This is a genomic window from Pseudomonas sp. GM79 (genome assembly GCF_000282495.1).
Classification (GTDB): Bacteria; Pseudomonadota; Gammaproteobacteria; order Pseudomonadales; family Pseudomonadaceae; genus Aquipseudomonas.
This window is the reverse complement of sequence record NZ_AKJE01000095.1, coordinates 1-83,808: the sequence shown is the minus strand read 5'-3', so window position 1 is coordinate 83,808 and position 83,808 is coordinate 1. Positions and strand designations below refer to the sequence as shown.

Annotated in this window: 81 protein-coding genes and 1 pseudogene; 42 read left to right on the top strand and 40 right to left on the bottom strand. The window is 59.8% G+C overall.

What is annotated here, in order from left to right; all coding sequences use genetic code 11:
- Positions 1 to 199 precede the first annotated feature (199 nt).
- Positions 200 to 1,213: an AraC family transcriptional regulator gene (locus PMI36_RS04995; protein ID WP_008074988.1), complete on the bottom strand. Its 1,014-nt coding sequence runs from the start codon at positions 1,211 to 1,213 to the stop codon at positions 200 to 202.
- Between the two features lie 339 nt (positions 1,214 to 1,552).
- Here PMI36_RS04995 and PMI36_RS05000 point away from each other — a divergent pair, with 339 nt between their 5' ends.
- Together PMI36_RS05000 and PMI36_RS05005 are read left to right on the top strand one after the other, a co-directional pair.
- Complete coding sequence (locus PMI36_RS05000; protein ID WP_008074987.1) at positions 1,553 to 2,887, top strand: dicarboxylate/amino acid:cation symporter; 1,335 nt, start codon at positions 1,553 to 1,555, stop codon at positions 2,885 to 2,887.
- A 148-nt stretch (positions 2,888 to 3,035) separates the two neighbouring features.
- Positions 3,036 to 4,217 carry a CaiB/BaiF CoA transferase family protein gene (locus PMI36_RS05005; protein ID WP_008074986.1) on the top strand — a complete coding sequence of 394 codons (1,182 nt, stop codon included), beginning with the start codon at positions 3,036 to 3,038 and terminating at the stop codon, positions 4,215 to 4,217.
- A gap of 121 nt (positions 4,218 to 4,338) precedes the next feature.
- On the opposite strand, the gene PMI36_RS05010 is transcribed toward PMI36_RS05005, so the two are convergent.
- Both PMI36_RS05010 and PMI36_RS05015 read right to left on the bottom strand, forming a co-directional pair.
- The gene (locus tag PMI36_RS05010; protein ID WP_008074985.1) at positions 4,339 to 4,833 is read right to left on the bottom strand and encodes a SprT family zinc-dependent metalloprotease; all 495 of its coding nucleotides are present in this window, start codon (positions 4,831 to 4,833) and stop codon (positions 4,339 to 4,341) included.
- Positions 4,834 to 4,991: 158 nt separating this feature from the next.
- On the bottom strand, positions 4,992 to 5,594 hold the full coding sequence (locus PMI36_RS05015; RefSeq protein ID WP_007899096.1) for a Yip1 family protein: 603 nt from the start codon (positions 5,592 to 5,594) through the stop codon (positions 4,992 to 4,994).
- Positions 5,595 to 6,028: 434 nt separating this feature from the next.
- On the opposite strand from PMI36_RS05015, the gene ttcA reads away from it, so the two are divergent.
- Both ttcA and PMI36_RS05025 read left to right on the top strand, forming a co-directional pair.
- Positions 6,029 to 6,853 carry a tRNA 2-thiocytidine(32) synthetase TtcA gene (gene ttcA / locus PMI36_RS05020; RefSeq protein ID WP_008074984.1) on the top strand — a complete coding sequence of 275 codons (825 nt, stop codon included), beginning with the start codon at positions 6,029 to 6,031 and terminating at the stop codon, positions 6,851 to 6,853.
- A gap of 128 nt (positions 6,854 to 6,981) precedes the next feature.
- Positions 6,982 to 7,656 (top strand): DNA-3-methyladenine glycosylase I, encoded by a 675-nt coding sequence (locus PMI36_RS05025; RefSeq protein WP_008074982.1) that lies wholly within the window; start codon positions 6,982 to 6,984, stop codon positions 7,654 to 7,656.
- 116 nt (positions 7,657 to 7,772) lie between these two features.
- Here the strand turns inward: PMI36_RS05025 and PMI36_RS05030 are convergent, their stop codons facing one another.
- Genes PMI36_RS05030 through arsC form a run of 3 tightly spaced genes read right to left on the bottom strand, consistent with a single transcriptional unit; the run spans position 7,773 to position 9,146 of the window.
- Positions 7,773 to 8,198, bottom strand: a complete 426-nt coding sequence (locus PMI36_RS05030; protein ID WP_008074979.1) for a DUF2069 domain-containing protein — start codon at positions 8,196 to 8,198, stop codon at positions 7,773 to 7,775.
- 1 nt (position 8,199) lies between these two features.
- Entirely contained in the window at positions 8,200 to 8,796 is a 597-nt protein-coding gene (gene wrbA, locus PMI36_RS05035; protein WP_008011647.1) for an NAD(P)H:quinone oxidoreductase, read from the bottom strand.
- The gene (gene arsC, locus PMI36_RS05040) at positions 8,793 to 9,146 is read right to left on the bottom strand and encodes an arsenate reductase (glutaredoxin) (RefSeq protein ID WP_008074977.1); all 354 of its coding nucleotides are present in this window, start codon (positions 9,144 to 9,146) and stop codon (positions 8,793 to 8,795) included. The genes wrbA and arsC overlap by 4 nt, the downstream gene beginning before the upstream one ends.
- Before the next feature lie 114 nt (positions 9,147 to 9,260).
- On the opposite strand from arsC, the gene PMI36_RS05045 reads away from it, so the two are divergent.
- Complete coding sequence (locus tag PMI36_RS05045; RefSeq protein ID WP_008074976.1) at positions 9,261 to 9,728, top strand: TlpA family protein disulfide reductase; 468 nt, start codon at positions 9,261 to 9,263, stop codon at positions 9,726 to 9,728.
- A 111-nt stretch (positions 9,729 to 9,839) separates the two neighbouring features.
- Here the strand turns inward: PMI36_RS05045 and PMI36_RS05050 are convergent, their stop codons facing one another.
- Together PMI36_RS05050 and PMI36_RS05055 are read right to left on the bottom strand one after the other, a co-directional pair.
- Positions 9,840 to 10,244: an META domain-containing protein gene (locus PMI36_RS05050; RefSeq protein ID WP_008074973.1), complete on the bottom strand. Its 405-nt coding sequence runs from the start codon at positions 10,242 to 10,244 to the stop codon at positions 9,840 to 9,842.
- Positions 10,244 to 10,678 carry a hypothetical protein gene (locus tag PMI36_RS05055; RefSeq protein ID WP_008074971.1) on the bottom strand — a complete coding sequence of 145 codons (435 nt, stop codon included), beginning with the start codon at positions 10,676 to 10,678 and terminating at the stop codon, positions 10,244 to 10,246. Before PMI36_RS05055 ends, PMI36_RS05050 begins: the two co-directional genes overlap by 1 nt.
- A 134-nt stretch (positions 10,679 to 10,812) precedes the next feature.
- On the opposite strand from PMI36_RS05055, the gene PMI36_RS05060 reads away from it, so the two are divergent.
- Entirely contained in the window at positions 10,813 to 11,208 is a 396-nt protein-coding gene (locus PMI36_RS05060; RefSeq protein WP_008074970.1) for a hypothetical protein, read from the top strand.
- A 4-nt stretch (positions 11,209 to 11,212) separates the two neighbouring features.
- Here PMI36_RS05060 and PMI36_RS05065 read toward each other — a convergent pair whose 3' ends face one another.
- Positions 11,213 to 12,202 carry a 2-hydroxyacid dehydrogenase gene (locus tag PMI36_RS05065; protein WP_008074969.1) on the bottom strand — a complete coding sequence of 330 codons (990 nt, stop codon included), beginning with the start codon at positions 12,200 to 12,202 and terminating at the stop codon, positions 11,213 to 11,215.
- A gap of 133 nt (positions 12,203 to 12,335) precedes the next feature.
- Positions 12,336 to 15,086: a response regulator gene (locus PMI36_RS05070; protein WP_008074968.1), complete on the bottom strand. Its 2,751-nt coding sequence runs from the start codon at positions 15,084 to 15,086 to the stop codon at positions 12,336 to 12,338.
- Positions 15,087 to 15,301: 215 nt separating this feature from the next.
- Between PMI36_RS05070 and PMI36_RS05075 the strand changes: the two genes are divergently transcribed.
- From PMI36_RS05075 to PMI36_RS05110, 8 genes are all read left to right on the top strand, one after another.
- Positions 15,302 to 16,024, top strand: coding sequence for a response regulator transcription factor (locus tag PMI36_RS05075; RefSeq protein WP_008074967.1), 723 nt, complete (start codon positions 15,302 to 15,304; stop codon positions 16,022 to 16,024).
- Positions 16,011 to 17,441 (top strand): sensor histidine kinase, encoded by a 1,431-nt coding sequence (locus tag PMI36_RS05080; protein ID WP_008074966.1) that lies wholly within the window; start codon positions 16,011 to 16,013, stop codon positions 17,439 to 17,441. The genes PMI36_RS05075 and PMI36_RS05080 overlap by 14 nt, the downstream gene beginning before the upstream one ends.
- 183 nt (positions 17,442 to 17,624) lie before the next feature.
- On the top strand, positions 17,625 to 18,647 hold the full coding sequence (locus PMI36_RS05085) for a PDDEXK nuclease domain-containing protein (protein WP_008074965.1): 1,023 nt from the start codon (positions 17,625 to 17,627) through the stop codon (positions 18,645 to 18,647).
- Between the two features lie 107 nt (positions 18,648 to 18,754).
- The gene (cysM, locus tag PMI36_RS05090) at positions 18,755 to 19,657 is read left to right on the top strand and encodes a cysteine synthase CysM (RefSeq protein ID WP_007899067.1); all 903 of its coding nucleotides are present in this window, start codon (positions 18,755 to 18,757) and stop codon (positions 19,655 to 19,657) included.
- Positions 19,657 to 21,009 (top strand): 23S rRNA (uracil(1939)-C(5))-methyltransferase RlmD, encoded by a 1,353-nt coding sequence (rlmD, locus tag PMI36_RS05095; RefSeq protein WP_008074964.1) that lies wholly within the window; start codon positions 19,657 to 19,659, stop codon positions 21,007 to 21,009. Before cysM ends, rlmD begins: the two co-directional genes overlap by 1 nt.
- A gap of 128 nt (positions 21,010 to 21,137) precedes the next feature.
- The gene (relA, locus tag PMI36_RS05100; protein ID WP_008074961.1) at positions 21,138 to 23,381 is read left to right on the top strand and encodes a GTP diphosphokinase; all 2,244 of its coding nucleotides are present in this window, start codon (positions 21,138 to 21,140) and stop codon (positions 23,379 to 23,381) included.
- A gap of 147 nt (positions 23,382 to 23,528) precedes the next feature.
- Entirely contained in the window at positions 23,529 to 24,362 is an 834-nt protein-coding gene (gene mazG, locus PMI36_RS05105; protein ID WP_008074960.1) for a nucleoside triphosphate pyrophosphohydrolase, read from the top strand.
- Positions 24,363 to 24,390: 28 nt separating this feature from the next.
- Positions 24,391 to 24,933: a DUF2058 domain-containing protein gene (locus tag PMI36_RS05110; RefSeq protein WP_008074959.1), complete on the top strand. Its 543-nt coding sequence runs from the start codon at positions 24,391 to 24,393 to the stop codon at positions 24,931 to 24,933.
- Between the two features lie 156 nt (positions 24,934 to 25,089).
- Here PMI36_RS05110 and PMI36_RS05115 read toward each other — a convergent pair whose 3' ends face one another.
- The 6 genes from PMI36_RS05115 to PMI36_RS05140 all read right to left on the bottom strand — a co-directional run bounded on the left by PMI36_RS05115 (position 25,090) and on the right by PMI36_RS05140 (position 32,733).
- Complete coding sequence (locus PMI36_RS05115) at positions 25,090 to 25,278, bottom strand: hypothetical protein (protein WP_008011665.1); 189 nt, start codon at positions 25,276 to 25,278, stop codon at positions 25,090 to 25,092.
- Between the two features lie 507 nt (positions 25,279 to 25,785).
- Positions 25,786 to 27,003 (bottom strand): beta-ketoacyl-ACP synthase I, encoded by a 1,218-nt coding sequence (gene fabB / locus PMI36_RS05120; protein WP_008074958.1) that lies wholly within the window; start codon positions 27,001 to 27,003, stop codon positions 25,786 to 25,788.
- Between the two features lie 11 nt (positions 27,004 to 27,014).
- Complete coding sequence (fabA, locus tag PMI36_RS05125) at positions 27,015 to 27,530, bottom strand: 3-hydroxyacyl-[acyl-carrier-protein] dehydratase FabA (RefSeq protein WP_003179264.1); 516 nt, start codon at positions 27,528 to 27,530, stop codon at positions 27,015 to 27,017.
- 247 nt (positions 27,531 to 27,777) lie between these two features.
- Entirely contained in the window at positions 27,778 to 29,679 is a 1,902-nt protein-coding gene (locus PMI36_RS05130; RefSeq protein ID WP_008074957.1) for an ATP-binding protein, read from the bottom strand.
- Positions 29,676 to 30,608 (bottom strand): hypothetical protein, encoded by a 933-nt coding sequence (locus PMI36_RS05135; protein ID WP_008074956.1) that lies wholly within the window; start codon positions 30,606 to 30,608, stop codon positions 29,676 to 29,678. Before PMI36_RS05135 ends, PMI36_RS05130 begins: the two co-directional genes overlap by 4 nt.
- 1 nt (position 30,609) lies before the next feature.
- Positions 30,610 to 32,733 (bottom strand): TonB-dependent receptor plug domain-containing protein, encoded by a 2,124-nt coding sequence (locus PMI36_RS05140; protein WP_008074949.1) that lies wholly within the window; start codon positions 32,731 to 32,733, stop codon positions 30,610 to 30,612.
- 196 nt (positions 32,734 to 32,929) lie between these two features.
- On the opposite strand from PMI36_RS05140, the gene PMI36_RS05145 reads away from it, so the two are divergent.
- The 5 genes from PMI36_RS05145 to PMI36_RS05165 all read left to right on the top strand — a co-directional run bounded on the left by PMI36_RS05145 (position 32,930) and on the right by PMI36_RS05165 (position 37,135).
- Entirely contained in the window at positions 32,930 to 33,955 is a 1,026-nt protein-coding gene (locus tag PMI36_RS05145) for an NAD(P)H-dependent glycerol-3-phosphate dehydrogenase (RefSeq protein WP_032830618.1), read from the top strand.
- A 30-nt stretch (positions 33,956 to 33,985) separates the two neighbouring features.
- Positions 33,986 to 34,333: a DUF4389 domain-containing protein gene (locus tag PMI36_RS05150; RefSeq protein WP_008011673.1), complete on the top strand. Its 348-nt coding sequence runs from the start codon at positions 33,986 to 33,988 to the stop codon at positions 34,331 to 34,333.
- Positions 34,330 to 34,782, top strand: coding sequence for a phosphohistidine phosphatase SixA (gene sixA, locus PMI36_RS05155; RefSeq protein WP_008074944.1), 453 nt, complete (start codon positions 34,330 to 34,332; stop codon positions 34,780 to 34,782). The genes PMI36_RS05150 and sixA overlap by 4 nt, the downstream gene beginning before the upstream one ends.
- A gap of 209 nt (positions 34,783 to 34,991) precedes the next feature.
- Positions 34,992 to 36,659 carry an AMP-binding protein gene (locus PMI36_RS05160; RefSeq protein WP_008074943.1) on the top strand — a complete coding sequence of 556 codons (1,668 nt, stop codon included), beginning with the start codon at positions 34,992 to 34,994 and terminating at the stop codon, positions 36,657 to 36,659.
- Positions 36,660 to 36,691: 32 nt separating this feature from the next.
- Positions 36,692 to 37,135, top strand: coding sequence for a hotdog fold thioesterase (locus PMI36_RS05165; RefSeq protein ID WP_008074942.1), 444 nt, complete (start codon positions 36,692 to 36,694; stop codon positions 37,133 to 37,135).
- Between the two features lie 20 nt (positions 37,136 to 37,155).
- On the opposite strand, the gene PMI36_RS05170 is transcribed toward PMI36_RS05165, so the two are convergent.
- Positions 37,156 to 40,176, bottom strand: coding sequence for an RHS repeat-associated core domain-containing protein (locus PMI36_RS05170; protein WP_008074940.1), 3,021 nt, complete (start codon positions 40,174 to 40,176; stop codon positions 37,156 to 37,158).
- A gap of 226 nt (positions 40,177 to 40,402) precedes the next feature.
- On the opposite strand from PMI36_RS05170, the gene PMI36_RS05175 reads away from it, so the two are divergent.
- The 5 genes from PMI36_RS05175 to PMI36_RS05195 all read left to right on the top strand — a co-directional run bounded on the left by PMI36_RS05175 (position 40,403) and on the right by PMI36_RS05195 (position 44,709).
- Positions 40,403 to 41,209, top strand: a complete 807-nt coding sequence (locus PMI36_RS05175) for an alpha/beta fold hydrolase (RefSeq protein WP_008074938.1) — start codon at positions 40,403 to 40,405, stop codon at positions 41,207 to 41,209.
- A complete protein-coding gene (locus PMI36_RS05180) occupies positions 41,206 to 42,060 on the top strand; it encodes an alpha/beta hydrolase (RefSeq protein ID WP_008010968.1) in 855 nt (284 codons plus the stop codon). Before PMI36_RS05175 ends, PMI36_RS05180 begins: the two co-directional genes overlap by 4 nt.
- Before the next feature lie 50 nt (positions 42,061 to 42,110).
- Complete coding sequence (locus PMI36_RS05185; protein WP_008074937.1) at positions 42,111 to 42,770, top strand: glutathione S-transferase family protein; 660 nt, start codon at positions 42,111 to 42,113, stop codon at positions 42,768 to 42,770.
- An 8-nt stretch (positions 42,771 to 42,778) separates the two neighbouring features.
- Entirely contained in the window at positions 42,779 to 43,585 is an 807-nt protein-coding gene (locus PMI36_RS05190; protein WP_008074935.1) for a DUF4892 domain-containing protein, read from the top strand.
- Positions 43,586 to 43,653: 68 nt separating this feature from the next.
- Positions 43,654 to 44,709 carry an AI-2E family transporter gene (locus PMI36_RS05195; RefSeq protein ID WP_008074934.1) on the top strand — a complete coding sequence of 352 codons (1,056 nt, stop codon included), beginning with the start codon at positions 43,654 to 43,656 and terminating at the stop codon, positions 44,707 to 44,709.
- Between the two features lie 26 nt (positions 44,710 to 44,735).
- Here PMI36_RS05195 and lapD read toward each other — a convergent pair whose 3' ends face one another.
- From lapD to PMI36_RS05215, 4 genes are all read right to left on the bottom strand, one after another.
- Positions 44,736 to 46,676 carry a cyclic di-GMP receptor LapD gene (gene lapD / locus PMI36_RS05200; protein ID WP_008074932.1) on the bottom strand — a complete coding sequence of 647 codons (1,941 nt, stop codon included), beginning with the start codon at positions 46,674 to 46,676 and terminating at the stop codon, positions 44,736 to 44,738.
- Between the two features lie 22 nt (positions 46,677 to 46,698).
- Positions 46,699 to 47,406, bottom strand: coding sequence for a cysteine protease LapG (lapG, locus tag PMI36_RS05205; RefSeq protein ID WP_008074931.1), 708 nt, complete (start codon positions 47,404 to 47,406; stop codon positions 46,699 to 46,701).
- Positions 47,407 to 47,673: 267 nt separating this feature from the next.
- Complete coding sequence (locus tag PMI36_RS05210; protein ID WP_008074929.1) at positions 47,674 to 48,069, bottom strand: YbaN family protein; 396 nt, start codon at positions 48,067 to 48,069, stop codon at positions 47,674 to 47,676.
- Between the two features lie 10 nt (positions 48,070 to 48,079).
- Positions 48,080 to 48,667 carry a UPF0149 family protein gene (locus PMI36_RS05215; protein WP_007895005.1) on the bottom strand — a complete coding sequence of 196 codons (588 nt, stop codon included), beginning with the start codon at positions 48,665 to 48,667 and terminating at the stop codon, positions 48,080 to 48,082.
- A gap of 419 nt (positions 48,668 to 49,086) precedes the next feature.
- Between PMI36_RS05215 and recQ the strand changes: the two genes are divergently transcribed.
- The 4 genes from recQ to PMI36_RS05235 all read left to right on the top strand — a co-directional run bounded on the left by recQ (position 49,087) and on the right by PMI36_RS05235 (position 54,165).
- Positions 49,087 to 51,213 (top strand): DNA helicase RecQ, encoded by a 2,127-nt coding sequence (gene recQ / locus PMI36_RS05220; protein WP_008074927.1) that lies wholly within the window; start codon positions 49,087 to 49,089, stop codon positions 51,211 to 51,213.
- 121 nt (positions 51,214 to 51,334) lie between these two features.
- Positions 51,335 to 51,769, top strand: a complete 435-nt coding sequence (locus PMI36_RS05225; RefSeq protein ID WP_008074924.1) for a MarR family transcriptional regulator — start codon at positions 51,335 to 51,337, stop codon at positions 51,767 to 51,769.
- Between the two features lie 128 nt (positions 51,770 to 51,897).
- Positions 51,898 to 53,727, top strand: a complete 1,830-nt coding sequence (locus PMI36_RS05230) for a FimV/HubP family polar landmark protein (protein ID WP_008074922.1) — start codon at positions 51,898 to 51,900, stop codon at positions 53,725 to 53,727.
- A gap of 150 nt (positions 53,728 to 53,877) precedes the next feature.
- Positions 53,878 to 54,165, top strand: a complete 288-nt coding sequence (locus PMI36_RS05235) for a SelT/SelW/SelH family protein (RefSeq protein WP_007895010.1) — start codon at positions 53,878 to 53,880, stop codon at positions 54,163 to 54,165.
- On the opposite strand, the gene PMI36_RS05240 is transcribed toward PMI36_RS05235, so the two are convergent.
- Positions 54,159 to 55,052, bottom strand: coding sequence for a DMT family transporter (locus PMI36_RS05240; RefSeq protein WP_008074919.1), 894 nt, complete (start codon positions 55,050 to 55,052; stop codon positions 54,159 to 54,161). The genes PMI36_RS05235 and PMI36_RS05240 overlap by 7 nt on opposite strands.
- A gap of 295 nt (positions 55,053 to 55,347) precedes the next feature.
- Positions 55,348 to 56,106, bottom strand: a complete 759-nt coding sequence (locus PMI36_RS05245; protein ID WP_008074917.1) for a helix-turn-helix transcriptional regulator — start codon at positions 56,104 to 56,106, stop codon at positions 55,348 to 55,350.
- A 136-nt stretch (positions 56,107 to 56,242) separates the two neighbouring features.
- Between PMI36_RS05245 and PMI36_RS05250 the strand changes: the two genes are divergently transcribed.
- Positions 56,243 to 57,058, top strand: a complete 816-nt coding sequence (locus tag PMI36_RS05250; RefSeq protein ID WP_008074916.1) for a UDP-2,3-diacylglucosamine diphosphatase — start codon at positions 56,243 to 56,245, stop codon at positions 57,056 to 57,058.
- 153 nt (positions 57,059 to 57,211) lie between these two features.
- On the opposite strand, the gene PMI36_RS05255 is transcribed toward PMI36_RS05250, so the two are convergent.
- Complete coding sequence (locus tag PMI36_RS05255; protein ID WP_008074914.1) at positions 57,212 to 57,802, bottom strand: HD domain-containing protein; 591 nt, start codon at positions 57,800 to 57,802, stop codon at positions 57,212 to 57,214.
- A gap of 99 nt (positions 57,803 to 57,901) precedes the next feature.
- Positions 57,902 to 58,213: a DUF962 domain-containing protein gene (locus PMI36_RS05260; RefSeq protein ID WP_008074911.1), complete on the bottom strand. Its 312-nt coding sequence runs from the start codon at positions 58,211 to 58,213 to the stop codon at positions 57,902 to 57,904.
- 158 nt (positions 58,214 to 58,371) lie between these two features.
- Here PMI36_RS05260 and PMI36_RS05265 point away from each other — a divergent pair, with 158 nt between their 5' ends.
- Positions 58,372 to 59,433: an AraC family transcriptional regulator gene (locus tag PMI36_RS05265; protein ID WP_198537211.1), complete on the top strand. Its 1,062-nt coding sequence runs from the start codon at positions 58,372 to 58,374 to the stop codon at positions 59,431 to 59,433.
- Here PMI36_RS05265 and PMI36_RS05270 read toward each other — a convergent pair.
- The gene (locus PMI36_RS05270; RefSeq protein ID WP_008074909.1) at positions 59,390 to 60,844 is read right to left on the bottom strand and encodes a TrkH family potassium uptake protein; all 1,455 of its coding nucleotides are present in this window, start codon (positions 60,842 to 60,844) and stop codon (positions 59,390 to 59,392) included. The genes PMI36_RS05265 and PMI36_RS05270 overlap by 44 nt on opposite strands.
- Before the next feature lie 122 nt (positions 60,845 to 60,966).
- Between PMI36_RS05270 and PMI36_RS05275 the strand changes: the two genes are divergently transcribed.
- Positions 60,967 to 61,533: an NAD(P)H nitroreductase gene (locus PMI36_RS05275; protein ID WP_008074908.1), complete on the top strand. Its 567-nt coding sequence runs from the start codon at positions 60,967 to 60,969 to the stop codon at positions 61,531 to 61,533.
- A 108-nt stretch (positions 61,534 to 61,641) separates the two neighbouring features.
- Here PMI36_RS05275 and PMI36_RS05280 read toward each other — a convergent pair whose 3' ends face one another.
- The 6 genes from PMI36_RS05280 to PMI36_RS05305 all read right to left on the bottom strand — a co-directional run bounded on the left by PMI36_RS05280 (position 61,642) and on the right by PMI36_RS05305 (position 65,968).
- Complete coding sequence (locus tag PMI36_RS05280) at positions 61,642 to 62,982, bottom strand: sensor histidine kinase (RefSeq protein ID WP_008074907.1); 1,341 nt, start codon at positions 62,980 to 62,982, stop codon at positions 61,642 to 61,644.
- Positions 62,983 to 63,157: 175 nt separating this feature from the next.
- Complete coding sequence (locus PMI36_RS05285; RefSeq protein ID WP_008010983.1) at positions 63,158 to 63,607, bottom strand: Spy/CpxP family protein refolding chaperone; 450 nt, start codon at positions 63,605 to 63,607, stop codon at positions 63,158 to 63,160.
- 254 nt (positions 63,608 to 63,861) lie between these two features.
- Positions 63,862 to 64,539, bottom strand: coding sequence for a response regulator transcription factor (locus PMI36_RS05290; protein ID WP_008010984.1), 678 nt, complete (start codon positions 64,537 to 64,539; stop codon positions 63,862 to 63,864).
- A 7-nt stretch (positions 64,540 to 64,546) separates the two neighbouring features.
- Complete coding sequence (locus PMI36_RS05295; protein WP_008074906.1) at positions 64,547 to 64,960, bottom strand: hypothetical protein; 414 nt, start codon at positions 64,958 to 64,960, stop codon at positions 64,547 to 64,549.
- Positions 64,961 to 65,070: 110 nt separating this feature from the next.
- Positions 65,071 to 65,370: a YciI family protein gene (locus tag PMI36_RS05300; RefSeq protein WP_008074905.1), complete on the bottom strand. Its 300-nt coding sequence runs from the start codon at positions 65,368 to 65,370 to the stop codon at positions 65,071 to 65,073.
- Between the two features lies 1 nt (position 65,371).
- On the bottom strand, positions 65,372 to 65,968 hold the full coding sequence (locus PMI36_RS05305) for a septation protein A (protein ID WP_007895026.1): 597 nt from the start codon (positions 65,966 to 65,968) through the stop codon (positions 65,372 to 65,374).
- 87 nt (positions 65,969 to 66,055) lie between these two features.
- Here PMI36_RS05305 and PMI36_RS05310 point away from each other — a divergent pair, with 87 nt between their 5' ends.
- The 5 genes from PMI36_RS05310 to rluB all read left to right on the top strand — a co-directional run bounded on the left by PMI36_RS05310 (position 66,056) and on the right by rluB (position 70,933).
- On the top strand, positions 66,056 to 66,919 hold the full coding sequence (locus tag PMI36_RS05310; RefSeq protein WP_008074900.1) for a PHP domain-containing protein: 864 nt from the start codon (positions 66,056 to 66,058) through the stop codon (positions 66,917 to 66,919).
- Positions 66,920 to 66,932: 13 nt separating this feature from the next.
- The gene (locus PMI36_RS05315) at positions 66,933 to 67,562 is read left to right on the top strand and encodes an L-threonylcarbamoyladenylate synthase (protein WP_032830619.1); all 630 of its coding nucleotides are present in this window, start codon (positions 66,933 to 66,935) and stop codon (positions 67,560 to 67,562) included.
- A gap of 60 nt (positions 67,563 to 67,622) precedes the next feature.
- Entirely contained in the window at positions 67,623 to 68,381 is a 759-nt protein-coding gene (locus tag PMI36_RS05320; RefSeq protein ID WP_177319506.1) for a segregation and condensation protein A, read from the top strand.
- Positions 68,382 to 68,392: 11 nt separating this feature from the next.
- Positions 68,393 to 69,367, top strand: coding sequence for an SMC-Scp complex subunit ScpB (scpB, locus tag PMI36_RS05325; RefSeq protein ID WP_008074897.1), 975 nt, complete (start codon positions 68,393 to 68,395; stop codon positions 69,365 to 69,367).
- A gap of 300 nt (positions 69,368 to 69,667) precedes the next feature.
- Entirely contained in the window at positions 69,668 to 70,933 is a 1,266-nt protein-coding gene (gene rluB / locus PMI36_RS05330) for a 23S rRNA pseudouridine(2605) synthase RluB (protein ID WP_008074896.1), read from the top strand.
- Positions 70,934 to 71,133: 200 nt separating this feature from the next.
- Here rluB and PMI36_RS05335 read toward each other — a convergent pair whose 3' ends face one another.
- Complete coding sequence (locus PMI36_RS05335) at positions 71,134 to 72,099, bottom strand: hypothetical protein (RefSeq protein WP_008074895.1); 966 nt, start codon at positions 72,097 to 72,099, stop codon at positions 71,134 to 71,136.
- A 67-nt stretch (positions 72,100 to 72,166) separates the two neighbouring features.
- On the bottom strand, positions 72,167 to 72,304 hold the full coding sequence (locus tag PMI36_RS31770) for a hypothetical protein (protein WP_007938535.1): 138 nt from the start codon (positions 72,302 to 72,304) through the stop codon (positions 72,167 to 72,169).
- 933 nt (positions 72,305 to 73,237) lie between these two features.
- Here PMI36_RS31770 and PMI36_RS05345 point away from each other — a divergent pair.
- On the top strand, positions 73,238 to 74,659 hold the full coding sequence (locus PMI36_RS05345) for an amino acid permease (protein WP_008074894.1): 1,422 nt from the start codon (positions 73,238 to 73,240) through the stop codon (positions 74,657 to 74,659).
- A gap of 280 nt (positions 74,660 to 74,939) precedes the next feature.
- Positions 74,940 to 75,353, top strand: coding sequence for an alternative ribosome rescue aminoacyl-tRNA hydrolase ArfB (gene arfB / locus PMI36_RS05350; RefSeq protein ID WP_008074893.1), 414 nt, complete (start codon positions 74,940 to 74,942; stop codon positions 75,351 to 75,353).
- On the opposite strand, the gene PMI36_RS05355 is transcribed toward arfB, so the two are convergent.
- The 6 genes from PMI36_RS05355 to phhA form a co-directional block, all read right to left on the bottom strand.
- Positions 75,350 to 76,549: an MFS transporter gene (locus tag PMI36_RS05355; protein ID WP_008074892.1), complete on the bottom strand. Its 1,200-nt coding sequence runs from the start codon at positions 76,547 to 76,549 to the stop codon at positions 75,350 to 75,352. The genes arfB and PMI36_RS05355 overlap by 4 nt on opposite strands.
- Before the next feature lie 103 nt (positions 76,550 to 76,652).
- Positions 76,653 to 76,835, bottom strand: coding sequence for a hypothetical protein (locus PMI36_RS05360; RefSeq protein ID WP_008074891.1), 183 nt, complete (start codon positions 76,833 to 76,835; stop codon positions 76,653 to 76,655).
- A 75-nt stretch (positions 76,836 to 76,910) separates the two neighbouring features.
- Entirely contained in the window at positions 76,911 to 77,042 is a 132-nt protein-coding gene (locus tag PMI36_RS32265; protein ID WP_007902501.1) for a hypothetical protein, read from the bottom strand.
- A 278-nt stretch (positions 77,043 to 77,320) separates the two neighbouring features.
- A complete protein-coding gene (locus PMI36_RS05365; protein ID WP_008074889.1) occupies positions 77,321 to 78,514 on the bottom strand; it encodes an amino acid aminotransferase in 1,194 nt (397 codons plus the stop codon).
- On the bottom strand, positions 78,514 to 78,870 hold the full coding sequence (locus PMI36_RS05370; protein WP_008074888.1) for a 4a-hydroxytetrahydrobiopterin dehydratase: 357 nt from the start codon (positions 78,868 to 78,870) through the stop codon (positions 78,514 to 78,516). The genes PMI36_RS05365 and PMI36_RS05370 overlap by 1 nt, the downstream gene beginning before the upstream one ends.
- A gap of 105 nt (positions 78,871 to 78,975) precedes the next feature.
- Positions 78,976 to 79,761, bottom strand: coding sequence for a phenylalanine 4-monooxygenase (gene phhA / locus PMI36_RS05375; protein ID WP_008074887.1), 786 nt, complete (start codon positions 79,759 to 79,761; stop codon positions 78,976 to 78,978).
- A 399-nt stretch (positions 79,762 to 80,160) separates the two neighbouring features.
- Here phhA and PMI36_RS05380 point away from each other — a divergent pair, with 399 nt between their 5' ends.
- The 4 genes and pseudogenes from PMI36_RS05380 to flgH all read left to right on the top strand — a co-directional run.
- A complete protein-coding gene (locus PMI36_RS05380; protein ID WP_008074886.1) occupies positions 80,161 to 81,720 on the top strand; it encodes a sigma-54-dependent phenylalanine hydroxylase transcriptional regulator PhhR in 1,560 nt (519 codons plus the stop codon).
- Positions 81,721 to 82,040: 320 nt separating this feature from the next.
- Complete coding sequence (locus tag PMI36_RS05385) at positions 82,041 to 82,781, top strand: flagellar basal body rod protein FlgF (RefSeq protein WP_008074885.1); 741 nt, start codon at positions 82,041 to 82,043, stop codon at positions 82,779 to 82,781.
- Positions 82,782 to 82,826: 45 nt separating this feature from the next.
- Positions 82,827 to 83,612, top strand: coding sequence for a flagellar basal-body rod protein FlgG (gene flgG / locus PMI36_RS05390; RefSeq protein ID WP_008011001.1), 786 nt, complete (start codon positions 82,827 to 82,829; stop codon positions 83,610 to 83,612).
- A gap of 52 nt (positions 83,613 to 83,664) precedes the next feature.
- Positions 83,665 to 83,808, top strand: a pseudogene (flgH, locus tag PMI36_RS05395) (flagellar basal body L-ring protein FlgH); the annotation flags it as partial.

Below are 83,808 nucleotides of genomic sequence, written 5' to 3'. Positions count from 1 at the left end.
GCTGCGATCTTTTGATCTTGAAGCTCGATGGCAATGGGGCTTGTTGTGGCTGCACAGGTTTTCGGTGTTTTTTCGGGCCTCTTCGCGAGCAAGCCCGCTCCCACATTAAACCGAGTCGCTGCTGAGAACGCGGTCAACTGTGGGAGCGGGCTTGCTCGCGAAGGGGCCAGTGAGTACACCAAAAAAACAGCGCTAGAACTCAATTCTCCTGAGCTCGATAAGCCCCAGGCGTCAACCCGGTCCACTTCTTGAACGCCCGGTGAAACGCCGAAGGCTCGGAAAACCCCAACTGCTCGGCAATCTGTTGCAACGACAGATCCGCACGCCCCAGGTGATAAATCGCAATGTCCCGGCGCAGTTGATCCTTCAATTCCTGAAAACTCGTGCCTTCTTCGCGCAAATGCCGACGCAAGGTTTGCGGGCTGATGTGCAGGTGCGCGGCCACCGCTTCCAGGTCCGGCCAGCGCGCATTGTCGCGGCTGAGCAAGCGCCGCAGCTGGCTGCTCAGGCTGTCGCCTTCGTCGGGGCGCGATAGCAGGTCGGCGGGGGAGCGCTCGAGAAAGTGCTTGAGGGTTCGTTCGTCCTGCAACAGCGGCATGTTCAGGTAGCGACTGTGAAACAGCAGGCTGCTTTGCGCCGTCGTGCTCTTTACGGTGGAAAAGCTCAGCGGGCAGGAAAACAGCAAGTCGTATTCGGCCCCGTGTTCGGGCCTCGGGTAGCTGAACGTGGCCTGCTCCAGACGAATGCGCTGGCCGATCAGCCAACTGCCGAACCGATGCCAGATCACCAACAGGCTTTCGCTGAGGAAGTGGTCCGGATCCCACAGCGGCGAATCGTCCAGGCACAGACGAACCATCTCGCCTTCGCGGCTCAGCGTCAGACGCGGCGCGCCGGGGAACAGGCTGTAAAACAATAAACCGCGATTGAGCGCTTTCTCCAGCGTGCGGCAGTGGATCACCGCATGGCACATCATCGCGAAGCTGCCGGGTTTGCTCGGCGCTTGCCCGAAGCCCAGGTATTCATCGTCCAGGGCCAGCCACAGCCCCTGGATCAATCGGGCGAACTGCTCAGGCGCGATTCGGGCGCGCGGCTCCTCAAGCAACTCGGGGCTGATCCCCAATTGCTGCAACAGACTCGAATAGTCGTAGCCACGCCGACGCGCGCCACCAAGGGCGGCACGGGCGAAATGGCTGGCGATGGTGCGTTCGCGCATAGGGGGCAGGTCCGTCCACTGAGCAATGGATGGTAGCGGTGCCTGTCGAGAATGAACAAGGCGGATATCCGCCAAATTGCAGGACGAGGTTTGGCTGGTGGGCGGAAATCCGCCACATCGTTGTGACTGGTCAGTGACCCAAAAAAACCTGTAACCCTTGATGTCACAAGGCTTGCGGGGTTTTTTTCGAAGGTGGCACGGCGCTTGCGATACAAGCCGCAGAGGTCTGCCGGCGTGCAGCTCGACAAAACAAATCCCTCCAGTGCAGGAGGGTTCGCAATTGAGGTGTCAGGGGCAACAGATGGATGTTGTTACTGAGGCACTCTTGAGGAACTTACAATGACGACTCGTCAGCCACTGTATAAATCCCTGTACTTCCAGGTGATCGTTGCCATCGCTATCGGCATCCTGCTCGGTCACTTCTACCCGCAGACTGGTGTAGCCCTCAAGCCGCTGGGTGACGGGTTCATCAAACTGATCAAAATGGTCATCGCGCCGATCATCTTCTGTACCGTTGTCAGCGGCATCGCCGGCATGCAGAACATGAAATCGGTCGGCAAGACCGGCGGCTATGCGCTGCTGTATTTCGAAATCGTTTCCACCATCGCCTTGCTGATCGGCCTGGTCGTGGTCAACGTTGTGCAACCGGGCGTCGGCATGCACATTGATGTATCGACTCTGGATACCAGCAAAATCGCTGGCTTCATCTCGGCCGGTAAAGACCAGAGCATCATCGGCTTTATCCTCAACGTGATCCCGAACACCATCGTCGGTGCCTTCGCCAACGGCGACATCCTGCAAGTGCTGATGTTCTCGGTGATCTTCGGTTTCGCCCTGCATCGCCTGGGTGCCTACGGTAAGCCGGTGCTGGACTTCATCGATCGCTTTGCTCACGTGATGTTCAACATCATCAACATGATCATGAAGCTCGCTCCAGTCGGCGCGTTCGGTGCGATGGCCTTCACCATCGGTGCCTACGGTGTCGGTTCGCTGGTACAACTCGGTCAGTTGATGATCTGCTTCTACATCACCTGCATCCTGTTCGTGGTCGTTGTACTGGGCGCGATCTGCCGCGCGCACGGCTTCAGCGTGCTGAAACTGGTTCGCTACATCCGTGAAGAGCTGCTGATCGTGCTGGGCACTTCCTCTTCGGAATCCGCCCTGCCACGCATGCTGATCAAGATGGAACGCCTGGGTGCGCAGAAATCCGTTGTGGGTCTCGTGATCCCGACTGGCTACTCGTTCAACCTCGACGGTACGTCGATCTACCTGACCATGGCGGCTGTGTTCATCGCTCAGGCGACTGACACCCCGATGGACCTCACTCACCAGATCACCTTGCTGCTGGTGCTGCTGTTGTCCTCCAAAGGTGCGGCGGGTGTGACCGGTAGCGGCTTCATCGTGCTGGCAGCGACCCTGTCGGCCGTGGGTACTCTGCCGGTGGCCGGCCTGGCGCTGATCCTCGGTATCGACCGCTTCATGTCCGAAGCCCGTGCGCTGACCAACCTTGTTGGTAACGCCGTGGCCACCATCGTGGTCGCCAAGTGGGTGAAAGAGCTGGACGAAGACAAGCTGCAAGTCGAGCTGGCTTCCGGCGGTCGCGGTATCTCCGACGAGCGTGAAGTAGACGACCTGGGTGTGGCTGAAGGCCCAACCCCAGCCAGCGTCAAGTAAGTACTCTGGCTGCATGAAAAACCCGCTTCGGCGGGTTTTTTCATGCCTGCAATTTGAGCGCAACGGTCACCGCCGCCGCTGACGCATCAGGTGATTGCTGCAATGTCCTCGGCTGCCTAGGCTTGGGGGATTGCACTGGAGAACACTTATGCTCGGTCCACTGGCATCACTCAAGGTTCTGGATTTCTCGACACTGCTGCCGGGGCCGTTCGCCTCGTTGCTGCTGGCAGACATGGGCGCCGAGGTGCTGCGCATCGAATCGCCGACCCGCATGGACCTGCTGCGGGTGCTGCCGCCGCATGATCAAGGCGTCTCGGCCAGCCACGCGTACCTCAATCGCAACAAGCGCAGCCTGGCGCTGGACCTCAAGCAGCCCGAGGCGCTGGAGGTGATCAAGCAATTGCTGCAGGACCACGACATCGTGCTGGAGCAGTTTCGTCCCGGCGTGATGGACCGGTTGGGTTTGGGGTATGAAGCCTTGAAAACGATCAACCCGAAGCTGATTTATGTGTCGATCACCGGTTACGGCCAGACCGGCCCTTACAAGGACCGCGCGGGGCACGACATCAACTACCTGGCGCTGGCGGGGCTTTCGAGCTACACCGGTCGCGCCGACAGCGGCCCGGTGCCGTTGGGCATGCAGGTGGCGGATGTCGCGGGCGGCTCGCTGCATGGGGTGATCGGCTTGCTGGCGGCGGTGATCGCGCGACAGCAGACCGGGCAGGGGCAGCATCTGGATGTGAGCATGACCGACTGCGCCTTCAGCCTGAACGCCATGGCCGGTGCCGGGTACCTGGCCTGTGGCGTGGAGCCGGGCAGGGAAGAGCAGATGCTCAATGGCGGCAGCTTCTACGACTACTACCGCTCGCGCGATGGACGCTGGTTGTCGGTGGGCAGTCTGGAGCCGGTGTTTATGCAGCAACTCTGCACGGCGCTGGGCCGGCCGGAACTGGCGGCCCAGGGGCTGTCACCCGAGCCGGCCCGGCAACAGGCGCTCAAGGAGGCGTTGAAAATTGAATTCGAAAAATACGACTTTGCCCAGTTGTGTGAGCTGTTCGCCGGGGTCGATGCGTGCGTCGAGCCGGTATTGAACCTGGACGAAGCGGTGCGGCATCCGCAGTTGAAAGCGCGGGAATTGGTGACGGAGGTGCCAAGGGGCGATGGTTCGACTCAGGCGCAGATGGCTTGCCCGTTGAAGTTTTCAGCAGGGCTGCCTGAGCCGCGGCATATTGGCGCGACGCTGGGTGAGCATACCGATCAGGTGTTGGGGGAGTTGGGGTTCAGTGTTGAGCGGATCGAGGAATTGCGGTGTGCCAGGGTGGTTGTGTAGTGATTGTAAGGACGCCTTCGCGAGCAAGCCCGCTCCCACATTTGATCTTCGGCGCGACGCAGGCCCAGTGTGGGAGCGGGCTTGCTCGCGAAGAGGCCGGCCCAAACACCACAAATCTGACTTATTCGACCCGCATCTCGCCACTGAACACCAATGTGCTTCTGCACCGCCGACACAGATACCGCCGCCCCTGTCTCACCAAACCATGTCGCTGCGCCGAAAACGGGAAATCGCTGTCGGGGCACGGGCATTTGTAGATGTAGCGGGTCACGCTACGGCGTTTGACGTCGTAGGTGTGGCAGCGGTTGGGCGGCAGTTCGTAAACACCGCGCATGATCAGTTGCCACTCTTCGCCATGAGGCTGGATGCGGTCGCCGAACAGTTGATGGGCGATCAGGTGCGCGACTTCATGCGCCACGGTCTGCTTGAGAAAGTCTTCGGTGTTTTCCCGGTACAGCTGCGGATTGAAACGCAGCAGGTTCTCGTGCAAATGCGCGACACCGGCTTTTTGCCCGCGCAGCTTGAGGCTCACCACGGGGCGTTTGAAAGGTCGTTTGAAAAAGGATTCGGCTTGTTGGAAACAGTCTTCGACGCGGGTATTGAGTTGCTCGGGCATGCTTGATGGATCTCCAGAGACGTCGAGTATGCCGCAACCCTCGGGACTTGCGAATCGCCGAGGAGCCGAATGGTCGTACCTCCTGCTCTTTCTTGGAGAGTAGAAGGCCGCCTTGCGGCGGCCTGTGTTGGCAGATCTTGTTTTTGGTGGGGGTGTTGCTAATTCGTATAGACCGGCCCCACGCCAAGTCCCCAGACAATCACCGTGAACGCCATGATTGCCACCAGCACCACCAGTCCTACGGCGAGCACCGAGCTTGAAAACAGGAATCCCTCGTCTGATGGAATGTTCATGAAAGTGGGTAGCCCCACATACAGCAGGTACACCGTGTAGCAGATGGCCGCGGTGCCGACGATCATCCCAAGCCACATGTGTGGGTACAGCGCCGCCAGACCGCCGATAAATAGCGGTGTCGCGGTGTAGGTCGCAAATGCAACGCAGCGTGCCAGGCTCGGGTTGGCGTCATAGGTGCGGGCCATCCAGTGGATGAACGCGCCCATCACCGCGACACCGCCGAGCATCGCCAGGTACGACATGATGGTCATCCACAGCGCGCTTTCCGTGGTCAGCATTACCGGCGCTCGACTACCAATGACCCAGCCGACCTGCGTGGTGCCGATAAACGCCGACACGGCAGGGATCGCCGCCAGAATCAAGGTGTGTGTGAGGTACATGTGGCTGATGCTTTCCTCCTGGTCGCCACGGATTTCTTTCCATTCCTGGTCAGGGTGGGTGAAGAGCCCCACTACGTGATGGATCATGCCAGTCACTCCTCTTGTTGTTGCCATCGCCCCCCAGCGGAGCGCTTACGGGCCAAAGTGGCCAGGTAAGTACAGGTCTGAATACGTCTGCGACCTTATGCCGCAGTATAGAAAGGAGTTACCGGTAATAGTGCGAGGGGCTTAGAGCAAATCGCGCTGTAAACAATCTTGTTAATCGCGCAAATGCATTGGGAAGTTGATCTTCGCCGGTGCTGAATTGGCTGAAGGTCCTGGATATGTACCGGGATCTCGTAGGAGCTGCCGAAGGCTGCGATCTTTTGATCTTGATCTTCAGTGGTGCTGATATAGCCAAAATCAAAAGATCGCAGCCTTCGGCAGCTCCTACGGGGGATTGCGATTCTCCAGGCTCTTCGCCCTTGAAGGGTTTTTGCGTAAAATGCCGGCCTTTCGTCACACCTCACGGATTTCGCGTCATGGGCACTCTTACGGTCAACCAGAACAAACTGCAAAAGCGCCTTCGCCGCCAGGCCGGTGAGGCTGTCGCCGATTTCAACATGATTGAAGACGGCGACAAGGTCATGGTCTGCCTGTCCGGTGGCAAAGACAGCTACACCATGCTCGACGTGCTGATGCATTTGCAGAAGGTCGCCCCGATCAAGTTCGAGATCGTGGCCGTGAACATGGACCAGAAGCAGCCAGGCTTTCCCGAGCACGTGCTGCCGGCTTACCTCAAAGAACTGGGCATCGAGTACCACATCGTCGAGAAAGACACCTATTCGGTGGTCAAGGAGCTTATTCCTGAGGGAAAGACCACCTGCTCGCTATGCTCGCGCCTGCGTCGCGGCACGCTCTACACCTTTGCCGATGAAATCGGCGCGACCAAAATGGCCCTCGGTCACCACCGTGACGACATCGTCGAGACGTTCTTCCTCAACATGTTCTTCAACGGTTCGCTCAAGGCCATGCCGCCGAAGCTGCGCGCCGACGACGGTCGCAACGTGGTGATTCGCCCGCTGGCCTACTGCAACGAAAAAGACATTCAGGCCTACTCGGACTTCAAGCAATTCCCGATCATCCCGTGCAACCTCTGTGGCTCCCAGGAAAACCTGCAACGCCAGGTGGTTAAAGAGATGCTGCAGGAGTGGGAACGCAAGACCCCGGGCCGTACCGAAAGCATTTTCCGCAGTTTGCAGAACGTGATCCCGTCGCAACTGGCGGACCGTAACCTGTTCGACTTCACCAACCTGCGCATCGATGAAACCGCGGCTTCGCGGTTCGTCAACGTAGTAAACCTCTGAACAAATTGTGTGGGAGCGGGCTTGCTCGCGAATGCGTAGTGTCAGCCGACATTATTGTTGACTGACACTACGCATTCGCGAGCAAGCCCGCTCCCACAGGTTTTCTGTTTCAATCCGTAGGAGAGGGCATGCGCGACTACAAGTGGCTGAACGAATACTGCTTGAACCGCTTCGGTTCGGCGGCTGAACTGGAAGCCCATCTGCCGGTTCCCAAGACCCCGGCGCAATTGCGCAAGATCAGCGACGACCGCTACCTCTCGACCATGGCGTTGCGGGTGTTTCGCGCCGGACTCAAACACAGCCTGGTGGACGCCAAGTGGCCGGCGTTCGAAGAAGTGTTCTTCAAGTTCGAACCGGAAAAAGTCGTGCTGATGAGCGCCGAACACCTCGAACGCCTGATGCAGGACGCGCGGATCATCCGCCACCTGGGCAAGCTCAAGAGCGTGCCGCGCAATGCGCAGTTCATTCTGGACGTGGCCCATGAGAAGGGCAGCTTTGGCGCTTTGATCGCCGAATGGCCGGTGACCGACATCGTCGGGTTATGGACCTATCTGAAAAAACACGGGCATCAGTTGGGCGGGTTATCGGCACCGCGATTCTTGCGGATGGTGGGCAAGGACACGTTCGTGCCGAGCTACGACGTGGTAGCAGCGCTGAGTGCGCAGAAGATCGTCGACAAGGTCCCGACTAGTCTGAGGGACATGGCCACGGTGCAGAATGCGTTCAACCAGTGGCACGAAGAGAGCGGTGGGCGGCCGATGAGCCAGATTTCGATGATGCTGGCTTACACAGTGAATCATTGAGAGCGAGTCGATCCCTTCGCGAGCAAGCCCGCTCCCACAGGATTTTTGAGTGTTCACAAATTATGTGACCACTGAAGATCCAATGTGGGAGCGGGCTTGCTCGCGAAGGCGTCCTGTCAGGCGACGCTGGTCTCGCCTTCACCCGCCAACTTGCGGTTCAACTGAAACCGCCACCGCACATACAACATTGCCGAGCAGAACACCGCCAGGCTCGCGCCCATCTCCAGTAAACCGAACAGCTGGCGGTTCGGGTCATACGCGGCCAATGCGCCTTTCATGAAATACAGGTTCACCACAAAACACATCCACGAATGCCCGCGGGCGCTGCCAACGATCATCCCCGGCGCCAGCAACAGCAGCGGCACCAGTTCGATCAGCAGAATCACCCACGGCCGCGCGCCATGCAGGTCGGCGAATATCAGGTAGTAGATGCACAGCAGTCCCACCAGGCCGAAAAAGCACAGCAGGCTGATAACGCGCATCGCCCGTACTCGCGGTTCGAGCCATTCGATGGAAGGCAGAATCTTCGGCTTTTTGGCCATTTCAGCTCACCAACTTTTGCGCAGTCTTCGCCAACCGCAGGCCCAAGGCGCGGCACAGCGCAACTTCGTGTTCATTCAAGCCGCTTTTGCCATCGGCCCCGGCGTGATGGCTGGCGCCATAAGGCGTGCCGCCACCGCGGGTTTCCAGCAGCGCCGACTCGCTGTAAGGCAGGCCGGTGATCAGCATGCCGTGGTGCAGCAACGGCAACATCATCGACAGCAGCGTGGTTTCCTGGCCGCCGTGCAGGCTCGCGGTGGAGGTGAAAACCCCGGCCGGTTTGCCTACCAGGGCGCCGGTCAGCCACAGATTGCTGGTGCCATCGAGAAAGTATTTCAACGGTGCGGCCATGTTACCGAAGCGGGTCGGGCTGCCGAGGGCCAGGCCGGCGCAGTTCTTCAGGTCGTCGAGGCTGGCGTACAGCGCGCCTTCATCGGGAATGTCCGGCGACACGGCTTCGCACTCGGTGGAGATCGCCGGCACGGTGCGCAGGCGCGCTTCCATACCGGATTGCTCGACACCACGGGCAATCTGCCGGGCCATTTCATTGGTCGAGCCGCTGCGGCTGTAATACAGCACCAGAATGTACGGCGCACTCACGGCAGCAACTCCAGCACATTTTCCGGCGGACGGCCGATGATGGCTTTGTCGCCGACTTCGAGAATCGGTCGCTCCATGAGTTTTGGGTTCGCGGCGATGGCGGCGATCAATTGCGCCTCGCTCAGGCTGCTGTCGGCCAGGTTGAGGGTTTTGTACTCGTCCTCGCCGGTGCGCAGCAATTGCCGGGCGCTGATACCGAGCTTGCTCAGCAGGCTCTGGATTTGCGCGGCGTCCAGCGGGGTTTCCAGGTAGCGGACGACCGTTGGCGTCAGGCCACGGGCTTCGATGAGTTCGAGCGCACCGCGGGATTTCGAGCAGCGCGGGTTGTGATAAAGCGTCAGATCGGTCATGTGCGGGTCGCATCTTGCGTAAGGTGGCGGCTATTCTAACTGGGCGGCGCGTAATCCAGAACCTTGGGAGGCGATGGGTCGCAGGTGCATTCCATTTTTGACAAGGATCGAGACATGACAAGGCGACTGGCAGCGGCATTGGCGATTATGGGGGCGTTATTGCTGGGGGGCTGCGGCAACGACTATGGCGTCGACCAGAACGGTCACAAAGTCGCCGCCGAGCGTCTGGACAAACAATGGCTGGTGCTCAATTACTGGGCTGAGTGGTGCGGCCCGTGCCGTACCGAGATTCCCGAGTTGAACGTGCTGGCCGAGCAGCTCAAGGGCAAGAAGATCGGTGTGTTCGGGGTCAACTTCGACAATGTGCAGGGCGAAGAGCTGAAAAGTGCCAGCGAGAAACTGGGGATCGCCTTCACCGTGCTGGCCCAGGACCCGGCCGACCTTTTCGAGTTGCCGCGCAGTGAAGCGTTGCCGGTGACTTACATCATTGATGACAAGGGCAAGGTGCGGGAACAGTTGATGGGAGAGCAGACGGCGGCGGGGGTGATGGCGAAGCTTGAGGCGTTGCAGACCAAGAACTAAAAGCAAAAGATCGCAGCCTCGCCAAGGCTCGACAGCTCCTACAAGATGTTCGGCAATCCATGTAGGAGCTGTCGAGCCCTGGCGAGGCTGCGATCTTTTCGGGGCTGATGATCAACCCTCTTCAAGCCACCAACGCAACGGTTTGCCTTGCGCCGGCCAGAAGCGCATCTGGTCGATCGGTGAAACGTCCCAGCGCTGGACGTTCTCCAGCGCCTGCAGGAAGCGTTTTTCCTGCTCCATCAACGCTGGCGCACACATTTTGCGGGTGCTGCCGATCTTGCCGAAGCTCAGCTTGTCGCCTTGCAGGGTATACGGCGCGAACCAGTGATTGCAGCCGCCATTACCGTAGGCCCGACCATCTTCATCGAGGGTGATGGTCAGATGGCTGTAGTCCATCAGCGGACGCTCGCCGATCCATTCCAGAATGTAGCTGCGGTTGTGTTGCAGTTGCACCGGTTCGGCGGCGCAGCCCAACAGGCTGGCGCCGGCCATGGCGGTCAGAGCAAGGCGTTTCATCACGCAGGCTCCTGGCACTTCTTGCACAGGTGCTTGTCACCGACGGTGGCCCAGCCCAACTCGGCAATCCGTGCAGTGGCAGCCGGTTTTTCGGCCTTGTTGCCCAGCTTGGCGTCGACCGCGAACTCAAAGCTCAGCTCTTTGGCGCAGCTGTCGCAGTTGACATTCCAGGTGTGAATCGCCAGTTCGCCGAACACCGGACCACTGGCCACCGCGACCCATTGGCCCGGCGGGTTGATCAAGTGGCGAACCGTTTCGACGGTCAGGCGCATGGACAAGTCCTTGCTGCCTTTTAGGGTCACTACCAGCACGTCGTTATTACGAATCGAGCCGCCGTTGCCGGTGACTTGATAACGCCCCGGCACAAGGGCGCGGCATTCGGTGAGGGTGTGTTGCGGGTTCATCAGGCTATAGCGAAAATCGTGTTCGACCATGGGTCCTCCAAATATGCGCGATATGCTAGCACGGGCATGAACGCAGCATGGCGCGGGCATGTAACCTTCGATCTGGTTCAAATGACTTGCCGAGTCATGGCACAATGCCGCTTTTGCATCTCTAAGGAATGGAAATGGCGTTGATCGAATGTTTTGAGTGCAAGCAACGCATCAGCTCCACGGCGCCTGCTTGTATTCATTGCGGTGCACCAGCGGTGGCAGTGCAGGCGGCTACGTCGACAGCAACGCCTGCGCAGGCGCCTCTTTCTTTCGGGCGCTTACCGACCAATGAGAACGTACCCAGGGTGACCCCGGCCGCTTTCGGGCGCAAACGTAAAGTTGAAGTCGAGGCCGAGATCCTGGCGCCGGCACCCGGCGGGCCGCGTCCGGTGGAACTCTGGCTGAAACTGATGATTTTCTTTCTGCCGCCGTTTTTTGTCTGGTTCCTGCTGCGTCGCGGGCATTCGCTGGGGCAGCGCTTGCTGGGCTTCGGCTGGCTGGCCCTGATGATCCTTTTGTCCAAGGCCTGAGCGATCAGCTCTCGACCTGATTCTGTGGCGAACCGGCCGCCCAGGTCGCGATGTTCTGCAGGGTGGTCGCGGCAATTGCACCCAGGGCTTCGCGCGTGAGGAAGGCTTGGTGCGCGGTGATGATTACATTCGGAAAGGTCAGCAGGCGCGCCAGCACATCGTCCTGCAGCGGCAAGTCGGAGCGATCCTCGAAGAACAGCTGCGCCTCCTCTTCATAAACATCCAGCCCCAGATAGCCCAATTGGCCGTCCTTCAACGCGTCGATCAGCGCCGGGGTGTCCACCAGACCGCCACGCCCGGTATTGATCAGCATTGCACCGGGCTGCATGTGCGCCAGTGATTCGCTGTTGATCAAGTGTTTGCTCTGTTCGTTGAGCGGGCAATGCAGGCTGATGATCTGCGACTCGGCCAGCAGTTGCGGCAAGCTGAGGTAGCGCGCGCCGAGCGCTTCGACCTGTGGGTTCGGGTAAGGATCACAGGCCAGCAACCGGCAGCCGAAGCCGTTCATGATTTTCGCGAAGGTCGCGCCGATCTGCCCGGTGCCGACTACGCCGACGGTCTTGCCCACGAGGTCGAAACCGGTGAGCCCGTGCAGGCTGAAATCCCCCTCGCGAGTACGGTTGTAGGCACGGTGCAGTCGGCGGTTGAGCGCCAGGATCAGCGCCACCGCATGTTCGGCCACCGCGTGAGGCGAGTACGCCGGAACCCGCACAATCGCCAGCCCCAGGCGCTTCGCTACCGCCAGATCGACATGGTTGTAACCGGCCGAGCGCAGGGCGATCAGGTGTGTGCCACCCGCGGCCAGGCGTTCGAGCACCGGAGCACTGAGGTCATCATTGATGAAGGCACAAACCACTTCGTGATGCTCCGCTAGCGCCGCCGTGTCGAGGCTCAGTCGTGCTGGCTGGAAATACAGCTCGATGCCGGCAGGCAGGTCTGCGCTCAGAAAACTGTCGCGGTCGTAGGTCTGGCTGCTGAAAAGAATCGTGCGCATGCTGTCCTCCTGGAAGTTACCTGTAGCAACTGGCGAAGCCTGCGTTCGGCGGCGAAGCCGTCGAACGCAGGCTTCGCCAGTTGCTACAGACCTTGAGCTTAGCCTTCAAGGCGCCCAGCGTTATTGCGCTGCATCAGGCATTGATGCGCGCATGGGCCGCCAGGCGATTGATGGCTCGTTCGAGTTCTTCCAGCGCGCCGGGGGCTTTGGGGTCCTGTTGCTTGAGCAGGGTTTCACTGCGCTGGCAGGCGGCGCGCAATTGCGGGACGCCGCAATAACGGGTCGCCCCATGCAGGCGATGGACTCGCTCGATCAGCGCGTTCTGGTCATTGGCTTCACGGGCGACGCGGATGGCCTCGCGGTCGGCTTCCAGGGAAGCCAGCAGCATTGCCAGCATGTCCGCCGCCAGATCGGCCTTGCCCGCCGCCAAGCGTAGGCCTTCGTCGTGATCAAGCACCTGCAAGTCATTATCGTTGTTGCTTTCGCTGGAGCGCTCCGGCCCCAGATTGCGCAACGCCAGACCGGTCCATTTCAACACCACCTGCGCCAATTGCCGTTCGCTGATGGGTTTGGTCAGGTAGTCATCCATGCCGCTTTGCAGCAATGCGCGTTTTTCGTTGGCCATCGCGTGGGCGGTGAGGGCGACGATCGGCAGTGGTGTGCAATGCCGTTCGCTTTCCCACTGACGAATGGCTTCGGTGCTTTGGCGGCCATCCATGCCGGGCATCTGGACGTCCATCAGCACCAGGTCAAAGGTCTCGTTCTGTACGGCCTTGACCGCGGCGTAACCGCTTTCCACCGCGAGCACCTTGGCGCCCATGTCTTCGAGCAGGGTTTGCACCAGTAGCAGGTTGGCCGGGTTGTCATCGACGCAAAGGACCTTCGGTGCGCGACTCGAAAGCGGCTCGCCGGGGTCGCTGCGCTGCTGGCGAGGGTTGACCATGTCGGACAGGGCCCGACGCAGTTTGCGCGTGCAGGCCGGTTTGGACTGCAACTGACTGTGGGGGTTGGGCACCGAGAGGTGGAACAGCGTCAGTTCGGTGGTCGGGCACAGCACCAACACTCGGCAGCCCAGGTGTTCGAGGTCCCAGATATGCTGGTTGAGGCGCTCCGGCGGCATGTCGTTGCTGGTGATGCCGAGCACTGCCAGACCGATGGCCTGATCGGTCTGGTGGGCACCGGTCACGCCATTGGCCAGGCTTTCGAGGGTGTTGAACGGCGTGACTGCCAGACCGCAGTCTTCCAGTTGATGCTGCAAGGCCTGACGGGCCAGCTCATGGTTTTCCAGAACCGCCACCCGCTGTCCGAGCAGGGGTGGGCCGGGCAGGTCCTCGGCGTCGTCGCGGGTTTTGGGCAGGCTCAGGCTGATCCAGAATTCCGAGCCTTCGCCCGGTGTGCTGTCGACGCCGATTTCGCCACCCATCTGTTCGATCAGCCGTTTGGAAATCACCAGCCCCAGGCCGGTGCCGCCAGGTTGCCGGGACAGCGAGTTATCGGCCTGGCTGAAGGCCTGGAACAAGGCGCGCACGTCCTGATTCGACAGGCCAATGCCGGTGTCCTGAATGCTGATGCGCAATTGCACGCTGTCTTCATACTCTTCTTCAAGCATGGCTCGGGCGACGATGGTGCCTTCGCGGGTGAACTTGATCGCATTGCTCACAAGGTTGGTGAGAATCTGCTTGAGTCGCAGCGGATCGCCCACCAGCGACAGCGGCGTATCGCGATAAACCAGGCTCACCAGCTCAAGCTCTTTGGCATGGGCGGCCGGGGCGAGGATGGTCAAGGTGTCTTGCAGCAGGTCGCGCAGGTTGAACGGAATATGGTCGAGCACCAGTTTGCCGGCCTCGATTTTCGAGAAGTCGAGAATTTCGTTGATGATCCCCAGCAGGCTGTCCGCGGATTTTTCGATGGTGCCCAGGTAATCGAGCTGGCGCGGGGTCAATTCACTTTTTTGCAGCAAATGGGTGAAGCCGAGAATGCCGTTGAGCGGCGTGCGGATTTCATGGCTCATGTTGGCCAGGAACTCGGACTTGATCCGGCTCGCCTCCAGGGCTTCCTTGCGCGCAAGATCCAGCTCGATGTTCTGGATCTCGATGGTTTCCAGGTTCTGACGCACGTCTTCGGTGGCTTGGTCGACGCTGTTTTGCAATTCTTCCTGAGCGTTCTGCAGGGTTCCGGCCATTCGGTTGATGCCGGATGCCAGTTCATCCAGCTCCTGGCTGCCGAGGGGCGGCAGGCGGGTTTCCAGGTGACCGTCCTTGAGCTGTGCCACGGCTTGTTGGATCTGGCTCAATGGCCGGTTGATGGTCCGGCCCATGCGCAACGCCAATAGCGCCGCACCGACCAGGCCACCGCCGATCAGCAGCAGGCTGGCGAACAGACTGCGGTAACCGCGCAGCAACATGCCACTGTGCGACAGTTCGAGTTCGACCCAGCCCAGCAGACGGTCGGCTTCGTCGGGGATCAGGTCGCCGGCCAGGTTGCGGTGCTTGCCGAACACTGGCAGCAGGTAGCGCGTGGCGTCATTGCCACTGCGGCGCAACATCTGTGAACCGTTGCCCAAAGGCGCCGAATTGAGCATGGTCGGGCCGGCATGGGCCAGTGTCGTGCGGTCGGGGGCGAGGAAAGTCACCGCGCGCACGTCGGCTTGTTCCAGGAACTGGGTGGCGATGCGTTCCAGCAGGTCGTTGTCTTTGCGACCCATGGCCGGGGCCACCAGCGGTGCCAGCTGTTCGGCAATCATTTCGCCGCGCTGCATGAGTTGCGATTGCAGGTCCGATTGCTGCATCCAGGTGAAATAGCCGCCCAGAACCAGCGCCATCAGGGTGGTCGGTAACAGGGTCAGCAACAGCACGCGGCCTTTAATTCCCAGTTTCTTGAGCACGCATCTCTCCCGCATCCAGCTGTTTATTGACCTGCACATGCGTCCGGCACGCGCCACCTGCGCAGTGTAGCGATTTGCATGCGGGCAATCCTCGTAAAATTGATGTCGTCATTCGTCGGCCAGTTCCGCGCTTTGGTCTTGGGGAGCAAACCATGGGTTGCCCCTGGCGAGGCGATCTTGAATAATCGGCAACTGAGAATTATTTGCAGATACTCATGACTCCCATCTCTGTTGTTCCCCCCCGCGTCCTCTCCATCGAAGACGATCTGGTGCTCGGCGCTTATGTCCATGAGCATCTGGGGCGCTGTGGTTTTCAGGTGACCTGGTGTCAGAACGGCCAGGAAGGGTTGGCCATTGCGCGTCGGCAAGCCTTCGATGTGGTGTTGATGGATATTCTGCTGCCGGGGCTGAATGGCCTGGCGGTACTGACCCAATTGCGCCAGAGCCATTCCACGCCCGTGGTGCTGATGTCGGCGCTGGGGGCGGAGGCGGATCGCATCAGTGGCTTTCGCCTCGGCGCCGACGATTACCTGCCCAAACCGTTCAGCATGGCCGAGCTGCGGGTGCGCATCGAAGCCATCCTGCGGCGGGTGGCGCTTGACCGGCGGCCGGCGCCGGCACCGATTGCCCCGGCGATGGACAACCTGCGTTTCGACGACGAACGGTGCGAGGTCTTTTTGGGCGAACACGCGGCCGGCCTGACTCGCAGCGAATATCGGCTGCTGGATACATTGAATCGCAACGGTGATGAAGTACTGAGCAAGGCGTTCCTTTATCAGCAGGTACTGCAGCGCGGTTATGCGCCCCATGACCGCAGCCTCGACATGCACATCAGCCAGATTCGCCGCAAGCTCAAGGCCATCGGTTACACCGAGCGTGAAGTGCGTACTGTCTGGGGCAAGGGGTACGTATTGAGTGCGGCCGATGAAATGGTCTGACGTGCCGGGCAAGCATTCACTGTTCTGGAAACTGGCGTGTTTGTTGGTGGCGTTCTGTCTGCTGATGATCTGGTTGAGCTGGTCCTGGGGCCGCTACATGGAGAAGAAAAACCTGTTCCTGTCCGACGAGGCCCGGGGCACCCTTACGCACTACGCCGCCGAGGCGGAGCGGGCCTGGAACGAGCAGCAGAGTGCAGGCATTGATGCCTGGTTGCAGCGTGTCGGCGAGCACGAGTCGACCTGGGTCGGCGTCATCGGCGGCGACTTGCAATCCCTGAGCAGTTCCCCGCTGGCAAACCAGGAAATCCAGCGCCTGACCTTTTTGCGCGGTCTGGATTGGCCGGTGAGTCGGCGCCACCAGGGCCTGCCGTGGCTGAAGATCCCGTTTCCCAATGACCCGTCTGCCGGCAGCCTGGTGATCGAGTTGCCTCAGCGTTTTATGCCAGGACGCTACCGGGTGTTTTGGCGGGTGATCACCAATGGGGTGATTCCCGGGCTGTTCACGCTGCTGCTGTGCGTGGGGCTGTATCGATTGCTGGTCGTCCCGCTGAACAGCCTGCGCGAACAAGCCAATGCCTGGCGCGCCGACCAACTGACTGTGCGTTTATCGAGTCGCACCATCAACCGCTCGGATGAATTGGGTGAACTGGGCCGGGCCTTCGATCATATGGCCGAGCGCCTGCAAAGCACGGTGGCTCTGCAACAACAATTGCTGCGCGACCTGTCCCACGAATTGCGCACGCCACTGAGCCGGCTGCGGGTGGCCAGCGAAAGCGAGCAAGACCTGGGGCAATTGCGCGAACGCATTGGCCGGGAAGTCGACGGCATGCAGCGTCTGGTCGAGGACGCCCTGCAACTCGCCTGGCTCGATACCGAGCGCGCGCCGTTGCCCGATGAGGCGATCCAGGTCCAGGCCTTGTGGGAGATGCTCACGGAAAACGCCTGCTATGAAAGTGGCTGGCCGGCGCGTCAGTTGCACTGTGCCGTGGATGCATCCTGCTGGGTGCGCGGCCATCTCAATACCCTGGCCCAGGCACTGGAAAACATTCTGCGCAACGCCATTCGTCATTCACCTGAGGGGGGTGTCGTGACGCTCGGTGGTCGGCGCGATGGCGACTTCTGGCACCTGTGGCTGGAGGACGAGGGCGGTGGAGTGGCGGACGAGGATCTTGAACGGATCTTCTCGCCGTTCATCCGGCTTGATGGATCGCGACCGGGGGATGGTGGGTTCGGGTTGGGGTTGAGCATTGCGAGGAATGCGGTGCAGCGGCAGGGTGGGCGTTTGTGGGCGGAGAACAGCGGGGCAGGGTTGCGGTTGAATATGCGTTTAGTAGCTGATGATGGTGGTGCCTGTCAGACCGCTTTCGCGAGCAAGCCCGCTCCCACATTGGAAATGTGCCAAGCCAACGATATGTGATCAACCCCGATCAAATGTGGGAGCGGGCTTGCTCGCGAAGAGGCCCTCCCAGCCACCACCGCACTGATCATGCCGGAGCGTTCCCGATTATTTGTACGACCTTTCCTAAAGGGTATTGCCGACACCTTATGCCTGATTCGACGGAATAGATTCGCGTTTTTCCTCGTCCTCAAGGAGTTCGGCATGAATGCATCCAGCGTCCCCGACAACGCAACCGACGACCGTTTCAATGAAGTGCTTGCGTTGATTAAAAGTGCCAAACAGCAAGCCATGCAGGCGGTGAATACCCAGCTGATTGAGCTGTATTGGCAGGTGGGTGCCTATATCAGTCGCAAGCTGGAAAAGGCTGAGTGGGGCGATTCTGTGGTCAGTCAATTGGCCGAGCATCTGGCCCAGACTCAACCAGGGTTACGTGGTTTTACTCGCCCCAATCTGTTCCGCATGCGTCAGTTCTACGAGACTTACCGGGGGGACGAGAAAGTCTCACCACTGGTGAGACAAATACCCTGGACCCATAATCTGGTCATCTTCAGTCAGGGCAAACTCCCGGAAGAGCGGGAGTTTTATCTACGTATGGCGGTTCAGGAGAAGTGGTCGAAGCGCGAGCTGGAGCGTCAGTTCAAAACTGCGCTGTTCGAGCGTAGCGTGACCCAACCGGCAAAAACCTCCGCAGTGCTAAGACATACTCACCCTGCGGCGCTTGAGATTTTCCGCGATGCCTACATGGTCGAGTTTCTCGACCTGCCCGGCGGCCATGCCGAAACCGATCTGCATAAGGGGCTGCTGGCGCGTCTCAAGGAGTTTCTGATCGAACTGGGTCGTGATTTCTGTTTTGTCGGCTCCCAATACCCGCTGCAAGTCGGCGGGCGTGATTTCGCCCTGGATCTGCTGTTCTTCCACCGTGGGCTCAACTGTCTGGTAGCCATTGAGCTCAAGGTCGGTCGGTTTGAGCCGGAGTATTTGGGCAAGCTGGATTTCTATCTGGAAGCGCTGGATCGCAATGAGCGCAAACCCCACGAAAACCCTGCCATTGGTGTGTTGCTTTGTGCCAGCAAGGATGACGAGGTGGTCGAGTACGCCCTTAACCGTAGCCTGTCGCCAGCGTTAATTGCCGAATACCAGACTCGCCTGCCGGACAAGCAGTTGTTGCAGGCTAAATTGCATGAGTTTTATGCGCTGGATTTTGAGCAGGAGAAGAGCGGGTAATCTCCTTCTTATTCCCATTCGCCATAAGCCCCTTACTTTGCGTGATATGGCCTGCGCACGTTTGCCGGTATGATAGGCGCCCCCGCAGTCTGGATTGCGAATACGCCATGACCTTGCAGTACCCAACCATCGCCGATTGCGTCGGCAACACTCCGCTGGTCCGTTTGCAGCGCCTGCCTGGCGCCACCAGCAATACCCTTTTGCTCAAGCTCGAAGGGAATAACCCGGCGGGTTCGGTCAAGGACCGTCCGGCGCTGTCGATGATCACCCGTGCCGAATTGCGCGGGCAGATCCACGCCGGCGATACGCTGATCGAAGCGACCTCGGGCAACACCGGGATTGCCTTGGCCATGGCTGCGGCGATCAAGGGTTACAAGATGATCCTGATCATGCCGGACAACTCCAGCGCCGAGCGTAAAGCCGCCATGACGGCTTATGGCGCCGAGCTGATTCTGGTCAGCCAGGAAGAAGGCATGGAAGGCGCTCGCGACCTCGCCCAGCGAATGGAAGCCGAAGGCCGCGGCAAGGTGCTGGATCAGTTCGCCAACGGTGACAATCCTGAAGCGCACTACACCACCACCGGTCCGGAAATCTGGCGCCAGACCGAAGGCACCATCACTCATTTCGTCAGCTCGATGGGCACCACCGGCACCATCATGGGCGTTTCGCGCTACTTGAAAGAGCAGAACGACAACGTGCAGATCATCGGGCTGCAACCGATGGAAGGCTCGGCAATTCCGGGCATCCGTCGCTGGCCGCAGGAATACCTGCCGAAGATCTACCAGGCCGAGCGCGTGGACCGGATCGTCGACATGGCACAAAGCGAAGCCGAAGACGTGACCCGTCGTCTGGCGCGCGAAGAAGGCATCTTTTGCGGCGTGTCTTCGGGCGGTGCCGTGGCGGCGATGCTGCGCCTGTCCAAAGAAGTTGAAAATGCGGTGATCGTCGCGATCATCTGCGACCGTGGCGACCGTTACTTGTCGACCGGCATTTTCGACGCGCCCAACTGATGGCCAAGCAAGAGAGAGGCCTGCGCTTCCAGCCCACGGGCGGCAGCAAGGCCCCGCAAGTCCCGACCGGCAAAAAGCAGCGCTTGACCATCGAGCGCCTGGCCAATGACGGTCGCGGTATCGCGTTTTTCGAAGGTCGCACCTGGTTCGTCATCGGCGCATTGGCCGGTGAAGACGTCGAGGCGCGGGTCTTGGGTGCCCACGGCAAAGTGGTCGAGGCGCGCACCGAGCGCGTGTTCCAGGCCAGTGAATTGCGCCGCCCGGCACCGTGCGCTCATGCCGCTCGCTGCGGCGGTTGCAGCGTGCAGCATTTGCCCCACAACGAACAGCTCGCCCTGAAACAGCGCATGCTCGCCGAGCAATTGTCGCGGGTTGCCGGTGTCGAACCTGAAGAGTGGGCAGCGCCGTTGAGCGGTCCGGAGTTCGGCTACCGTCGTCGCGCCCGAGTGGCGGTGCGTTGGGACATGAAAGCGAAAAAACTCGAAGTCGGCTTCCGTGCTGCCGGCAGTCAGGACATCGTCGCTATCAACGAATGCCCGGTGCTGGTACAGCCCTTGCAACCGATCATGACCCGCTTGCCGGAGATGCTGCGGCGCTTGAGCAAACCTCAGGCGCTGGGGCATGTGGAGTTGTTCAGCGGTTCGTCATTGGCGGTATTGCTGCGGCACATGGCGCCGTTGTCCGAAGCCGACATGACCATCCTCAAGGACTTCTGCGCGTTCCATGAAGCCCAGTTGTGGCTGCATGGCGACGGCGAGCCGCAACCGGTCGAGGCCGATCAGTCACTGGGCTATCGCCTTGAGCAGTGGGACTTGAACCTGGCGTATCGGCCGGGAGATTTCATCCAGGTCAACGCCGGGGTCAACGAAGCGATGGTGGCCCAGGCGTTGGCGTGGTTGGCACCGAAATCTGATGAGCGGGTTCTGGACTTGTTTTGTGGGTTAGGCAACTTTGCTTTACCGCTGGCCACAACCGTTCGCGAAGTGGTGGCGGTGGAGGGGGTGCAGGCGATGGTCGAGCGTGCCGCCGCGAATGCTGTCAGCAATAATCTGCATAATGCGAAGTTTTTTCAGGCCGATTTATCCCAGCCTTTGGCCGATGCCGAATGGGCCGATGAAGGCTTTTGTGCGGTACTCTTGGACCCACCTCGCGACGGCGCTTTCGAGGTGGTACGCAAGCTTGCGTCCCTGGGCGCCAAACGATTGGTGTATGTGTCGTGCAACCCTGCAACGCTGGCGCGCGACACAGTCGAATTGATCAAGCAGGGCTACCGGTTAAAACGTGCCGGGATTCTCGATATGTTTCCTCAGACGGCACATGTCGAGGCCATGGCGTTATTTGAAGCGAGCTAGGACGGCTCGTCTGGTCCGACTGACCCGCTCGTGCAAAGCGCATTCGTCTTAGCCCCGCGAGTGCACACGGGCAGCAAAGGTCAGCGATTTGACGCATTGAATCTGCGTCGTAGGGAAGGTAAAGCAAGATGGTACAGGTGAGAGCACACCAGCCGATCAATACTGACGGCAGTATCAACCTCGAGGCTTGGCTCGATCATGCGGTCAGTGTCGATCTGGCACTGGATCGCGAAGCCTTGAAGGAAGCCTGCGAGTTCGCTCGCGAGGCCGAACAACAAGCCAATGCGGCGAAGAACCTGTGGTCCGAAGGGACCTCGAGTTTCCGCACGGGCCTTGAGATCGCCGAGATTCTCGCCGACCTCAAACTCGATCAGGATTCGTTGGTCGCGGCAGTCTTGTACCGCGGCGTGCGCGAAGGCCAGATCCAGTTGCCGGCGGTCAGCCAGCGCTTCGGTCCGGTGGTTGCCAAACTCATCGACGGCGTGTTGCGCATGGCGGCGATCAGCGCCAGCCTGAGCCCCCGTCAATCCCTGGTGCTGGGCACTCAGGGCCAGGTCGAAAACCTGCGCAAGATGCTGGTGGCCATGGTCGACGACGTGCGCGTCGCGCTGATCAAGCTGGCCGAACGCACCTGCGCGATCCGCGCGGTGAAAACCGCCGACGACGAGAAGCGCAACCGCGTAGCCCGTGAAGTGTTCGACATTTACGCGCCGCTCGCCCACCGCCTCGGTATCGGTCATATCAAGTGGGAGCTGGAGGACTTGTCCTTCCGCTATCTTGAGCCAGACCAGTACAAGCAGATCGCCAAGTTGCTCCACGAGCGACGGTTGGATCGCGAGCGCTTTATTGCCGACGTGATGACCCAACTCAAAGACGAGTTGCAGGCCACCGGCGTCGATGCGGACATCAGCGGTCGGGCCAAACACATCTATTCGATCTGGCGCAAAATGCAGCGCAAGGGTCTGGAGTTCAGCCAGATCTACGACGTGCGCGCGGTTCGCGTACTGGTGCCGGAAATGCGCGACTGCTATACCGCGCTCGGCATCGTCCACACCCTGTGGCGGCACATCCCGAAAGAGTTCGACGACTACATCGCCAACCCTAAAGAGAACGGTTACCGCTCGCTGCACACTGCGGTGATCGGCCCTGAAGGCAAAGTGCTGGAAGTGCAGATCCGCACCCATGCCATGCACGAAGAAGCCGAGCTGGGCGTGTGCGCGCACTGGAAGTACAAGGGCACCGACGTCAAGTCTGGCTCGAACCACTATGAAGAGAAAATCTCCTGGCTGCGTCAGGTGCTCGAGTGGCACGAAGAGCTGGGTGATATTGGTGGCCTTGCCGAACAACTGCGGGTCGATATCGAGCCGGACCGGGTCTATATCTTCACCCCGGACGGTCACGCCATCGACTTGCCGAAGGGCGCGACACCGCTGGACTTCGCCTACCGCGTACACACCGAAATCGGTCACAACTGCCGCGGCGCCAAGATCAACGGGCGGATCGTACCGCTCAACTACAGCCTGCAAACCGGTGAACAGGTCGAGATCATTACCAGTAAGCACGGCACGCCGAGCCGCGACTGGCTGAACCCGAACCTGGGTTACATCACCACCTCGCGGGCGCGGGCGAAGATCGTTCACTGGTTCAAATTGCAGGCCCGCGATCAGAACGTCGCGGCCGGTAAAACCTTGCTCGAGCGCGAACTCAATCGCCTCGGCCTGCCGCAAGTGGACTTCGACAAGCTGGCCGAGAAGGCCAACATGAAGACCGCCGAGGACATGTTCGCTGCATTGGGCGCAGGCGATTTGCGCCTGGCGCAATTGGTGAATCTGGCGCAGCAACTGGTCGAGCCGGAACGCGGCAACGAACAGCTGGAACTGATCCCACGCAAAGCCACCGGCTACAAACCGGGCAAGCGTGGCGACATTCAGATCCAGGGCGTCGGCAACCTGATGACCCAGATGGCCGGCTGCTGCCAGCCGCTGCCAGGGGATGCGATCGTCGGTTACATCACCCAGGGCCGTGGCGTGAGCATCCACCGTCAGGACTGCGCCTCGGTGCTGCAACTGGCCGGGCGCGAGCCGGAGCGGATCATCCAGGTCAGCTGGGGCCCGGTGCCGGTGCTCACCTATCCGGTGGACATCATCATTCGCGCCTACGACCGTTCCGGTCTGCTGCGTGACGTGTCGCAGGTGCTGCTCAACGAGCGGATCAACGTGCTGGCGGTCAACACCCGTTCGAACAAAGAGGACAACACGGCGTTGATGTCCCTGACCATCGAGATTCCGGGGCTGGATGCGCTGGGGCGGTTGCTGGGGCGGATTTCCCAGTTACCGAACATCATCGAAACCCGCCGTAACCGCACACCGTAATGATGAGCGCCGATCTAATGTGGGAGCGGGCTTGCTCGCGAAGAGGGAGTGTCAGTCGACATCAATGTTGTCTGACACACCGCCTTCGCGAGCAAGTCGAATCGTCGCACCGCCGCTCCCACAAGGGTTTTGCAGTGAGAGTGATTGATGTACAGCCTTGAAGACTTGCTGCACCTGATGAACCGTCTGCGCGACCCGCAGTACGGCTGCCCGTGGGACATCAAGCAAACCTACGCAACCATCGTCCCGCACACCCTGGAAGAAGCCTACGAAGTCGCCGACGCCATCGAGCGTGGCGACTTCGATCATTTGCAGGGGGAGTTGGGCGACTTGTTGTTCCAGGTGGTGTATTACAGCCAACTGGCACGGGAAGAAGGGCGCTTCGAGTTCGATGGTGTGGTCGATAGCATCACGCGCAAACTGATCCGCCGTCATCCTCACGTGTTCCCCACCGGTGATCTGTATGCGCCGCTGGACATCCCGCGTCTGAATGAAGAACAGGTCAAGCAACGCTGGGAAGAGATCAAGGCTGAAGAGCGTGCCGAGAAGTCTTCGGCGCCGCAGCAGTTGTCCTTGCTCGACGATGTGCCTGCCGCGTTGCCGGCGCTGTCCCGTTCGGCAAAACTGCAGAAGCGCGCAGGGCAGGTTGGTTTTGACTGGCCGGACGCCTTGCCGGTGCTCGACAAGGTTCGCGAAGAGCTCGATGAAGTGCTCCAAGCCATGGCCGACAATGACTCGGCAGCGATTGCCGATGAAGTCGGCGACCTGCTGTTTTCCGTGGTCAATCTGGCGCGACACCTCAAGGTCGATCCGGAAACCGCACTGCGCAGCGCGAACTCAAAGTTTGAAAGACGCTTCCGATTTATCGAACAGGCATTGCGCGACACCCACCGTCCCATAGAAGATTGCACCCTCGAAGAGTTGGACGCCTTGTGGGGCGAAGCCAAACGTCAGGAAAAGAATTTGCCCAGCTGCGGTTGAGCAGTTGCCTAAGTGAGAAATAAGCACCATGAGCCTTTCCCTTCGCGACCAGTTGCTCAAAGCAGGGCTGGTCAATCAAAAGCAGGCCAAACAGGTCGGCAAAGAGAAGCAGAAGCAGCAACGTCTGGCCCACAAAGGTCAGATTGAACTCGATGACTCCCAGCAGCGTGCCGCTCAGGAAGCCATGGCCGAGAAGGTCAAGCGCGACCAGGAGCTGAACCGTCAGCAGCAGGAGAAAGCCGAAGCGAAGGCCCGCGCCGCCCAGGTCAAGCAATTGATCGAAGTCTCGCGCCTGCCCAAGTTGACCACCGAGGACTACTACAACTTCGTCGACGACAAGAAGGTCAAGCGCATCTCCGTCAACACCCTGATGCGCAACAAGCTCAGCAGCGGTTCGCTGGCGATCGTGCATCATGCCGGCGGTTACGAAGTGATCCCTCGTGAAGCGGCCCTGAAGATTCAGGAGCGCGATCCACAGCGCATCGTGCAGCTGAATGTGAAGACAGAAGAAGTCAGCACCGAAGACGATCCGTACGCGGCCTATCAGATTCCTGACGATCTGATGTGGTAAACCTTTGTGGCGAGCGAGCTTGCTCGCGTTGGGCTGCGTAGCGGCCCTGAAAATCTGGCAGCAATTGCCGATTTTTGTGAGTGCTACGCACTCAAGCGGGAGCAAGCTCCCTCGCCACAGTTTCTCACTGGTTAAAGGCGTTAGTCGTTGCGGTCATTATGCAGAACGCGCTTCGCGCTGCTGCTCCAGTGTTTCAAGTTCGGCCTTGTATTTGTGGGCTTCGGTCTCGGAGTGGAACATCCCGACCAACAGGTCTTGTTGATGTACATCCCAGATGCGGATACCGGCGGCGATGCCTTCATGGGACATATGTGAATCGTCGCGTTCAGTTACTTTTACAGTCATCTGCTAGCTCCAATCTCTGTTATCTGCAGCAAGGCGTGTGCAGGCCTCCGTTATATGTTTTGTTAGCTGGCTAAGTAAACGGCAGAGTTCGGCAACCCATTCTTGCAGAATCGGCAAAAGTCCTGCAGCCCGCGAAATACGCGACATTCAGTCGCAGGCCATTGAGTTTCATGACAAATGTTTCATGTTCACAAGGCAGAAAACGCAGCTTGAGCCCGATGGATTGAACACTGCTGAACCTGTGGGAGCGGGCTTGCTCGCGAAGAGGGAGTGTCAGCCGACAACATCTTGCCTGACACACCGCTTTCGCGAGCAAGCCCGCTCCCACAAGGATCGTGGTGTTTCCCCATTATTCGAGCGCACACAAAAACGCCCCGAACCAGTCGGGGCGTTTTTGTGTGGGCTCTATCAGGTTTATGCGAAACCTGTAAGAGCTGGCGAAGCCTGCGATCTTTTCAGCGTCTTAACGGGCGCTAAAGATCAAAAGATCGCAGCCTGCGGCAGCTCTTACGCCTGCCAGCGCTTCAGTACCAGCGTGGCATTGGTGCCACCAAAGCCGAAGCTGTTGCTCATCACCGTGTTGATGGTGGCGTCTTCGCGAGTCTTGGTCAGGATTGGCATGTCTGCCACTTCCGGGTCCAGTTCGTCGATGTTGGCGGAACCCGCCATGAAGTTGCCTTCCATCATCAGCAGGCAGTAGATCGCTTCGTGAACGCCGGCGGCGCCCAGGGAGTGACCCGACAGGCTCTTGGTGGAGCTGATGGCCGGAGCCTTGTCGCCGAACACTTCACGCACACCTTTCATTTCCATGACGTCGCCGACCGGAGTCGAGGTGCCGTGGGTGTTCAGGTAGTCGATCGGAGTGTCGACGGTGGCCATGGCCATCTGCATGCAGCGAATGGCGCCTTCGCCGCTTGGGGCGACCATGTCGTAGCCGTCGGAGGTCGCGCCGTAGCCAACGATTTCCGCGTAGATTTTCGCGCCGCGGGCCAGAGCGTGTTCCAGCTCTTCGACCACGACCATACCGCCACCGCCGGCGATGACGAAACCGTCACGCTTGGCGTCGTAGGCACGGGAAGCTTTTTCCGGGGTCTCGTTGTACTGGCTGGACAGGGCGCCCATGGCGTCGAACAGGAACGATTGGCTCCAGTGTTCTTCTTCACCGCCGCCGGCGAACACGATGTCCTGCTTGCCCAGCTGGATCTGCTCCACAGCGTTACCGATGCAGTGAGCACTGGTGGCGCACGCGGAGGAGATCGAGTAATTCACACCCTTGATCTTGAACGGCGTCGCCAGGCAAGCCGAAACGGTGCTGCCCATGGTCCGCGTGACGCGGTACGGGCCTACGCGTTTGACGCCTTTCTCGCGCAGGATGTCCAGCGCTTCCATCTGGTTCAAGGTTGACGCGCCACCGGAACCGGCGATCAGGCCGGTACGCACGTTGGAAACCTGCTCTTCGGTCAGGCCGGAGTCTGCGATGGCATCTTTCATGGCCAGGTAGGCGTAAGCCGCCGCATGGCCGACGAAGCGATAGATCTTGCGATCGATCAGCTCTTCGAGGGGAAGGTCAATGGAGCCGGAAACCTGGCTACGCAGACCCATTTCAGCATATTCCGGGTTGAACCGGATGCCAGGGCGGCTTGCACGCAGGTTAGCGGAGACGGTCTCTTTGTCATTGCCCAGGCACGAAACGATGCCCAGACCAGTGATAACGACGCGGCGCATGCGGATAACCCTTAGAAGTTGTCAGTGGAGGTGAAAACGCCGACCCGAAGGCCTTCGGCAGTATAGATTTCGCGGCCGTCGACGGTCACGGAACCATCGGCAATGGCCAGGTTCAGCTTGCCTTTCAGGACGCGCTTGATATGGATGTTATAGGTGACTTTCTTGGCGGTTGGCAGTACCTGGCCAAAGAATTTTACTTCGCCAGAACCCAGGGCGCGACCGCGGCCCGGCAGGCCTTGCCAGCCGAGGAAGAAGCCGACCAGTTGCCACATGGCGTCGAGGCCCAGGCAGCCCGGCATCACCGGATCACCTTCGAAGTGGCAGGCGAAAAACCACAGGTCCGGAGTGATATCCAGCTCGGCGACCAATTCACCTTTGCCGTACTTGCCACCTTCTTCGCTGATCAAGGTGATGCGATCGACCATCAGCATGTTCGGGGCGGGCAGTTGCGCGTTACCTGGGCCGAACAGCTCACCGCGACTGCAGCGCAGCAGGTCTTCCCGAGTAAAGGCGTTTTGTTTGGTCATGCGAGCTCCTCAATAGTCCATGCGGCAGGGTGGGGCGAATCTTCCCGGCCGATCGAAGCGTTCATGCCTCGAGTCAGCAGCCTACTCATAGACTATTGCGTTGTGGTGAAAGTCACAGCACCAAGGACATGAATGTACACTTGTGCACTGAAATTATTATTCAAGCCCCTTTTCGGGCCTGTTCGGGTGCCTAAGACTGCCGCACTTTCGTCGTTCACGCCAGTCGCAGATAGCCGAATGGCCTGTTCTACTGCACCCACCGCTGCAGAATTTGCTGCAGATCAGTGCGTTTGAAGGGCTTGGCCAGGTAATCGTTCATACCCGCCGATAAACAGGCTTCGCGATCACCCTGCAACGCATTGGCCGTCAGGGCGATGATCGGCACATCAGCGCAGCCGGGCAATCGACGAATCTGTCGGGTGGCCTCGTAGCCGTCGATGACCGGCAGTCGGCAGTCCATCAGAATCGCTTCGAAAGTCAGATTCTCGGCACTGCGTACTGCTTGTGCACCGTCGGTGACGACGCTGACAGTAAAGCCCAGACTGCGCAACATTGCTTCGACAACAGTGCGGTTGACCGGGTTGTCCTCCACCAGCAGCACATTGCGGCCTTCGCCGTGGTCATCGCCGGTATGCCCTCGCGGGGTTAGCACCGGTAGTGGCTGCTTATACAGCGCCAAAGGGATTTCCAGGGTGAACGCCGAGCCAACGCCTTCTTCGCTCTGCGCGCGCAAGGTGCCACCCATCCGCTCAGCCAGGGTGCGGGCAATCGGCAACCCCAGCCCGGTTCCGCCGTAACGTCTTGAAATAGAACTGTCGGCCTGCTGGAACGCGTTGAACATCAACTCCAGGCTAGCGGGCGGGATGCCGATTCCGCTGTCGCGTACGGTGCAGGTGAACCACAGCAGTTCATGATCCAGGGACTGCCACTGCGGTTCGATCGTGACGCGGCCCCGTTCGGTGAACTTCAGCGCGTTGCCCACCAGATTGACCAGAATCTGCCGGATTCGCGTTGGATCGCCCTGAACCTGAAGGGGGCGCATGTCTTCGGGGATCCGCAGTTGCATGTCTAGCCCGCGTTGCACCGCGCTGTGCTGGAACGACTGGGCGCAGCTGCTGATCAGGTCTGCGAGGTTGAACGGAATATGTTCCAGCTCCAGTTCCGAGCGCTCGATGCGCGAGAAATCGAGAATGTCATTGATCACTTTGAGCAGGTGTTCGGTGGATTCGGAGGCCAGCGCCGCGTATTCGATCTGCTCCTCGGTCATCTCAGTGGTTTCCAGCAGTTGCAGCATGCCCAGCACGCCATTCATCGGCGTGCGCAACTCGTGACTCATCATCGCCAGGAAATCGGATTTGGCATTGTTGGCCTTTTCCGCTTCTTCGCGGGTCTGGATCAATTGCGCCATGGCCTGATGCTGTTCACGACTGGCTTGCTCAAGGCCCTGGGCAAGGTTGTTGATGTGTTGCGACAGGGCGCCCAGTTCGGTGTCGTCGACAATCGGCAGGGGCGTTTTGTAGTCGCCTTCCTGGATCGCCTTGACCGCATTGCCGATGTCGTGGATCGGTTGAGACAGGCTGCTGGCCAGGCGCCGGGCCAGCAGAAATGTAAACAGCAGAGCGAACAAGGCGAGGATCCCGGCCTTGAAGAGGATTTCCTGCTGGCGCTGGTTGAACGCGTCATTGGACAGGCCGACGATCACCCGGCCCAGATAATCCTCGCCCGGTGCACTGGCAACGGTACGACTGTTCTGGAAAAAGTCATTGTTGAGCGCGATGCGTTGCAGGCGCACCGGCGCCTGGAACACTTCGACTTGATGCGAGCGGTTGTGTGCTTCCGACGGTTGCTCGACATACACCAGAATCCGGTTGGCGCTGTCCTGTACTTCCAGAAAGCGTACGTTGGGTGTGGCCAGGGTGGCCTTGAGCAAACTTTCGAGCACCTCGTTGTTGCCTGAAATCACTCCGTATTCGGTGGCCGGCGCCAGTTGATTGGCGATCAGCTGACCGGTGTGATTGAGTTCCTGGCGCAGGTCCTGGATTCGCACGAAGGTAAAAAAACTGATCAGCAGCAAGGTCAGCAACAGGGCCGGGCCGAGGCTGATGATCTGGGTGCGGGTATTTATGTCCCAACCGCGACGGAAGGTCATGGGCGGCGTTCTCCTTCGGCCAGCTGTGTTGCGACAGAGGCTTCATTCATCGGTTCAATACTCAGTGAACGAGCCACTTGCGGGTTGCTTAAGACCTTGAAGTGTTGCGGATAAAGTGCGCGTGGCCAGGTGCTCGAGGGGCGGTCGAGCAGTTCGTCGAGAATCTTCAGCCAATCGTTCTGGTCGCTGTAAGTACTGGCCAGGCTACCGGCCCTGACAAAGGCTGCGTTGGGACCGATCAACGCCAGTTGCCGGGCATAGCTGCTGAGCAGCAAGTTTTTCACGGTTTTCGGGTTGTACAGATCAGGGTCGTCCAGGCCCAACAGCACGTCACTGTTTTTCAGCAGGGCCTGTAAGGGGCGGCTGTCATGGGTGTTATCCCAACGCTCGGTGACCACTTCAAGGCCCAAGGGCAGGGCAGCCTGACGCAGTTCTTTCAAAAGGAATTCGCTGTGGCTGTCGAAAAGCACACCGACCCGGCGGGCCTCAGGCAGGAGCAGTCGGGTCAGGCGCAACTGTCGGTGCAGCGGCGGATCGCTCCAGAGCAGGCTCAGGTGCGATGGCAGGTCATTGCCCAAGCGTTGATGGGCTTGCAAACGACTGATGCGCAACACCAGCGTCGCCGGGCCTTGGGCGTCTTGCAAGCGCCAGTCGAGGCTGGGCAAGTCGAGTAGCACCAGGCGGGTGCCGACGGGCAATTGGCCTGGCGCCGGCAGGCTGGCGACAGGCTGGAAGCGCACATTGTCGGTGGGGCGCAACTCGCTGAGGGCTTGAACGAAAGACTGCACGCCGGGATTGTCCTCGGCGCCAGTCAGCAGAATGTCGGCGGCCCGTGCCGGCAGACTGCACAGCAGCCCGATAAACACCAGGCACAACCCCGCCAGCAGGCGGCCAAGGGTTGGCGTCTTCGGTGACGGGCGATGTTGCATCTTAGAACTCCAGCTCCGCGCTGAAGTAGAGCACTCGGCGATCGTCGTAGTTGTTGTCGACGAAAGTGGTGGGCTGATTGTCGAGGCGTTGCTGGAGGACCCCGGCCAGCTCCAGATTGGCTTTGCCCAAACCGATGCGTTTGGCGATGCGGGTGTCGACCCGTTCGAAGCGATACCCATTGAGGGCATCGGCACCATAGTAGAAGAGCGCGCTGTTCCAGCCTTGGCCCCAGCTGCGTAGCCAACCGGCGGAGCCGCTGTTGCGCGCAGTCTGTTGTGCATCCAGCGGGTTGCTGGCTTCGGCATCGACATAGGCATAGGTCAGGCGCAAACGATCGGTGCTGCTGACGCGCCAATCCAGTTGGGTTTCAGTCCCGGTGAAGCGCGAGCTGTTCGAGTTGCTGGCGATGTACTGGTTGTTGCGCAGTGGTTCGCTGATCATGCCGGTGATTTCGTCGTAGAACAGCTTCACATCGACCGCCAGCCCCCACTCTGCGAAGTAGCCGTTGTAGCCTAATTCCCGAGAGCGCATGCGTTCTTGTTCGAGGTCGCCCGGGCCACGGGTCTTGACGAAATAGCGGGCGCTGGACTGGCCGTAGGCACTGGGCTTCAGGTTGGTCACCTGATAACTCCAGTTCACGTTGTTCTCGAACATGTCCGGCGAACGGATGGCTTCCGAATACACCGCGCGCAAGCCGTGGCGCGGGTTGATCAGGTAATTGACCGCCACCCGCGGGGTCAGCGAGTTGCCGGTCAATTGCGTGTCTTCGTACATCGCACCGCCCTGCAACAACCAGTGTTCGGTGGCGCGCCACTCGAGTTGGCCGAACGCCCGCCAGGTGGTGTCGTCGAGCGTGCCATTGAAGTAGGTCTCGGAATTTGCCCGGTCGTAACGATAGTTCATGCCACTGACCAGCCGCAGACTGTCGGACAGGCTGAGCGTGTCTTGCAGTTCGAGGTCATAGCGTGATTCCCGGGCGCTCTGGTCAATGTCGCCGCACAGCGTTTTGCTGGCGCCGTTTCGCCATTGCGTCAGAACCTGATTGGCCAGGGCTTGTTCCGCCGCTGTGCCGGGGGGCGCGCCGAGGCCGGCGAAACGTGCGATGTTGCGCGCCAGACGTTCGGTGTAATTGGGATTGAGCTGCCAAAGTTGGGTCAGTTCCGGGCTGAACGAGACCTCGGCGTCGCAGGCACGCCAGGTTTGCTGGCGATCCCAGTGTTGCGCCGAGCCTTGAACATAAAGGCTGTGATCGGGATTGATGTCCAGGTTCCAACGCAGCGAGCCGGCATAATCCTTGGCGATGACGTCGGAATTGTTCCCGGCGGCGGTAATCCCAGAGAACACCGGACGGTAGGTATAGGGCCGCTGGTTGGTCCCGTCCTTGGCATTCAGTTGCCAGTCGATGCTCTGGTTGTCATTGAGCGTCTGGCTGACGGCGAGGCTGAAGCGGTTCAAGCGACGGCTGTCGCGGTAATCGGCGCCGGTGCGATCCGAGTCGAAGCCATCATCTTGTTGCCCGGACAACGACAGACGCAAGTCGCCGCTGTCCCAACCCATGCCCTGGCTAGCGTAGAAATCATTGATACCGCGCTGGCCACGGGTGATTTTCAGCCGCGTGCCGTGGCTGTCGGCCGGTTTGCGGGTGATGATATTGACCACCGCCATCAGCGCGTTGGCGCCGTAGCTGACGGTGTTCGGGCCACGGAAAACCTCGATGCGCTCGATGTCTTCCATGGCCACCGGAATATCACTCCAGTCCACCGTGGCCAGGCCGGCGCGGTACACCGAGCGGCCGTCGATCAACACCTGCATGCGCCGCGCTTCACTGGCATTGGTGCCGTGATAGTTCACCGCCGCCTGATTGCCGCTGATATTGCCGACCATCATCCCCGGCACCAGCCGCAGCAGCTCGCTGATATCCCGCGCGCCGCTGGCATTGATCAGTTCACTGTCGATCACCGTCATGCTTCCCGGCACGGCCGCAGGCGATTGCTTCAGGCGCGTTGCGGTCAGCACTTGCGGCAGCGGATCATTGTCGAGGAACAGATCGTCGGCCAGCAATGGCGAGCTGAAGATCAGCGCCAATACCAGCGGCGAGCGAGCACGGGGAAAGCCAAAAGACACGGCACGGCCTTGATAGCGGTTAGTTGGCGCGCATGTTAACCGAGCGCAAAGACTTTTCCAGTCACGTTATGGGCATTTTCCTCGGTTTTCTTGGTCTTCTTCCTACAAGTGTCGGTAATTGATGCTGGGGCTGGCCGCGACCGGGCCGCTCCGTATAATGCCGGCATCGCCACTGGTATGGATTAACGGATTGCATATGACTGAACAGCGCCCAATTGCGGTCCTGGGAGGCGGAAGTTTTGGTACCGCCGTGGCTAATCTGTTGGCCGAGAATGGGCATCAGGTCCGGATGTGGATGCGCGACCCGGAACAGGCCGAGGCCATTCGGGTCAATCGTGAGAACCCGCGTTACCTCAAAGGCATCAAGATTCTTCCGGCAGTGGAAGCGGTCACAGACCTGCAAGCCACCCTGGAGGCCTGCGACCTGTGCTTCGTCGCGCTGCCGTCCAGCGCGTTGCGCGCGGTGCTGGTCCCTCACGCCGAACGTTTGAGCGGCAAACTGCTGGTGAGCCTGACCAAAGGCATCGAAGCCCATACGTTCAAGCTGATGAGCGAGATCCTCGAAGAAATCGCCCCACAAGCGCGCATCGGCGTGCTGTCGGGCCCGAATCTGGCCCGTGAAATCGCCGAGCACGCCCTGACCGCCACGGTGGTCGCCAGCGAAGACGAAGAGCTTTGCCAACGGGTCCAGGAAGCGCTGCACGGCAAGACCTTTCGTGTGTACGCCAGCGCCGACCGCTATGGCGTGGAGTTGGGCGGGGCGTTGAAAAACGTTTACGCGATCATCGCCGGCATGGCGGTGGCATTGGGCATGGGTGAAAACACCAAGAGCATGCTGATCACCCGGGCATTGGCGGAAATGACCCGCTTCGCGGTGAATCAGGGTGCCAACCCGATGACGTTCCTTGGGCTGGCGGGCGTGGGCGACTTGATCGTGACGTGCTCGTCGCCCAAAAGCCGGAATTACCAGGTCGGGTTTGCCCTCGGCCAGGGTTTGAGCCTTGAGGATGCGGTGACGCGTCTTGGCGAAGTCGCCGAAGGCGTGAACACCCTGAAGGTACTCAAGGCCAAGGCGCAGGAAGCAGGCGTGTATATGCCGCTGGTCGCCGGATTGCATGCCATCCTCTTCGAAGGGCGCACGCTGGAGCAGGTCATCGGTCTACTGATGCGTGCCGAGCCTAAAACCGACGTCGATTTTATCTCCACCAGCGGTTTCAACTAAATACCCCATCTACAGGGCAGGGAGCGAAACATGAATGATCCGAAGGTAGAAGCCAAGTACGAATCCATCCTGCTGCGGGTGCTGTGGATGATTGTCTATGTGCTGGTGTGGCAAGTGGCGCAATTGATCCTCGGTGCGGTGGTGTTTGTACAGCTGATCTATCGTTTGATTTATGGCGCACCGAGCGCCAGCTTGATGAATTTCGGCGACAGTCTGAGCCAGTTTCTGGCGCAGATCGGTCGTTTCGGCAGCTTTCACAGCGACCAGAAGCCCTGGCCGTTCGCCGACTGGCCGACGCCGCGTACACCGGAAGGTGAAGCCCCGCACGTTGTGGCGCCAGCACCGCACCCGGCCCGAGATGAGGAACCGAAGCTATGAAACTCTGGGTATTGCGTCATGGTGAAGCCGAACCTCACGGTACTCGCCCCGACTCCGAGCGGACATTGACCGCCCACGGCCGTGAAGAGGTGTTGCGTGCTGCGGCGGAATTGATCGGCCAGCCGCTCACTGCCATTTATGCCAGTCCTTATCAGCGAGCGCAGGAGACGGCAGAAATTGTGCGCACGGCGCTCGGTTTCGCGCCGGAGATCCGCACGGTCGACTGGCTGACCCCGGATACCGATCCGGACAAGGTGGCGGAGCAGCTCGTATCGGTGAGTGAAGTCCTGTTGGTCAGTCACAATCCGCTGGTGGGCAACTTGCTGAGCTATCTGCAGCACGGCGCCGGCCATCCACCGGAAAAAGTCAGCACCGCCGGCCTGGCTGAGCTTGAGAACAATGAACTGCTGATCGGGTCGATGAAGCTTAACGGCATCAAGCACCCTTAGGCCTGAAGAAACCGGGCTAATGTGGGAGCGGGCTTGCTCGCGAAGAGGGAGTGTCAGTCGGCAGCAATGTCGCCTGACACACCGCTTTCGCGAGCAAGCCCGCTCCCACAAGGGTTGTGTTGCTCCTGATTTTTTATATGAAATAGTCAACCAAGCACTTGCTTGGTTGACTACGCTTGCTCCAGACAAAAAATAATGGAGCAAGTCGCATGTCTGCTACTTTCCGTTTGCCATTGGACGCCTTCTACGAGCGTGAAACCCGTCATCCCCGCCAGCGCTTTCTGGTTCAGCCGACGGGGGGCGGCCAGGTCGAAACGTTGACCTGGGCCGACGTCGGCCATCAGGCGCGCTGTGCCGCTCACTGGCTGCGGGCTCGCGAATTGCCACAAGGCAGCCACATCGCGCTGATCTCGAAAAACTGCGCCCACTGGATCATCGCCGACCTGGCGATCTGGATGGCCGGGCATGTCTCGGTGCCGCTGTATCCCAATCTGACCGCCGATTCCGTGGCCCAGGTGCTCGATCATTCCGAAGCTGCACTGGTGTTCATTGGCAAGCTGGATGACTGGCCGGGCATGTCCGCCGGGGTCAGATCCGACCTGCCAACCATCAGCCTGCCGCTGTGCCCGGCCGGCACTTTCGATTTCAGCTGGGCCGATCTGCAGCGCAGTTCGCCGATTCAGGACGACCCCAAACCCACCGCCGATCAACTGGCGACTGTTATTTACACCTCTGGCACCACGGGCCAACCCAAAGGCGTGATGCACAGTTTTGGCAACTTGGGCTTTGCCACCACTCGTGGCACGCAGTTATTTGGCCTGAATGAGTCCGATCGCCTGCTGTCCTACCTGCCGCTGTGCCACGTCGCCGAACGGATGTTTGTCGAGTTGGCGTCGATTTATACCGGGCAAACGGTATTTTTTGCCGAGAGCCTCGATACCTTTCTCACTGATCTAAAACGTGCCCGGCCGACCGCGCTGTTCGGCGTGCCGCGAATCTGGACCAAATTCCAGATGGGCGTCTACAGCAAGATCCCGGCAAAACGCCTCGACTTCCTGCTCGGCTTGCCGTTCATTGGCAAACGGGTAGGGCACAAAGTCCTTGCCGGGCTGGGGCTGGACGCCTTGCGCATTGCCTTGTCCGGTGCTGCGCCCGTGCCGCAGACCTTGCTGCTCTGGTACCAAAAACTGGGGCTGGATGTGCTGGAGGTGTACGGCATGACCGAAAGCTGCGGTTATTCCCACATCGGCCTGCCAGGCCAGAACAAACCCGGCTGGATCGGCAAGCCATGCCCGGAAGTCGAAGTGCGCATCGAGCCGTCCGGCGAAGTATTGGTGCGCAGCGGCGCGACCATGCTCGGCTATTTCAAGGAGCCTGGGAAAACCGCCGAAGCCATCACCGAGGACGGTTTCCTGCGTACCGGTGACAAGGGCGAGGAAGATGCCGAAGGCAACCTGCGCCTGACCGGGCGCCTGAAGGAAATATTCAAAACCAGCAAAGGCAAATACGTTGCCCCGGCACCGATTGAAAATCGCCTGGCGGTGCATGCGCGGATCGAACAAGTGTGCGTGGTTGGCGATGGGCTGAGCGCACCACTGGGTTTGTGCGTTTTGTCGGCAGTCGGTCAGCAGGACGCGAAGGGATCGGCCCGGGCGGGCTTACATTCAAGCCTGGAAAAACTGCTGGAGGAGGTCAACGGCGTCCTCGACAGGCATGAGCGCTTGCGTCGGCTGGTGGTGGTCAAGGACAGTTGGGCGGTGGAAAACGGCTTCCTGACACCGACCCTGAAGATCAAGCGCAACATGATCGAAGCAGTTTACGGTGCGCGCTTCGAAGAATGGAGCGAGCGTAGCGAGGCGGTGCTGTGGCAGGATTGAGCCACGAACAACTCCAACAAAGGAACGTAACGATGAGTCTGTGGCGCACCATTCCCAACGTCGAGCAGTTGAACGCAATCGGGAAAAATACCATCAGCGAAGTGCTGGATATTCGCTTTGAAGCCTTCGATGATGAGTCCCTGACTGCCAGTATGGTCATCGACCATCGCACGCATCAGCCATTTGGTTTGCTGCACGGCGGCGCCTCGGTGGTGTTGGCCGAAACCGTCGGCTCGATGGCCAGTTACCTGTGCATCGACGCCAGCAAGTTTTATTGCGTGGGCCTGGAAATCAACGCCAACCATTTACGCGGCCTGCGCAGTGGGCGAGTGACGGCGGTGGCCAAGGCGATTCACATCGGTCGCACTACCCATGTCTGGGATATTCGGTTGAGCAGTGATGAAGGGAAGGCCAGTTGTGTGTCGCGGCTGACCATGGCGGTTGTTCCGTTGGGGGAACAACCGCCTTCTCGTTGATAGCGATACAGCCGCTGCGTTCACATGTGTGTCATCTGATGGGACAGATTGGAACGTGAGTAGCTACGTTGCCTGCGCGTCGTCTCGCTAGTCATGTAGAGGAATTCGGTGGCTGCCGGGTCATAGGCCGCATTGCTTGAAGTCGGCACGCCCTCTCGGGTGATGCCGGTGCCGACCGTGTTCTTTTCCAGATCCCAGGACGTTTGCCCCAGTTCTGCAATCAAGCCAGGTGTTGCGGTGGTCACGAAGGTCGAACGCAAGTCGCCGATGGCGCTACTGATCGCCCGACTCACCGCAGCTTGAGTGTTTAGGTCCAATCCGCTGTATCCCGGTATCTGCGCGACGGCCAGATTGGCTATTTGTCCGAGTGAGGAAAAGAAATGCCGACTGCTGTATCCGACGACAGCTTTTGATGGGTCGAATGTAGGCCCACCGCCTTTGGACGGTTTGGTTGGCGTGCCCCGCAGTCCCCTTACACCGGAAGCGCCGGCCGCACCGGCCGCCGTCGCCGTAGAGCCCGCAAGGATGGACTGCAGGGCTTTACCCGAAGGCTCGGCCCCGAACAGCACCGAGCCACCAAAGCCCATGGCACCTCCAACGACCCCCACGGTGCCCATGCTGGCAAGTCCGGTTACGAAGTCTGCGCGGCCGACGGAGGGGTTGCTCGAGCCGGCATGGGCAAGATATTGGGAGCTCAGTTCGCGAAACGCTGTACCGAAAGTGCTGCCGATTTGAGTGACGGCTGCCGTATTACCTTTTGGATCGAGGATTCCGAGCAAGGAAGGTGCCGCCCCCAGCGCTGCGCCCAAAGCGGCACCGCCGACTTTCGCAAGCAGAGGCCACCAACTGTCAGGATCATCGACGGAGACTGCAGATTGGGCCCAGTTGGCGCTCGCATAACCGCTGATGCCGCCCGTGATTGCACCCGCTGTAGCGCCAGCAATTGTCACTCCCACGCTCATGGGCGACAGGAACGCCGTCACGGCATATTGCACGGCGGCGGCAATCAAGGCGCTGGGAAGTTCTCGCGCCGCCGTCGCACCCACCGCCTTGACGGTGTCGATCCCCGCCAGCCCTTGCAGATCGACAAACCTGACCGGATTGCCGTGCACCATGGCAAACAGATTCAAGCCATCGGCAGTGCCTGCCGGGTCGGCGTTGAGCCAGCGCCCCCACCAGTGGGCGTAGTATCGTTGTCCGTAGTAGTACAGTCCGGTGGCATCACGTTCCTGGCCTGAGTATCGCCGGGTCTTGTAGCTGGCCTGCACCTTGTCCGGGCCGGCCCACCATGAAGTGCCGCCATAGGGGGAGTAGTTTTCCTCGCTGATCAGCTCGGCGTGTTGTCCGAGTTCCAATGTATTGGAGCCCAAATGATTGCTCAGGCTGTAACGATACTGATCGGCGCCGGGGCCACCGGAGGTCCAGTGCAGAACCTGGACGGCGCAGCGTCCGGCCTGCACCGAAATAACGTGCAATGTTTCTCTCGGTGCCTGGCGTATTTCCAGGTCCGGCAAATACCGTGTCTCGTGCGTTCGTGTTGAGGAGCCACTGTGGACGAGGCGAATTTTCCGCCTACGCTGACCGGCGTCGTCGTAAACATACAGTTCGCTGTCGTCCGGTGCGTTCTCGCGCACCACCTGATCAACACGGCGCAGACGGTTGTTCAGGCTCCAGCTCAGATCCTGGCCTGGCTGCAACTGTCTTTTATTGCCATTGGCATCAAATCCGGCGGTAATTTCATCCTCGCCGGGCAGCCCGCCGTCAGCCCTTTGCGCCAGCCCCCGATTGCTGTATTTCGAAATCGCCATCTGCTGTGTCCAGCTGTGGCTGGCAGCACTGTGAACCAGTGTCGTGAGATTGCCACCGGGATCGTAGGTGTACGTCTGGCGGTAGTTTTCCAGTTGCCCAGGATCCGGTGGCGACGCAAAGACAGGCTCCTGCGGGCCGTTTTGGGTGTTGATCCGCTGCCAGCCGGTGGCCTCTATCAGCTGATACAAACTGTTATAGGTGAACGTGCTGACCGGTTCGATCTTCTGGTTACGAAAAAAGCGGATGCGCTGGGCCATGTCGTTGATGCTGAGGATATTGCCGACCGGATCATAGCGGTACAGCAGATGTTGCAGCAGTGGTTGACCAGCAAGCCCGGCGCTGATTTCCAGCAGTCGACCGTCCTGCGGGTCGTATCGATTTTCGCTGATCACGCCATTGCCGGCGGTCTGGCGCACGATGTTGGCGAAAGCGTTGTATCGAATGTCGCTCAGCAGCAATGTGTCATGGGTTTGTCCTGAGAGTTTCAGGCGAATCTGGCCGAGTTGGCCGGCGACGTTCAGATCCGAGAACTGGACGTTGCCCTGTGCATCTTCCTGGCTGACTGTATCCCCCAAGGCGTTATAGCCAGTGCGGGTGACCGCGCCGTCACCGGCTTCATGCAACAGGTCTCTTTGGGCTTCGTCAGCGGGCCAGTCCGGCTCGTCCAACGCCGTGAGAAAATGCCGGGTCTGGGAACTGACTCCGCCCGTCAGCGCGAAATCATTGAAGTGCATCGTGCCCGCACTGTCGTCATGACGGATCAACTGACCGCATTGATTGTGCGAAGCAAATTCTGGGGTGTTGTCACCATAGGTGTAAAACGAACGGTTTCTTGCGGGTGTGCCTTGAGCCTGCTCGACGGTTTTGACCGGGCGCAGCAACAGGTCGTATTCGGTTCGAACCTGAGTGAGCAGACTGTCCCAGCCGATGAGGTTTTGCCCGGCTACACCGGACAGGGTCAGCCGGCTTCCCGCATCCACGCTGTCACTGTAGAGAGGCGCACCCGTGAGGCTGAAAACTGTCATCAGGTTTGGCCGGGCGTCCGGCTCGGTCTCAAGCAGCTTGAACAGGCGAGGGTCACGGCTGATCGTCGGGCGACCTGCGGCGTTATAGGATTGACGGTAAATTCGAGGCTCTGCTGTCTCACCGGGTGTGTCACGGTAGTACGACACAGTGGCGACATTGAGCCCTCGCGGATCCTTCACGGAAACTGTCGGGGTTCTTGTATGCATGGAAGCAGCCTCCTGGAACAGCTTCGAGTCGGACACAGTTACTCGCGGTTGCTCCCGACGTGTCAACTGTCAGAAATAACAGGTAAGTGAGGTGTTCGACGAATGCCCGGATTGTTTTTCATCGATGAAACGACGCTGTCATCATTCCTGTCAGTTACGGTCATTGCTGTAGGACACGGTCTTACGGACAATCAACCTCTGTTTTTTTGCACATGGATCTGCCGGAATGTCGCAACAGATATTTTTCGCCCACGCCAATGGCTTTCCTTCGGGGACCTACGGCAAGTTGTTCGCAGCGCTGGCGCCCGAGTATCAAGTGACGCATCTGGAGCAGCACGCCCATGACCCGCGTTTTCCGGCGGACGACAACTGGAACAACCTGGTGGATGAGCTGATTCATCACCTCAAGCAGCAACCGGAGCCGGTCTGGGGCGTCGGCCATTCCTTTGGCGGCGTCCTGCATTTGCACGCCGCGTTGCGTTGCCCTGAGCTGTATCGCGGCGTGGTGATGCTCGATTCGCCGGTGCTGACCCGTGCCGATCAATGGGTAATCCGCGCCGCCAAGCGCTTCGGTTTCATCGATCGCCTGACCCCGGCCGGCCGCACATTGGGACGACGGGAAGAGTTCGCCGATCTGGACGCGGCCCGCCTGTATTTCGCCGGTAAAACCCTGTTTCGTGGCTTTGATCCGGAATGCTTCGACGCCTATCTTCAACATGGTTTGCACAATGTCGGCGGCAAGCTGCGCCTGCGTTTCGACCCGGCCACGGAAATCAGCATCTACCGCGGCGTGCCCCACACCAGCCCCGGCCGTGCACGGCAGTTGAAAGTGCCGCTGGCGGTGGTTCGCGGGCACAAGAGCCGCGTGGTGATGCGTCATCACGCCCGTTCCGTCGGGCGCATGCCCTTGGGTGAGTCCTTGACCATGCCCGGCGGCCATATGTTTCCCCTCGAACGCCCACAAGACACGGCCACGCTGCTGAAGAATCTGTTCAGTCGCTGGGACGGTCGCAGCCAACAGGATTGTGCATGAACAGCGTCGTCGAAGAAGTTCGCCTGAGCCTGCCGCATATCGAGTTGGCGGCGCACCTGTTCGGTCCCGAGGACGGCTTGCCGGTGATCGCCTTGCACGGCTGGCTGGACAACGCCAACAGCTTTGCCCGGCTGGCGCCCAAGCTCAAAGGCTTGCGCATCATTGCGCTGGACATGGCCGGGCATGGTCACTCGGGGCATCGACCGAACGGCGCCGGTTACGCGCTGTGGGACTACGCGCACGACGTGCTGCAAGTGGCCGAACAATTGGGGTGGAAACGTTTTGCGCTGCTGGGACATTCCCTGGGGGCGATCGTCTCGCTGGTGCTGGCCGGGTCGTTGCCGGAGCGGGTCACGCATCTGGCCTTGATCGACGGCATCATTCCTCCTACAGACAAAGGCGAAAATGCCGCCGAACGCATGGGCATGGCCCTGCAAGCGCAGCTGGATCTGCGGGAAAAACGCAAGCCGGTCTACAACACCCTCGATCGCGCCATCGAAGCACGAATGAAAGGCTTGGTGGCGGTCAGTCGCGAAGCCGCCGAACTGCTGGCCCAGCGCGGCTTGATGCCGGTGCCGGGTGGTTATACCTGGCGCACCGACAACCGCCTGACCTTGCCATCGCCGCTGCGTCTGACCACGGAACAGGCGATGGCCTTCGTCCAGCGCGTCAGTTGTCCTGCACACCTGGTGGTTGCGGCTGACGGCATGCTCGCCAAACATCCCGAGTTGCTGGAGCGTCTACCCTTTAGCCGGGAACAGTTGCCTGGCGGCCACCATTTGCACCTGAATGACGAACCCGGTGCCGACCTTGTCGCAGACTGTTTCAATCGGTTCTTCGCCATTCCTTGACTTGCGTCGGGCAACTGTCGAGGCTGGGCGGGTTGAAATGGGAGACAACCATGATAGATCTGTACACCGCTGCGACCCCGAATGGCCACAAGGTCTCTATCGTGCTCGAGGAACTCGGCCTGCCCTACACGGTGCATGCCTTGAGTTTCGACAAAAAGGAACAGAAGTCCCCGGACTTTCTCAAGATCAATCCCAATGGGCGGATTCCGGCGATTGTCGACCGCGCCAATGGCGATTTCGCCGTGTTCGAGTCCGGTGCGATCCTGATTTACCTCGCCGAGATGACCGGCAAACTGCTGCCCCAGGACCCCAAGGGGCGCTCGGTGGTGTTGCAGTGGCTCATGTTCCAGATGGGCGGAATCGGTCCGATGCAGGGCCAGGCCAATGTGTTTTTCCGCTATTTTCCGGAAAAACTCCAGGGCGCCATCGACCGTTATCAACACGAAACCCGGCGCTTGTATGAGGTGCTGGACACGCGTCTGCAAGCCGTAGAGTTTCTGGCGGGCGAATACAGCATTGCCGACATTGCCACTTATCCGTGGGTCCGTGGCCATGAATGGTCCGGTGTCGCGGTGGATGGCTTGTCAGCCTTGCAGCGCTGGATGGCGACCATGGACGCACGCCCTGCGGTACAACGCGGTCTACTGGTGCCCGAGCGCATCGATGACGACAGTGTCATCAAGGGCGCCCAGGCCATGCTGATTCGATGAGTCTATCCATGCGTTCTCTCAGTCTTCTGGCGCTGTGTTGTTTCAGTCCTCTGTTATTTGCCGCTGATATTCCTGGCAGTCAGGACTTGCCGATCGTGCCGCGTATGGCCGATGCGCAGATCGTCGACTATCGCCCGGCTGTCGAGCTTGAGCGGATCTACCCGCTGGGTTCGATCCGCAAGATCAGTGGCCAGCTGCGCTTTGACGGCCAAGTCACCGCCCGGGGTCAAACCACCTCGGTGACTTACGAGTTGCCACCGGAGCATTCCTCGACCGATGCCTTCACCACCGCTCGCGAAGCCTTGCAGAAACAGGGCGCCGAGTTGCTATTCTGGTGCCAGGCCCGGGATTGTGGCGAAAGCAGCCTGTGGGCCAATGAAGTCTTCGGCAACGCCAAGCTGTATGGCGCCGATAATCAGCAGGCTTATTTGTTGCTGCGTCTGGCGGCCCCTCAAGACAACACACTGGTGGCGCTTTACAGCATCACTCGCGGCAATCGCAAAGCCTATCTGCACGTCGAGCAGTTCGACGCTGCTGCACCATTGGGCGATTTGGTGCCCACTTCCGCGACCTTGCTGCGACAGCTAAAAAGCACTGGAAAACTCGATTTCCCCAAACTCGGCGGCGACCCGGACGAAACCTGGCTGCGTCTGATTTCCCGAGGCCTGAACCTGGACACCACACTGCGCGTTAATGTTTCGGGGCCCAATGCCGAAACCTGGCGTCAGGCGCTGATCGGCCAGGGCGTACGGGCGGCACGGATGGAAACCGGCAGCGTCGAAGGCTCTGGCTTGCACTTCGAACTGTTGCGATAAGCTTCATGGGGCGAGCGCGTTCTGCGCGTTCGCCTACTCTTTGCTGACTGACTTTTTCGAGACTTTACATGCCCAATAACGATCGGCTGTTGGTGCAAATTCTGCTCCTGGTGCTGTTTGGCGCGAGCTTTTGGGTGATGGCGCCGTTCTGGTCGGCGCTGTTCTGGGGCGCGGTGCTGGCGTTTGCCAGTTGGCCGCTGATGCGTTTGTTGACCCGTTGGCTCAATGGCCGTGAATCCCTGGCGGCGCTGGTACTGACACTCGGCTGGATGGTGCTGGTGGCGGCGCCGCTGGTGTGGCTGGGGTTCAATCTGGCGGATCATGTGCGCGATGCCACGGCGCTCATCAAGGATTTACAGGTCGATGGACTGCCTGAGGCGCCGACCTGGCTGGGCGATATTCCCTTGGTCGGCGCTCGGTTGGTGGGGATCTGGAACAGCATCGATCAGCAAGGCGCGGCGATGATGCTGGCGATCAAGCCTTATCTGGGGCAGGTCGGTAACTGGTTGCTGGCGCGCAGTGCGCAGATTGGCGGCGGAATTCTCGAGCTGACGCTGAGTATTGTGTTCGTGTTTTTTTTCTACCGCGACGGGCCACGGTTGGCGGTGTTTGTTCATGGGCTGCTGGAGCGGCTGATCGGTGACCGTGCCGGCTATTACATCGAACTGGTGGCGGGTACCGTGCAGCGAGTGGTCAATGGGGTGATCGGCACCGCGGCGGCTCAGGCTATTCTGGCGTTGATCGGCTTCCTGATTGCCGGTGTACCCGGGGCGTTGGTGCTGGGGATCGTGACCTTCCTGCTCAGCCTGATTCCGATGGGGCCGCCGTTGGTGTGGATTCCAGCCACGGCGTGGTTGGCTTGGAAAGGGGAGTACGGGATGGCGGTGTTCCTTGGCTGTTGGGGGACATTCATTATCAGCGGTGTCGACAACGTACTTAAGCCGTACCTGATCAGCCGGGGCGGGAATTTGCCATTGGTGATTGTGCTGCTCGGGGTATTTGGCGGGTTGATTGCGTTTGGATTTATCGGCTTGTTCATCGGCCCGACATTACTGGCCGTGGCTTACAGCCTGCTGACCGATTGGAGCAAGAGTCAGGTTCGGGTTGAGGATCGCCGGCCCTGACCTGTGCGAGCCAGCTCGCGGCTGACTCACATCGGCTCCGGCGGTCCAATCAATCTTCCCATCACCCCAAACAAACCCAGCTCCCGAATTACCTCCAATTCGCCCTGCGTTTCCACCATCTCGGCAATCAACGGCAAATCAATGCTGTTGGTCGCCCGGAAAATCGCCTCGATGAACAGGCGCTTGTCAGTCTGTTCATCGATACCCCGAATATAGGCTCCGTCAATTTTCAGGTAAGCCAGCCCCAGTTGCGTCAGGTTGCCGATCTGGCTGAAGCTGCCGCCGAAATGCTGCAACCCGATGCGGTAACCGGTGTTGAGCAGGCTGTGGCTCAGGCGTTGCAGTTCTTCGGGGGGCGGCAGTTGGCGTTCGTCGATTTCCAGGATCAGCAGCGGCGCGAGTTCTGGCAGTGATTCGAGCAGGTCGAGGATATGTTGCAGCTGCGCCTGATCGCGCAGGGTACTGCCGGACAGACTCAGCGCAAGGGGCCAACGGTTGGCGGCCAGGTATTCGAGGGTTGTTTCGAGCATCGCCAGATCGAATCGCGCCGACCAGCCAAGGCGTTCGATCCACGGCAGGAAATGCCCGGCGACAATCGCCTCGCCCTGCGGATCGAGCAGGCGAGCGAGGACTTTGTGGTGCAGCACCTGGCTGGTGTCGGCGCACTGCACCACCGGTTGGAAATACAACTGCATCTTGCCCTCGGTCAGTGCCTCGTCGATCCAGCTGCGCCAATCGTGTTGGGAATGGTTCGGCGCGGTATCGGCGTGGGCCTGGTATACCCAGGGGCGCTCGGGATGTTGCCGGGCCTGGGTCAGCGCCTGATCGAGGCGTAGCAGCACCTCACTCGCCGGTTCGCCGGGGTGATAGGCGACCACGCCCAGGTGCGCCACCGGCATACAGTCGCTGGCGCCGGTAAGACGCAGGTTTTCCAGGGTGGCGCTGATTTCGGAGGCCAGCCGCGCTGCGTCCTTATTGTCCAGGCCTGGGGTCAACAAGCTGAATTCGCCGCCGCGATTGCGCGCCCCGAGCCAGGTTCGACGCTCCGGCGGTTGCGTCAGGCGCTTGAGCAATTCGCCGACGGCACTGATCAGGGCATCGGTGCGCTGGCCGCCCAAGCGTTGGTTGAGGCCGATCAGGTCATTGATCCGCAGCATCAGCAAATGACCGTCGCGGCTTTGCTCGGAAACCAGTAATTGGTCAGCCAATTGTTCATCCAGCAAGCGCCGGTTCGCCAAGCCCGTCAGGGCGTCCTGATAAGATTCGGCTCGCAGATTTTCACTGCGCGCGGCCTCCTCGGCGAACAGCGCTTTGAGCTTTTCGACCATCTGGTTCATGGCCAGCACCACGCGTTTGAGCTCCGGTGTGCGCGGCAGTTTCGGCAAACTGCGGAATTCGCGTTTGCTGATGGCTTCTGCCTGTTTGACCATGTTGTCGAGCGGGCGCAGTTGCCGGCGCAACAACCAGCCACCGAACACGGCGCTGAGCAGTCCGCAAATCAGTAGCCAGATCAGGCTGCCGAGGCTGCTGTCCCAGAGTTTGGCCAAGGCGAATTGCGGATTGCTCAACACTTCGACTCGCGCCGCCTGCTGCCAGCCACGGGTGATCAGTGCGTCACCACCTTGCGGGCGCAGATTGACCACGCTCACAAACCACTGCGGAACGCCTTCTATCTGCGCGGGTGCGCTGCGCTCCACCAGCACCTGTTCATTTTCGATGTCGATGACCCGGATGCTGCTGAAATAACCACTGTCGAAAATCGAGCTGACCATCAATTCGATCATCGCCGGGTCGTCGATCTGTGCCGTCAATGACAGGCCCAGCGCCGTAGCGGCGTCCTGGGCATGGGAGCGTAACTGGCTAAGCACCTGCTCACGGGAGCTCTCCAGGCTGACAAAAAAACTGCCGCTGAACGCCACCAGCAAGAACAGGCAAATGGCCAGGAACAACTGTTTGCGCAGTGACATAAAACGCTCCTTGCTGTAGCGGCTAGCCTTCGCCCACGGCGAACCCTTCGATTTGCATCTTTTGCAGCACGTCTTGCCAGCGCGACAGTTTTTTCGAGTCGCTGCTGCGTTTGCCGCCATGGGCTCCCGGCAAGTACAGGCCTTCGGCGTTGAAGGCATACACCGGCAGCAGGTCTTTGCGTTGGGACGCGGGGCGGATCTCGCCGATCAGGTTATCCAGCACCAGCGGATCGGCTGTGGGGCTGCTGTAGAAGGTCAACACCATGTGCGCCTGATTCTGCTTCAGGGCCTTGACGTAGGTGATGCGCAGTTTCTCGCTGGGAATTCCGAGGTGACGAAGGCTGAAATATTTCGCCAGGGCGTAGTCTTCACAGTCACCAGCGGCTTTGATCAAGGATTCCACCGGCGTGGCCCAGTAATCAGTCTGACGCCAAATGTGCATGTCATCCTGAAAATTCAGTTGTTGATTGAAGAAGCGATTAACCACGTTCAGTTGTTCGCGCTCAGGCTGGTTCAATTCGCTTTGCAGCAATTGACTCCAGGCCTCGATCCGCCCCCGAGCCGGGCCAAGGGGGCCGTAGCGTTTTTCAGCCGTTTGCAGAATCTGCGCAAAATCCCGGTCGGCCCAGACACTGCCCAACCCGAGCAGCAGAAAACTCATCAGCAGCAGCCATCCGCCGAACCGAAGTCGGAGCGTTGACCATCCTGGGCTACGCGGACTGCGGGACATGTCTGGCTGCTCGAGTGCAGATGTCTGAAGTCTAGGCGTTGATTTGGGCGGGGTAGGGCAGGTCGTCGGACGAAAGGACGTCAGCAGTTTGCTTACTGTGGCGAGGGAGCTTGCTCCCGCTCGGCTGCGCAGCAGTCGTAAAACTAGCTCATGCGATGTGTCAGGAAAAATTAGGTCGCAGGGTTTGGGGTCGCTTCGCAACCCAGCGGGAGCAAGCTCCCTCGCCACAGAAGCCCCTCGCCACAGAAGTCCTTCATTGCAGAAGGATCAGGGTTTATGCAGGGTTTTCTGCTTGAGGATATAAACCGTCACCAGCACTGCACTGGTCAGCATGAACCCGCGCGCCCAAGGCAGGGGCACCAGGTAGCAGGAAAGCAGGATGCTCGCCCACATCAAACCGATGGCGTAGACCTTGCCCTTTAGGGGAATGCCATTGCCGCTCAGGTAGTCGCGGACCCACGGCCCAAGCCGTGGATGTTCCACCAGCCACTGATAGAAACGCGGCGAGCTGCGGGCGAAACAGGCGGCCGCCAGCAACAGGAACGGTGTGGTGGGCAGCACCGGCAGGAAAATCCCGATCACCCCCAACGCTACGCTCAGCCAGCCGATGGCCAGCAGCACGTAGCGCAACATCAGGGGGCGGTTGCCTATGGGGTTGTCCATAGGCAAAACCTTAGTGGTGACGTGGCTTGAGAATCGCCGGTTTTTCGTCTGGCGCGTTGCACAGCAGGTACAGCGCGGTCAGGGCTTCCGGGATCTGCACGATCATGTCGTCCATCAGGTTGGCGTCGGCCGCGATGTCGGAGAATTCAGGCTGTTCGTCGAACAGACCCGAACCGACCATGATCGGCAGCAGCATTTCGCTGACTTCGTCTTCGGCGGTTTCGAACCAGGCCGCTTCGCGCAGGAACACGCCTTCCATGAAGCCGATGCACCAGCCGCGCAGGTCGGAGTCGTCCGGGTCGTCGCCCAGGTCGAGGTCGCACGGCAGCTCGAACTCTTCGTCGGACGCCAGTTGGCGAGCGATGTGCGCCTTGAGCAGCAGCAGGGTGGATTCGATCGCTTCACGCTCGGTGTCGTCGGCGTAATGCGGCTCTTCGGCGAAGAGCGCGTCGATCCATTCACGGTCGGGAACGCTCTCGGAACAGATCGACAGCGCGGTGAGGTAGCCGTGGGCGGCCACGTAGTCCAGCGCCTCGTCATGCAGCTCGTCGGCGTCGAGGAAGACTTGCAGGCGGGTTAGTTGCTCAGCGAAGGACATTAAAGGGCTACCTTGGGGAATATACGATGCGGGAATTCTAGGCCTTCTTGAGCGCTTGGGCCAGCCGCGCGGCATATTTGCAGCCTTGTGAGGGAATCTGTGGTCGGGACAATGAAACCCTGTGGGAGCGGGCTTGCTCGCGAAGGCGGTGTGTCAGGCAGCATTAATGTCGACTGACACACCGCCTTCGCGAGCAAGCCCGCTCCCACAAGGTCTGCGTTGCATTGGCTTTCGTGTGTCTTATCAGCGGCGCCCTTTGCAGGGTAGGGCTCGGGTATACTCGCGCGTTTTGTGATGCCCTGCTGGCGTCACGGCTGAGATATGCAGCGTCATGCAATGCGCACTTACGATTTGTCGGTGCAGCTTTCATGATTCTGAACCAGCCTTGCAGGGATGTTTCGGTGATTTTTGGAGTTTTTATGCTCGAACAGGCTCAACGCGTCCTCAAGGACATCTTCGGCTACGACAGTTTCCGTGGCCGTCAGGGTGCAATCATTGAGCGCGTGGCCAGTGGCGGCGACGCCTTGGTGCTGATGCCTACCGGTGGCGGCAAGTCCTTGTGCTTCCAGGTGCCGGCACTGCTGCGCGAGGGCCTGGCCGTGGTGGTGTCACCGCTGATCGCACTGATGGACGATCAGGTCGCCACCCTCGAAGAGCTGGGCGTCGCCGCGGCGTCGTTGAACTCCACGCTGAGCGCTGAGCAGCAGCGTGATCTGGCGGCGCGGATCAAGCGCGGCGAGGTGAAAATGCTCTACCTGGCGCCCGAACGCCTGGTTCAGCCGCGCATGCTGGCTTTCCTGCAAAGCCTTGAAATCGCTCTGTTCGCCATCGACGAAGCGCACTGTGTGTCCCAATGGGGCCACGATTTCCGTCGGGAATACCTGCAACTGGGCCAGTTGGCGGAATTGTTCCCCAACGTCCCGCGCATTGCCCTGACCGCGACGGCCGACAAGCGCACCCGGGAAGAAATCGTCGATCGTCTGCATTTGCAGGATGCCGAGCGTTTCCTCTCGAGTTTCGACCGGCCCAATATTTTCTATCGCATCGTGCCCAAGGAACAGCCGCGCAAACAGTTGCTGGCGTTCCTCGCCGAGCGGCGCAGCGATGCCGGTATCGTTTACTGCCTGTCGCGCAAAAAGGTTGATGAAGTAGCGGTGTTCCTCAGTGAGCAAGGTTTCCCGGCGCTGCCGTACCACGCCGGTCTGCCCAACGACACGCGGGCCCACCACCAAAAGCGCTTTCTCAACGAGGAAGGCCTGATCATGGTCGCCACCGTGGCGTTCGGCATGGGCATCGACAAGCCCAACGTACGTTTTGTCGCGCACCTGGATTTGCCGAAGTCCCTTGAGGCCTATTACCAGGAAACCGGTCGCGGCGGTCGTGATGGCCTGCCGGCGGATGCCTGGATGGCGTACGGCCTGCAAGACGTAGTGATGCTCAAGCAAATGCTGCAAAACTCCGAAGGCGACGAGCGCCACAAGCGTCTGGAGCAGCATAAGCTCGACGCCATGCTCTCGCTCTGCGAAGAAACCCGCTGCCGCCGCCAGACCCTGCTCGCGTACTTCGACGAAGACATGCCCGAGCCCTGCGGCCACTGCGACAACTGCGTCGACGGCGTGCAAACCTGGGACGCCACCGAGCCGGCCCGTCAGGCGCTGTCGGCGATCTACCGCACCGGTCAGCGTTATGGCGTCGGTCATCTGGTCGATGTGCTACTGGGCAAGGACAACGAAAAGGTCCGCAGCTTCGGTCATCAGCATTTGTCGGTATACGGCGTAGGCAAAGCGATGGGGGAGAGCGAATGGCGCTCCTTGTTCCGACAACTTGTTGCCCGTGGCCTGGCGGACATCGACCTCGAAGGCTACGGCGGCCTGCGCCTGAGCGATACCTGCCGGCCATTGCTCAAGGGCGAAGTGACCCTGGAACTGCGCCGCGACCTCAAGCCGCAAACCACCGCCAAAAGCAGCAAGAGCCAGGCCAGCCAACTGGTTCGCGGCGAAGAACGCGAACAGTGGGAAGCCTTGCGTGCCCTGCGTCGCAAACTGGCCGAAGAGCATGGCGTGCCGCCGTACGTCATCTTCCCCGACTCGACGCTGCTGGAAATGCTCCGCAGCCAGCCAAGTTCTCTGGCGCAAATGGCCACGGTCAGCGGTGTCGGCGCGCGCAAACTGGAACGTTACGGCGAGGCCTTCCTCGAAGTGCTCGGCGGCCAGGTCGAGGCGCCGAAAGTGGTGGCCGATGTGCGTCACGAACTGATCACGCTGGCCCGGGCCGGCATGACACCGCTGCAGATCGCCGGTCAGCTGCAATGCTCGGAAAAGAACGTTTACACAATGCTTGCCGAGGCCATCGGCAAACAGCAGCTGTCACTGGAACAGGCGCTGGACCTGCCTGAAGAGTTGATGGGCGAAGTTCAGGACGCTTTCCTCGACGGCGAGGGCGAGTTGCCATCGGTATCAGAGATTGCCGCGCTGTTCGCGGGAAGAGTTCCGGAAGGCGTTTTGTATTGCGTTCGTGCCGCCCTGCAGTCGGAATTCGAAGTCTGAATGACCTGCGGCATAGATGTAACGATTCAGTACAGGAGCAAGCCTTGCCTATAGCCAAAGGTCATGCTTAGCTGACTAATAATTAGCTTTTCTCTATTTTCAGTCTAACCATGAGTGTTTTATGCCGTTAACCGATCAACACCGCTTTGGCATGCAACTGGCCCAGATGTCTCGGGGCTGGCGTGCCGAACTGGACCGCCGATTGGCTGGCCTGGGTCTGTCCCAGGCGCGCTGGCTGGTGCTGCTGCATTTGGCACGTTTCGAGACTGCCCCCACCCAACGCGAACTGGCGCAAAGCGTTGGCGTCGAAGGGCCCACTCTGGCCCGACTGCTCGACAGCCTGGAAAGTCAGGGCCTGGTGCAACGCCAATCCGTGCTGGAAGACCGTCGGGCAAAAAAAATCGTCCTCTGTGCCCCGGCCCGGCCCTTGATCGAACAAATTGAAACCATTGCCACTCAATTGCGCCACGAACTGTTCGAAGGCGTTGATGAGGCGGATTTGAAAGTCTGCATGCGAGTCCACGGGCACATCCTGGGTAACCTGGAAAAATCTTGAGGCATAACCACGCGTCGGACTTTTGAGATACCCCGTTGGGCAGACTATAAAGAACTACTAGGCAATATCGTGTTCGTACCGGATGTGCGAATACGTACAGGTTGGTTCAGGTTATTTAAGGGATGCTCATGCTCGAGAGTTGGCACGTTGTATTGCGGTGTTGCACCAGGCTGCTGCTGGTCGGTGGTGCTGTCACTTACTCGGCATTGGCCCCTGCGCTCGGGTTGGGTGAGATCACCCAGCATTCGGCGTTGAATCAGCCGTTCAATGCCGACATTGCTTTGGTGGACGCTGGCGGCCTGGCGGAGGGCGAGCTGTCGGTCAGCCTGGCGACGGCGGACGAGTTCAGCCGCGCCGGTGTTGAGCGGGTGTTCTTCCTCAACGACCTGAAGTTCACACCGATCCTGCGGGGCAACCGCAGCCTGATCCGGGTAACCTCCAGCAAACCGGTCAATGAACCCTTCCTGAATTTTCTGGTGCAGCTCAATCAGCCCAATGGGCGTTTGCTGCGCGAGTACACAGTGCTGATCGATCCGCCAGGGGCACCGGGCATTGTTCCCGTCAACGATGACCCCGCGCCGCGCCCTCAGTCTTCCTCGTTCCCGTCGGTTGAGCCGGCGGTAGCACCGCCACCTGCTGCGAAGGCGGCGGTGCCCAAGCCTGATGTCGATAAACCAGCTGCCGCGCCCGCGAATGATGCTGTTGCCGAACAGCTGGCCGCCAGCGTGCTGCAGAACCAGCAACTGCAAACGACCATCAATGAGTTGAATGCGAAGCTTCAGGGACAGGATGAGCATATTTCCGGCCAGAAAAAACAGCTGATCGAGCTGCAAACCCAACTGGCGGAAGTCAAACAGGCATCGGCAGAGCCGGTCGTGCCCGCAGTGCCCGCAGTGCCCGCAGTGCCGGCGCCGGTGCCCGTTGCAGTAGAGGAGTCTGAACCGACTCCGTGGCTGTTGATCATCGGGTTGCTGGCAGTGGTGGCGCTGGTATTGCTCGGCGTATTCCTTCGCCGTCAACGACAGCAGGTTCAGGCTCAGGTCCAGCCCGAGCCGTTACCCGTACCGCCGTCGCGTCATGAACCGGTGCTCAGTCGCGCAACAGAACCGGCCAGTCCTGCGCCCCGGCCGCAACCGCTAGCCGGATCGGTCGAAGAGACTCCCGCAGGCGACGTGCTGGAAGGGGTGGGTATCTATCTGGCGTATGGCCGTTTGTCCGAGGCGGCCGGTTTGTTGCGAGACGCGTTGGTCAGGGAACCCCAGCGCACCGATCTGGCCGTGCAGCTGTTGGAAGTCCTCGGTAAACAGGGCGACTTGCAAGCGTATGACGCGCAGGAAAGCAGCCTGCGAGACGCCGGGTTCGATGCACAGCAACTTCAGGACATCCGCGCCCGCTATCCGAAACTGATCAGCGCCGCACCGGTGGTCGCCGCCGTGGCTGTGGCGCCGCCCATGCCTGCTGTCCCTGAAGCGGCACCGAGCGATGAGTTCCAGTTGAACCTCGATGACCTGTCGATGGATTCGAATTGGGACCTGATCAGCCCCTTCGAAAACTCATCATCCAGCGCTAAACCGTCGAATGAGTCAGCGCAGGTAAACGATCCCGGGTTCACCTCGAATCTGCATGTATTGCCCGATGTTTTCGAAATGCCCGAGGAGCCGACGCTGGACGAGCCCGAGCTTGAATGGATCGCCGAACCGGACGCTCAATCTCTGGACGAGACCTTACTCAACGAATTCAGCGACCCTGGCCAGCTGCTGGAGCTTGAGCCGCTGAATGCTGAGTTGATGGATCTTGAACCGGCCGGCCCGAGCAGCGCGGGCAAACTCGAACAGGCCCAGACCTGCATCGACGACGGCGATCTGGACAGCGCCATCGAGCTGCTTAACGAGTTGCTCAAGGAAGGTGACGAACCGCTCAAGGAAACGGCCCGGACTCTGTTGGCCGGTATTCGCTGAAGATCAAAAGATCGCAGCCTCGTTGCACTCGACAGCTCCTACAGATGTACACATATCCCTGTAGGAGCTGTCGAGTGCAACGAGGCTGCGATCTTTTCGGTTATGCGGTTTATCATGGCGACGCCCCCAGGCCCAGGAGTTTTGCCAATCATGACCGCACGTAAACCGGAAATCGTCATCACCTATTGCACGCAATGCCAATGGCTGTTGCGCGCTGCCTGGCTGGCCCAGGAACTGCTCAGTACCTTCGGCGATGACCTGGGCAAAGTGTCTCTGGTGCCCGGCACTGGCGGGGTTTTTCACATTTTCTGTGACGATGTGCAGCTCTGGGAGCGCAAGGCCGACGGTGGTTTTCCCGAGGCCAAGGTGCTCAAGCAGCGGGTCCGCGATCAGATCGATCCGGATCGCGACCTGGGCCACAACGACCGCACTCAGTGAGACGGGGCTTGCGCCGCCACGGCGCTCTTGCTTGAACTGCCGGACAACCGGCTCGAGACCACGATGGCCACGATGATCAGCGCGCCGCCGATCAGCATGCGCAGCGTCGGGTTTTCATCGAACAGCAGCCAGGCCAGGGTGATGCCGTAAACCGGCTCCAGAGCAAACACCACTGACGCGGTCCGGGCTTTGATCACCGCCAGGCTGGCGACGAACAGGCTGTGGGCGACGCCGGTGCAGAACACCCCGAGCAGGCCGATCCACAGCCAGTCGATGGCGCGCACTTCGCTTAACTGCGGCACCGCCACTGGCAGCAGGCAGATCGCAACCACCACGTTCTGACACAGAGCAGCCTGCACCGGCGGAATTCGTCCGGAGCTGGCGCGGTTGGTCAGGGACAGCAGGGCGAACAACAAGCCGGAAGCCACCGCCCACATCAGGCCAGAGGTGGCGCCGCTGGCCAGATCGAAATCCGGCGTGACCAGCACCAATCCAATACTGACCAGCACCACCAGCAGGATTTCGTTGGCGCGGATGCGCTCGCGGAAGATCAACCCTTCGAGGACCACGGTAAACGCCGGGAAACTGGCAAATCCCAGGGTCGCGATCGCCACCCCGGCCACCTTCACCGCGATGAAGAAACTCACCCAGTGCCCGGTCAGCAGCAAGCCACTGAGCAGCAGTCGACGCAGGTCCACGGCGTCGAGTTTCTGCCAACGGGTACCGCTTGCGAACCGTGCGAAAAACGCCAGGGCGAGGACAGCAAACGCGGCACGGCCGAACACGATGATGGCCGGCGAAGCGGCGGCGAGTTTGCCGAATACGCCGGTCAGGCCGAACATCAGTGCACCGATATGCAGAGCGCCAAGGGCGGTACGGGGAGTCATTGCAATCCTTGATAAACGAATCGAATCCGGCCGACAACACCATCGGCCCCTGTAGGAGCTGGCGAAGGCTGCGATCTTTTGATCTTGATCTTCGTCGATCCCGAAAAGATCGCAGCCTCCTGTAGCAGCTGGCGAAGCCTGCGTTCGAGCGCGAAGCGGTCGTAAAACCAGTGCACGCGGAGTGTCAGGCACACCACATTGTCCCGATTGCGACCGCTTCGCGCTCGAACGCAGGCTTCGCCAGCTGCTACATTTAATCGCGTAACGCTTGGTTATGTCTGTCGCCAGACTCGCGTCATTTGTCGCCAGCCTCGCGGCGCAATTTACCGGGTGAGGCACCGAACTCACGCAACACTGCCGCGGCGAATGCACTCTGCGAGCTGTAGCCGACCCGACAGGCAATCTCGCCAATGGGCAGCGCTGAATCGCGCAACAAGCCGACAGCGATGTGCAGCCGACGACTGCGAATGTAGTCCATCGGCGTTTGCCCGCATTCCGCCACGAACCGCGCATGCAGCCGAGCGCTGGACAGGCCGGCAATGCGCGCCAGATCGGCGACTTGCAGTGGATAGGCCGCGTATTGATCGATGTGTGCATTCAGCGCCGCATAGGGCAGGCGCCGACCGCCCACGCTGTCGGGTTTGGTGTTGTTCAGGCTGGCCAGCAACAGCACCGCGCCTTGCTGGGCGATCAGCGGATCACTGATCTGACTGCCTGCCAGCCAACTCACCAGTTGGCTTTGCCCGGCGTCCAGCGACAGGCGCCCGGCATTGTCGAGCAAGCGGCGGCTGGCTTCGGCGTGATCGCCAAGGGACTGCGAAACCCACTGGTCGCTCGGCACATCCAGCACCAGGCAACGACTGCCATGGGCGCTGTCGCAGGCATGATGCGCCCCCGACGGCACCACCACGAAACTCTGTTGCACCACCTGACTGCCATGCCCTTCGACCTCGAAGTCCAGCGCGCCCGACAGCCCGAACACCAGTTGCGCGTGGTCGTGGCTGTGGACGATCAGGTCGTGGGTGTACTGGCGTAGCGTGAGGATCGGTCTCATCGCAGGTCTCCTGTGCAGGTCGCCAGTCTACACCGGGGACGACCCGACTCGCGCTGTCACAAGATTGACTTGCCACTGTCATGGGCAATTCACTCGACCGGCGCAAGCTTGCCAAAACTTGTCCTGAGGGTTGCCCATGACCAGCGCCGAGCTCGCCAAACCCAGCCGTAAGCAACGTGTGCGGACCTTGTGGATTTCCGATGTGCATTTGGGCACCCGGGACTGCCAGGCCGAACACCTGTCGCAATTTCTCAAGGGCTACCACGCGGACAAGATCTACCTGGTCGGCGACATCATCGACGGCTGGAAACTGCGCAGCGGCATGTATTGGCCGCAAGCGCATACCAATGTGATTCGTCGCCTGCTGACCATGAGCAAGCGTGGCACGGAAGTGATCTACGTCACCGGCAACCATGACGAATTCCTGCGCCGTTATTCGAAGCTGATGCTGGGCAATATCCAGCTGGTGGACGAAGCCGTGCACGTGACCGCCGATGGCCGTCATCTGCTGGTGATTCACGGCGACCAGTTCGACGTGATCACCCGCTACCATCGCTGGCTGGCGTTTCTCGGCGACTCGGCCTACGAATTCACCCTTACACTCAACCGCTGGCTCAACCATTGGCGTGCCCGTTATGGCTACGGCTACTGGTCGCTGTCGGCGTACCTCAAGCACAAGGTCAAGACAGCCGTCAGCTTCATCAGCGATTTTGAAGAAGCCATCGCCCACGAATGCGTCAAACGCGAGTTGCACGGCGTGGTGTGCGGGCACATTCACCATGCCGAGATTCGCAAGGTTGGCGAGGTGGATTACCTCAATTGCGGGGATTGGGTGGAGTCGTGCACGGCACTGATCGAGCATTGGGATGGCTCGATCGAGCTGTATCGGTTGGCCGATGCCCAGGCGCGGGAGGCCGAGTTGAAGGCCATTAAAGTCGCAGAGCCGGTATAACCTGCGAGAAATGGAGTGTCTGGGAGGGCCTCTTCGCGAGCAAGCCCGCTCCCACATTGGATCGTCGGTGAGCACAATATTTGTGACCACCGACGATCCAATGTGGGAGCGGGCTTGCTCGCGAATGGACCGCGCAGCGGTCCCCGACATTCATCAGGCCGGCGAATGCTCTTCCATCGCCGCCTTGTAAATTGAATTCTTGGGCTGCGCAAACAGCCGCTCCACCATCGGTTCGAAGAAGCTCAGCGGCAACGTGTCGTACGCCGGATCAAACGCCGCCGCATCGTACCGGGCGCAAAATTCGATGGTCGCCTGATACTGCGGATGACCGCTGAATTGCTCACGCAAATGCCGATCCATGCCCAGGTGATGAAAGAAGTAATAACCCTGGAAAATCCCGTGTTTCTCCACCATCCACAGGTTCTCGGCGCTGACGAACGGCTTGAGGATCGCCGCGGCGATGTCCGGGTGATTGTAGGAGCCCAGTGTGTCGCCGATGTCATGGAGCAGGGCGCAGACCACGTATTCTTCGTCGCGACCATCGCGCCAGGCGCGGCTGGCGGTTTGCAGGGAGTGGGTCAGACGATCCACCGGGAAACCGCCGAAATCCCCCTCCAGTAACTTCAGGTGCGCCACGATCCGTTTGGGCAATTGCCGGGCATAGGCGCTGAAATCTGCGGCGATGATCGCCCAGTCTTCCTGCGTGCCGTCCTGCATATGGGTAAAACGGGCATGGGCATTCATCGGCTATCCTCTTGTTCTGATCGAAAGGGATGTGTTGAGTGTAGGACTTGGATCCAACGCTGCATTGGCTACACAAGACGCTTTAGTGGCCCAGGGAGCCTAGAACGGCACGCGACCCAGAATCATGTCGCGGTACATGACGAAATCGCCGAGCAGGCTGTAAAGGGGATGCTGAAAGGTGGCAGGGCGATTCTTCTCGAAGTAGAAATGCCCGACCCAGGCGAAGCTATAACCGGCCAGCGGCAGGACCAGCAACATCCACCAGGCGCCGTTGCCGATGGTCAGCGCCAGAATGAAGATAACCAGAGAGGTGCCGACAAAGTGCAATCGTCGACAGGTGCTATTGCGATGTTCGCTGAGGTAATACGGGTAAAACTCAGCGAAACTATTGAAACGCTTGATGTTTTCCACGACTGCGATCTCTGTGGTGGCTGTGCACGCGACAAGTTGTTCTGCGGGTAGCTTATTTAAGTCTAGAGTGATCATTGGCATCAGCCAGTGACAATAGGCGCCACTTTAGTATCCTTGGGTATTGGGTCGTGGCATGCGGCCATCACGTAGTAAACGCCATGAGCGAACGAACGACTTCTGCAAGCTGGGCGATGGGGATTGTCAAAGCACTGGAAATGGACGGCCTGGATTGCCGGGTTCTGTTCAAGCAGCTAGGGCTCGACTATGCGGCACTGGATGACCCGGATGCGCGCTTCCCGCAAGATTCCATGACGCGGCTCTGGCAGCGCGCGGTCGAGCTGTCCGGCAACCCGGCGATCGGCCTGAACATGGGCAAGGTGGTGCGACCGGCGTCCTTCCATGTCGCCGGTTATGCGTTGATGTCCAGCCAGACCCTGGCTGAAGGCTTTCAACGTCTGGTGCGTTATCAGCGCATCATCGCCGAAAGTGCCGACTTGAGTTTCCGATTGCTGGATGAGGGTTATGCGCTGATTCTGACGGTCCATGGCGATCATCTGCCGCCCACCCGTCAGAGTGCCGAAGCATCACTGGCCTGTGCCCTGGCACTCTGCGGCTGGTTGACCGGCCGTACACTCCAGCCGCGCAAAGTCTTGCTGCAAGGTGATAACCCCGTTGATCTTGAACCCTATAAACAAGCTTTCCACGCCCCGTTGATGTTCAACGCGCCTTATGACGCCTTGATCTTCGAGCGCGCCGACATGGAGGCACCGCTGCCCACCGCCAACGAGGCCATGGCGCGGCTGCACGACCGGTTTGCCGGCGAGTATCTGGCGCGGTTTTCCGAGAGCCGCGTGACCCACAAGGCGCGGCAGGTGTTATGCCGTCTGCTGCCCCAAGGCGAACCCAAGCGCGATACGGTGGCCCAGACGCTGCACTTGTCGCAACGCACCTTGCAGCGTCGCTTGCAGGAAGAGGGCACGAGTTTTCAGACCTTGCTGGATGACACCCGGCGTGAACTGGCCGAGCAATACCTGGCGCAACCGAACATGACCCTGCTGGAAATTGCCTACCTGCTGGGGTTTGCCGATCCGAGCAACTTCTTCCGCGCCTTCCGACGCTGGTTCGATTCCACGCCCGGCGAATACCGGACGCGGCTGATGGAAGCGCCCATGCGGATCAGTGACGCCAGAATGCCGGGATACACAGGACAAACACCGTAATGATCTCCAGCCGGCCCAGCAGCATGCCGAACGAGAGAATCCACTTCGCGGCATCCGGCAGGCTGGCGAAGTTACCCGCCGGGCCGATCGTTTCGCCAAGCCCCGGGCCTACGCCAGACACCGTGGCGGCCGCGCCGGTCAGCGCTGTCATCCAGTCCACGCCCAGTAGCGACAGCAGCAGTGCGATAACGCAAATGGTGATGGCGAAGAAGAACGAAAAGGTCAGGATCGAGCGCACGATCTCTTCGTCGAGACGGTGGCCGTTGTATTTCTGCTTGATCACCGCGCGCGGGTGTATCAACTGGTTAAGGTTGGCCTTGAGCAGGATGTAGGCAACCTGGAAGCGGAAAATCTTGATCCCGCCAGCGGTCGAACCCGAGCAGCCACCAACAAACCCCAGATAAAAGAACAGCATCAGTGAGAAGTTGCCCCAGAGGCTGTAATCCCCCAGTGCAAAACCGGTGGTGGTCACTACCGACGTCACGTTCAGCGCCACATGCCGCAAGGCTTCCAGCCAATGCAGCTGGGTAGTCCACCAGTACCAGGTGCCGAGCACCAGCCAGGTCACCAGCAACATACCGAGCAGCCCTTGAACCTGTTCATCCTTGATCAGTGCCCGACGGTTACCGCGTAACGTGGCGACATACAGGGTGAACGGCAGGGCACCGAGAATCATGATGACGATCGCGACCCAATGCACAGCAGGCTCCGGCCACTTGGCCAAAGACTGGTCGGAGGTCGAGAAACCACCGGTGGAAATCGCTGACATCGCATGGTTGATGGCGTCGAACAGGTTCATCCCGGCCCACCAGAACGCCAGGCTGCCGAAAATGGTGATGCCGACGTAGGCCGCAACGATCAAACGCGCCACCATGTGCGAACGGGGCATGACTTTTTCGGAACGGTCCGACGACTCGGTCTGAAACAGCCGCATGCCACCGATGCGCAACAAGGGCAGAATCGCTACCGCCATGCCGATAAAACCGATGCCACCAATCCAGTGCAGTAATGAACGCCACATCAGGATACCGGGAGACATGTTGTCCAGGCCCGTGAGTACCGTCGCTCCGGTGGCGGTGATGCCGGACATGCTTTCGAAGAACGAGTCGGTGTAGCTGATGTTCTGGGTCAGCAGGAACGGCAGGGCGGCGAAGATGCACACCACCAGCCAGCTACTGACGGTCAGCAGGTACATGTCTCGCGGACGCAGATGGATGTGCTCGGGGCGCCCGGGTATCACCAGGGCCAGGCCCGCGACAAAGGTAATCATGCTGGCCCAAAGGAACGACGGCAGGTCGCTGGTGCGTTCGAAGATCACCAGGGTGGCCATGGGTATAACCATGGCGATGGCCAGCGTGATCAGGAAGATGCCGATGATGAAACCAATGATCCGTAAGGTCGGCAACGCCATGAAGTCCGCTCGGGCTGATAGTAAGAAGGGCGCCATTCTACCTGCGGGGCAGGGCATGTAAACCGACGCCGTCGCGACAGTTGACGCTAGAATAGCCAAACATTTTCTACAGGAGGTGGCCGATGCAGGCTCTCGACGCTTTGCTCAACCGTGTTTCCGTCCCACGACTGCTCGATCCGGCACCCACTGCCGAGCAGCGCGAAGTGCTGTTTGCCGCCGCGATGCGCGCGCCAGACCATGGCCATTTGCAGCCTTGGCGTTTCCTGACAGTCGAAGGCGCGGCACGCGAGCAAATGGGTGAGTTGCTGGCCGAAGCGGCGAAGCTGCAAGACAGTGATGTGTCCGAGGCCTTGCTGGACAAGGCGCGCAACGGCCCGCTGCGTGCGCCGCTGGTGGTTGTGGTGATTGCGCGTTTGCAGGAGCACGCCAAGTATCCCAAGTCCGAGCAACTGTTGGCGGCCGGTTGTGCCGCTCACGGGATTTTGCTGGCGGCCTATGCGCAAGGCATTGGCGCGGTGTGGCGCACTGGTGAGCTGGCTTATTCGGCGCATGTGGCCAAAGGTTTGGGATTGGCGGAAGGGGAAGAGGTGATTGCGTTTCTTTACCTGGGCACGCCGCAGAAAGAACCGCGGGTGGCGGAGAAGGTCGATCTGGCCGAGTTTGTCAGCGCTTGGCCCGGTAAGGCCTGAAGGCGCAGATTCAATGTGGGAGCGGGCTTGCTCGCGAAAGCGGTGTGTCAGGCAACGATGATGTCGACTGACACTCCGTCTTCCGATGTAAGCCCGCTCCCACAGGGTTCAGGGTTGGACCACAGCCCCCGGCACCAACGGCAATTCAAGGCTGGCAACAAACCCGCCCCCAGGGTGATTGGCCAGCACCAGACTGCCGCCATGGCGCTCCGCCGCACGACGCGCAATGGCCAGCCCGAGGCCATGCCCGGCCGCTGTTTGCCCCGGTGCCCGATAGAACGGTTCAGCCAGCTGATTCAAATGCTCGGTTTCTACGCCAGGGCCGTGATCGCGCACGCTGACCACAATCCTGTCGCCCTGACGCAACGCCTGCATTTCGATCGGTTGCCCGACCGGGTTAAAGCGCTGGGCATTGCGTAGCAGGTTGTCCACGGCGCGCTCGATCATGGTCGGCCAGCCTTTGAGGTTCAGTTGCGGCTCGACTTCAAGGTGCACGTTCTGCTCGGGCGAACCCAACTGAGCGTCTTTTTGCAGGGTAGTGAGCAGCGCGTTTAGATCGACTTCTTCGGCACTGGCGTTGTCGGCATCGACGCGCGCCAGTACCAGGATTTCGCTGATCAACGCTTCCAGTCGATCGCATTCACGGGTCAGGCGTGGCCAGAGTTTTTCCCGCTCCTCAGGGTTGGCCCGCTCGGCCAGTGCCAAGGCAATGCGCAATCGGGCCAAGGGTGAGCGTAATTCGTGAGACACGTCCCGCAGTAATTGCCGCTGGCTGCCGATCAGGCTTTGCAGGCGTGCGCCCATGCGATTGAAGTCGTTGGCCAGCACACCGAATTCATCGCGGCGGTTGGCCAGTTTCGCCAGGCTGTTTTGTTGATACGTTGTCTGCCCCAGGTCATGCACGGCGCTTCGTAAACGGCTCAGTGGTCGCGTGATGGAAAAGGTCACCAGCAAGCTGAACAGAGTCAACACCACCAGTGCGATGCCCAGTGCACTTAACGGCCAGAGCAGGCTTTCGCGGTGCCAGGCGTCCAGTTCCGGGTGCGGAACGCGATAGATCAGCAGATAGGTGTCGCCTGTCTTGGCGCTGGTGTATTCATCGGTCAGACGCCGCCATGGCAGGCGTCGATCATCGTTGTTCTGTCGTGCTTCGAAGGCCGCCGCCCGCCGTGGAAAGGTACCGCGTACCACCGGGTCACCTGCCTCGTTGAGCACTTGAACGTTGATGTGATACTGACGCTTGCGCTGTTCCAGAATGTCCTGGGCGGCTTCTTCTCCCTGGCTTTCGTAGGTTTGCGTCCACTGTTCGGCCAAGGTGTTGAGGCCAGGGTGGCGACTGAGAATCCACGCGTCCTGGTTGAGCATGTGCCCGAGCAGAATGGAAAGCCCTGCAACCAGAGCGATGGCCAGCCAGAAGCTGGCCAGAATACGCCAGAACAATGAGCGCACAGAAAATCCTCAAACAAGCGCAAATCCTTGTGGGAGCGGGCTTGCTCGCGAAGGCGGTGTGTCAGTCAGCAAATGCTTTACCTGACACACCGCCTTCGCGAGCAAGCCCGCTCCCACATTAGACTGAGTGGCAACAGACCCAACGGTGTTAGCCGTCGGGTCCGGGGGTAGCGCATTATTGCGCTTTTTGCGCTTGCTGCGCTTTCCAGGCCTTGAACTCGGCCCATTCGGCGCGACGCTCAGCCTTTTTCTTCTGGATCTCGTCGAATTGCTTCTGTTGATCCGGTTTCAGCAGTGCGCGAACGTCGGCTTCGGCTTTCTTGTGCTTGGCCGCCATCTCGTCTTTCAGGGCTTTCTGATCGGCTGGCGAGAGTTTTTCCAGGTACTTGTCGACCAATTGCTGACGCTCATGCATCTGCTCGCCCATGATCTTGCGGATTTGCTCGCGCTGTTCGCGGCTCAGGTCCAGTTGGCTGTAAGGGCCTTTACCGTGCATGCCGTGCATCTGACCGCCGTGGCGTGAGCCGTCCATGTGGTCACCCATGGGGCCTGCGCCTTCAGGCATGGCCATGGCAACGGTCGGCAGGGCGGCAGCAAACATCAGAGCGATAAGAGTCTTGCGCATGGTGTATCTCCTTGTCTCGTTCCCGGTACGTTCCGGATGTGTGCAGATTACGCAGATCAAGGTCAGCGGCGGTCAGCGGAGCGTAAAGCTTGGGTAAAGACGATTTTCTACCTTCCTGACAATTCCACGATGTACCACGGTGCGACGTAGGAGCTGCCGAAGGCTGCGATCTTTTGATCTTGATCTTGGCCGTTAAAAGCAAAATCAAAAGATCGCAGCCTTCGGCAGCTCCTACAGGGGATCGCAGGTCGTGCTCAGAGGCTGTAGTAGTAACCGCGACTGCGCAGGGCAACGATGCGTGGACGACCGTCGGGGTGGGGGCCGATTTTTTTGCGCAGGTTGCTCACGTGCATGTCCAGGCTGCGGTCGTACAGGGTCAGTTTGCGACCGAGGGCGATTTGCGCCAGCTCCTGTTTATCCAGCGGTTCGCCGGGTTGCTTGAGCAGGGCTTCGAGCAGACGGCTTTCGGAGACGGTGAGGGTGAATTCCTGTTCATCGATGCTGACCACGCCACGCACCGGGCTGAAGCACAAGTCACCCAATTCGAGCTGGCTGGAAACTGCCGTCGGATGACTGCGGCGCAACACTGCGCGCAGGCGCGCTGTCAGCTCTCGTGGGTCGCACGGTTTGGCCAGGTAATCATCGGCACCGAGTTCCAGGCCGAGAATGCGGTCCAGCGGTTCGCCACGGGCCGAAAGCATCAGCACCGGCAAATCCGGATGGTCACTGCGCAGTTGCTTGAGCAGTTCCAGGCCACTGCCGTCCGGCAGCATCACGTCCAGCACCACGGCCGCCGGGGAAGTTTCGGCCAACGCCCGGCGCGCGCTCTGGCCATCGTGGCAGGCGCGGACCTGAAAGCCTTCCTGGCTCAGCCAACTACTCAGGAGCTCACACAGCTCCTGGTCATCATCAATTAATAACAGCTCGCTCATGACTCACTCAATTTAGCCATTGCCGACGTTTTCTGGTTGCACCACTGGCGAAGATACCGCAGAGCAAGGCCAATAGCGCTACTGCGCCCCCAATCACGAACCATTGCTGCTGATCTGTCAGCAGGCGTGGCAGCGGGCTGCTGGCCTGAGCCTCCTTGAGTTGCAGCTTGAGGCGCTGATTCTCCTGGCGCAACCGGCTCAACTGAGCGCTTTCGCGTTCGCCATCGGTATTTTGCAGTTGTTTGCTCAGTGCTTCTCGTTGCTGCTCGCTTGCCTTCAAGCGCTGCTGCAACTCGGTGATCTGGCTGCCGGCACTCAAGGACAGCGGCGTGGAATTGCCAACATCGACGCTTTCTTCACCGTGGGCGGGCGCCATGATCGACAACGTCACCAACATCAGACACAACGGACCTTTGCGCATCGCAACTCCTGATTCCAATACGAGTATTGGGCAGGTTGTCGGCCGATAAACGAGAATAATGAGCGATTGAACGCGCGATGAACCGACAAGGTTCATCGCGCTGAAGGACTTTACGGCAGGACTTGCTTGAACGGCTTGACCAAAACGTTGGCGTAGACGCCTGCGGCAATGTACGGGTCGGCATCGGCCCAAGCCTGTGCGGCGCTCAGCGAATCGAATTCGGCAACGATCAGGCTGCCGGTGAAACCCGCCGCGCCCGGATCATTGCTGTCGACGGCCGGGTGCGGGCCGGCCAGTACGATGCGACCTTCACCTTTAAGCACTTGCAGGCGCTCAAGGTGCGCAGGCCGTGCGGCCAGGCGGGCTTGCAGGGAGTTGGCGACGTCTGTGGCAATGATTGCGTAAAGCATGTCAGTCCTCGGTTTTTGGCGTGGTGGTATCGGCGTCGTGCAGGTGGCGGGACAGGTAAATGCCCTGGGCGACCAGGAACAGCAACGTCATGCCCAGGCTGCCGAAGACTTTGAAGTCGACCCAGTAGCTCTGGAACGTGAACGCGACAAACAGGTTGGCGGCGCCGCAAAACAGGAAAAAACCGATCCAGGCGATGTTCAGACGGGTCCAGACCGGTTCCGGCAGGGTCAGCGCGTGGCCCATGATGCGTTTGATCAACAGTTGATCACCGATGAAGTGGCTGCCGATGAACCCGAGGGCGAACAGCCAGTTGACCACCGGGGCTTTCCATTTCAGGAAGGTCTCGCTGTGGAATGCCAGGGTCAGGCTGCCGAAGACCAGGCAGGCGATGAGGGTCAGCCACTGGCTCTTCTCCAGCTTGCGCTGCTTGATGAACAGCGTGCCGTAAACCACCAGGGAGCTGATGATCAGCACTGCGGTGGCGCTGTAGATACCACCGACAGACAGTTGATAACCGCCGATATCGACGACCTGTGGATCGATTTTGAAGACGATGAAAAACAGCAGAAGCGGGATGAAGTCGATGAATTGTTTCACAGTGGCAGCCAGAAGCAGGATGTGGCGGCATAATAACAAACATATTGACGCGCGATAGCGTCAGCTGATTTGAGGTTACACAGTCCTGTGAATGTTGATTTGCACTGCCATAGCACGGCTTCCGATGGCGCCCTCGCGCCTGCGGTACTGGTTGCGCGTGCGTTCGAGAAAGGCGTGCGAGTCCTGGCCTTGACCGATCATGACACCCTTGAAGGCCTCGACGAGGCCCGTAGCGCCGCGACGGCGCTGGGGATGCAACTGGTCAACGGCGTTGAATTGTCCTGCACCTGGGGCGGGGCGACCATTCACGTTTTGGGCTACGGTTTCGACGTCAATGCGCAGCCGTTGGTCGAGGCCATCGCAACATTGCACGATGGCCGCTGGCTACGGTCCGAAGAAATAAGCCGCAAGTTGGCGTTGAAAGGCATGCCGGGGGCGCTCGAGGGCGCCCGGGCCATTCAACAGGAGCTGGGCGACAGCGGTAACGCCCCGGCCCGTCCGCACTTCGCCGACTGGATGGTGCGTGAAGGTTTCGTCAAGGATCGCGCCGAAGCGTTCCGCAAATGGCTGGGCGCCGGCAAACTGGGCGACGTCAAACAACACTGGCCGACCCTGGAAGACACCGTCGCAACCCTGCGCGCCGCGGGTGCCTGGGTCAGCCTGGCGCATCCCTGGCACTACGATTTCACTCGCAGCAAGCGTCGTCGCCTGATTGCCGACTATATTCAAGCAGGGGGCCACGCGATAGAAGTGGTCAATGGCCATCAACCCGCCGAGCAGGTGGGCAGTTTGGCGATTCTAGCCCGCGAGTTTGGTCTGCTGGTCAGCGCCGGCAGTGATTTTCATGGCCCTGGAGGCTGGTCCGAGATCGGTGAATACCGCCCGCTCCCGGAGGATCTGCCACCACTGTGGTGTCGATTCAAACATGACCCAATTATTGCCGTCGTCTGAACAGGTAGAGAATGTGAGTCAATTTTTCCAGATTCATCCGGAAAACCCGCAACCGCGCCTGATCAAACAGGCAGTCGAGATCATCCGCAACGGCGGGGTGGTGATTTATCCCACAGACTCTTCCTACGCCATTGGTTGCCAGATCGGCGACAAGAACGCCGTGGAACGCGTGCGCCGGCTGCGTCAGCTGGATGAGAAGCACAACTTCGCGCTGATTTGCAGCGACCTGTCGCAGTTGGGGCTGTTTGCCAAGATCGATACCGGTACCTTCCGTGTGCTCAAGGCTCACTTGCCTGGCCCTTACACCTTCATTCTCAACGCCACCCGCGAAGTCCCGCGGCTGTTGCTGCACCCGAAAAAACGCACCATCGGCCTGCGTGTGCCAAGCCATCCGATTGCCCTGGCATTGCTGGAAGAACTCGGCGAGCCGCTGATGAGCGTGACCCTGATCATGCCCGGCGACACCGACCCGTTGAGCGATCCTTACGAAATGCGCCAGTTGCTTGAGCATCAGGTCGACCTGATCATCGACGGCGGTTTTGGCGGGATCAAGGCGTCCACCGTGATCAGCCTCGCCGACGGCGAACCGGAAATCATCCGCGTCGGTTGCGGCGACCCTGCGCCTTTCATGGCCGAGGCCTAGATGTCTGCAGTAGAACCCGTCGACAGCCAGGCCGGCGCCCAGCAAGAACTGCCTTTCGCCATGGTCTATGGCCAGGCGGTCATGGAAATGCCGCTGGACCTGTACATCCCGCCGGATGCGCTCGAGGTCTTTCTTGAGGCCTTCGAAGGTCCGCTCGACCTGCTGCTGTACCTGATCCGCAAACAGAACATCAACATCCTCGACATCCCGGTGGCAGAAATCACCCGGCAGTACATGGGCTATGTCGAGTTGATGCAGTCGGTGCGCCTGGAGCTGGCCGCCGAGTACCTGGTGATGGCTGCGATGCTGGCCGAGATCAAATCGCGGATGCTGCTGCCGCGGGCCGAAACGATCGAAGACGAAGAGGACGATCCTCGCGCTGAGCTGATTCGCCGCTTGCAGGAGTACGAGCGTTTCAAGGCTGCCGCCGAAGGCATCGATGGCCTGAGCCGCGTCGGCCGCGACGTGGTGGTGCCCAAGCTCGACGCTCCTGAAGCCCGGGCGCGCAAACTGTTGCCGGATGTGAGTCTGGGAGAGTTGCTGATGTCCATGGCCGAGGTCTTGCGCCGTGGCGACATGTTCGAAAGTCACCAGGTCAGCCGTGAAGCGCTGTCCACCCGCGAGCGCATGAGCGATGTACTGGAACGGCTCAAGGGCGGCGGTTTTGTGCCCTTTGTCGAGCTGTTCACCGCTGAAGAAGGGCGCTTGGGGGTGGTGGTGACCTTTATGGCGATCCTCGAGCTGGTCAAGGAATCCTTGGTCGAGCTGGTGCAGAATGAGCCGTTCGCGGCGATCCATGTCCGGGCCCGAGCCGAATAACGAGTTGAATCATGAACCTGACTGAACCCCGCGAGCTGGCGCCACTGCTTGAAGCCTTTCTGTTGGCCTCGGGAAAACCGCAATCGCTTGAACGCCTGTTCGAACTCTTCGAAGAAGGCGAGCGGCCCGAGCCCCCTGTGTTCAAAAAAGCGCTGACGATTCTGGCCAAATCCTGCGACGGCCGTGCTTTCGAGTTGAAGGAAGTCGCCTCCGGGTATCGCCTGCAGATCCGCGAAAAGTTCGCGCCGTGGGTCGGACGTTTGTGGGAAGAGCGGCCGCAACGCTATTCCCGCGCCATGCTCGAAACCATGGCCCTGATCGCCTATCGCCAGCCGATCACCCGGGGCGAGATCGAAGACGTGCGCGGCGTGGCCGTCAACAGCCACATCGTGAAAACCCTGCTGGAGCGTGAGTGGATCCGCATCGTCGGTTACCGCGACGTGCCCGGTAAACCGGCAATGTTCGCCACCACCAAGGCGTTTCTCGATCACTTCAACCTGAAGAATCTCGACGACCTGCCGCCACTCGCCGAACTGCGCGAACTTGAACCCGATCCGGTGCTCGATTTTGACGACGCGCCCGTGCCTGCCAGCCTGCAGGAATTGGCTGATGCCAGCGCCGAGCCGGAAGAACCCAAGGAAGAAACCAGTTTCCACACTCTGTTGCTGGAACTGGACACCATGGAAGAGGGGCTCAAGACCGATTTCGACGATTTGCTGCGCGATGGGACGGTGACCGAGACGGAAGGGGAGTCGGTTCAACCCGAGCCTGAAGCCGAAGTTGAACCTCAGGTCGAGGCTGACGCCGAAGTCGAACCAGAGCAGGAAGACGACATTCTTGGTGTTGCCGAAGCTCGCGAAAAGCTCCTGGCCGCCGTCGCCGCGCTTGAACAGCCGAAACCCGAGCCCGAATTGACCGACGAAGAAGCCGAAGCCAAGGCTTTGGCAGAAGCGATCGAGGCCGAGCGCCGCCAGTTCGAAGACTGACACGAATCCAATGTGGGAGCAGGCTTGCTCGCGAAGGGGGCGGCACATTCAGCATCGATGTTGCCTGACACAACGCCTTCGCGAGCAAGCCCGCTCCCACATTGGATCTGTATCGAATTCAAACTCGGCGGCCACCAGTCGGCGGAAATCCGGGTAACTCTTCATTCATCAGCTAGTCTCTGATGCGCGAACGTCTCCATGAGCGTATGATTCGCGACCCTTTGGCGATCTCTTCGTCAAACGACCAGCTTTCACATCTTCAGGCAAAAGCCTGAACAGACCACACCGGGAGGTGCCCAGATGAGTATCAACGACCAGAAAGACGACCAGGAAATCGGCCCCGCAGGCGAAAAGCTGCAGAAAGTCCTCGCCCGTATCGGCGTCGGCTCACGCCGTGACGTAGAAGCCTGGATCAGCCACGGCCGCATCAAGGTCAATGGCAAAGACGCCACCCTCGGCCAGCGCGTCGACCTGCATGACGCCATCACCATCGATGGCCGGGTGATCAAGCGCGAAGAAGCCGCCGAGTCGGTACGTCGCGTGATCATGTACAACAAACCCGACGGTGAAATCTGCACCCGTAACGACCCTGAAGGTCGTCCGACCGTGTTCGACAAGATGCCGCGCCCCAAAGAAGGTCGCTGGATCAACATCGGTCGTCTGGACATCAACACCACCGGTTTGCTGATGTTCACCACCGACGGTGAATTGGCCAACCGCCTGATGCACCCATCCTACGAAATGGACCGTGAATACGCGGTACGTGTACGTGGCGAAGTCGACGACGAGATGATTGAACGCCTGAAGGCAGGCGTGGTGCTCGAAGACGGCCCGGCCAAGTTCACCGACATCAAACAGGCTCCGGGTGGCGAAGGTTTCAACCACTGGTACCACTGCGTGGTGATGGAAGGTCGGAACCGCGAAGTCCGTCGTCTGTGGGAATCCCAGGGCCTGGTGGTCAGCCGCCTGAAGCGCGTGCGTTTCGGTCCGGTGTTCCTCAACTCCGATCTGCCGATGGGCCGCTGGCGCGAAATGAGCCAGTACGAAGTCGACATTCTCAGTGCTGAAGTCGGCCTGACCCCGGTGGCGATGCCGCAAATGAACGCCAAGAGCAAAGACAAGCTTGAGCGTATGCAGCGCAAATCGTCCCGTCCGGTGGGCAAGACCGAACGCGTGCGTACCCTGCGTCCAGCCGCGGGTTCGACCGCCGCCAGCCCGCGTGAATCCCGCGAGCCACAGATCGAAGGCGAACGCCCGGCCCGCAAGCCAGCACCACGTCAGGATGGCGAACGCGGCCCACGCACGCCACGTCCGGCCAACGGTCGCACTGAGCGTGGCGAAGGCCGTGGCGCGCCGTCCGGTGGTCGCAGCGATCGCGGTGCGCCTGCCGGTCGTGGTACGCCCGTGGCAGACCGCCCGGCCGACACCAAGCGCCCGGCCAAGCCGGCGCCGAAGAAACGCCCAGGCATCGTCCTGGTCGACCGTGACGCGCCATCGGGCAAACGCCGCGGCGCACCAGCCGGTTCCGGCCAGCGTCCGGGCTTCGGTCGTCGCAAGCCTGAGTAATCGGTGAGCGCTCCATGAAGAACGCCATCCCTCGGGATGGCGTTTTTTTTGGGCTGTCTTTAGTTTTGTGGTGTTTGTGAGGGCCTCTTCGCGAGCAAGCCCGCTCCCACATTTGATTGCGTTTTTCCGTGAGAACTCGGTCCACTGTGGGAGCGGGCTTGCTCGCGAAGACGTCAGCTGCATCACCGAAAAATCTTGGGTTAAAACACAAACCGCCGATCAAACACCGGGTCATCATCCAGCGCCAACACGCCACTGGAGAAGATCAGGTCCAAATGATGGCTACCCTTGGCACCTCCGCCCAACCCCAGGTGCAAGCCGCAATGGCGCTCCTCGAACCCGGCATTGCGTGCATACAAATCTTTCACGCCTTCGTTGGTGCCGATCCCCAGTTCCTCGATTCGCCGATTGGACGGATTGGCATCCAGGTATTTATTGAAGTCGTGTTCCAGTCCCGGCACGTCGGTGGCGATTTTGCTGATGGTGGAGTTTTCGATCCACAACTCCAGCGGTGACGCCAATACGCCGTACTTGCGGGCAAATGGGATCGTACTGAGGAAAGTCCCCATAAACTTCACCCGGCCATTAATGGCCTCGCTATGAGTAGCGATCTCGCCGGGCGCCAGGTCGAAGTTGCCGATACCGTTGATGTCGGTCCACTTCTTGATACTGCTCAAGGGTGTTTCGAACCACGACCCATGATCATCTTTGAAACTCAGCGTGGTGGCGTGGGACATGCGCTGGATCAAGTGGCTGTTCAGCCCGGCAATTCGCTGCGGGGTGACACTGAAGGTGTCGTAGAAGTAATCGCCGTAATCCTTGAACAGCAATGACTTCTTCCAGTTCTGCGCCATCACGCCCTGCAGCGCACGGACAAATTCCGGGCCGTCGGGACGCGGGTTGGGCAGGGTGGAAGAGTCGTAGAAAAAAATGTACAGATCGCTGTCGGTAACCGCCTGGGCCAGCAATTCGGTGGGTTCGAGGTCCAGACGCATCGCGCTGAAGCTGAACCGTGGGCTGTTACCAACCTGTTCGACGATGGCGCAGGTGTGCGCCTCGTAATCAGCGGTATGGCCGAGCAAGACCTTCGCCGGATTGATACCGGCAACGGCAGGGTGATGTTCGAGGTAGTAAAGGAAATGCGAGATGGCGCGTTGCTTATCCATGTAGTCCTCCCTGACAAACCGAGAAAGTGGCAGGCACGACCGGCCGGATCGTGCCTGCCGGGATGTCTTACAGAGGCCACATCGCCGTGCCGAACGGAACAACCGCGTCGGCTTGCATCATTTCGACGGCGGCTTCGTGGGTCGGTGCTTCAAACCAATCGTCCAGTTGCAGTTCAGTGTCCAAGTCTTTGTCCAGTGCTTGCATGGTGAATCTCCTAGATGACTTCTTTGGTTAAGAACAGCGGCGTGCTTTTCACTCGTTGAAGAGCGCGTCAACGTGCCGGACGATGCAGTTCGGCAAGTCGCTGAAAACCTAGTTCACAGGGTTTTGGAATGCAAAAAAATAATTAAACAATTTTCATTTGAACTATTTATTCCATTTTTCGAAAGCCAATTTTCTTAATAAAAAACAGAAAACTAAGTCGGGTATTTACTTAGGAAGCTTCCTATCGTCAATTTACAGTCAATGGGCTTATGGATCTGATTTGGAAAATTTACGTTACGCCTTGTCAATAAAACCTTACGAAAAGCGCTCTCAAACCCCGTGGAATGCCGCGAGGGAAAGGTCTGTAAGGAAAACCTTCCGTCAGCCGGCGAGTTTGTAGCCTTCAAGGGCTCTGGCGCGCTTGTTTCAGCAGCGTTTGAAGGGTGAGATGCGCCCCATGCCTGTCGTGCAGGTGCATAACAAGAAGGAGGCGCAATGTACGCCGTGACTCATCTCCATCTCTCCCCCAAGGGCGATTTTTCCGCTGCCCTTATCGATGACCTGCAAAGGTCTGACTCAATTTTTGCAGTCGCCCGAGACCCTCGAGGCGGACACAGGCAATCCCGGCAACCGACGCGCTGATCCAGCGGTGTCTGGCAGCAGGGGGTTACAGGTGTACAATGCGCCGCGTTTTAACTGTGACCCCCTGCGCAACAGCGCAAACCTCAAGGCTATCCGCCTTGTTCACTCCGCCGCGTCACGAGCGTGTCGGGTTCGATTTCGTCACAGATAAAAACAAACAGGTGACGCATGACTGTCGTAAAAACGCTGAACTCCTGGTGCCTGCGCTGGGGTTTGATCGGCGCTGCTTGAAATCGCAACCGAGCAGCAACGTCTACTGAACATCATCAAACCTTGCGTGAGACCCTTTTCATGAGTGGACAAAACTCGCATTCAGGCGAGCTGAAACGCGGCCTGAAAAATCGCCATATTCAACTGATCGCCCTCGGTGGCGCGATCGGTACCGGGTTGTTCCTTGGCTCGGCCGGCGTGCTCAAATCCGCTGGCCCGTCGATGATCCTCGGCTACGCCATCTGCGGCTTCATCGCTTTCATGATCATGCGCCAACTCGGCGAAATGATCGTCGAAGAGCCAGTCGCCGGTTCCTTCAGCCACTTCGCCCACAAATACTGGGGCGGTTTTGCCGGCTTCCTGTCGGGCTGGAACTGCTGGATCCTGTACATCCTGGTAGGCATGTCGGAGCTGACCGCGGTCGGCAAATACATCCACTACTGGGCGCCGGACATCCCGACCTGGGTCTCGGCAGCCGGTTTCTTCGTGTTGATCAACCTGATCAACCTGGCCAACGTCAAAGTTTTTGGTGAGGCCGAGTTCTGGTTTGCGATCATCAAGGTCGTGGCCATCGTCGGCATGATTGCGCTCGGCAGCTACCTGCTGGTCAGCGGCGACGGCGGCCCACAAGCCTCCGTGACCAACCTGTGGGAACACGGCGGCTTCTTCCCGAACGGCGTCAGCGGACTGGTGATGGCCATGGCGATCATCATGTTCTCCTTCGGCGGCCTGGAAATGCTCGGTTTCACCGCCGCCGAAGCCGACAAACCGAAAACCGTGATCCCGAAAGCGATCAACCAGGTGATCTACCGGATCCTGATTTTCTACATCGGTGCATTGGTGGTCCTGCTGTCGCTGACGCCTTGGGACAGTCTGCTGACGACGCTGAACGCGTCCGGCGATGCCTACAGCGGCAGCCCGTTCGTTCAAGTGTTCTCGATGCTTGGCAGTGACACCGCCGCGCACATCCTCAACTTCGTGGTCCTGACCGCGGCGCTGTCGGTGTACAACAGCGGCACCTACTGCAACAGCCGTATGCTGCTGGGGATGGCCGAGCAGGGCGATGCGCCGAAGGCCCTGTCGAAGATCGACAAGCGTGGCGTGCCGGTGCGTTCGATCCTGGCGTCGGCCGCCGTGACCCTGGTCGCGGTGCTGCTGAACTATCTGGTTCCGCAACATGCGCTGGAACTGTTGATGTCGTTGGTGGTGGCCACCCTGGTAATCAACTGGGCGATGATCAGCTTCTCGCACTTCAAGTTCCGTCAGCACATGAACAAGACCAGACAGACGCCGTTGTTCAAGGCCCTGTGGTACCCGTACGGCAACTATGTTTGCCTGGCGTTCGTGGTGTTCATCCTTGGCGTGATGCTGCTGATCCCGGGCATCCAGATCTCGGTGTATGCGATTCCAGTATGGGTCGCGTTCATGTGGGTCTGCTACGGCATCAAGAACAAGCGCAGCGCCCAGCAAGCGTTGCAGGCCGCAGGTTCCGCTGCCAAGTAAGCGCAAAACGCAGAAACAACAAACCCGGCCATGTGCCGGGTTTTTTGTGCGCGATGCAAAAACTTTGGACTTGCACGGCCCCCTTGTGGGAGCGGGCTTGCTCGCGAAAGCGGAGTATCAGTCGACATCAATATTTCCTGACACACCGCTTTCGCGAGCAAGCCCGCTCCCACATTTGGTCCTCTGTGTGGCGAACATTCCATACATGTCCGCGAAAGGGCCGGCCCAGTCAATCCATCATTCGCGGTATCCTGAACGCCCTGATACCGGACCTTTTTCCATGCTGGTGATTTCCAACAACGTGCATCTGCCGGATGCCGAGATCGAGTTGACGGCCATTCGCGCCCAAGGCGCCGGTGGGCAGAACGTCAATAAGGTTTCCAGCGCCGTGCACCTGCGCTTCGACATTCCGGCCTCGTCCTTGCCCGAGTTCTACAAGGAACGGCTGCTGGCGTTGCGCGACAGTCGCATCACCAGCGACGGCGTGTTGATCATCAAGGCTCAGCAATATCGCACGCAGGAACAGAACCGCGCCGATGCGCTGGAGCGCCTGACCGAGTTGATCCTCAGCGCCACCAAGGTCGAGAAGAAGCGCCGTCCGACCAAACCGACTCTCGGTTCGAAGAAGCGTCGGCTCGAATCCAAGACCAAGCGCGGCAGCATCAAGGCCGGGCGTGGCAAGGTGGATTTCTAGCGGGCTTCACGTTCTTCCCGATACTTTGGTGCCTGCCGGTACAAGTAGACGCTCAGCATCAATCCACTCAAAGCGGCGAGGGCGGCAAACAGGAAGATCGAGGCAAAACCAAACCCCGCAGCAATCGCACCCGCCAGCGGTCCGGTGATCCCCAGCGACAAATCGATGAACAACGAATACGCCCCGACTGCTGCGCCACGGCTGGAGGCGGGCACCAGGTTGACCGCTTCCACGCCCAAGGCCGGGAACACCAGCGAAAAACCGAAACCGCTCAGCGCCGCCCCGGCCAGTGCCCAATGGGCATCGGGTGCCAGCCACAGCAGCAACAACCCGAGGGTTTCCACTGACAGGCAGGCAATCGCCACGCGAAAGCCGCCGAGGCGATTGATCAGGTTACCGAACAACAATCGCGCACCGATAAAACTGGCGCCAAACAGGCTCAGGCACAGCACCGCGTTGGACCAGTGCTGAGTGGCGTAATACAGGGTAATGAATGTGGCGATGGTGCCAAAACCGATGGAGCCCAAGGCCAGACCGCAACCGTGAGGAAACACCCGCCCCAGCACGTGCATGAACGGCAGGCGTTCGCCGACAACGATCGGTGCAGCGGTTTTTGGCCAGGCCAGCGCCAGACCCAGAACGGCCAACAGCACGATGCTCACGCCCATGCTCCACAAACCCAGTTGACTCACCAGTAACACCCCCAGCGGTGCGCCGACCGCCAGCGCGCCGTAACTGGCGATGCCGTTCCAGGAGATGACCTTGGCGGTGTTCGCTGCGCCGACCCGGCCGATGCCCCAGCCGATCGACCCGGAACCGACCAGGCTTTCCGCGCTGCCGAGCACCAGTCGGCCGATCAACAGGCTGATCAGGCTTAACGTCGGCAGGCTTTGCGTCCAGGCCGAAATCAACATGAACACACCGCTCAAACCACAGCCGGCGAGGCCGTACATCACCGCCAGTTTGCTGCCCTTGTTGTCGATGATTCGCCCGGCGTAAGGGCGGCTGAGCAGGGTGGCCAGGTATTGCACGCTGATCACCAGCCCGGCGATCACGGCGCCGAAACCGAGGTCGCTGTGGACGTAGCCCGGCAATACAGCCAGGGGAATGCCGATATTCAGGTAACCGATGAACGTGAACAGGACGATGGAAACGACTTGCAGCGTGACCGCCATGGGGCGCTGGGTTTCTGACATGGGTAAAGGTCCACGGGGCAGCAGGATAGATAGGCTGCTTATGATAGCGGCGTGAACGGTCGCGGGGCGTGAAAAAGTAAAACTATTTGCCAGGCGGGGTGAGTCAGGTTTTGGCGGGGGCAACCAGTTGCGTCGTGACCAGAGCGGCCAGGGCGTTTTCTTCGCTGCCGAAGCGGGCCAGCAACGCGGCTTGTTTCTCGGGGGAAAGGCGGTTCCAGATCTCGATCATTTTTTCGGCGGTGCCGATCAGGACGCTGGCCTGTGCTTCAGTGAAATCATCGCTCATGGTGCGGGCTCGCGGTTCAGGCAGTGTGGAAAGCGCATATTAGCGCTTTCCACACGGTCTGGTCGTGCGGGTGTATCAGTCTTCGCTGTCGGCCTGGCGGCGTTCAGGTGCTTCTTTCGTCTCGGGCTGTTGGGCGCCGGCTTGTTGCGTGGTTGTCTGCTCAGTTTCGTGCAGGCTTGGGAAGGGGAGATTAGGGATCTCGTGCATGTCGCGCTCCTCGCTAAGTCTGTTGATAGATCTGGTAGATCCGCGCTTTTAAAAAAGCCTGCGCAGGATACAGCAGGAGAAATGACAAATAGACTTTTATATCCATTTGTTGCGACGGATGGGATTGTCTAGACAGGTCAGCAAGAGGGGGCGACACACATTCAAATGTGGGAGCGGGCTTGCTCGCGAAGACGGAGTGTCAGTCAACATCATCGTTGCCTGACACACCGCTTTCGCGAGCAAGCCCGTTCCCACAGGGGATGTGCAGCGTCTGATATTTATTTGCAGACGTCAGCGATGGCTTCGGCCAGCAGATCCAGACGCGTCGCATCAATCCCCGCCACGTTCGCCCGGCCCGAGCTCACCATGTACACGCTGTGATGCTCGCGCAGTTGCTTGACCTGCTCCGGCGACAAACCGGTGTAGGAAAACATCCCGCGTTGCACACCGATGTGTGCAAATCGCTCACGCAAACCATGAGGTTCAAGCGCTTCGACCAGACCGCTGCGCAACTGGGCAATGCGCAAACGCATGGCTTCCACTTCGTCGGCCCAGCGGCTTTTCAGCTCTGGATCGCCGAGGATGGTCGCGACCACGGCGGCGCCATGATCCGGCGGCGTCGACCACAGGTTACGGGCGATGTTGGCCAGTTGGCTGCGGATATCCACCAGCTTGTCGGCGGTTTTCGCGCAGACAATCAGTGCGCCGGTGCGGTCGCGGTACAGGCCGAAGTTCTTCGAGCAGGAACTGGTGATCAGCACTTCCGGCAACTCGGCGGCGAACAACCGCGTCGACCAGGCGTCTTGCTCCAGGCCATCGCCGAAACCCTGGTAAGCGAAGTCGATCAGTGGCAGCAAATCGCGACTGCGCACCACGTCCAGCACCCGACGCCAATCGTCATGGGACAAATCGAAACCGGTCGGGTTGTGGCAGCAGGCGTGCAGCAGCACCACATCGCCCTTGGGTGCTTGATTGAGCACCGCCAGCATCGCTTCCACATCGAGACGGTTGTCGCTGCCCACGTACGGGTAATGACTGACCTTGACCCCGGCCGCCGCGAAAATGGTTTCGTGGATCGGCCAGGTCGGGTTGCTCAACCACACGCCACGGCCCGGCAAGCATTGGGCGATGAAGTCGGCGCTCAAACGCAATGCGCCAGTGCCGCCCGGCGTTTGAGTGGCGCCGGCCCGTTGTTCGGCGATCAGCGCCGAATCAGCGCCAAGCACCAACTCGTTGATCACCTTGCCGAACGCTGCATCGCCGTGACCGCCGATGTAGGTCTTGGTGGGCTGACGATCCACCAGGCGCTGCTCGGCGAGCTTCACCGCTTCGGGGATTGGTGTCAGGCCCTGGGCGTCTTTATAGACACCCACGCCAAGGTCGAATTTGCGCGGGTTAGGGTCCTGCGCATAGGCCTCCATCAGGCCGAGAATCGGGTCGCCAGGTACTCGACCGATGGCGTCGAAATGCATTATTTGTGGCCCTCGGCGTTCTTCGCCACTTCGTCGGTGCGCGCGGCCATGATGAAATCGTTGCGGTGCAGGCCTTTGATGGAGTGGCTCCACCAGGTCACGGTGACTTTGCCCCACTCGGTCAGCAGGCCTGGGTGGTGACCTTCGGCCTCGGAAATTTCACCGACGGCGTTGGTGAACGCCAACGCGTGTTTGAAGTTCTTGAACAGGAAAACTTTTTCCAGCTGCATCACGCTGTCGCGAACTTCGATGTTCCAGTCAGGGATCTGCTTGATCAGGATCGGCAATTCTTCGTCGCTGACCTGAGGGGCGTCGGCGCGGCAGGCTTCGCAGTGGGCTTGGTTTAATGTGGACATGATGTGTTCCTGAAATCGAGTGTTTTGAAAAACGGTCGTCAGTGGGACCACGCTAAAGCAAAGCGGCGATCCGTAACAGACTCACTTGATGCCAAAAGACGCGGGTCACGCGGCTTTTGGCGGAAATTTCGGCGCGCGCAACCCCAGCTGCATACCTTGCTTGACCATGCCCATGATGTCTTCGTGGGCCAGATCGAACAGGCGCTTGAGGTTCGGCAGGACAAAGTACAGCGGTTGCAAGATGTCGATGCGGTACGGCGTGCGCATGCATTCCAGCGGGTCGAAGGCCTGATGCTCAGGCTCGTTCGACAAGCAGTAAACGGTTTCTTTGGGCGAGGACAGAATGCCGCCGCCATAGATGCGCAGGCCTTGCGGCGTGTCGACCAGGCCGAACTCGATGGTCATCCAGTACAGGCGCGCCAGGTACACCCGTTCTTCCTTGGAGGCCTGTAGGCCCAGTTTGCCGTAGGTGTGGGTGAATTCGGCAAACCAGGGGTTGGTCAGCAGCGGACAGTGGCCAAAGATCTCGTGGAAAATGTCCGGTTCTTGCAGGTAGTCCAGCTCTTCGCGGGTACGAATAAACGTCGCCACCGGGAACTGCTTGTTCGCCAGCAATTCGAAAAAGGTCTGGAAGGGAATCAGTGCGGGGACTCGGGCAACCTGCCAACCGGTGGTTTCACCGAGGACCTTGTTGATTTCACCGAGTTGCGGAATGCGGTCGTGGGGCAGACCGAGTTTTTCGATACCGTCCAGGTATTCCTGGCACGCACGGCCCTCGACCACTTTCAGTTGGCGAGTGATCAGCGTGTTCCACACCGCGTGTTCTTCGGCGGGGTAGTCGATAAAACCTTGCGCATCGGGCTCACGAGCCACGTATTGCGTCTGCTTCATGCTGCTCTCCTGCTAGGGGATTCGTTCTTGTTGTGTGTACAGCTATGGACCTAGAAATACTCCAAGGCGTGCAGTGTTGCAGCAGGTGATTGTCGTTGCATGCAGGAAAAATCTGCGCTTTTCGTAAAGTATTCGTTACGGATTGATCGCTGTAGCGCAAGTATTGATATTTGCGGGTTTGAAATGGCTCACAGGTGTCACATAATCTTGACGACTATTTGAGTGCCTCGGCAGAAAAATACGTCGGTCTGCCAAGTACCCCTGTGGGAGCGGGCTTGCTCGCGAAGGCAGTCTGTCTGATACATCAATGTTGGATGGTCCGACGCTTTCGCGAGCAAGCCCGCTCCCACAGGTTGTGCGCTCGGCATCAACCTCACTCACCGTTTTGTGGGCCTTTATATGCGTATCAAAGTTCACTGCCAGAACCGCATCGGTATTCTGCGCGACATTCTCAACCTGCTGGTCGAGTACGGGATCAACGTCGCTCGCGGCGAAGTGGGCGGTGAGCACGGCAATGCGATCTACCTGCACTGCCCGAACCTGATCAACATTCAGTTTCAGGCGTTACGTCCGAAGTTTGAGGCGATTGGCGGGGTATTCGGAGTCAAGCGCGTAGGGCTGATGCCGAGCGAGCGTCGGCACATGGAACTCAATGCCTTGCTTGGTGCATTGGAGTTTCCGGTGCTGTCGATCGATATGGGCGGCTCCATCGTCGCGGCCAACCGTGCGGCGGCGCAGTTGCTCGGGGTGCGGGTGGACGAGGTGCCGGGGATTCCGCTGTCGCGGTACGCCGAGGATTTCGATTTGCCGGAACTGGTGCGCGCCAACAAGTCACGGATCAACGGCTTGCGGGTCAAGGTCAAGGGCGACGTGTTTCTCGCCGACATCGCGCCGCTGCAATCGGAGCATGACGAAAGCGAGGCCATGGCCGGGGCGGTGTTGACGTTGCACCGGGCGGACCGGGTGGGCGAGCGCATCTATAACGTGCGCAAGCAGGAATTGCGCGGCTTCGACAGCATTTTCCAAAGCTCGAAAGTGATGGCGGCGGTGGTGCGCGAAGCGCGGCGCATGGCCCCGCTGGATGCGCCGCTATTGATAGAAGGCGAAACCGGCACCGGCAAAGAGTTGTTGGCGCGGGCCTGTCACTTGGCGAGCCCGCGTGGGCAGTCACCGTTGATGGCGCTCAACTGTGCCGGTCTGCCAGAGTCCATGGCCGAGACCGAATTGTTCGGCTACGGTCCTGGTGCCTTCGAAGGCGCGCGGGCCGAAGGCAAGCTTGGGCTGTTGGAGCTGACGGCGGGCGGTACGTTGTTCCTCGACGGCGTCGGCGAAATGAGCCCTCGCTTGCAGGTGAAATTGCTGCGCTTTCTGCAGGACGGTTGCTTCCGTCGTGTCGGCAGCGATGAAGAGGTCTATCTGGATGTGCGGGTGATCTGCGCAACGCAAGTGGATTTGTCCGAGCTGTGCGCTCGCGGTGAGTTTCGCCAGGATTTGTACCACCGTTTGAACGTGCTCTCGCTGCACATCCCGCCGCTACGCGAATGCCTCGACGGACTGGCGCCGCTGGTGGAGCACTTCCTCGATCAGGCCAGTCGGCAGATCGGTTGCCCTTTGCCGAAACTGGCGCCAGCGGCCATGGAACGGCTCAGTCACTATCACTGGCCGGGCAATGTGCGACAGTTGGAGAACGTACTGTTCCAGGCCGTTTCCCTGTGCGACGGCGGCACCGTCAAAGCCGAGCATATTCGTCTGCCGGACTACGGCGTGCGTCAGCCGCTTGGCGATTTTTCGCTTGAGGGTGGCTTGGACGAGATTGTCGGGCGCTTTGAGAAAGCGGTGCTGGAGCGTTTGTATTCCGAGCATCCGAGCAGTCGGCAATTGGGCAAGCGGCTGGGGGTTTCGCATACGACCATTGCCAACAAGTTGCGGGAGTATGAGGTTGGCAAGACTGAGTCTTAGCTGATAGCTGTTTTGCCTGTGATGGACCCTTCGCGAGCAAGCCCGCTCCCACATTTGATCGAGTCGAACACAAATTAAATGTGGGAGCGGGCTTGCTCGCGAAGGCGGTAGTCCAGTCAACCTCAAGGTCAACCGTTGCCACCTACCGGCATAACACCGCCGGTTTTTCGTCTTCGGCACATTCCCCCAATCCCCTCTGAATCCCTCAAGTCCTTTGTTTGCCGGGCCCTGCGCCGCCAGAAAAAAGTTGGTCTGCAAATTGCTTATGGCTCAGCAGTACAGCGGTGGGCGGCAAACGTCCGGCATGCAGAGGAAAGAGTGTGGACAAGTACCTTTATGTGGCAATGACCGGCGCCAGCCAGAATGCACTGGCGCAGAAGGCTCATGCCAACAACCTGGCGAACATCTCTACCAACGGTTTTCAGAAGGACCTGGAACAGGCCCGTTCGATGCCGGTGTTTGGTGACAGCTTTCCGGCGCGTGCGTTTGCCATGAGCGAACGTCCGGCCACCGACTTCTCCCCTGGCTCGCTGGTAGAAACCGGTCGCGACCTCGATGTCGCGGTGCAGGGCAACGGCTGGATCGCCGTGCAGAACCCCGATGGCGGTGAAAGCTACGTGCGCACCGGCAGCTTGAACGTTGACGCCCTGGGCGTGCTGCGTGCCGGTAACGGTATGCCGGTGGTAGGCAATGGCGGGCCGATTGCCGTGCCGCCCGAGCAGCAAATCGAAGTCGGTGAAGACGGCACCATCAGCATCCGTGCGATGGGCGAAGGTCCACGGGTGATGGCCGAAGTCGACCGTATCAAACTGGTCAACCCGGACTTCAAGAACATGACCAAAGGCCTGGACGGTTCGATCCACACCAAGGACGGCAAGCCGGCGCAGGCCGATGCCAACGTCAAACTGGTGTCCGGGTTCCTTGAGTCGAGCAACGTCAATGCCGTGGAAGAAATGACTTCGGTGCTGGCGCTGGCCAAGCAGTTCGAGCTGCACATCAAGATGATGAACACCGCCAAAGACGATGACCAGGCCATGGCTCGGGTCTTGCAGATCAGCTAATTATCAGAACGTCGCGCCGTAAAACAGGCGCACGAGGAGAATCGAATGCTTCCGGCTCTATGGGTTGCCAAAACAGGTCTGTCCGCCCAGGACACCAACCTCACCACCATTTCCAACAACCTGGCGAACGTATCGACCACGGGTTTCAAACGTGACCGCGCCGAGTTCCAGGACTTGCTGTATCAGATCAAACGCCAGCCAGGCGCCCAGTCGACCCAGGACAGCGAATTGCCGTCGGGTCTGCAAGTGGGTACCGGTGTGCGCATCGTCGGCACCCAGAAAAACTTCACCGCCGGCAGCCTGCAAACCACCGAGCAACCGTTGGACATGGCCATCGACGGTCGCGGTTTCTTCCAGATCCTGCAGCCGGACGGCACCACGTCCTACACCCGTGACGGTACGTTCCACCTGGATTCCAACGGCCAGATCGTCAACGCCAGCGGTTTCGCCCTTGAACCGGCCATTGTCATTCCGAACGACGCCCAGACCTTCACCGTCGGTCGTGACGGCACCGTGTCCATCACCGTTGCCGGCAACCCGGCCTCTCAGGTGATCGGCAACCTGCAAACCGCCGACTTCATCAACCCGGCCGGTCTGCAAGCGGTGGGTAACAACCTGTTCCTGGAAACCGCTGCCAGTGGCGCGCCGCAAGTCGGCACCCCGGGCCTCGCCGGTTTCGGCACCACGCTGCAGAACACTCTGGAAACCTCGAACGTCAGCACCGTTGAAGAGATGGTCAACATGATCACCACTCAGCGCGCCTACGAGATGAACTCCAAGGTGATCTCCACCGCCGACCAGATGCTCTCGTTCGTAACGCAGAATCTGTAATCAAGTCTATGAGGCGGCCATGAGGTCGCCTGCAACACCGTGAGGTAGGGTCATGAATCGCTTTGTATCTGTTCTGGCACTGAGTGGGGTCGTCGTGCTCGCGGGCTGCGTTGCTCCGCCGCCCAAGCCCAATGACCCTTACTACGCTCCGGTGTTGCCGCGCACGCCGCTGCCGGCTGCCGCCAATAATGGCTCC

Coding starts and splice junctions, on each gene's coding strand:
- PMI36_RS05345 (WP_008074894.1), top strand. CDS start 73,238: ATGAGTGGACAAAACTCGCATTCAGGCGAGCTGAAACGCGGCCTGAAA.
- PMI36_RS05380 (WP_008074886.1), top strand. CDS start 80,161: ATGCGTATCAAAGTTCACTGCCAGAACCGCATCGGTATTCTGCGCGAC.
- PMI36_RS05015 (WP_007899096.1), bottom strand. CDS start 5,594: ATGATCCATCACGTAGTGGGGCTCTTCACCCACCCTGACCAGGAATGG.
- mazG (WP_008074960.1), top strand. CDS start 23,529: ATGTACAGCCTTGAAGACTTGCTGCACCTGATGAACCGTCTGCGCGAC.
- scpB (WP_008074897.1), top strand. CDS start 68,393: ATGAACCTGACTGAACCCCGCGAGCTGGCGCCACTGCTTGAAGCCTTT.
- flgG (WP_008011001.1), top strand. CDS start 82,827: ATGCTTCCGGCTCTATGGGTTGCCAAAACAGGTCTGTCCGCCCAGGAC.
- PMI36_RS05285 (WP_008010983.1), bottom strand. CDS start 63,607: ATGCGCAAGACTCTTATCGCTCTGATGTTTGCTGCCGCCCTGCCGACC.
- PMI36_RS04995 (WP_008074988.1), bottom strand. CDS start 1,213: ATGCGCGAACGCACCATCGCCAGCCATTTCGCCCGTGCCGCCCTTGGT.
- arsC (WP_008074977.1), bottom strand. CDS start 9,146: ATGACCGATCTGACGCTTTATCACAACCCGCGCTGCTCGAAATCCCGC.
- PMI36_RS05115 (WP_008011665.1), bottom strand. CDS start 25,278: ATGACTGTAAAAGTAACTGAACGCGACGATTCACATATGTCCCATGAA.
- PMI36_RS05290 (WP_008010984.1), bottom strand. CDS start 64,539: ATGAGCGAGCTGTTATTAATTGATGATGACCAGGAGCTGTGTGAGCTC.
- PMI36_RS05225 (WP_008074924.1), top strand. CDS start 51,335: ATGCCGTTAACCGATCAACACCGCTTTGGCATGCAACTGGCCCAGATG.
- PMI36_RS05080 (WP_008074966.1), top strand. CDS start 16,011: ATGAAATGGTCTGACGTGCCGGGCAAGCATTCACTGTTCTGGAAACTG.
- PMI36_RS05275 (WP_008074908.1), top strand. CDS start 60,967: ATGCAGGCTCTCGACGCTTTGCTCAACCGTGTTTCCGTCCCACGACTG.
- PMI36_RS05075 (WP_008074967.1), top strand. CDS start 15,302: ATGACTCCCATCTCTGTTGTTCCCCCCCGCGTCCTCTCCATCGAAGAC.
- PMI36_RS05185 (WP_008074937.1), top strand. CDS start 42,111: ATGATAGATCTGTACACCGCTGCGACCCCGAATGGCCACAAGGTCTCT.
- PMI36_RS05145 (WP_032830618.1), top strand. CDS start 32,930: ATGACTGAACAGCGCCCAATTGCGGTCCTGGGAGGCGGAAGTTTTGGT.
- PMI36_RS05355 (WP_008074892.1), bottom strand. CDS start 76,549: ATGTCAGAAACCCAGCGCCCCATGGCGGTCACGCTGCAAGTCGTTTCC.
- PMI36_RS05320 (WP_177319506.1), top strand. CDS start 67,623: ATGGTCTATGGCCAGGCGGTCATGGAAATGCCGCTGGACCTGTACATC.
- PMI36_RS05110 (WP_008074959.1), top strand. CDS start 24,391: ATGAGCCTTTCCCTTCGCGACCAGTTGCTCAAAGCAGGGCTGGTCAAT.
- PMI36_RS05160 (WP_008074943.1), top strand. CDS start 34,992: ATGTCTGCTACTTTCCGTTTGCCATTGGACGCCTTCTACGAGCGTGAA.
- recQ (WP_008074927.1), top strand. CDS start 49,087: ATGCTCGAACAGGCTCAACGCGTCCTCAAGGACATCTTCGGCTACGAC.
- PMI36_RS05270 (WP_008074909.1), bottom strand. CDS start 60,844: ATGGCGTTGCCGACCTTACGGATCATTGGTTTCATCATCGGCATCTTC.
- PMI36_RS05300 (WP_008074905.1), bottom strand. CDS start 65,370: ATGCTTTACGCAATCATTGCCACAGACGTCGCCAACTCCCTGCAAGCC.
- PMI36_RS05030 (WP_008074979.1), bottom strand. CDS start 8,198: ATGGCCAAAAAGCCGAAGATTCTGCCTTCCATCGAATGGCTCGAACCG.
- PMI36_RS05060 (WP_008074970.1), top strand. CDS start 10,813: ATGGCGTTGATCGAATGTTTTGAGTGCAAGCAACGCATCAGCTCCACG.
- PMI36_RS05050 (WP_008074973.1), bottom strand. CDS start 10,244: ATGAAACGCCTTGCTCTGACCGCCATGGCCGGCGCCAGCCTGTTGGGC.
- PMI36_RS05000 (WP_008074987.1), top strand. CDS start 1,553: ATGACGACTCGTCAGCCACTGTATAAATCCCTGTACTTCCAGGTGATC.
- PMI36_RS05335 (WP_008074895.1), bottom strand. CDS start 72,099: ATGGATAAGCAACGCGCCATCTCGCATTTCCTTTACTACCTCGAACAT.
- PMI36_RS05210 (WP_008074929.1), bottom strand. CDS start 48,069: ATGGACAACCCCATAGGCAACCGCCCCCTGATGTTGCGCTACGTGCTG.
- sixA (WP_008074944.1), top strand. CDS start 34,330: ATGAAACTCTGGGTATTGCGTCATGGTGAAGCCGAACCTCACGGTACT.
- PMI36_RS32265 (WP_007902501.1), bottom strand. CDS start 77,042: ATGCACGAGATCCCTAATCTCCCCTTCCCAAGCCTGCACGAAACTGAG.
- rluB (WP_008074896.1), top strand. CDS start 69,668: ATGAGTATCAACGACCAGAAAGACGACCAGGAAATCGGCCCCGCAGGC.
- PMI36_RS05255 (WP_008074914.1), bottom strand. CDS start 57,802: ATGAATGCCCATGCCCGTTTTACCCATATGCAGGACGGCACGCAGGAA.
- PMI36_RS05135 (WP_008074956.1), bottom strand. CDS start 30,608: ATGCAACATCGCCCGTCACCGAAGACGCCAACCCTTGGCCGCCTGCTG.
- ttcA (WP_008074984.1), top strand. CDS start 6,029: ATGGGCACTCTTACGGTCAACCAGAACAAACTGCAAAAGCGCCTTCGC.
- PMI36_RS05085 (WP_008074965.1), top strand. CDS start 17,625: ATGAATGCATCCAGCGTCCCCGACAACGCAACCGACGACCGTTTCAAT.
- fabA (WP_003179264.1), bottom strand. CDS start 27,530: ATGACCAAACAAAACGCCTTTACTCGGGAAGACCTGCTGCGCTGCAGT.
- cysM (WP_007899067.1), top strand. CDS start 18,755: ATGACCTTGCAGTACCCAACCATCGCCGATTGCGTCGGCAACACTCCG.
- PMI36_RS05065 (WP_008074969.1), bottom strand. CDS start 12,202: ATGCGCACGATTCTTTTCAGCAGCCAGACCTACGACCGCGACAGTTTT.
- PMI36_RS05365 (WP_008074889.1), bottom strand. CDS start 78,514: ATGCATTTCGACGCCATCGGTCGAGTACCTGGCGACCCGATTCTCGGC.
- PMI36_RS05180 (WP_008010968.1), top strand. CDS start 41,206: ATGAACAGCGTCGTCGAAGAAGTTCGCCTGAGCCTGCCGCATATCGAG.
- PMI36_RS05170 (WP_008074940.1), bottom strand. CDS start 40,176: ATGCATACAAGAACCCCGACAGTTTCCGTGAAGGATCCGCGAGGGCTC.
- PMI36_RS05010 (WP_008074985.1), bottom strand. CDS start 4,833: ATGCCCGAGCAACTCAATACCCGCGTCGAAGACTGTTTCCAACAAGCC.
- PMI36_RS05055 (WP_008074971.1), bottom strand. CDS start 10,678: ATGGTCGAACACGATTTTCGCTATAGCCTGATGAACCCGCAACACACC.
- PMI36_RS05360 (WP_008074891.1), bottom strand. CDS start 76,835: ATGAGCGATGATTTCACTGAAGCACAGGCCAGCGTCCTGATCGGCACC.
- PMI36_RS05165 (WP_008074942.1), top strand. CDS start 36,692: ATGAGTCTGTGGCGCACCATTCCCAACGTCGAGCAGTTGAACGCAATC.
- PMI36_RS05195 (WP_008074934.1), top strand. CDS start 43,654: ATGCCCAATAACGATCGGCTGTTGGTGCAAATTCTGCTCCTGGTGCTG.
- PMI36_RS05150 (WP_008011673.1), top strand. CDS start 33,986: ATGAATGATCCGAAGGTAGAAGCCAAGTACGAATCCATCCTGCTGCGG.
- PMI36_RS05175 (WP_008074938.1), top strand. CDS start 40,403: ATGTCGCAACAGATATTTTTCGCCCACGCCAATGGCTTTCCTTCGGGG.
- arfB (WP_008074893.1), top strand. CDS start 74,940: ATGCTGGTGATTTCCAACAACGTGCATCTGCCGGATGCCGAGATCGAG.
- PMI36_RS05245 (WP_008074917.1), bottom strand. CDS start 56,106: ATGAGACCGATCCTCACGCTACGCCAGTACACCCACGACCTGATCGTC.
- PMI36_RS05295 (WP_008074906.1), bottom strand. CDS start 64,960: ATGCGCAAAGGTCCGTTGTGTCTGATGTTGGTGACGTTGTCGATCATG.
- PMI36_RS05045 (WP_008074976.1), top strand. CDS start 9,261: ATGACAAGGCGACTGGCAGCGGCATTGGCGATTATGGGGGCGTTATTG.
- phhA (WP_008074887.1), bottom strand. CDS start 79,761: ATGAAGCAGACGCAATACGTGGCTCGTGAGCCCGATGCGCAAGGTTTT.
- fabB (WP_008074958.1), bottom strand. CDS start 27,003: ATGCGCCGCGTCGTTATCACTGGTCTGGGCATCGTTTCGTGCCTGGGC.
- relA (WP_008074961.1), top strand. CDS start 21,138: ATGGTACAGGTGAGAGCACACCAGCCGATCAATACTGACGGCAGTATC.
- lapD (WP_008074932.1), bottom strand. CDS start 46,676: ATGTCACTGCGCAAACAGTTGTTCCTGGCCATTTGCCTGTTCTTGCTG.
- lapG (WP_008074931.1), bottom strand. CDS start 47,406: ATGTCCCGCAGTCCGCGTAGCCCAGGATGGTCAACGCTCCGACTTCGG.
- PMI36_RS05005 (WP_008074986.1), top strand. CDS start 3,036: ATGCTCGGTCCACTGGCATCACTCAAGGTTCTGGATTTCTCGACACTG.
- PMI36_RS05230 (WP_008074922.1), top strand. CDS start 51,898: ATGCTCGAGAGTTGGCACGTTGTATTGCGGTGTTGCACCAGGCTGCTG.
- PMI36_RS05190 (WP_008074935.1), top strand. CDS start 42,779: ATGCGTTCTCTCAGTCTTCTGGCGCTGTGTTGTTTCAGTCCTCTGTTA.
- PMI36_RS05235 (WP_007895010.1), top strand. CDS start 53,878: ATGACCGCACGTAAACCGGAAATCGTCATCACCTATTGCACGCAATGC.
- PMI36_RS05130 (WP_008074957.1), bottom strand. CDS start 29,679: ATGACCTTCCGTCGCGGTTGGGACATAAATACCCGCACCCAGATCATC.
- PMI36_RS31770 (WP_007938535.1), bottom strand. CDS start 72,304: ATGCAAGCACTGGACAAAGACTTGGACACTGAACTGCAACTGGACGAT.
- rlmD (WP_008074964.1), top strand. CDS start 19,657: ATGGCCAAGCAAGAGAGAGGCCTGCGCTTCCAGCCCACGGGCGGCAGC.
- PMI36_RS05215 (WP_007895005.1), bottom strand. CDS start 48,667: ATGTCCTTCGCTGAGCAACTAACCCGCCTGCAAGTCTTCCTCGACGCC.
- PMI36_RS05265 (WP_198537211.1), top strand. CDS start 58,372: ATGAGCGAACGAACGACTTCTGCAAGCTGGGCGATGGGGATTGTCAAA.
- PMI36_RS05250 (WP_008074916.1), top strand. CDS start 56,243: ATGACCAGCGCCGAGCTCGCCAAACCCAGCCGTAAGCAACGTGTGCGG.
- PMI36_RS05370 (WP_008074888.1), bottom strand. CDS start 78,870: ATGTCCACATTAAACCAAGCCCACTGCGAAGCCTGCCGCGCCGACGCC.
- PMI36_RS05025 (WP_008074982.1), top strand. CDS start 6,982: ATGCGCGACTACAAGTGGCTGAACGAATACTGCTTGAACCGCTTCGGT.
- PMI36_RS05240 (WP_008074919.1), bottom strand. CDS start 55,052: ATGACTCCCCGTACCGCCCTTGGCGCTCTGCATATCGGTGCACTGATG.